Genomic DNA, 89,363 nt, shown 5'->3' on the forward strand with positions numbered 1-89,363 from the left:
TCGGCCCGCAGCCGCTCCTACCGTCGGCGAGACAACCCTCGATCGCGGTCAGTGCCGTCGTCCTCTCATCCGGGTAGCCGTCGGCGCGGGTGGGAACGGGGAGACCGGTCAGGGTGCGCAGGCCGTCGCGCACGGCGAGGGCACCGGCCGGTCCCCAGGGGTTGTCGATCCTGCTGTCCCTGTTCTCGATCAGGGTGCGCGCCAGGGCTTCGGCGTCGCGTTCCGGCTGTGGGGTGTCGTCGATGACGATGTAGTCGTCCTTCTCGGCGATCGTTCCGGTGCCGCCGGCGTGGCCGTGGTCGTACTGAGCCTGCTCGACGGCCGACCGGAACGCGGCCTGCACGTCCGTGCCTTCGGTGTAGGTGATGAAGATTTCCGCGCTCATGTGGGGTTCTCCTTGACTGCTGTGATCCAGCGGCAGTACCCGAAGCGCTTGATCGACAGATCCGCTTGGGTCGTGCGTGCCGCGTCTGCGGTTCGGCGGGATGCGCTCGCCCGGCGCCGATGACCGGAGAAGGGGCAAACCCGCAGGTGTCCTTCCAGTGGCTTTGCCGTTCGACCCGGTGGGGGGTGCAGCGTGCGCGGCGGCCCCGCCGAAGCGCCGGGCGTCGCGAGGCAAGGGGGGTGAAGATCCGCTGTGTCGTGCGCGGACTGCACGATCAGACGGTGATGCGGCAGTCGGCCGCGTGGCATCGGTCACGTGGGAACGATCAACGCCGCCTCGCAGGCCAAGGCGTCGGTGAGGCGGCGCAGCGTGTCGAAGCCGGGCTCGGAGTGGGTGCCGGTGCCCTTGTCGCCGTACAGCGAGGTGCTGTCGTGCCGGTGCGACGGGTCGTTGTCCACGACGTTCGACCACTCGCGGGAGGCGGTGAGCACCTGGCCACGGCGAAGGACTGCCGTTGGTGGCTGTTGCGCTCGATGCGGACCCGGAAGATGGTGTAGTCGCTGCGGCGGTAGAAGCGGACCAGGGTGTAGCGCATGCGCACCTGGTCGGTGCCTACGGTCTCCTGGAGCATGATGAGATTGGCAGGCGCGTTGAGCCACTCTCGAAGGACGGTCAGAGCCTCGAAGACGTGACCCGAACGGCTCTCCGGCTCCTGCTCCTGGTAGTCGGCCTGCTCGGCGGCCCAGTTGTAGTCGACGACGGCGGTAATGGATTCGATGATGTCGGGTGAGGCGATCCTGGCGGACTGTGTGGGCGACACGGATTTTCTCCGGGTGAGGTGGATACGGAATGCCCGGTTGACGCGATTCGATGGCTCATGGCCGCTGGTCCGGCGAGTCGGACGGTCGACCTTCCCGGATCATCCGATATTCACGTGATGTGGACAGACCGGTCGGTGAAGCCACCTTGTCGGTGGGGCGCACTCGCCAGGCGGTGCCGTCGGGCCGGTGGAGCAAGCCACATCTTTTCGTGGCTTGCTCCACCGGCCTGCGGTGCCGCAGAGTGTGCACGCCCCACCGACGAGGTTGTGAGCGGTCGAATTGATTCGACAGACCTACGCCCTCGCATCGCGGCATCCGGCGCTACTCGTGGTAGCCGGGATTCATGCCGGCGAGGTCATGTCCGGGTGGTGGAGTGCTCGCCACCGTGTTGCCAGGGCTGTTGCCGCCAGGACGCCGACGGCTCCGGCGGCGGCGGTAGTGAGATGCGGTGCCAGGACTTCGGTGGCCAAGCCGCCGGGGGCAACACCTGCGCCTTGGGTGGCCTGCATGGTGGTGATGGCGAAGCCGACGGTTTGGCCTCGGTGCGTGTCGGGTGCGCGCAGCATAAAGCTGGGGTTGGCCACGACGTGATAGCCGGAAGCAGCGCCAGAGAGGGCGAACAACGCCACGACCACCGGTAGTGGTGGGTCGGCCAGACAATCGGGGAGTGGCACGCCGGTGCCGCTGGCCAGCAGTGGCATGAGCCGGTGCTGAAGGGGGTCGGGCAGGGCGGCGACGGCGAGGGAGGCTGCTGCGGCGCCGATGGAGTAGGCGGCGAAGAGCATGCCGACCGCGACCGGCCCGCCGTTGAGGTGGGCCGCGTAGGGGGGCGGCGAGTGCTTCGCCGATGATGTAGGTGCACGACATGGCCGGTAGCCGACGAGGCACCGCTTGCCCGCAGCGTCGCCGACTCCGTGGCCGACCGGACGTGCGCGAATGCCGGGTAAGCCTTGATTTCCCCCGGCGGGATGCGCTACTCCAGTGCCGGGGATGGACAAGGATGGTGGCGGTGTCCCGGCTCGAATTCCGGTTCCTCGGCGACCTGGAGGTCCGGGTCAACGGCGAGCCGGTGGACCCGGGCCCTTCCCGGCAGCGCTGTGTCCTGGTGGCCCTGCTGGTCGACGCCGACCGGGTCGTGCCAGTCGACCGCCTGGTCGACCGGGTCTGGGGCGAGAACCCGCCGCTGCGCGCCCGTACCGTCTTGCATAGCTACCTGTCCCGGCTGCGCGGCGCTGGGACCTTCGCCCGGTTGACTGGTGCCTGAAAGCTCCTGCCGGCGAGAATGCGCGTAGTCGGTGCGTGATCGGACTACGACCGACGTAGTCCGCCCGACTCATTTTATGAGCAATGCTCGTTTAGTGTGCCTCTGTATCGGGATGTGTGCTTTCGGCATATGCAGTAACAATCCCGGTTGTCCCGGCCGATAGGTGATCAGGACGGCAACGGTGCGGAACGCGCGGCCGTCGATGCTGGCCGCCGGCTTGGCGGAACCAGGTCCAAGCCGTGGCCGGAGGTGCGTGGTGTCGGGTGTGGTTGCTGATCGCGCACGGGTCGGGGGCGCGTTCGAGCAGCCCACGTTGGCACTGCTGCACCGGACGCACGCGGCCACGGTGATCGCGGTGTTCCGGTCGGCGTTCTCGCGTGAGGCACCGGCGGTTCCCGCCGCGCGGCTGCACGACTTGGTCGACGCCTGCCTCGACGAGCTGCGGTTGGCCGGGCTGGCGGGCAAGGACGTCCCGGTCGGTTCCGGCCGTGACCTGTGCCGCAGGTGGGTCGCCGACCAGTGGCTGATCCGTTCGCTTGCCGAGGACGGCACGGAGCGGTACTCGCTGACCTCGCACGCGCAGGACGCGCTGCGCCTGGTCGAGCAGCTGACCAGGGAGCGCGCCACGCTGTCCGAGCACCGCATCGCCACCATCCTGGAGCAGGTCCGGCGCTTCAACCGGGTGGCCAACCCTGACCGCGCCGCCCGGGTGGGGATCCTGGACGCGGAGATCGCGCGCCTGACCGCTGAACGCGACCGGCTGCTGGCCGGTGGCGACATGCCTGAGGTCGGCGCCGACTACATGCTGCAGGGTTTCGCCGAGTTGACCGAACTGGTGGCCGGGCTGCCCTCGGACTTCGCCAGGGTGTCGGAGTCGTTCACCACGCTTCGGGACCACATCACCGTGGCGCTGCGGGCCGAGGAGCGACCGGCGGGGGAGATCGTGGACGAGTACCTGCGGCGCGCCGACACCCTGGAGGAAGCAACGCCGGAGGGTCGTGCGTTCAAGGGCGCGTTCGACCTGCTGCGCGACCAGGGGTTGGTCGAGCAGTTGAGGGAGGACATCGCCGACTTGCTGGCCCACCCGCTGGCGGGGGAGATCCTCACCGATGCGGATCGGGCCGGTCTGCGCGGCACGGTGTCGATGATCAGTCGCGGCATGAGCAGGGTGATCGTGGAGCGCGCACGGGCGACGTCGGCGTTGAAGGAGTTCATCACCACCTACGACCGGTCCCGTGATCGTGAAGTGAATGCGACGTTGCGGGCGCTGGAGACGGAGATCGACACCTGGATGCGGACTGCCGGTGCCAAGGCCAAGGTGCCCGTGCCGCTGTTGCCGTCGGAGATCGACGTGGTGTTGCTGCGCGAGCGGTTTCACGACACCGAGGTCACCGCGCCGCCGCCACCGCTGGCCGACGTGAGCGGGCATCGACCGGACACGGTGTCGATGCAGGAGTTGATGATGCAAGGGGGCCCGTCACTGGAGGCGTTGAAGTCGTGGCTGACGCATCTGGAGGTCCCCGGTGGTCCCGCGTCGGCGGGGGAGCTGTTCGGTGGTCTTCCCGACGCGCTGCGCCGGCCGGTGGAGATCTTTGGTGTGCTGCACCTGGCGACGAACACCGACAAGCTGGTCGTGACCGAAGACCACGAGCCGTACGTGACGGTGCGCCCCGACGGCACCCGCAGGGTGCTGGTCGCGCCGAGGGTCGTCCCGGTCGCCGGAACCGACGCGGTCGATATCCACGCCGCAGCTCCCCAAGTTTCCACAGCCGGAGGTGCCGCCCCGGACGGGAGTACCGGCGGGCTCGCCCATGACCACGACGAGGCCGGTGGACACCGATGACGATCGACGACGGCACGGATGACCCGACCGGCACGATGACCCGCTTCACATCGGACACACCGGTGCCACCCGACATGGGTGGGGACGACGCCGCCCGTGCGGAGGACGACGCGCGTCTGGGTGAGCAGTTTCCCGACCTGGAGGACGACGGGGAGGACCGGGAGCCCACCTCGACGTTGTCGCTGTTCGAAGGGGATGAGGGTGGGCTGCTGCTCGCACAGCGGCAAGTGCTGGTGCACCTGGTCAAGGAACCGTTCATCAGCGCTCAGACCCACCCGCGGGACTGGCGGATGCTCGTCGGCAACCCCAGGCCCATCCGGTCCCGGCTCAACGACATGTTCATGGTCCTGGAACTGGATCTCCAGCGCGAGGTGGCGTTCACCAGGCAGGCGAGCCCGGAGGGCGGTGGCCGCCGGTTCCCGACCCTGTTCCACGACCAGGCGTGGACGCGCGAGGAGACCATCGTGCTGGTGTGCCTGCGCCTGCGGTGCCACACCGAGCAGGCGGCGGGCAACGGACGCGTCTTCATCGACCGTGAGGACGTGCACGACTACGTCGCCCGGTTCCGTCCCCCGCACGCCACCGACGAGGCCGCCGACCGCGGCAGGGTGGAACGCGCGCTGGAGCGGATCTACCGGACCGGGCTGCTGATCGGTCGCAAGGCGGGGCAGCGGTTCGAGATCGCCAGGGCGGTCGAGGTCGTCATGCCGCTGGCGAGGCTGACGGAGCTGCTGGCCTGGTTGCGGCAGCAGAACGGCACCGGGCAACCCGTCCCCGACGCTTCCGGACAACCCGTCCATACCGCCGGGCAGGGCGACGACGGCACAGTAGTGGAAGGTCTGCGATGACCGACGACATGACCCTCGACCTCGGCGACTTGAAGACGTCCGTGCGCATGTCACTTCCCGCGGGCAGTCAGCCGGGTACCGGCGAGAGAGTGGTGCCCGTCGACACCGCGGCTACTACGGTGCAACATCGTCTGGAGACGATCCAGTTGGTCAACTGGGGCGGGTTCGAAGGCCGCCAGGCCATCGACCTTGACCGCGACTCGACTCTGATGTCGGGTGCGTCGGGGACCGGGAAGTCGACCATCCAGGACGCGTGGCTGGCGCTGTTGCAACCGTCGGACACACCGTTCAACGGCGCCTCCAACGACGCGGTGCGCGGCAGGGCCCGCTCGGCCGAGCAACGCAACGTCCTGTCCTACCTGCGCGGCCAGATCGACACGACCGAGGGCGACGACGGGCAGGATCGGGCCAAGGTGCTGCGCGGGGACGGCACCGACACCTGGGCGGCGGTCGGTGCCACCTTCGTCGACGACCACGGCAGGCGCTTCACCGCCTTCCGGCTCTACTACGCCGGAGCCAGGGTCACCCGCTCGCCGGATGTGCTGTGCCGGATGTTCACCTTCGACGGCGTGGTCAACCTCGCGGAGTTCGCGCCGTTGGCCGCCCTGCGGCCGCCGTTCCCCCCGGCCCAGGTCAAAGCGACAGTCCCGGGAACCCGCCACCACGAGAGCTACTCGTCGTTCTCCCAGACGTTGTTCACCCGCCTGGGCATCGGCGCCAACGGCGACGGCGGCAAGGCCCTGCGGCTGTTGGCGCGCGTGCAGGCAGGCCAGCAGATCCGGACCGTGGACGAGCTGTACAAGGAGATGGTGCTCGAACGACCCGGCACCTACGACGACGCCGACCGGGCGGTCGAACACTTCAACGCCCTGGAGGACGCCTACCTGACCATGCGCGTCGAGCAGCAGAAGGCGGAGTTGCTCGCGCCGATCAAGCAGTGGTGGGCGGACCTGGAGCGGGCCCGGACAGAGGTCGGGCTCATCGACACCCTGGGACTCGCCCTCGGACAGGATTCGCCCGTCGGGTTGTGGGCGCTGCGCACCGAGCGGGAACTGCTCGCCGAGGCCGTGCAGTCCAACACCGCACGCTGTGCCCAGGCCGGTAAGGCCCTGGCCGACGCCCGGCGGATCCGCTCCGAACAGGAGCGCGAGTTGACCGCGGCACAGGTCAGGCACGACGCGGCTGGGGGCGGCAGGCTGCGTCAGATCGGCCTGGACATCGAGGAGGAGACCGCTCGTCGCCGTGACCGCGACACCCGGCGGGCAACCCTCGCCGGTGCGATCTCCGCCCTGGACGCACACCTGGCCGGCGGCCTGGGCTCCCGGCAGGACTACGACACCCTGCACGAGGCGTCCACGGCGTTCCTGACCGCCGTGGACGCCACCGCCGCCGGGTTGCAGCAGCGCCGTGACCGGCTCAAGCAGGAGGAGCACGATCTGCTGCGGCACCGCACGCGGCTGCGCGAGGACCGCGCCTCCTATGCCGGACGAGCCGGGCGTGTCCCGCCGTGGCTCGACGCCCTGCGCCGCCAGGTCGCCGACGCGGCGGGCTTCGCCCACGGGGAACTGCCGTTCCTGGCCGAGCTCGTCGACGTCGTCGACGGGCAACAGCAGTGGCGCACCGCCATCGAGACCGTGCTCGGGTCCAGTGCGCGGTTGCTGCTGGTACCCGCCGATCGGCTGGAGAGGTTCTCCCGCGCCATCGACCCACTGCACCTGTCGGGACGCATCACCTTCCAAGGGGCGCCCGTGGGGCCGTGGGACCCCGCCCGGACAGCCTCGGTCGACCGCGACCGGGTGGCCGGGAAACTGCAGTTCAAGGACTCCCCGTTCACCTCGTGGGTGTTCGAGCACGTCACCGACGCCTCCCGCAACGCGCTGTGCGTGCCGACCGCCGCCGACCTGGCCGGCCACGGCTACCGGGTGACGCCGGCAGGGCAGACCCGACAGGGCTGGCGCGGCTCGCACGGGCGATCCGACCAGCACAACATCATCGGCTTCTCCAACGCCGACACCCTCACCGCCATCGACACCCAGCTCGGCGAGACCGACACGGCCCTGAAGTCGGTGACCACCCGCATCGGCGCGGTTGAAACCGAGCAGTCCACCCTGCGGGCACGCGCGAGCGCCTGCGAAGCGGTCACCCGGGTCCGCTGGGACGACATCGACGTGCCCGGATCCGACGAGCTCATCGCCCGGCTGCGGGCAGAACAGGACAGCATCCTCAACGGTGACGACCGCCTGCGCGCCTTGCAGGCACACATCGAGTCACTGACCACCCTGCGGGACAAGGCGCTGCGCGAGGAGATCACCCGCGAGACGCGGGAGGAGGAACTGGCCGAGCAGGGGCGGTCCCTGGCGGCCAGGCAAGAACAGGTGAACGGGGAACTGTTGCGGCTGCAGCGACAACAGCGGGTCGTGCTCACCGAGGAGCAGGCCGCCCACCTGGACCGCGAGTTCACCGCGACCACGGGGGAGCGGGTCGTCGACCTGGACCACTTCACGACCGGTCTCGCCGCGCTGCACAAACGGCTGGTGTCACGGCTGGACCACGCCAGGCAACAGGTCAACGCCCTGACCCGGCACATCGAGGACCGGTTCGAGCAGTACCAGCGGATCTGGGAAGATCCCAACCTCGGCAGGACGCTGGCCTCCTACGCAGACTACGAACGCGTCCACGACGGCATCCAGGCCACCGGCCTGCACGAACGCCGCAACGAGTGGCGCCGCCGGCTCACCGACTGGTCGGGCGAGGACCTGGTGCCCCTGGCCCACTCGATGGGGGACGCGATCGAGGAGATCGAACGGCGCCTGGAACCGATCAACACCATCCTGCGCAGTCTGCCGTTCGGCGCGAACGCCAACCGCCTGCGCATCAGGATGAGACGCCAGCGCTTCGAACACGTCACCGCGTTCCGCCGCGAACTGTCACGACTGTCCTCGACGGCGACCAAGCAGTTCAGCGACGAGGCACTGGAGAAGCGCTTCAAGGACCTGCAGGCGTTCATGCACCAGATCCGCACCAAGGACGACCCGCGCGGCCTGGCGACCGCCCGCGCCGCCACAGGCACCCAGGCCGTTGGCCGTGACCGCGACCAACTGCTCGACGTGCGCAAACACGTCACGATCACCGCCGAGTGCTACGAGACCGAGACCGAACGCCTGATCTCGAAGCACGCCTCGCTGGGCGGCAAGTCGGGAGGCGAGTCCCAGGAGCTGATCGCCTTCATCGTCGGCGCGGCCCTGCGATTCCGCCTCGGCGACGAACTGCGCGAACGCCCCCGCTTCGCCCCCGTCTTCCTCGACGAGGGCTTCATCAAGTCCGACGCCGAGTTCGCCGGCCGCGCGGTACGCGCATGGCAGGGCCTGGGGTTCCAACTGGTCATCAGCGCACCCCTGGATAAGGTCACCGGCCTGGAACCGCACATGAACGAACTGCTCGCCATCACCAAGAACACCCGCACGCACTACTCCTTCCTGCACCCGATCACCGACCGGCAGGCATTCCGCAACGCCGTGGCCGCCCTGGCACCCTCGGCGGACGAACGCACCGCCGGGCTGGCGGACCCGCCTGCCACCGCACGGGCGCATCGCGACCGCCCGGTCGGACAGGTCATCGACTGATGGCACGCCGAACCTCCACCTCGGTCCGCACCGGCACCGACGATGCGCTCGTCGCGGGGATCAAGACGCCCGAGCTCGTCCTGCAGGACGTGCGGCGCCGCCTGACCCGCACCTGGCCGGAGGTGGTGCTGGCCGAATGCGGCATCTCCCCAACTGGCACGGACGCCCCTCCCTCCCGGACCGGGGAGCGCGCGCAGGCCACGCAGGCGTGGCCGCACGCCTTCCCGCTGGGACAACCCTCCGCCGAACTGCTGGCCTCGACGTTCGGCCAGATCGTGTCCTTGGTGCGCGACTGGCGGGAATGGGCCGACCGACACGAGGTGACACTGCTGTGGCGTTCTCGCCGCGTGCACGGCACCGAACAGGAACTACCCACCCACCTGCACGTCGAGGACATCGACACTGCCACCCGCCTCACCGGCCGGCAGCACGTGCTGGAGTCGGCGCGGACCCGGGCCCGCGGCCTGATCGACCACTACCCGCGGCTGGTGTCACCGGCCGGTGCGCTGCGGCAGGTCCTCGATTACGAGCCCGTGGACTTCGACCTGCTGTGCCGCGCCGCGGACTGGTTCGCCGCCCGCGCCGAAACCGCCCGCGCCGAAACCGGCCGCGCCGAAACCGGCCGTCCGCAACCGCTGACCCCGCGGCAGGTGCCGATCGAAGGCCTGCACGCCAAATGGCTCGACACACGCCACGCATTGCTGCGCAACCTGACCGGACTCGACGACCTCGACCTGCTGCCGGCACATCCACCCCGCCTGCACTTCACCTACCTCGACCCCCACCACCTCGCCACCGGCGGCAGACGGCACGACTGCGCCACCGTGGGCGACCACCTGCCGCTGCCCTACACTCCGCGGCTGATCGTCATCAGCGAGAACAAGGACACCGCAGTCCACTTCCCGCCCGTGCCCTCCGGCGTCGCGGTCGAGGGCAGCGGCCGCGGCGGTGCCACCGCTGCCTCCTTCCCCTGGATCACCGAAGCCGAGGCGGTGTTCTACTGGGGAGACCTGGACCCCGACGGCTTCGAAATCCTCGACGGGTTCCGCGCCGCCGGCGTACCGGCCCGCTCACTGCTCATGGACCGCGTCTCCTACGACAGGTGGGAGCGGTACGGCACCCACGTCGACCGGCGCGGCACACCACTGCCACCTCGCGACCCACGCCCGACCCCACACCTGTCCGCGGCCGAACGAGCCCTCTACGAAGACCTGTGCTCGCCACAGTGGACACGACACCGACGCGTCGAACAGGAACGCATCCCGCTGCACATCGCACTCGAAACCGTGCGCGCGGTCGCGCACACGGACACAGACCAGTAGCAATCCGGTCAAACGGACCGACGGCCGAGGTGCGGGCGACCTCGCTGGAGGACGGCACACGCGCTGTGAGTACGTGCGACTTCGCCATAGCCCGTGCGGTGCATACCCGACGTTCGAACGACAGCGGCCGACGCGGATACCCGTCACCGGGGTTGAGGATGTGCGGGGGTGGGCGGATGACCATGGAAGCGCACTGGGTGCACGGTGGCCTTCCGGTTACCGGTGTCGTCATGTCTGCAGCAGCGTCGCCCTCGGGCGCCCAAAACCGGCCGGGCGTCGCGGCGGCGGAGCGCGATTCGTACTGGTCGAACCAGGCGATCGCCACGCCCTCGGCCTTGGCGCGTGCCTCGATCGCCGGGTAGTCCTCGTCCAGCCAGACGATCAACTCGACCATCGCCAGGCTGATCCACAGAGGGCCGCCGATCAGCAACTCCTCCAAGGTGTAGTCGGTCATCGCCGTGAACAGCATGCCCCGGTCTCGGAGCTGATCAGCTCGGCCGATCCCTGCCGTCGACCCGGTCATACCGCCAGGCCGTCGCAGCCTGCTGCCGGTAGGCGCGCCACCAGGTGCCCACCGACCGAACGGAGACCCCGAACACCTCCGCCGCCCGCCTGTAGCCCTCCACCTGCCTGGCCTCCAGCGCCGCGACCACCCGCAGGCGCAGCACCTCCTGCTCCGCAGGAGACAACCGGTACGCACTCTCAAGCTCGACCATGCACGTCAACCTGCAGGCAATCGCTTAGTGCCCGTTTCCGAGCTATTGGGGTTGGGTGAGTCGGCGGGTGGTGATGCGGATCATGGACCAGCGGACCATGGCCTCGTGGTGGTGGGGTAGTCGTTCGTAGTCGCGGACGCAGCGGCGATGTCCGGTGATCCAGGCCAGACTGCGTTCGACCACCCATCTTCTGGGCAGCACGGTGAAGTACGGCACCTGCGGACGTTGGACGATCTCCACCACCAGGCGAAGTGTCGTGCGAGCCCAGTCGATCAGGGGTCCGGTGTAGCCGCCGTCGGCCCACACCAGCGTGGCCCGTTTCCCGGCGGTGTCCCGCATCCGGCGCAGCAGGCTGCGCGCGGCGACCCGGTCCTGCGTCGAGGCCGGGGTGACCAACACGGCCACCAGCAGGCCCAGGGTGTCCACGACGATGTGGCGCTTGCGGCCGGCGACCTTCTTGCCGCCGTCCCAGCCGCGGGTGGCCCGGCCGACGGTCTCGGCGGCGCGCACCGACTGCGAGTCCATGACCGCCGCCGACGGCGCCGCCACCCGGCCCTCCACCAGACGGACGCGGTCACGCAACGCGTCGAGCAGCCGCTGTGAAGCACCGGCCTTCTCCCACAGTGCGAAGCGCTTGTAGACCGTGGGCCACGGCGGGAAGTCCGTCGGCAGAGCCCGCCACTTGATGCCGTTGTCGACCACGTAGAGGATCGCGTCCACGATCACCCGACGGCAGTGCTTCTCCCACCGCCCGCCGCGACCGGCCAGGCACGCCGGATCGGGCAGCAGCGGGTCGAGCTCGGCCCACTGGGCGTCGGTGACGTCGGTGGGGTACCGCCTTGTCCGTCGAGTGGGCTGGTGGGAGGCGGCCAGGCGACAGCATGGGGAACCCGCGGTGACACCGCCCGCGGGGATCGGGCACGATAACAACGGAACTCCTGGTGGAACGGCGCATAGACACCGTCCGATCTACCAGGAGTTCCCCTGTCTGCGCACCAAAGCCCCTCCGCGCGACCAAGCTCGGAAACGGGCACTTACTGTCAATTCGACAAATCACGCCACTTGCCCGCTACTTCCCGTGCCTCCGCAAGTGGGCAAGTCCGGAACGGTGCGTGTCGTCCGGTGACTGTCGGTGCCTTGTGCCACGCTCACGCCGCAGGGAAAGGGGCGGGCGTGGCGTTAACCAGGGACGTGGCCGTACAGGTCCGGGCCGCGTGCACAAAGGGCGGGCAGGCGCGGACCGCGCTCGAACAGGCGGAAGACCTGGCTCAGGAGGCACACGACATCCTGAGCCGCACGCTGGAGGGCGCGCGTCATCTCGGAGCGGACGGGGAACAGGTGCTGGCCGCGTTCACCCAGGTGGTGGACGCGTGCAAAGGCCACTACTGGCCGCTGCTCAACGAGGCCGTGAAAGCCGCCGAGAGCTACGCGGCCAGCCTAACGGCTGGAGGGGCACTCCCGACCCTGCGCTGGCCGCCCAGCGGCCCGCACGGCCCCCGGCGCAGCCACCCCCGGCGCCGTCGCCGCAACGACCCCCGGCCCGCCAGGTCGAACTCGACGACCCGCCCGTGATCCCACCTGAACGGATCGAGGCGCTACGGCGTGAACTGCCCCCGCCTGTGGAGCCCGGAACAGGACAGAGGACGCACGGCCGGTGGATCGGCCCGGACGGTCAGGTCCAGCAGATCATCAGCGGACGCGACGCCCGTTCCAAGCTCGTGAACGAACAGCTGACGGAAAAAGGATGGGCGGAGGGCACGGCCCGAGCTGGCGACGTTGAAATGAAGCTGGCCGCGCACATGACCGCAAACGGGATCAGACACGCCACGGTAGTGCTCAACCATGTGGTATGTAAGGAAAGCTGAACTGCGACACCCTAGTGCCGATCCTCCTTCCGGACGGGGCCACACTGACCGTGTACGGGATCAACACCAAAGGGATGCGCACCCGCACCCGCTATACAGGAGGAGCACAGCCGTGGTGGACCTAGAGGTCTGGTACGACGAGGAACAGGACGCCTCCGTGATCGTCCGCACTCCGGCCGAGCTGGACGCCGTGTTGGACATCGTGGCCGCGCGGGAAGGCCGCATCCTCGTGGACCTGTACGTGGTCGAAAACTCCGGCCGCGCGAACTTCAACGTCGGGCTCCACGGTCGGGCCGGACGGGGCGCGCTGTACTACTCCGGGGGCGGACAGAAGTGGTTCAGCTCGCAGGCCCCCGGCCCCGACTGGAGTGCGGACGAACCGATCCTGTACTACCTGATGAATTCGGATACCGAGTACCCGGCCGATTCCGAGATCCCGCTGGACGTGGTGCGCCGAGCCGCACACGAGTTCATGACCACCGGAGGTGAACGCCCCACTGTGTCCGACTGGCGGGCCGCCCCGGACTGGTGGTGACCCGGCAGGGCCGCCGGACGGTTGCCGAGCCCACCGGTACGTCAACCGCCCAGCGGCCGCGAAACGTGCGAATCGGGCCCCGGACATTCCCAGGGCACCGTGACGGTTTCGCGGTGTTCTCGGCGCCGTTCAGGCGGCTGCCGCGTCCGCCGACGCCACCGCGCGCACATGCCGCACTGTGGCCGAACCACTTGGAGTCAGTGCGGCCTGCCGGGTGGTCAGTGCCATCCGAATTGCGTCGTCGCCTTCGGAAAGGGTGTGGCCGTAGACGGGGACCATCCCCGCTCGCACGGGGAGCACCTGGCGCCACGTGGCGATCTGCGCCTGCGACAGGGACCACCCGCTCGCGCGGGGAAGACCTGCATGGCCCGTACTCGCACTCGTCCGGCGGCGGACCATCCCTGCTCGCGCGGGGAAGACTTGCCGGCGCGGCCGGCGGGACGGGACCGGACCATCCTCGCTCGCGCGGGGAGCACGACATCGTGGATGACGAGCGGCAGGTGTACCTGGACCATCTCCGCTCGCGCGGGGAGCATGGCTACGACGGTGTCGTAGTCCAGCTCCTCGTCGAACCACTCTCGCTTGCGCGGGGAGCGCAGGACCGGTCTCGGGCTCGCCATCGCGGCGGAGGGACCACTCCTGCTCGCGCGGTGGGCACGAACCGTGGTGCAACCACGGGCCGACGCGGGATGGGACCACCCCCCGCTCGCGCGGGGAGCACGCGGTGAACTTGTCGTAGCGCTCCCCCACGCCCGGACCACCCCCGCTCGCGCGGGGAGAACCTGACGCCCACCAGCGACGGCGCCCGCGCCCTCGGACCACCCCCGCTCGCGCGGGGAGAACAGGGTGGTGAGTCCGGGTGAGCTTCCTGACGCGGGACCACCCCCGCTCGCGCGGGGAGAACCCCGCCCCGCCGCACCCCGACGAACTCGCTGCGGGACCACCCCCGCTCGCGCGGGGAGAACCCGGATGGTCTCGGAGTGGTTGGCGGGCAACTGTCAACGACGCCGGAACATTGACCCCCGGTGGTCGGATGAAATCTGACCCCCTTGGGTGGTTGTCGGTCTAATCGTTGGTGTTGGCGGCCGGTGGGACCCGGCCGAGGTCGCGGTCCTTGAGTCGGTAGCTGTCTCCCTTCATGGAGATGTCACCTCAACTATCCGGGTTTTGTGATCGCCGCAAATATGCGGGTTTCCCGGTCTGAGGTTGGGTCGATGTTCGTCGGCTCGGCCGTGCGGATGATCCGTGACTATGCTTAACGGGTATGGACCGAAATGTCGATCCGATGCTCGACGCGTTCCTGTCCTACAGCCACGTCGATCACCGGGTGGCCTTGGCGCTGCGCGATGGTCTGCACAACCTCGCCCGTCCGTGGTATCGCCGTCGCGCGCTGTGGGTGTTCCGCGATGAGGAGAGCCTGCCCGCGGGGGCCAACCTGCCCGAGTTGATCGTGTCAGCCCTGCGGCGGTCGCGCTACTTCGTGCTCGTGGCGTCCCCGAACGCGGCCGGCTCGGAGTGGGTCGCCCGCGAGGTGCGCTACTGGCGTGAGCACCGAGAACCGGAGACCTTCCTGATCGTTCGGGCCGGTGGCGCGATCGCCTGGGGAGACGACGACTTCGACTGGGACGCAACCGACGCACTACCGCGCGACCTGGCGGGTTGGTTCCCCGCGGAACCGCTGTGGGCAGACCTGGCCTGGGCAGGGTCGGATGACGAGTTGTCGTTGCGCCACAGCCGGTTCCGTTCGGTCGTCACATCGGTCGCCGCTCCGCTGCACGGCCTTCCGAAGGACGAGTTGGACAGCGAGGACGTCCGCCGCCACCGCGCCACGACACGCGTGCGCAACACGGCCGTGTCCCTGCTCGCCGCTCTCATGAGCCTGGTGCTGGTCCTCGCCGGAGTGGCGCTGTGGCAACGCGGTGAGGTCGAGCAGCAGCGTGACCGGTCCTTGTCCCGCGAGCTGGCCGGACGTGCCGAACGCCTCGGTGACGCGGACCCCGCGCTGTCCAGGCTGCTCGCCTTGACCGCCTGGCGCGTGAGAGCGACTCCCGAGGCCAGGGCCGGCATGTACCAGGCCGCGGGACGTCCCGGGGTGTTCGTCCTCGACACCGGGGGCAACGCCGTGGCGTTCAGCCCGGACGGCGGACTCCTGGCGACCGCCGACGAGTCCGTTCGCCTGTGGGACGTGGCGACCCGTACCGAGAAGCGGCGGCTCGGGGAGGACGGCGAACCGGTCCGCTCGCTGTTGTTCAGCCCGGACGGCGGCATGCTGATCACCGCGGACGAGTCCGACTCGGTGACCTTCTGGGATATCGCAACGGGTAAGCGCAAGGGTGAGACGATCAATTGCGGCCAAGGCCCGAGGTCGATCCCCATCCCCTTCGCGCCTCCGATCGCGCTCAGCCCGGACGGCTCGATTCTCGCCACCGGCTGCGACTCCGGCACGATCCGGTTGTGGGATGTGGCGTCACGTCGGCCTCTCGGGCAACTGGCGGGGCACGAGCACCACCCGATCGCCATGCTCGGGCCGTCGGTCGCGTTCAGGCCGGACGGCCGGACCCTGATGAGCGCGTCCATCGACGGCACCGCCCGCTTCTGGGACGTCGCCGAGCAACGCCAACTCTCCGCCTTCTCGGCATTGCCCACGCAATCGGCGGCGTTCTTGTCGCCCTCGGCGACGGTCGCACCAGACGGCGAGATCGCCGCGACCGTGGCCTTGGACGGCTCGGTGACCGTATGGGACGCCGCGAACCCCGACCGGCACGGAACCCTCGTCGGTGGACGCAGTCAGCCCAACGACAGCATCAGCACCGTTGCCGCCGCGTTCGCCGCCGACAGCAGCCTGCTGGCCACCGGCGGCCACGACGGCACCATCCGCTTCTGGGACGTCGACGAACGCCGGCAACACGGGCCCGCGCTGGCCGGCCACTCACGGTCGGTGGTCTCGCTCGCCTTCAGCCCCGACCGGAGACTGATGGCCAGTGGCGGCGGCGACGGCACGGTCCGCCTGTGGGACGTCACCGCGCACGTCCGCTCCGCCGCACCGCGCACCGCGGACATCGGGCAGGTGGCATCGGTGGCCTTCACGCCGGACAGCCGTTCGCTGGTGGCGGCGAGCCTGGGGGAGTGGGGAGCCGACGACCCGAACGGGAACGCCCAGTGCCTGGGAATTTGCGAGGCCGGGAACGTCAGACGAATCAACGGAAAGCCCGTGGTCACGTGGTGGGACGTCGGAACGCGAGCCGTCGTGGACAGCGAGCAGCCACAGATCGTGGGCTATCCGCGTTCGGTCGTGGTCACCGCCGACGGCACGGCGCTGGTCCACGGCACGGACCACAAGGACGACCAGGACAAAGGCCACCTGCGGATCTGGACGCTCCGCGATCGCGACGTCACCGGGGATGCCACCATCGGTCCCGCCGCATCGGCGACCCTCGACCCGACCGGCACGACCTTGGCGGTGTTCGACGACGACGACCTGCGGCTGTGGGACGTTGCGCGACGTCAGCAGATTGCCTCGCTGGACGGGGCCAAGGCGCTGTCGGTCGTCTTCAGCCAGGACGGCAACCGGTTAGCCGCGCAGCGGGACGGGGGGAAGATCGAGGTGTGGGATGTCGGGACCCGGCGGCGTATCGGAGAGCTCGCCCTGCCGGATACCGGAGCCGTACCTCTGGCGTTCAGCCCGAACGGCCGCTTGGTGGCCACGACGGGCGGCGGAGGTGTGATCCGGCTGTCCGACGTGGACACGGGAGAGGTCGTCGGAGATCCGCTGTTGGGCCACACGGGTGCTGTCAGCGCGGTCGCGTTCAGCCTGGACAGCCGATTGCTGGTCAGTGGGAGCGCGGATGCGACCGTGCGCCTGTGGGACCTGGATTCGAGGCGTCAGGTCAGTCAACCACCGATGGGACACAGGCTTCCCGTCCGCACGGTCGCCTTCGCCCCTGACGGCCGCACCGTGGCCAGCGGCGGAGTCGACGGCGCGGTGCGCCTGTGGGACGTCGGATATACCACAGACGTCGAAGCGTCCCTGTGTGCCGCCGCCGGGCGGTCGATGACGGAAGAGGAATGGACTCGCTACGTTCCTGACCTGCCGTTCCGGCAGATCTGCTAGCGGAACTCGTTGCGGATCTCAGAGGCTCGCTGGCTCGCTCCGGAACCCATCCCCGCTCGCGTGGGGAAGACTCGACCACGTACTCTCCGGTCGACGGGTCGCGCGGACCCCCGCTCGCGCGGGGAGCACTACACCGAGACGACTGGCTTGCCGAGCAGGTGCGGACCACTCCCGCTCGCGTGGGGAGCACTCGTACGCCTCAGCCGGGTAGCAGAACCCCAGGGGACCACCCTCGCTCGCGCGGGGAAGACCGCCCGGCCCAGTCCATCGTCGACCGGGCCCGCGGATCACCCCTGCTCGCGCAGAAGATTGGTATGCCGGAATCGATTGGGCGGCGGCGTTTGGACCACCCCTTGCTCGCGCGGGTGGATGTGCCAGCTCATCCACGGATCACCCCGCTGCGTGGGGGAGACTCTCATGAGGAGCCATGGCGGCGTGGCCTTGTGGACTGTCCCATTTGTACGGATGCGACTGCGATTCAAGCCATGCTCCAGGTGGCCTGTTACGGCTCACCGAGGGGCGCACAGCGCAAGGGTGAGCAGACCGCACCCGTACGATCGCGCGCGTCCGATTCCGGTGGTCACGGCCCTCCGGATGGCGTCCGGGTCGTTGATGACCGCGATGCCGTCGAACTGGGAGGCACCGTGGTGCAGGCGTTGCCCTCCGGCGGACTTCGGTCGGGCTCCTGTCAGGAGGGTCTCCTGGGTCAGGCGGGTGTGTTGCACCGCCAGACCTGCTTGGTTAGCACGGCGCTGCCACCACTGGATCGCTTCCTCGTCGTGAAGCCAGAGGCGTCGCTTCTTGCCCGGTTCCGTGGTGTGTATTGCGGTGGCATTGGCCACGATCCGGTAGCGGACGCGGGTTCCGTGGTCGAGTCGGTCCAGCAGAGGGGTGAGGTCGATCGTGTCGGCAGCTGCGTAGCCGGTGGGTAGGAGGTCCGGAGTCGGGCGAGTCGTCGCCTGCACCAGCACGATGGTGTTGGTGGGCATCCGCACGATGCGGAAGAGGACGTTGTGTTCTGCCCGGGGGTGTGGAGTGGTGGCTTGGGGGAACATCCGCATCACTCGTTGGTGCATGACGTGGATGTCGGCGACATCGCTTGCGGTGGACAGGTGGTAGGGGCTCAGTCGGAGCCTGGTCAGGGTGGTGACGGTGGCAAGAGTCGTGGTCATGAGGCACCCTTCAAGGCGTGTTCGAGGGCCTGTAGGTACTCGGTGCCGTATCCGGCGCACAGTGTGGCGGGCATGTGACGTCGGTAGTGGTGGACGGTGCGTGTGCGGTAGGAGGGGTTGATCTCGTCGAAGGAGATCGGGACGTCGGGGATCTCCTCGGTCCGGGTCGGTGCTCCGGCCGGGGGGATGTCGGTGATGAAGTCGACGGCGACGTTGTCGGTGTTCCAGTGACGGCGACGCGCGAGGGGCAGCTTCGCGTGCAGCCACTCCTGCGGGTGGTCGATCCGCGCGAGGATCAGGGGACCGTCGGGTGGGCATGATCGACGTCCGAGGAACCCGGCCCAGTGGGGATGGCGCAGTCCGGATTCGGCCATGTCGAGCAGGTCGTCGTCGGCGGTGAGTGCGACGGTGAAGACCGCGTCTGTCAGGTAGTGGCGGTTGCTGACGATGGTGCCTTCGCCCTGGGGTCTGCGGCTTCCGTTCGATGTCGGGACGGTCTGCGCGGCGGAGCGTCCTCCTCCGACGGTGTGGAAATCGACCAAGCGGTGGCCGGGCCGATCGATCCGGACGCCGATGCGCAGTGTCCGGTAGTGGGACAGGTCGGTTCCCCGAGGCTCGCCGCGCGCGGCGGCGATCATCCCGATCAGCGCGGATCGGGTGGGGTAGGTGTTGGTATCGCGCTCGTTCCAGGTGGAGTGGGTGCCCCATGACTGCATCGGGCCACCGATGCGTAGTAGCAGTGCGCTCATGCGGCGTTACCGGTCCGGGTCATCGCGGTGGCGATCAGGTCGTGGAGGGTGTCGCTGCGCTCGCCCAGCGGGCTGTAGTCGTACTCGTCGATGCTGGCGTGGCCGTGCCAGACAAGTCCGTCGTGGCCGATGAAGCGGTGCAGCCGCGCGGCGTATTCGGCGAGCAGCCGTCGTGAAGGTTCGGCGTGTCCTCCGTCCACAGCGCTGCGGACGGGTTTCTCGAACGCACCGGCGAGCGACAACGGCTGGTGGCGTACGGCGATGTGGACCAGTTCGGGTACCGTTACCGCGGCGGTGGTCTTCTGCTTACCGCTGGGGATCGCGGAGCAGAACGCGCTGAGGTAGGCGCCGAGGGTGGTCAGTGCGTCGTCCATGGTGCCCACGTTCGTGGCCAGGTCGCTGATGTTGACGCTGCTGTAGCGGTAGAACACCCCCGAGGCGAACTCGGCGGTCGCCAGGTGTCCTGAGCCGGTGGAATCCTCGGCCGTAATGTCGTCCACTGCGGTGAAGAAGTCGAAGTCGACCGCTGTTTCGTGCGTGGTGAACGCGTGCGCGAACAGCGTGGCACCGTCCACTCCGTGTCCGGGCATCTCCGCCAGCATCCGGCCGAACAGGTTGATCGTGGGCGAGCGGCGGCGCAGGATCTGGTCGACCTCGGCGGGCGGCAGGATGATCTCGGCTTTGTTCCTGTCCGCCTTGGTGCGCTTGGCTTTACCGGCGCTGTTCTTGCCGGTGTCGGCACCGTTGCCGCTGTCTTCGCCGGTCGGGAGTGTGGTCGCTGCGATGACGCCGCGGTGCTCCTGGCACAGTCCGGCCAGCTCCGCGATGGCGGCCTTCGGAATCCAGAACAAGACCTTTGACAGGTCGGTGTGGTCGTCGGGTGTGACACCGCCGTCCTTGTCCTTGGACCGTTTGGCGATGGTGTCCGCGCTGAACATCACCGCGCGTCCTGCTTTACGTGCGGTGTCGTCGTCCCAGTCCTGTTCGACCAGGGCGTCTCGGACCGCTCCGGCGACCTGACGGGTGCGGATGGTCGGGTCGCCGAATTGCTGTTCCATCTTCAGGCGCACTGCGCGCTTCCAGGATTGACTGGATACCCTGGTGCGGGTCTTGCCTCCGTACACGGTCTCCTTGGGTGCCCCCTGGGCGTCGCGGTTGAGATTGCTGTAAGGGACTGTTTGCAGTGCGTGGATGTCCACGTGCATGGTGATGTCCTTCGGTGAGCGGGATTGGTGCTGCGTGGGAGGTCTTGGCCGATCAGTCCTGGTTGCTGTCGGGTGGAGAGGGCTCGTCCTCTTTGTCCAGGCCGATGTGGTAGCTCTGCAACCAGTTCTTGCGCACGCGGTGCTGGCTGTGCGGCCAGGCGAGAAGGTCCTCGAGCAGGACCGTGAAGTCGACCGGGATGCGGTTGCTGCGCAGTGGAACCACGATATGGACGAGGCTTCGGCAGACGGTCTCGGACGGCTGCTTGCCGAGCCGTTCGACCGAACGTGCTGTCGTGGCGGCGGCGAGGATCCCGCGGCGGGTGGCGACGGCGAGGGTCGCTCCGAGATTTCCCGGCCGCACGTCCGGGATGGCGCCTTCGGGGGTGTGGGCGATCAGGGAGGCGATGGTGTACAGGCAGCGCTGATCGTGATCGTCGATCCGGGTTCCCCCACGTTCGGCGTTCAGCCAGTGCGCGAGGTGACCGTGCATGTGGTCGCAGCGGTCGACCGGTTTGCCCAGCCCGGAGCGCAGCGCCGATCTGATCTCCGGGTTGGACGCGGAGTACATGGCCATGCGCGGTGTAAAATCGGCCAGTGTCGCTTTGGGGATCATGTAGGTGTCCTGTCTGTCCGGGGTTCCTTTTTCGCTGCGACACGACGCAGGAAGCGAGTCATGTCCGCCTGGGCGCGGGCGACTGCCGTGTGGTGGGCTTCGTGGTCCGTGGCGAAGCGCAGCGCGTCCACGGCGATTGCGGTGTACGCGCGGTGCGGCTCGGTGAAGTCCTCGTCGAGAAACCTGTCCCAGAACAGGTCTTGTGCGTGCGGCCAGTAGTGCGCCATGGCGGAGGTCACCCACGGCACGTCTTTCTTGTCCGGTCGAGAACCCGCTACCGCCAGGGACCGGTAGCCTTGCTTCAACGTGAACCGCAGCGAACCAGCCACCGTGTCGGCCGCGGTGCGCAGCAGTTCGGCACCTCGGAATTTCGTCGGGTCTTCCTCGAACAGCCAGCCGAACAACGTGGGCGTGGTGGCGGTGATCCACTGTTTGTCGGTGGCTTGTCGGTCTTGGTCGACCCCGTAGGCGCGGACCACGAGTTCATCGCGGATGTGCGCGGGGAGGGACCGCATCGTTCTGATGATCTCCGGTCGTAGGTGCCGATCGGAGTCGGCCAGCAGCGCGTCGAGATCGCGCCACAGGGCGCGTTCGGCGTTTGTTCGCCGCGGGTGCCACTCGCCCTCGCCGCTGTCGCGATCGACGATCACGTACGGGTCATGGCGCAGTACGGGGGGATGGGGTTCTTTGAAACCCCATGTGAGGCGTGCGTCGACGACGTTGTCACCGGTGACGTCGGGGTGCAGCAGCAGCGCGTGGCGGCTGCGTCCGATCAGCAGACCTGCGGGAGCGGTCATCTGAGGTGGCGGGGCCAGGGGGTCCGAAAGTTCCGTTCGTTCCCATGGAGCGGCGTCCTCGCCTGCCTCCGGTGGGCTGGTCGGGTCAGGCAGTCCGGCGATGAGCGACTCGAACAACGTGTGCCCGAGTGGGTAGAACGTCAGGATGGCGCGCAGAGGGCCGGAGGACATGTACTGGTCGGAGGCTCTGCGCACGGATCCGTCGACCGTTGTTGTCTCGACGGTGCGGGTGCCACCGCCGCCTCCGGCTCCGTACTGGTGGTGCATCAACAGCCACAGGATCGCCTGAGGGGTGGGTATGGGGGTGGCGCGGTCGTGATGGGTGTGCCGGAACCAGACCTGGGAGTTGTCGTTGGGGCGGGTGGGGTCGAATCGGTTGACGCCGATGGGTTTGGACTCATCGCGTAACCGCGGGTCCTGCATCCACGGAGCATGCCGTGAGAAGAGGTCCCATCGGCCGGCGTGGCGGTCGAAGTACTGCCGGACGGAGTCCGGGCGGAAGTGGCCGACGAGGGCCTCCTTTGCCCTTCTGGTAAGCCATTCCTCCGGCGCGTCGGGCTGGTTCGTGGTGGCTGGAGGGTCCAGTCTGTCGAGTCCGGTGACGCGTGCCGCGATCACGTACAGCAGCCGCATCAGCGCCGCGGCCGCGGGCGGTGCCGTGACGGCGATATCGCGCAACAGGTGCGCCTTCTCCATGAGGTCACGCAGGGACAGCATGTCGTGTTCGCCGTCGAGGTCGACCACGGGTATCCAGGGCCTGCTGTCGACGGGATAGGAGGGTCGTGGCATTGATGACCTTTCCGGCTGTGGGCGGGATCGGGTTGCGGACCACCGTCACGTCGTGGCGAGCGGGGTGGGGGATAGAGGGCTGGTCAGGTCGGCGAGGTCGTTCGCCTGGTGGGCGTAGCGGATTCCGGTGATCCCGGCACGGTGGACCTGCGCCCGGTCCGACGCGTGCTGCCTGCTCCACAGCTGCAGCAATTCACCGTCGAGTTGAGCGGGATCGGCGGCGTGTACGTGTCGCACCAGGCGATCGATGTCGGCGGGGAACGGCAGGCTCGGGTCCATGACGGTCAGGATGTGATGGGTCGCGGCGATTTCGTAGCGGGCGTGCGCAGTGCGCCATCGCGTCGGCTCGGGATCCTCGCGTGGAAGCTCGGCGGGGCTCAGGACGACCAGTCGCGGCTCGGTGGCCCATGTGGGGCGGTCAGGGGAGCCGTCGGGGTGCTTCCGGTCGCGCCTCCAGCACCTGCCCAGGCGTAACACCAGCGTCGCGATCGGCGCCAGGTCGCTGAGGACGAGGTCGAAGTCCAGATCCAGGCTGTCCAGCGACTGATCCGCCACCACGACCGACGGTGCTCGTTGACCGTGGTCGTGATCGAACGATGCGGTCAGGTCCGCGGTGATGCGGTGCCGCTGCTCGTCGGGAAGGTCGGAGTGCAGAAAGAGAAGATCGACATGGGGGAGTCGTGTCCGCTTCAGACCCTGGAAAGTGTCCTCGGCATCGGCGACGGTGTTGCACACGACGGCGATGGACCCGCCCGCCTGGGCGGCTTGGCGCGCGTATCGTTCGATCTCCGCCTCACGCTCCTGCGGGCCAGAGGACAGGCATAGTTGAAGCCTGGGAAGTGGCGAGCGTAGGGCCGTCATCGTGTGGCGTGCCTCGCTCGACGGTTGCAGGATCCGGCCGGAGCGGCCGATGAAGCTCCATCCGGGGCCGGGGATGTCGGGCGTGGCGGGTTCGCTGACGCCGGCACCTTCCCGGTACGCCGTGACGTACTGCTGCCGGAATGGGACGGGCAGGGTGGCCGACATCAGGACCACGCCCACGCCTATGCGACCGCACCACGACAGGAGCACGGACAGCAGTTCGCGCTGGTGCGTGGTGAGCGCGTGCACCTCGTCCAAGATGAGCGTCTTGTTGGCCAGGCCGTACATGCGCAGCATGTTGTGACGCGCTTTCACCGTGGCCAGCAACGCCTGGTCGACGCCACCGACGCACACGGGAGCCAACAGGGACGTGTCGACGTCATGCGACCGCTCCGCCTCGCCCGGTCGGCCACCGACCCCTGGAACGGTGGCCCCCGCGTAGATCAGCGGCACCGCAACGGATTCGGCTGTGATGGCGGAGGTGAAGGTTTGGAGCTGAGCCCGCGGTTCGTGCGCCGTCATCGTGGTCGCCGCTCCGTAGAACATCCCCGGACGGCCGGTGGCGATGCCGAGCGCGTGCCCGGCGAGCAACGAGGCTCTCGTCTTGCCGGTACCCGGGGGCGTGGTGATGAGCAACAGGCCCGCCTCGTCCATGACCGGGATCAATTCCTCGGCGATCGAGCGTTGCAACGGGGTTGGTTCGATGCCCCATACCTCGGTGCTGGAAGCCGCATCGGGGAACTGCGGAGCCCGCAGTCCGGCGGCGATCACCCGTGCGCGCATGACCGTCTGCGTGTACTCGAAGCGGTCCTCCAGGTCGTCGGGTGCGTCGGCCTGCTGAGCGGGGATGAACTCCGCCGTGTCGCAGGCCAGCCAGTCGGCGGTGGCGACCATTCCGGCGAGCACCGAGGCCGCGACCGCGGGGAGCCGTTCGGGCAGCGGCTGGTCGGCGACCAGGTTGGTGATCAACATGACGATGTCGGCCCGAGCCCGGTGCCAGGATTCGTCGCCCAAGCGTGGCTCCAGCTTGAGCGGGCGCTCGACTCTTCTCAGGTCGGTGGTGTGGAACACGCCGTGATGTCCGCCGATCAGTTGGCCGATCCGGTACGCCACCGATGCCTGGAACGGCTCGGTGGAGTCGGGAGAGGCCAGCAGGGTCGGCAGCGCCAAGTACCCGGCTTCGTCGTGGCCGATCCAGTCCGGCGAAGCGGGGGCCACATCGTCCTGATAGCACGGAGTGGCCGCGCCGATGTCGTGCAGACCCGCGAGCAGGGCGATGAACCTGCCTGCCTGGTCCTCGCTTGTGCGCAATTCCTCGGCGAGCCAGGAGCGCAAACCGGCCGATACGTGCACATCCCACAGCGCGACCATGGCTGCCGCGGTGTCGATCAAATGGTGGATCAGCAAATAGGGCGTGGTCAGTCCGCGTTTAATGCTCCACATCGTCCACATGGTCCGCATCGCTGGACAGCTCCTCAAACAGCCAAGCTTGGTCGTGCTCGAACGGTTCGATCGACTGGAAGATCCAGATGGTCGCGCAGGTGTCACCGCGGAGGGCAGGATGGTAGGTTGTGGCTGTTCGATGCACGGCATGGTCAACGCCGGTCGTGGATCCCCGTGCAGGCGGGGGTGTACCGCTTGGTTGTTTCGCGCGCAGGCGTGCGGCAGTTACTTCCCCGCCAATACGGGAGTGTGCATCACCGGTCGTGGCCGATACTGCGGCCGGTGTGTGGTCCTCTGGTGCGGGGGGCTATATCGAGACCATGCATGGTGTGTTCGGACCATTCGACGGTGGGCGTCGTGCTCCTGCGCTGCTTGCGATTGCCGACCATAGCGGATCGAAGGCAGACGTATTCCGTCTTATTGCGGATAGTTCACCTGTTCTCGTGAAAACATTTTTCACTGGTGGATTCGGTCGGATCACCCCTATCGTGAGACGGTCGTTCACTACAGGAGGAGCTGTCGGTGGACCTACGTGTCCTGGGGCCCGTCGAGATCCGTGACGGTGACGACCGGCCTGTCGCGCTACGTGCCCGGTTGGACCGGATGCTGCTGGCGGCCCTGCTGATAAAGCCAAACCAGTGGGTCTCGGTAAGGTCGTTGATCAGCAGGATGTGGGAGGTCGACGCCCCGCCGCAGGTCAAGATCGGCGACTACCGCCGGGATTTCGGCAAGTACCGTCGTAGCCTGCGCCGGGCGTTGGAGACCCACGGCGACGGCGCGGCCCGAATCGAGTCGACCGACGAGGCCGTCGTCCTCAAAGTCGATCCGGACCGGGTGGATCACGTGAGGTTTCAGCGGCACCTGGACATCGCTCGCCGTGAGGACTCGTCGCAACGCGTCGCGGACGCGGCACGTGCGGCACTCACCGAGTGGCGGGGGGTGGCGCTGCAGGGACTGGGGGACAACAGTTGGGTGAGCGCATCCCGCGAGGCACTGGAGCTACAGTGGAGCAACGCATGGCAGCTGCTGATCTCCGCCTACCTTGAGCAGGGACATCCACAGCGCGTGCTGGACGAGATCAGTGAGCCGCTGGCTCGCCGGCCCTTCGACAAGGCGCTGGTGGAGTTCCGGATGGAGGCTCTGCACCGGGTCGGACAACGTGGCGAGGCTGTGTCCGTCTACGACAAGTTCGAAGCCCTCCTGCGCGGGTCGGACCGCGGCGAGCCGGGTACCGAACTCCGGAACCTGCGCGACCGCATCAAAGCCGATGACCCTTCGCTGAACACTCCTGCCCCTCTCGACTCAAGGGGTGGGGTGGTGACACTGCCCGCTCGGCCGTTGCTGGTCGGACGTGAAGCGCAGGTCGAAGAGTTGGTGCTCCTACTGGAAGACAGTGATCCCGCACCTGCGCCGGTACTGACGGGCCTGCCCGGCGTGGGCAAGACCTCCCTGGCCATCCACGTCGCTCACGAGGCGCTCAAGCGGTCCAGGTTCACCGATGTGCTGTTCCTGGACCTCCAAGGCTATTCACCGTTCCCGATCCTCCCGGAGGACACGGTGCCCGCGCTCCTGCGGCAGATGAGTGTGTTGAGCGATCAACCAGCCGGGATGCGACACAACTACGTCGTGTTGTACCGAGAGACACTGAATCGTCATGCCCAAGCGGAGAGACGGATCCTGATCGTCGCCGACAACGCGGCCTACACCGAGCAAGTCGAGCTTCTACTGCCTGACTCACCGCCTCACAAACTGTTGGTCACATCTCGTAGCATACTGGGCAATTCGCGCGTCAACCTGCGACCGATTCCGGTCGATCTTCCATCGACGGAAATTGCAATAAAGCAACTGGACCAACACCTGCGCCGCGCCCGTCCAGGAGACGACCGGATCGCCAGATCCGCGCAGGACGCCGCGAAAGTCGTGACGCTGTGCGGGTTTCTCCCCCTGGCCCTTTACATCAGCGCCGCGAGACTGGTCGAGGCCCCTGCGCTGTCGGTAAAGCAGCTCGCCGAAGACCTCACCGATGCCGGACAGCGTCTCGGTACCCTCTCCCGCGACAGCACATCCTCGGTCGTGGTCGCCTTCACCCTGTCCTACGACAAACTGCAGCCCCGCACCGCCCGGATGTTCCGGCTGCTGGCGCTCAACCCCGGTGTGCAGACCGGCAGCAGCGCTGCCGCCGCCCTCAGCGGCCAACCGCTGGGAGAAACCCGTAACCTGCTGCACGAACTACGCCGCGCCCACCTTCTGGAGGACGGCATCGACTACGATTGGTGGCGCTTTCACGATCTGATCGCCCTCTACGCTCGACAGCTCGTCGAGTCCGATGATTCCGAGACCGAACGCGACGATGCCTTCGCCCGCCTCGTCAACGAGTACGCTGCGGCCACACGCGCCGCAAGTGATCGACTCGACGCGCACGGTGCTCCAGTAGCCGGACCGAACAGGTTCTCCAGTCGGCGTGAAGCGCTGGACTGGCTCGACATCCAGCACAGCACCCTGGCCGCGACGGTCGACCGTGCGACAGAGGTCCACGACGCGCTCGTCCTCGACATCGCCGCGCACCTCGCCGGGTACCACGAGCTCCGACGGTACTCGGAGGAATGGATCGCGCTGGGCACAACGGCCCTCCATGCGGCACAGCGCACCTCCGACCGACACGCGCAGCGCACAGCACACAGCAACCTGGGCCGTGCGCTGACGGATGCCCGACAGTTCGCGGACGCGGTCGGCCACTATCGGCAGGCCCAGCTGATCGCCCAGGAAATCGGAGACCGTCCCGGGGAAGCACGAGTCCTCACCGACCTCGGAGACGTCCATCGCAAGACACGTCGGTTCGATGACGCCATCGCTTGTTACCGTCGAGCTATGGCGATCCGACGCGGCGTCGGAGACCGCCGCGGCGAGGCCCTCCTGTGGCACGACCTCGGCACCACCTACGGGCAGATGCAGCGACCCGAGGAGTCCGTCTTCTGCTACCAACAAGCCATACGGGTGTTCCGCGGGATGGGTGATCGCCATGGCGAGGGGCGCGCCTCGCACCACCTCGGCGTCGCCCACGGCATCATGCGCCAGGCAGAAACCGCCGTTGGATGCCTTGAGAAGGCACTGCGGCTCTACCGCGATCTCGGAGACCGTCAGGGCGAAGGTCAGGGACTGTACGAACTCGGCGTGGTGCACGGGCAGCAGGGTCACTACATCGAGGCGATGAAGGCGTACGTGCAGGCAGTAGAGGTCCTCCACGAGGTGGGGGACCGCTATGGCGAGGCATTGGCGCTGCGTGCCCAAGGGGAGATCCACCACGCTCAACGCAGCCCGGTGCAGGCACGGCAGCGGTGGAACGAGGCGCTGGCGCTCTTGGTCGACTTCTCCGATCCGGAAGCACACGCCCGGACCGAGGAGGTGCGCCGATGGTTGAACGCGGTACAGCTCTGACACCGCGCCGCTGATCGTCCTGCGCAGGCGCGGGTCGGTGCTGCCGTGACTCGGGTGTTCGTCGGGCGAAACTGGAGTCATGAGCGACGCGACGAGCACACACAACGAGGTCGGTGATGTCGGCGGATCGGTGGTGCAGGCCGCCACGATCCACCAAGTGGTGTTGCCACAGCAACCGGCACGCCGCATCCCGCCCAGGGCCCGGCAGATACCTGCTGTCATCGGCGACTTCACCGGCCGCGTCGGCGAAATCGCCGAGCTGGACACCCTCCTGGACCACTTGGAGCACGAGCGCCCGGCACCGACGGCGGTGGTCACCGGCATGGCCGGTGTCGGCAAGACCACCTTGGCCGTGAGCTGGGCACATCGGGTCGAGCGCCACTTCCCCGATGGGATCCTGTTCGCCGACCTCAGCGGCCACGGTCCCGGTTCCCCGCTCGCCCCCGGTCGAGTGCTGGCCTCATTCCTGCAGGCCCTCGGCACCCCGGCGGACCAGATCCCGACGGACCCCGACAGCCAAGCCGCCCTGTACCGGTCCTCGGTGGCCGGTCGACGCGTGCTGGTCGTGCTCGACAACGCCGCCACCGCCGACCAAGTGCGCCCACTGCTGCCTGCCGCAGCAGGCTGCCTGGCCGTGGTGACCAGTCGATCAGCGCTCACCGGCCTGGCGATCACCGGTTCCACACACCGGGTGGCGCTGGGCCTGCTCACCTTCGCCGAGTCCACCGCCCTGATCCGGTCGATCATCGGCGCCACTCGCGCGGACGCCGAGACGGACGCGGTGAACACCCTGGTAGTCGTGTGCGCCCGATTACCGCTGGCGTTGCGGATCACCTCCACGCACATCGCGGTCCGCCCGCACAGCAGTGTCGCCGATACCATTGCCGACATCCGGGAGAACTCGGACCCGCTCGACGCCTTGAGCGCGCATGACGACGAACGCAGCGCCGTCCGTACCGTGTTCGACTGGTCCTACGCGCGCTTGTCGCCCGCTCACGCTCGCACCTTCCGCCGGCTCGGACTGCACCCCGGCGTCGAAGTCGGAGTCCACGTCGCGGCGGTACTCACCGACACGAACGTCGTCACCGCCTACCGGCACCTGGAAGCGCTGGCGGAGCGTCACCTGGTCGAGCCGGTCGGACGCAAGCGGTATCGAATGCACGACCTCCTGCACGCTTACGCCGCACACCGCGCGGCCCTCGACGAGACCGAACCCGAACGCGGCACCGTCGTCTCCGACGTACTCGCCTGGTACGCCCACACAGCGATCACGGCCGACAGAATGCTGTTCCCCGCCAACCCATCACTGGTAGTGGATCCGGGCGAGACGACGGCACCGCTGCCGCTGACCGATCGCGATCACGCCTTGACATGGTTGACCAGTGAACTGACGACGTTGCAGACGGCGCTGCGCCAGGCAGCGGAACGAAGGCTGCACCAGGCGACGATGGGCATAGCATCCTCGATGCGCTTCCTGTTCTTCCGCCCGCGCTCCTACTGGCCCACACGGGTCTGGGCCGAATCGCTGGCGGTCACCGCAGCGCACGCCTGCGGTGATCAGACCCTCGAAGCAGGGTTTCTGCTGCGTCGAGCCAACACCCGTCAGCAACTCGACCACTGGGAGAAATCCGACGTCGACCACTATCAGGCGATCGAACTCGCCCGATGGCTCGCCGACCACGGCCTGCTGGGCGACTCGCTGACCGGCCTCGGCCGCACCCGGGTACTCCAACAGCGCTTCGCCGATGCGGAAAGATACTTCCGTGAGGCTCTGCCGCTGGTGAAGGGGCGACGAAACGGCTATGTCGAAGCCGTCGTGCACTCCAACCTCAGCATCGTCCACGCACGATGGGGCCGCTTCGACGAGGCGTTGCAGCACGCCGAACTCGCACTGGAGTTCCGCCGCACAGCCGGTTCGCCAGCGGGAATCGCCTACGGCCTGCACCACCTCGCTGTAGCCCGGCAAGGCAGCGACGAACACGATATCGCTATCGAGCTGTGCCGGCGTGCTGTTGCCCTCCACCGCGCCGAGGCGGGGGAACAACAGCACCTGGCGAGCGTGCTCGAGACGATGTCGAGGTCGCTGGAGCACAAAGGTGACCTGGCCGGCGCCGAGAGCTGCCTGGCCGAAGCGATAGCGATCCTCACCGACCTCGACCAGCCACGCGCGCAGGACCTACGCAGGAGACTGCGGACCGTGAAGCCTCCCGCGTAGGTCCGCTCGTCACTGGACCGTCTTAGTGCAGCGGGCCACAGGCCCGACACCGAGGGCTGGGCTCAGCCACGCCGCGGGCGACGCATTCGTCCAACGTGACCAGGTTGAGCCCGTACTCGCGATTCGCCGGCAACGCCGGCACCCCGGTGATCAGGCTCATGACCGCGTGTGCTGCCAGGTGACCGGTGATCCCGGCCGTCACCGCGTTCACCGCGTGTTGCCTCGGCTGCCTCGTTACCGCCGGCCAGGGCGTGCGGACTGGCATCGGCGTTGGCCGTGTCTTCTGCTCGGCGTACAGGCACTCGTAACACGGTCCACTGCCCGGCCGGTACAGCCCCACGATGGCCTGTGGTCCGTGATAGCCCCCGTGCACCCAAGCCGTGCCGGTTTCCAGGTAGGCCCGATTGGCCCACCGTCGGATCACCGACGGTCTGTCCGCAGCCAACAGGACCACGTCGAATCCCTCGGCCAGAGCTTGAAGAGCCGCCAAGCTCCCGACGACGGCTCGCTCACCTGTGACCACGACGTCGGAGTTGTGGGCACGCAGCCTCTCGACCGCCACATCGACCTTGAACCTGCCGACGTCCGCGTCAGCGAACAAGACCTGCCTGTTGAGGTTCGACAGCTCCACCATGTCCGGCTCGACGCAATGCACACGCCCAACGCCCGACATCACCAGAGACAGCGCCGCGGTGCTTCCCACACCGCCGATACCGACGACCAGGACCGCCGCTCGCTTCAACAGCAGTTGCACGTCCCAACTCGTGCGCCGTGGTGTGCGGTCCATCCAGCGCCACAACCGTCGTCCTCGGTCGTATCGTTTCCATTCCGCTTCGGACAGCTCCCCAGGAGCCACCTCGGCGGCGTCCTCGACGTAGCCGGCGCGGATCAGGTCGCTGATCGCAGCCCGCACGTCGCGTTCGGACCTGTCCGGGAAGACCCGCCGCATGTCGTGAGCTACCTGATCTACCGTGCGCTCTCCGTCGAGCGCCGTGATCAGCGCGGACACCCAGCCATCCGGGTCCGCGATGGCGGAATTGATTCCTCGCACGGTACCGCCGATCCTGATACGACCGTCACCCAGCTGTACTGGATAATGCTCGGCCTTTACCCGAGGGTGCATTCTTCTCCTGTCTACGATTGGAGGTCGTCGCCGCTGAAGGTCATCGGCTGTTCGATTTCAAAAAACTCGATCACGAATTTCCCGACCTTCCCGCAGACATTCGACCTGTGGCCTGCAGGCAGTGACTCTCGCTTAGGTCGGGAGACATGTCGTCGCCGATCGGCGAGGAGTGGAAAGACGGCGTTCTCATGCAATCCCTCTCGTGCTCGTCAGTGAGAACACGAGCATCGCTGGCCGGTTGGGACACCAGCCGGGACAGATGCCGGGACGCGAAGCGGTTTAGAGCGGCCGAACGGGTGAAGTTAGCCGCAGAGGGCGCTCTGCGTCGGGATGCCCGAGGTGGAGGTGGTCGAAGGGGCTCGTGGAAGGCGGTGGAATGGCCGTCAAGCCGGCCGGTACCTCGTCCGGCGCGTGGCGGGAGCTCCGAGGGTGCGGTCTGTGCCGGAGCTGTGAGCCCACCTCTCGAATGGGTTGAAGCCACCATGCGGGACAACGAGCCGTTTCTGAGGGCCTACGGCGTCCGGAAACAGGAACGATGGAATGCGGGTTTTGGTCGGACCGGTACCGCGACGGCGGCACTTCACGGGGGGCGCTGCTGTTCTAGAGTTGGCGGCCGACAACGCCGGAGCGCCCCTGTTCACGCAGGGGGAACGAACACGCCGCCGACCCACCAGATTCACTGGCGGACCACCCACTCGCGCGGGGAGCACAAGTACGTGGCGCAGCTGCGCCTGGCCCTGGAGGGGCACTCGCGCTCGCGCGGGAAGAACACCTTTTGACCAGTGATTTCATAGGCTGAAGAGCGCGTTTTTATTCGATTCGTTCCAGTCTCGCATACTGATGGCCGTCGGCCCAGGGGGTCGTGTTCCCCGCTGGCGCGGGGAACATGACAGCCTCGAAGGGCGAATCGACCTGGAGGGCGGAACCCTCGCTCGTACGGTGGCACAGCTGGTAGGAGACCGGTTGACGTGGATTCGCCGACTACCCTCGCTCGAGCGGGAAAGACGCCACGCTGAGCAGCTGCACAGTCTGTGCGGGCGGGACCTATCCCCGCTCATACGGAGAAGACCTGGTCGCCCACCTCGACCTCGTCGAGCACGATGGACCATCCCCGCTCACGTGGGGAAGACCTGGGGATCATCTTCGGTGCAGTCGTAGCCCTGGGGCCACCCCTGCTCGCGCGGGGAAGACGCGCCGTCGACCTGCTCGGCTGGTTGCCGCGAGGACCACCCCGCTCATGCAGGGAAGACTTGATCTCGAATCGGGTCAGGCGCATCAGGCGCGGACCACCCCCGCTCGCGCGGGGAAGATAGCGTGCATGCCGTGGACAACGAGTACGACTACGGACCATCCCCGCTCACGCGGGGAAGACCACCTCTTGAGCTGCGACGTTACAGGTCGCTGCCTGTGTTTTCATTCGGTTCACTGCGGTCTCGAATCTTGACACAACGACCTTCCGCACGTCACATCCAGACCGTCTTGCGATCATCGTAAGCTTAGTGGTGCGCTGCCTGACGGGTTCGAGGCCGATAGAGCTGGCTGGCGAGGTGGCCGCCTATAGTCCGACGCCACTGCTCTGGTCGCGCATCGAACGCTCAGGCTCTAACGTGAACGCCATAGGCCTCGAGGGTCGGAAGAGTCCGCTCGTGTGGAGAACCCCCACCCGGCCTGGGCGGGATCGAGCCGCAGCGGGTCGCCTCAGGCCCGCCCAGGGGGTGCCGTCGGAGCGACGTCGGCCGCGCGTCATGTGGGTCCTGGAAGTGAGGCCGTGGTGTGTCGCCCGTTCGGAGGGTGGCCTCTGCTGCGCCGCATGGTGTAACTGTTGTGGTCCGCATGCCGTACTTCACGGTGGTAGGGAGTCTCGTCATGTGCCAGCCACACTCCGGACCGGCCGGGGCCGATGTCCGATGAGCCTGACTACGCGAGGGCTGTCGACAAGCTCAACGCGTCCAAGGCCGCGGTCGCCCAGGCCAAGTCCCTGTGGGACGACTACTTCATGCTGCTGTACTACAGCCTGACCGGGACCCTCCAGGGCGACGCTGAACAGCTTTCCGAACGGAACAAAGCAATTTGTGCGGGTTTCGACGATTTGACCGGCACGATCGACTCGAAGATCGGTTGGGTCCGGGCCAGGGCGCAGATCGCCGCGACGCTCAGGGCGTCGAGGACGAAGAAGGCGGCCATGTCGCGGTTGGCCCGCTCGTCGACCGGTTCCGCCGCGCCGGTCTCGACGACCACGTCTACATCCGGAACCGCGCCCATAGCCTCATCCGCGCCCACGACAGCGGGCATGCCCTTCTCTGCGGCGGAGCGACAGACCGGGCGTCCGGTCGCCGGGCAGTCGGCATCGACCGGCACGGGCACCTCGGCGTCGTCCCAGAGCGGGAATGCTCGCGTGCAGGGCCGGCGTGGGCAGGAGTTCGAGAACGTGCATGGCGACCGGTACCCAGCGGCCGCGGCCGGGTTGGCCGCCAGCCTTCCTCCGCGTGTCGTCCCGAACAGCGGGAAGCAGACGTACGGCGTGCTCGCGCTCGGAGGCGAAACGAGAGGACTCGTCTCGGGAGGCCCCAGTGACGACATCGCGGTGGCGGCGACCAAGGACATGCTGCTGTCGCAGGGGTACACCACCGCACAAGCCGACTACCTGAGGTTTCATGTCGAGGTCAAGGCCGCGGAGTTGCTGTCGCACATGCCCGAGGTCGACCATGCCACGATCGCGATCAACTACACCCCGTGCGGTGTCGAAATCAACGCCGACCGGCGCACCACGTGCGACAAGGTGTTGACGCCGATCCTCACCCGGCTCGGCAAGTCACTGACCGTCCACGGCACCATGCAGGACAACCAGCCGTTCACGAGGATCTACGGCGTCCGGAGAGAGCAGGCATGATGGGCAACGACACCCCCGATGTCGCCCTGGAAGAGGCCCGGTCGACCAACTGGACCGGCCTGGACGTCGTTCGTCGAGCACCGGACCTCGACGGGTTCCTCCGGGTGCGCGACGACGAAGGCCGACTCCGGCCTGTGGAGTGGGCGATCTTCGCGGGCGAGCACGACGACACCTATCCGACGATGGTGTTCGGGGTCGGCCCCGAGCGGGGTTTCCTGCGCTGGTACGGCGATCGTGACGACATGCAGGTGCCCGCCGGGACCGAATACCGCGATGGCGGCACATCGTACTGGCGAGGATGGCAGGAACAGGTCTGCAACCCGGGCGAGGAAATCCCGGTCGGGACGGTGCTGGAGGCGGCAGCGCAGTTCGTGGCGACCGGCATCCGACCGACATGCGTCGAGTGGATGCCCGAAGCCGAGGTGCCCGACCTGCGCACGCCGGGCGGCGCGCGACGGCGGCAGGACCGCGACCCCCAACTCCAGTCGTTCCTCGCCGGCGTGGAACTTCCCGCCGAGTTCGCCGAGGTCCGCGCCACGAGCGTCGTGGACATCGCCGGACGCGAGGCCCGCCGGACAGTCCGACTGCTGGTCGCGGCGAGCCACGGTGCCGACAAGGGCCGGGCCTGGCGGCTGGTCCATGGTGACGACCTGACCGCGCCCTACCTGGTGGTGGGACTGCGAGGGCAGCAGGCCGCGGTCGTGTGGGTGGAGCCGGGAGGCGGGAACTTCCTCCCGGCCGACGGAGTCGGGGACGAGCCGAAGCTGTTCGGAACACACGACAGCTACCGGGTGCTGCCCGCGGGTGCGGAGCTGCCGTGGGACACCGTGCTCGACATCGTCGAGGAATTCACCGCCACCGGTGACCGGCCTGCGTGCGTGGAGTGGAAGACCACGGACGAACCCGCCCCGCTCGTTCCGCGGTCGATCGGCACCACGGTGTTCCTCAGCTACGCCGGGCGCTACGACCACGCGGACCTGGTGAACCGGCTCTTCGACGTCACCGCATCCGGGAACGCCGGCCGGGTATGGTTCCTGCGCCACGGGGAGGATGACCCGAAGCAGCCCTACCTGGTGTTCGGAGTGGGGGACGGGGTGGGTGCGGTGGAGTGGGTCGAGCCGGACGGGCGGCGGCTGGTCCCACAAGACGGCACGAACGACACGCGAATGGTGTTCCACACCGCCGACGGCGGACGACACATCGTGCCGGAACTGGCCGTCAGGGACCTGGACGGGGCGCTGGCGGTAGCGGCGGAATACCTGCGCACTGGACAACGCCCGACCGGTGCGCGCTGGCGATCGGGGCAGGACATCGCACACGGCCCGGTGACAGGCCTGCCGCAGGAGTCGCTGGAGGCCATGGACGCCATGACCGGCATGCTCGCCGAACAGACCGAGATCGACGTGTCGGACCTCGGATCGCCCACCGAGCTGATGACCATGCTGATGGCGGCCAACATGCGGCTGGTCAACGACACTGGGCGTATCTGGTTCCTCAGCCACCGACGTGACTCGTCGCGCCTGGCCATCGGGCTGCGTGGCGAGTTCGGCGCCTTGGAGTGGACCAGGGCTGGCGAGTCCACGCCCAAGGTGCCAGCGGATGGCCTGAACACGAAGCCCGTGCGCTACTACACCGTTGTCCTGGCCCCCCACTGGCTGGCACCCGGCGCGGAGATTCCAGTGGACCGGGCAGTGGAGATCGCCGGCCGGTTCGTCGACAGCGGCGACCTGTCGACTGCGCAGCTGTGGACGTCCGTGCCGCAGCACGTCGGCAGCGGCGGGCCGCTCGGAGAATGAGGGAGTCGCCTGCCGCAGTGCGTGGTGCATGCCTCGATCGTGTCGGTCGACCCTGCGGGCTCGACGGCCACGATGCTGTCATGGACGACTCGGGGGCGCAGGTACCCGAGACAGTCGGAGCGGGCGGATCCAACTGGTCGTCGCAACGCCTCTGACGATGGGAGAGACAGACCGTCTGAATCGAGTACCACCTCGAAGAACGGGCCACTCTCGCGTGCGTAGAAACAGGAGACGCGTCGCAAGATTTCAAGGCGCTGTGGAACACCCCACCCGCGCGGGAAGACCCGGTCACCGCGGTAATGAGAGCCGGGTCAGTAGGACCACCTCTGCTCGCGTGGGGAGCGCATCAGTTGCGCGAGCGCCGCCGGGTGCCGCCTGACGGACCATCCCCGCTTGTGAGGGAAGACCGCCGCCTGGTCGATGGTGAAGGTGGGCTTCGACGAGTTCCGCGTGTTGCAGGCGGCGGTGGGCGAGGTCGAACGGCGGTGCGGCATCACATTCTCAGCTGTGTTGGCCGTCGCCGACACGGTCGTGGTGCCCGAGTCCTTCAACCGGCGGACGCCACCGGACGTGCTGGAGGACATCCGCTGGTGACCGGACCGTGGGCGCTTGGGGTGCGGGTTCTCAGCGGCCGGCGTGGGCCGCTTCCGGGACTGCGTCGAGGGCGTCGAGTTGTCGCTGTACGCGGTCGGCGTCGGTGTCGCGCCCCATCTGCCGGTACAGCCGCAGCGCCTCCTGCCACGCCGCGCGGGCCAGGTCGGTCCGGTCGAGGGCGGCGTGGGGGTGGCCGAGGCGGTCGAGGGTGCCGGCGGTCTCGTAGGTGTCGCCGAGGCCGCCGTAGAGGTCGAGGGCCTGCTCGTAGTGTTCGATCGCCTGCCGGTGGCGGCCGGTGTGGTGGTCGATCCAGCCCAGGCTGTCCAGGGTGGCCGCCTCGCCGTTGGGGTCGTGTTGGTCGCGGTGCAGGACCAGGGCGGCCCGACAGTGTTCGCGGGCGGTGTCGTGGTCGCCGCACCGGGCGGAGTACCACCCCACCGAGTTGAGCGCGATGGCTTCGCGCACCCGGTCGCCCAGGACGCGGTGCAGGTCCAGGGCGCGCCGGGCGTGTTCCAGCGCGCGGTGGTCGTCACCTCGCCGTTCCCAGACCAGGGCGAGGGTCTGGTGGATGAGGGCCTGCTCGGCGGGGTCGTCCGCGCGCTCGATCAGGGCGAGGGCCTGGCGCAGGTGCCCGGTGGCCGCCTCGTGGCGTCCCAGTCGGGAGTGGGCGCGGCCGAGGCGCCGGTGGGCGAGGGCGCGGGCGCCGAGGTCGGGCAGCCGCGTGGTGGCGTCCACCGCCGCCTGCCACGAGGCCAGGTCGTCGTGCAGGCGTCCGCGCCGGTCGGTGAACGTGCTGAGCACCCCGGCAAGCTGCCAGACCACCTCGTGGCGGTCCTGGTCGGCGGCGGTCCGCTGGGCGGCCAGGACGTGCGCGTGTTCGGTGTCCAGCCAGGTCATCGCTGCCGCTTCGTCGGTCGGCGCGAGGGGACGCGAGCCCGCCGCGGGCGGGGCGACCGGGACCGGGGTGCGGCGCGGGTCCAGGACGTGGGCGGCGGCGTGCGCGGTGTGCAGGTAGAAGTCGACCACCCGGCGCAGTGCCGCCCGCCGGACCGGCTCGGCCAGGTCGCGGGCCTCGGCGGTGGCGCAGGCGCGGACGAGGTCGTGCATCGCGTAGCGGCCTCGCGCATCGCGCTCGAGGAGCGAGGCGTCCCGCAACGCCCGCAGTACCCGGTCCGCCTCGGCGGGGGAGCGGTCGGTGAGACCGGCGACGGCCTCGGGACCGGTGTCGGGTCCCGGTGCGACGCCGAGCAGCGCGAAGACCTCCCGCTGTTCGGCGGTCAGGTGGGTCAGCGACCAGGACAGCACCGCGGGCAGGCTGGCGGACGGATCGTCGTCGGCGAGCGAGCCCAGGCCGGACTCGCGCAGCTCGGCGACGACCCGGTCCAGCGGCAGCCGGGGTTCGGCGCGGGCCCGGGCGGCGATGACCCCCAGCGCCAGCGGCAACCCGCCGCACATCCCGATCAGCTCGGTCACCGCCCGGTGCTGGTCCGCCACGCGCGCCGCGCCCAGCACGGAGACCAGGACGGCGTGCGCCTCGGCGTCGGTCAGCACGTCCAGGGACAGCGGCCGGGCGCCGTGCCGGGCGACCAGCCCGGGCAGCCGGTGGCGGCTGGTCACCACCACCGTGCAGTCCGCGCCGCCGGGCAGCAGCGGGACGACCTGGTCGCTGGTGGCGGCGTTGTCCAGCACGATCAGCATCCGCTTGCCCTTCACCAGGCCGCGGAACAGGGCGGCTTGGGCGTGCGGGTCGACCGGCAGGCGGTGCGGCTCGACGCCCAGCGCGTCGAGGAACCCGCGCACCGCCGTCGACGGCTCCATCGGCGCGCTGTCGGGGCTGAAGCCCCGCAGGTCGACGAACAGCTGCCCGTCGGGGAACCGCTCGGCGTGCCGGTGTGCCCAGTGCAGCGCGAGCCAGGTCTTGCCGATCCCGCCCGTGCCGGCGATGGCCGAGATCACCACTGTCGTGGTCCACGCCTGGTCGAGCAGGGCGGCGTCGAGCAGGTCCAGCTCCTCCCGCCGGCCGACGAACGACGCGGGCGCGTCGGGCAGCTGCCGGGGCGTCACCGCCGCCACCGCCCGATCTGCCGCCACCGCCCGATCTGCCGCCACCGCCCGATCTGCCGCCACCGCCCGATCTGCTGGCGCCGTCCGGTCTACCGGCGCAGCGGTGGAGTGTTCGCTGTCGGTGTCGTCGCGTTCGGGCCTGCCGGCCAGGGACGGGTCGTCGGCCAGGATCAGCCGGTGCAGCTCGCGCAGCGCGGCACCGGGGTCGATGCCCAGTTCCTTCACGAGGTGATCCCGTGTGCGCTGGTAGTGGGCCAGGGCGTCGGCGGTGCGCCCGGCTCGGTGCAGCGCCAGCAGGTACTGGCCCGCCGTCCGCTCGTCCAGGGGGTGCTCGACGGCGCGCGCCGCGAGTTCGGCCACCAGCCCCGCGCCCCCGCCGAGCGCGAGCCGCGCGTCGGTGAGGCCGCTCTCGGCCGCCAGGCGTTCCCGGTGCAGCCGATCCCGCTCGGCCGCCACCCAGTCACCGCTCAGACCGGCCAACGCCTCCCCGTGCCACAGCCCCAGCGCTTCCTCCAGCAGCGCCGCGGCCCGCCGGCCGTCCTCGGCGAGGGCACGCGAGCGCAGGTCGAGGAAGCGGTGCAGGTCGATCGCCGACGGCCGGACCGCCAGCGAGTAGCCGCCCGCGCGCCGCACGACGACCGCGCCGTCCGCGTCGAGCACCCGGCGCAGCCGGGACACGTAGTTCACCAGCGTCTGCCGCGCCCTCAGCGGCGAACGCTCCCCCCAGACCCGGTGGATCAACCGCTCCACCGAGACGACCTGCCCGGCGTCGACCGCCAACGCGGCCAGCACACACCGCTGCCGGGCCGGCCCCAGGTCCACGACCGCGTCGTCCACGAGCACGGACACCGCACCCAGAAGATGGAACTCCACCGACGCACCAACCCCGTGAAGCTGTGCCATGCGGACCACGAAACCCCGTTGACCTGCGCATTGTGCGAAGTCGCGACTAATTCATACGAACGGCCCCAGACGATGGTCCCGTTGCCGCCCGACCTGCGGGTGGCGCAGGACGACAGGAAGAGAGCCACGATGAGGAAGACGAACACCCTGGCCCGGACGCTGGCGCTGCTGTTCCTGCCGGTGCTCGCCGCGATCTCGCTGGTGACCCCCGCGGGCGCCACGTCGAGCACCCCGGCGCGCTGGCTGACGGTGGCGGCGGACGGCTCCATCTCGGCCGCGGACACCGGCTCCCCCGTCGCGCCGCTGGCGCTGCGGACCTACATCAGCAACGAGACCAACGTCAAGATCGGGGTGTCCCAGTACGACAACTCCCAGGACTACACCCACCTCCTGGCGGCCCACCGGCGCACGGACGACGCCCCCCTCAACTGGGAGCAGGCCGCATCCTTCTACGTCGGTGGCGGGTACTGCCTCGACGTCTGGATCTTCTGGAACGGTTCCTGGCAGTACGGGACCACGGTCAGAGGCTCCCGCGAGTACCTGATCGACCAGAGCGTCATGCGGTGGGCGGTCAAGAACCTCCGGAACTGCTGACGGCCCTGCCCGGCGACACGGGGTGGTCTTCACCGGTGATACCGGGGGAGACCACCCTCCCGTCATGCCCTTGACGAACGACATCCGTTTTGCTGACCCGGCCCGTCATCACCGAGGGACGCCGGATCTCGGTTCGAGGGCCTTGCGACGGAACTCGGATGCGTGCCGCCGGGGCATCATCGATGTCCTCCGGGCAGTTGAAACGAGTGATCACCCAGCAACTCGATTCCGAACGACCAGGGGAGGATCAGTGCGGACCACCCCCGCTCGCGCAGGGAGGACGTACGACATCGAGGTGCCGGGCGGATTCGGCGCGGGACCACCCCTGCTGGCGCAGGGAAGACAGGGTCGGCCGGTTGCTCGCTCATGATGCCGCCGGACCATCCCCGCTCGCGCGGGGAGCACGCGCTGATTCGGCGGAAGAAGTTCGCGCGTGCGGACCATCCCCGCTCGCGCGGGGAGCACACTTCTTGACCAGTGACTTTACAGATCGAGGAGTGCGTTTTCATTCGGTTCGTTCTAGTCTCGTATGTCGGTGAGTGTTGGCATACGCGGCCAGGGCCGACAACATCATGACCACGCCAACCGCCACCGCTTTTTGATCTCTGTATTGGCGTATCTCCAGCGTGACCACCCTGCGCAATTCCGCTGACCCGCCCGCCCGGCAACACCGGTCGACACCACCGAACGCGACCCAGCAGGTGCACGAGCTCGTCCCACAGCTCCGGGTGTACCTGCCGTGGCCGCGCGCGCCGATCGCCAACGCCACCCTGCCGACCCGTCTCCGCCGCCAGCAGGTGGACCCGTGATCTTCCGATTGGCCGCCGATGTGCGGCGCCGGCCGGGGTGGCCACGACTAGCGTTGATCATCTACGCGGAGAGGCGGCGACCATGACAGATCCCTACGGGAACAACGACGACGAGGACGAGGCGAGCAGCGCCAGTTTCGACCGATCCTCGTCCGAGGACGACAGCGTGCCGATCAGCTCTGATTCGGACGACGGGACCAACTCGGAGGAGGAGCCCCAGTTCCAGGAGGCGGCCAGGCGGATCAGGGCGCAGAAGCGGAAGAACTCCGACGACGACAGCGCCCGGCAAGTGAAGCGCGCCAAGAAGGCGGCAGAGGAACAGGAGGACGAGGCCGCCGCCAACACGGAGGCGCAGTCCACGCTGGCGGACACGCAGGGCCGCGGCCGGGTGGTCATCAAGCCCGCCGCGACCACCGTCATGACGCTCGTCCACCTCGTCCCGCCGGCGTACACACCCTTCGCCCTCACGCCGGCCAACCTGCACCCGGGCGGCCAGTCCGTCACCTGCACCCTGGGGCCGGCCGCGTGGCGGTCCACCAACAGCAACGCCCAGTCGACCACCTCGCTCCCCTGCCTCGTCCAGATCAAGGCGGCGCACCCGCTCCGGACCTTCTACGCCGGGCACCTGCTCAACGCCCAGTTCGGCGGGCCGAGCACCAGCACCAACATCACGGCCCTCACCAGCGGCGCGAACACGGCGCAAAAGGCCTTCGACAACCACATCGTCAACGCCCTCGGCCACCTGCAGGCGGTGTACACCGCACTCAACGACGTGGGTGTCGACGTCCTGCTCCTCGGCTACGGGATCCAACTCACCATCGTCATGAGCCCCGTCAAGTGGGCCGGCCTGTCGCCCAACGACTGCATCTCGACCGGGATGACCTGCACGGCGTTGGTCGTCAACCCGCCGAACGTCGACGCCCTCGTCGGCGCCGTTTACCCGACCGGTCAGGGACTGCCTGCCTACTGGAACATCACGAGGCAGGGCATCCTCGACGGCATCCAGGCGGTCCAGGACGAGGTGACCACGGCGAACCTGAACTCCAACATCAACAACACCTGATTTCGCCGTGATCCGGCAGGTCCGCAGCGAACACGACGCCGCGATCCGGCTGTGCGAGCAGGTCGTGGCCGTCTACGTCGAGCAGGATGGAGCCGAGGCCGACCGCGCCGATCCGCTGAATACCCTGGCCTGCTCGCTCGACGCCACCGGCCGGCGCGGCCTCGCCGACGTCTGCCGCGCTGCCGGCCTGTGCGTCAACCCCGGACCTGCCGCCCTGCTGATGGCCGCAGCAGGCTCACCGGGACTGTAAAATGAGTGGCTCCGGCGCACTTTCGGTGGTTACAGTGAGTAGCCAGTCGGTTCGTGATCCTGTGATGGATGCCGATTCCCTTGTGGGGAGGGCATTTCCGGACCATCGGTTCCGGTCGTTGAATGCGCGGCGGAGGCGGTGGCCGCAGTCCACATCCAGGTTGTGGCCGTGCCGTTCGGCACCCGCCGCTGCGATGGCAAAGGCTTCGACAGCACGAAGGCACCTTCCCCGTAAGGGGATCGATCCCCACCGTGAGGTCACGGCCGCGACCGGCTACTCACTGTCACCACTGAAAGTGCGCCAGAGCCACTCGTTTTACAGTCCCGAACGCGGCCGTCCAAGCGGTGGATCAGCTCCGGGTGGATGGAGCTGAGGGATTGCTACCGGGCGGTCTGGTCGTGTCCTTTGAGGTGGCAGCGTGGGCAGGGCACGAGGACCCCGGTTCCGTCGTCGACGTAGCGTTCCTGTGGCGCGGGTCCGTCGCAGTGTTCGCACCACTGCGGCCAGTCGACACGGTCGGGCTTGTGCTCCGTTCCGCGAGACCAGCTGCGTTGTGTGGAAGGAATTGATGTCCGGCGGTGGACCGGCGCGGCGGGCCGGTTGGATGGCGGTAACGTCGACGGGGTCGATGACGGCGTCATGAGGATGGCGTAGCGGTTGCGACGGCGCCCGCCGCCGACTTCGATCGCGATGCGCCCCTGGTCGTGCAGTCGTTTGAGGCGGCGCTGGACGGTGCGTTCGTCGAGTCGGGTTTTGCGGGACAAGTCGGAGATCGAGGGCCAGGCGTTGCGGCCCTGGTCGTCGGCCGAATCGGCGATCGCCAACATCAACAACAGGTCGGTGCCCGCGGCCTCGGCATGCTCCCACACCCAGGTCATCACACGGATGCTCATGTCGAGTCACCGGTGGTACGGGCCGTCGATGACATCACCACCGTTTCCGGGTGCCTTTTCCGCCGCCGGTCGGCCGCCTGTTCCCCGGCGCCTCGGCAGACTCCCGGCAGTGCCTGCGGCACACTGCTCTCGATTTATTGCCGCCATTCGGATCCGCGCCCCCCGGTTCATCTCGGACGGCATCATCACATCAACCGACGAGAATGTCAAAACTTTCAGCACGTGAAACTTTGGGGCGGGATCGGTGAAAGAATTGAAATTTCATAGAATGAAAGCCGTCGAGTCGGCGGGGTGAGCCCGCTGCGCGCCTTGTGCGGCGGATCGCCAAGTTGTCCACACCCCCGGCGGATTGCCACCCCCGGCAGATTGCCACCGGTGGCGCAGCCGTGCCGGGGCTGGGGCGGCAGAGCTGTGCCGGGGCTGGGGTGACACAGCTGTGCCACCCGTTACGTCCTATGACGTCCTATCCCTTGCGTGGCCGGGCCACGCCCTCATCGTCACGTGCGGCGTGGTCGGCGTCCACGAGGGACGCGCGGCGAGCGGTCACCAGCCTTTGAGGTGATAGTCGACCGGCCACTACGAGGGCGGGCCGGGCGGGAACCCGACTGCTTGCCGTGCGGCCTGATCATGCGCGCACGTCGGAAGATGCGGATGCGGCGGTCCGTGCACGACGTTTCGGGAGCCCCGTCCAACGATCCGAGGCGGCGTGGGCACGAATGCCCCGCGCCGATCGCCGGGTGGGACGCGGCCCTCGTGCTGTCGTGTGCCACAAGGGCAGCCTTCCTGTATCTCCGATACCGCAACATCGCCGGTGGTGACGTGAAGAGGAGCAGGCCGCCGGGCAGCTATTCCGGACCATCCGGCTCACGTCTCCGGCCGCAGTGGTGCCGCTCGGGTAGTGCGATGTCCAATTTGCTGACCCGGTCCAGACATGAGATCCGTCGACTGCTCTTACCGGCGCTGATGTCGGCCGCAAAGCAGTGCCAGACGGACGGCGAGGCCATGCTGCTTCACTTGAATGGCGTAGCGCTATGCTGTGGGTGGAACTTCCCGGCCGTGTGAGGTAAGCGCACGCGGGATGTCCATTGAACACATCGATTCGGATTGTGCGGCCCCCGTATTGGTGCCCGTTTTCGAGCTTGAGCGGGCGAAAGCCCATTGGTGCGCAGATGAGAGAACTTCTGATATATGGGATGTTGTCGAAGCGATGCCGGACACGGTGTCCTCGACGATCTTGCGGTAGCGTCCGCCGTCGTCATTGACACGGTCGTTGAGCAGGTCGTCGGGCCGCAGGTTCGCACGGTCGATCGCCGAGGTGGCCCCGACGTCCGCCTGAGCCGGTGTGGGCGCTACCAGCGTGGTCATGCGGTCGAAGGGCTTCGGCTCCGCTGGCAATTCACCTAACCTCGGTTGGGTGTGTAAATTTTTGTCGCAACGCTGGGGGGTGCGGCCGGCGGCGGACGGGTGACGTCGTGGACGTTGCGGCGGGCAGGTGCCCCGGTCGGGGGTACCCGCCCGCCGCTCGGATCAGCAGGTGACGAAGACGCGGTCCGCCCGGTCGTTCTCCCAGCCGGCCAGGTTCGTCTTCCCCCAGGGGCCGACCGAACCCGTGACCGCGCCGTTCTGGTCATCGTCAACGAGCGTGATGCCGTTGCCGTGCGTCCGCACCGACGTCACGAGGTTGCGCACACCACCGTGGTCCCACCACGGGATGTCGTTCCAGCCGCACCCCGGGACCTCCCAACGCCGGCCGGTGCCGTCCAGCCCTTCGTACAGGCACGCCTTGCCCCACGTGCAGGTCTCGTAGCCGGCGACGGAAACGTCACCGCTCGCCGAGAAGTCCCGCCCGTCGGTACCCGATCCGGTGGCCAAGGCCGGCCCGGTAGCCGAACCGATCGCCGCCACCGCGAACGTGGTGGTGGCGATCAACCGCTTGATCGACGTGGTCATTTTCGGAACCGTCCCCTTCGAAGAAGAATTCATGCGGCAGACGGTGCCGGTCCGTGCTGGGCGGGTCCTTGCACTCCTCTTGAACTGCCTGCCGGGGGGCACTAGACAGGAAGGGAGGGTGTGCGGGGCGGGGGACGCGATGGCGGTGCGGTTCCGGTTGTCGGGGGCGGTCGAGGCGGAGGTGGACGGTGTCGGGGTGGACATCGGTCCGGCTCGGCAGCGGTGCGTCCTGGCCGCGCTGGCGATCGACGCCGGCACGGTCGTGCCGGTGGAGCGGGTGGTCGACCGCGTCTGGGGGGATTTCCCCCCGTTACGGGTGCGCGCGTCGCTGCACAGCTACCTGACCCGGTTGCGGCGGGTGCTGGGCGAGGCCGCGCCGATCCGGTACCGGTCCGGCGGGTACGTGTTGGATGTCGATCCCGGGACCGTCGACCTGCACTCGTTTCGCGATCTGGTCACCCGTGCGGGCGAGGGGGTCGGTGACGTCGACGCGTTGTTCGCCCGGGCGTGGCGGTTGTGGCGTGGCGAGCCGTTGGCGGACCTGGACACGCCGTGGGTGCTCCAAGTCCGTGCGGACCTGGAGCGGGTGCGGGTTGCCGCCGAGCTGGACCACACCGAACACCAGTTGCGCCGAGGCCGGCACGCCGGGTTGGTGGCGGGGCTGCTCGGGCGGGTCGAGGAGCGGCCGTTCGACGAAAGGTTGGTGGGGCAGGCGGTGCTCGCGCTGTACCGGTCGGGTCGGCAGGCCGAGGCGCTGGACCAGTACCACCGGCTGCGCGCCCGGCTGGCAGATGGACTGGGCACCGACCCGGGCTTCGCACTCCGAGAGCTGTACCGACGTGTCCTCGCCGGGGAATCCCTGGCCCCGGAGGGGGCTCCTCCCGCGTCGCCCGCGCCTTGCAGGCTGCCGCCCGCGCCCGTGCCGTTCACCGGACGCACCCGTGAGCTGGACGAGTTGACCGCCGGACGGGGGACCGCGGAGGTCCGGGTCGTCATCGGCGTGGGCGGGGTGGGCAAGACGTGGCTCGTGCTCCACTGGGCCCACCGGCACGTCGAGGACTTCCCCGACGGGCTGCTGTTCGTGGACCTGCGCGGGTTCGGCCCCACCGGACGGGCGATGACGCCCGGGGCGGCAGCCCGGGTGCTGCTCGACGCGCTCGGAGCGGACACCGGCGAGCTGCCGGACGATCCCGACGCGCTGACCGCGCTGTACCGCGCCCGGATCTCCGACCGGCGGATGCTGGTCGTGCTGGACAACGCCGCCGACACCGACCAGGTCACCGCGCTGCTGCCCGACGCCGGCGCGTGCACCACGTTGATCACCAGCCGCAACCGGCTGCCCGGGCTCGTCACGCGCCGCGGTGCCCGCCCCGTGCTCCTGGACGTGCTCACCGACACCGAGTCGAGTGCAGTGCTCACGACCGCGCTGACCGCCGCACGCAGGCCCGCCGAGGAACCGGCCGTGGCCGACTTGGTGGAGCTGTGCGGCGGGTTCCCGCTCGCACTGGGCGTGATCGCCGCCCGCATCGCCACCGACCCGCGCCTGCCGCTGTCCGACATCGTCACCGAACTGCGGGAACTCGGCCTGCACGCGCTGGGCTCCGACGACCCGACCGCCGGCCTGCCCACGGTGCTGTCCTGGTCCCTGCACCGCCTCTCCGACCAGCAGGGCACCGTGTTCGCCCTGCTCGGCATCGCCCCCGGCCCCGACATCGACCTTCCCGCCGCCGCCAGCCTCAGCGCCCTGCCGGTGCGGGAGGCGCACGCCGTGCTGCGCGCCCTGGCCGACAGTTCGCTGCTCACCCGTGTTCCAGGCGGCCGCTACACCATGCACGATCTCGTCCGCGCCTACGCCGCCACCGTCGCCCACGACCTGCCCGAGCCGGTGCGCGGGACGGCCTTGTGGCGGGTCGTGGACTTCTACCGGCACACGGCGCACAACGCCGACCGCCTGCTGGACCCCCACCGTCCGCCGCCCCCGCTCGATCCTCCCGGCCCTGGCGCCCACCCGCACCCGCTGCTCGACCACTCGAGCGCACTGGCCTGGATGGACGCGCACCACCCTCACCTGCTGGCCGCTCAGCACACCGCCGTCGCCCAGCGCCATCACCACGCCGTGTGGCACCTGGCCTGGGCCCTGAGCACCTTCCACTGGCGGCGCGGGCACCGCCAGGAGCACTCGGCCGTGTGCCGGGCCGCCGTCGAAGCCTCCGGACACCTGCCCGACCCCGTCGTCCGCATCCTCGCCCACAGGCTCCTCGGCCGCGCCCACGCCGAGTCGGACCGGCACGAGCAGGCCGTCGACCACCTGCAACACGCTCTGGTCCTGGCCGAGCGCCACCACGAACCCGCCCAGCAGGCACACACCCACCACACCCTCGCGTGGGCGTGGCAACGAAGAGGGGACGACCAGCGTGCCCTCGAACACGCCCGCCGCGCCCTGGACCTGTCCCGCACCCTCGACAACCCGATCGGGGAGGCGAACGCGCTCAACGCGGTGGGGTGGTTCGCCGCCCGCCGCGGCGATCACGACACCGCCCGCGCCCACTGCCGCGCCGCCCTCGCCCTGCAACGCCGTCACCGCTACCCCGAAGGCGAAGCCGACACGCTGGACAGCCTCGGCTGGATCGAGCACGCAGGCGGCCGACACCACCAGGCCGTCCAGCACTACCGTCACGCGCTCGTCCTCTTCCGCGCCCTCGGCAACACCACCCGCAGTGCCGACACCCTCGACAGCCTCGCCCACGCCCATGTCGCCCTGGGGCAGCACGACCAAGCGCGCGCGACGTGGCAGGAAGCCCTGGAGCTGTACCGGGCACAGGGGCGCGACGAGGCCACCCGAGTGCAACAGCGCCTCAACGGAATCGGCACCCGCCACCAGCCGCCCCACGACACCGGCCCCACCGGCTGACCGACCAGGTCGAACACGTCGGCGTCGCGGCTCCGGGCCGTGTCGTGCCCGGTGCCCAGGGCCGCGACGCGCCGGTCGAAGTGCTGCTACGCGTCATTTCCCGGTACCGTCGCGGACCGGTTGTTCGTCTGGTGGATCTCGGGTCGCAACGCCGTCCGCTTGGGGACAGCCCGGCCTCGGCGCATTCGTTCCAGCACGTGGATCGCGCTCTCGGCGAGCCGGCGCGAGTCCTGGACCACGGTGGCGCGCAGCGGACCGGTGCCGCTGTCGATCAACGCGAGGACCTCGGGTGCCCCGTCCACGCCGATGACCACGGTGTCCGCGGTCGCGGGGGAGTGGATGCCGCGCAACGCGTCCACCGCGCCGAGCGCCATCTCGTCGTCGGTGCAGAACACGGCGTCGAGCCGGCCGCCCCGGGCATCGAGTTCGCGCACGTGGGCCTGCACGGTCTCCCGTGCCCGGGACCGCTGGAACGCGCAGCCGTCGTCCACCACGACGGAGACGCCGTCCACGCGGTCGCGCAGCACCTCCTCGCAGCACCGCTGCCGGTCCACCTGCTCCGGGCCCGCGACGATCAGGACGTGGGGGTGGCGGACGTCGTGCCGCGTGAGGTGGTTCGCGAGCCACTGACCGGCGAGCACGCCTATGTCGGTGGGGAGGTAGCCGACGAACGCCGTGTCGGGCGGGTAGTCGGTTTCGTCGTCGAACGGTTCGATGTCGACGAAGACGACCGGTGCCGCGAAGTCGGCGCAGAACTCGACGAGTTCCGGCCGCAGCCGGTGGACCTCGGTGGCGACCACGAGTCCCCCGAGGTACTCGCGCCGGGAGCGGGCCAGGTGCCGCAGGTGGTGTGCCTGCGCGGCGGCGTCGTAGTCGTGTTCGGGTGCTTTGAGCACCAGGTCGAGTCCGCCGCGGTTGAGCGTGCCGTGCACGTGCTGCATCAGCTCGACGATCCAGGGCTTCCGGCTGAACGCCGACGTCACCAGGAACACCCGCCGGCCGCGCCGGAGCGGCAGTGCGGTCACCGCGCCCGCCACGGCCGCCAGGAGCGTCACCCACAGGGGGACGGCGAGGGTCAGCAGCCCGTTGAGCAGCAGGACGAGCCCGCCGACGGCCACCGCGCCCGCGAGGAGGACCGCGCCCGCCGGGCGCGGCGACAGGTGCACGCCCCGCCGGTAGGTGATGCGGACGTCCCGCCCGGCCTGCACGACGGAGCTCCCGGAGGACGCTTTCGCCACCTGGTCGCCCGGCCGGTCCGCCGGCCTCTCCTCGCGCACGCCGCGATGGTCGCGCACCGCGCGCCGCGGTGATCGTCAATCCGGCGCGATTGCCCAACTTGGCGCAACGCGTCGGCGAGGGTGTTGACGAGCGGCGGTGGTGAGGCGATCGAGGTGCTCCGCCTCCGCAACGCCTACTCGCCCTCGCAGCACGCTCGGTCGAACCCGTGCGTCCGAAGATCGCGAGAGAAGTGTGTTCCGGGCGAGAGGAGGGCCATTGGCGCGGACCATCCCCGCTCGCGCGGGGAGCACGCGGGCGGCGCCGTGTTCACCAGCTCGGTGAGGACCATCCCCGCTCGCGCGGGGAGCACCGCATGGAGTTCAGTCCTCCGTGTCAGGGGCCGGGACCATCCACGCTCGCGCGGGGAGCACCAGTCCTGGGCGGTCTGGAGCAGGGCTTCGCCCGGACCATCCCCGCTCGCGGGTAGCACGTGGTGCAGCAGCCGCTCGGCGCTGACCGGGCGGGACCATCCCCGCTCGCGCGGGGAGCACTCCGGCTGGAGCCGCCGCGCTTCCGCGAGGTGGGGACCATCCCCGCTCGCGCGGGGAGCACCGGGACAGCGCGTCCCGTTCGGAGCGGAGCACGGGACCATCCCCGCTCGCGCGGGGAGCACCCGCGTGGCACGCGCTCGACGATCCGGTCGCGGGGACCATCCCCGCTCGCGCGGGGAGCACGCGCGCTCGTCGGCGCGCACGTGGACCGGGGTCGGACCATCCCCGCTCGCGCGGGGAGCACTGGGCCTCGCCCTCCGCCGCCTCGATGCGCACGGGACCATCCCCGCTCGCGCGGGGAGCACCCGAGTGATCGTGACCAGTAGGACCGCGTTTCGGGACCATCCCCGCTCGCGCGGGGAGCACAGCGAGATCCGCAAGACGTACGTGCGGTGGCGCGGACCATCCCCGCTCGCGCGGGGAGCACATGGAAGAGGACTCCCTCATCCCGTTCGTGCCGGGACCATCCCCGCTCGCGCGGGGAGCACCATGGTCTGCGCCTCGTTCGTCATGCCCGTTCCCGGACCATCCCCGCTCGCGCGGGGAGCACATGGGTGATCTTTCATGATCTTCCCGGAGGGGTGGACCATCCCCGCTCGCGCGGGGAGCACCTGGTCGCCGCCATCGGCATGTCCGACCAGGAGGGACCATCCCCGCTCGCGCGGGGAGCACAAGGTGCTGGTCAGGCCGGTTCGTCGGCGGGGACGGACCATCCCCGCTCGCGCGGGGAGCACCATGCTGCCCAACCTCCGCGCGATGAAGACCGCGGGACCATCCCCGCTCGCGCGGGGAGCACCAGCTGTTCGCCTTCGAGGACCTGGCGCAGCTCGGACCATCCCCGCTCGCGCGGGGAGCACATGCTGCGGCGCAGGGTGGACTGCAGCGGCGCCGGACCATCCCCGCTCGCGCGGGGAGCACTCCCTAAACGCTTCGATCAGACCGCCGCCATCCGGACCATCCCCGCTCGCGCGGGGAGCACGGGGGTGAGGACAAGGGCCACGGGTCAGTCCTCGGACCATCCCCGCTCGCGCGGGGAGCACGGGGCCGTCCCGCGCGCCCAGTACGCCCAGGAGGGACCATCCCCGCTCGCGCGGGGAGCACCCAGTCGGAGCCGTTCAGGCACTCGGGGTGGACCGGACCATCCCCGCTCGCGCGGGGAGCACACTTCTTGACCAGTGAACCTTTTTCATCCTGCGTTGGCCTCGTAGTTCTGTAGGACGTGGATGGCTTTGACCAGGCGGCCGGCGCGGTAGGGGCAGCTGCGTAGTTTGCGCAGGACGCGCCAGGTCTTGAGTTGCGCGTTGGCGCGTTCGCCCGGTCCGCGCAGGCGGGCGTGGGCGCGGTTGGCGTCCTTCTGCGAGTCGGGCTTGTTGCGGCCCTTGTACGGGGTGATCACATGGTGGCCGGTCTCGTCGTAGCCGTGGTAGCCCTTGTCGTCCAGGGCGATCAACCCTGCCTCGCGCAGCGCGGCGAGAATCTGCCAGATCCGGGCGGCGGCGGTGTCGTGCGTGCTGCCGGGCAGTTGGCCCGACACCCACAGGATCGTGCCGTCCGGCGAGGCGATCACCTGCAGGTTCACCCCGTGCATGCGGTGTTTGCCCGAGTAGAAGGGACGGTCGGCGGCGACCCGGTCGATCGGGATCAGCGTGCCGTCGACGATCACGTAGGCCAGGCCCCGACGCTTCGCCGTGCGCAGCGCCTCGCGCAGTTTCGGGGCCCGCGCCGCCAGGAGTTCGACGGTCTCGTTGACGTAGCGCCAGGCCGTCGCGGTGGAGACGCCGAACCCGGCGCCGATCTCGGCGAAGGTCTCGCCCTTGCGCAGGTATACCAGCACCAGCAGGGCCTGCTGCCCCGGATCGAGCCTGCGCCACACCGATCCGGACTGTCGGCGGTGGGCGCGGACCAGACCGGAGACGAAGGTCAGGGTCCGATGTGACAACGGCAGCGCGGCACGGTAGAACAGCATGTGAAGCCTTCGGTACAACAGGACTGATCTTGGTCGACAGTCCTCCTACCGAGGGCTTCATCCCGTTGCGGCACCGACACGCCGACGATCGCCGGTTTGTGGCCCACATCCCTTGCCTGCCAACGCATCCCTACCAGGATGAAAAACGTTCAGTGACTTTACAGCCCGAGGAGTGCGTTTTCATTCGGTTCGTTCTGGTCTCGTATACCCGTAGTCGCGCGATGTCATCGGCTAACGAGAAGCTGACTGTGTACGACGTATCCGCGGCCAGCTGATCGGTTGTCAGGACCCGAGCAAGATCGGGCATTGTCCCCACCTGATGCCCGGCTTGCCGTGAGGTGCCGGTGGTGCGGGGTAGTTCGATCCACCACAAGCCTATGCGCCGGTTATGCGATCAGGAGGAAACGGTCCCAGCCGGTGTTGCTGCGGGAATCCGTGACGGTGTGCAGGGCCAGCGCGAGGCCGGTGATGCCGTCGAGAAGTCCTGATGGGATGCCGGTTGTTCGGTCCTGGGGAGTTTGGCGTGCCAGGTAGGCGGCGAGTGCGTCGGCCAGGTGGTGGGTGGTGGCGTCGTCGGCTGCGCGTCGAAGGGTGTGGAGGAATCCGCCGAGGCCGTGGCACAGGCCGGGTCCGGTGATGCGGCTGGTCTGGGCGGAGTCGCGCAGGCAGTTGAGGAGTGCTGTTTCGGCGAAGTACCGGCGTGGGGTGTCGTGGGTGGCGATGGCGGCGAGTTGTTGGGCGCGGGCGATGCCGGGTGTGCCGTAGCACCAGGAGGGGCGGTGTGGACCCGGGTGGTGGAGACGGCCGGTGCGGTGTTCGGAGAGGGTGAGGATTTCGGGCCAGTAAGGGCCGGTGCCCCCGTCTTGGCGCCAGGTGTCGAACCAGGTGCAGATGCGGTGGATGGCGTCGAGGTGGCCGTCGACGAGGACGCCGCGGCGGGCGGCGAGGGCGAGTAGGGCCAGCGGGCCGGTGATGCCGTGGGCCATGCCGAGGTTGGCATGGCCGTCAGGGTGATGTTCGGGGTGTCGGCGGTCGGGGCCGTGGTGGGTCCACCAACCGGGCAGGTCGTCGTCGGGGGTGAGTGGGTAGGTCAGGCGGACGAGGTAGTTCAGGACGTCGGCGGTGACGGGGTGGTGGGGGTGGCGGCGTAGGTGGTGGGCGCCCAAGCCGGTGAGGCCGCGCAGCACGTCGTACTCGGCGAAGCCGGGGCGCTGTCGACTGTCGATGCGGTGGTGGGCGGCGTCGAGGCGTCGCCGGGTGAGGTCGAGTACGACGGTGTCGAGGCTGTCCAGGGCGCGTGCGTAGGCGCCGGGGGTGGTCAGGGCGGCGGTGTGCAGGGCGAAGGCGAGGGCGGGTGCGCCGTGGAACAGACTGCTCTGCTCATCAGCTGTGACCCCGCCGGCGGCGGCGTGGGCCAGCCAGGCGCGGGCAGTGGCAGGGTCGCCGTGGCCGCTGTGGGCGCGGGCGAGGTGCAGCAGGGCGATGCCCGCGGCGCCGTCGGCCAGCGACGAGGCGTCCGTCGAGTTAGTCGTGCCGGCGGCGGGCCGCCCGGTGGGATCGGTGAGCTGGTCGGCGACGTCGGCGGCCAGCGCCGCCAGCGGTTCGGGAACGACCAGGCGGTGCTCCTGGGGCGGCGCGTGCGGTGGCGGAGACGCGGTGGGTGCGGTGCTCACACGGTGTTCCCGGTGCGGATGTGGTGGCCCAGGGCGACGGCGCGGGCCAGGCGGTGGGCGAGGCGTTCGGCATCGCGATCCAGGCCGAGGCTGCGCACGCAGTGCAGGTGCAGCAGAGCGGGCAGGACGGCGTCGGGGTCGACGCCGGCGCTGCGACGCAGGGTGGCGTACGCGGTCAGGGCGTGTCGCCGGCGGTCGCCGACGAGGTCGTCGTCGTGGCGGGTTGGTGGGGTGGGTGTCGTCGTGGGGTGGCCGAGGCTGGAGCCGGCCAGTGCGCGTGCGCGTCCCAGGGTGGTGCGGGGCAGGGGCGGGGTGGTGGTGTGGTCGAGGTGGTCGATCAACCAGCGGGTGGCGGTCGTGGTGTCGCCGAGGAAGGTCACGGCCAGGTCGATCAGGGCGGCGGCGACGGCCGCGTCCCGTTCGACTCCGGTGGTGGTGTGGTGCAGGACGTAGGCGGAGTCGGCGACGAACACCGCTTCGGCGGCGGTCAGCAGCGCGCCGTCGCCGAACCGTCCGACCTCGGGCAGGTAGGTGTCGAGCTGCATCCGGCCGGTCAGACCGCGGTGGCGCAGGTCGGCGCTCCAGCGCCCTACCCGGATCAGCGCGTGTGCCTGCCAGTCCGTGTCGGGTGTGTCCGTGGTGGGTGAGGTGGCGGGGGCCAGGCGCAGCCGGAGGTGGTCGTCGGGATCGCGGTAGGGCAGGAACCACCAGTGCGGTGCAGTGGGCCAGGAGGCGAGTAGGTCGGGTAGGTGGTCGCGCAGGATGGTGTGGTGTCGGTCGGGGTGGGCGTAGAGCTTGAGGTAGAGCCACCGGCCGTGGCCGGGCAGGTGGGCGTGGTCGCGTCGGGTGACCGCCGTGCCGCGCAGCCGTGGCGCGGGCACGGGCACGGGCGGGGTGTCGCGGGCCAGGGGCACGACGATCTCGTGCATGCGGCCCTTGATCCAGGCCAGTTCCCTGGTGGAGGGCGCCTCGGTCAGGGTGAGGCTGTCGCGACGGCGCAGGTCGGCGCGCAGCAGCCGTAGATGGTGTTCGTCGGCCAGGGTCAGGCGCAGTTGTCGGTCGCCGGTGCCGACCAGGACCGTGTCGGGCACGTGGTTGCGGTCGCGCCAGGCGTCGACGGCGCCGGCCCACCGGGTGAACGGCTCCTCGGGGCAGGGGAGGTCTGTGGTGGTGAGCTTCCAGCGGGCCGGGGACAGGATGGTGCGGCCGTGGCGGACGCGGGGCAGGAACGGCAGGTGACGCGCCGCTCCCCACGCGAACGGGCCGGGCAGCGCGGTCTGTCCTGCTTCCAGGTCGCACAGCAGCCGCGCGAGCGGGTGGGCGCGGCGGGTGAGTTCGACCGCGCTGAGCAGGTGCGGATGCACGGCACGGCGCCGGGACAGCGAGATCAGGTGCAGGCGGCGGCTGTCGCCGTGCAGCGCGAGATCGGTCACGGGCACCTGGTACGGCTCGGAGTCGTCCGCGCCGGAAGGCGGGTGTTCGCCCAGGTGCAGGACGTGGGGCAGGACTGCGGGAGTGCGGGCGATGTCGTGGGTGCTCGCGTACAGCGGCGGGCAGGACAGCTGCACGGGCAGGGCGTCGGCGACCGTGGTCGGCAGGGCCCGGTAGGCGGCGGTCATGCGGTCGAGGTCGGCGGGGTCGAGCAGGTCCAGGAAGCGGCCGGTCATCGTGGCGGCGGCGCGCGAGGCGGTGAACACGACCAGCCGGAACTCACCTCGCGTCATGGTGTCGTGCTCGGTGGCGTGCACCCGGAATCCCAACTCCAGGTGCGCGGGCGGGGGTGCCGACGACCCGGTCGGTTCGCCTGCCAGGTGGGTGAGGGTGTCGGCGTCGAGGACGATCTCGGTGGCCTGGTCGCGGGCGGCGGTCCAGGCCAGGGCCAGCGACCGCGCTTCGCGGTCTCCCCGCGCCGGCGCGGTCGAGGCGTTGACGTGGGTGTCGCGGTAGCCGTTGGGCCACCCCAGGCCCGCCTCGGTGTCGATCACCTCGGTCAGCGGCACCACCGCGCCGGGGCCGTAGCGTTCGAGGAAGGCGTGGTGGTAGGCGCGCAGGTGCGATGAACCGGGTAACGCGAGGCGGGTGAGCGTAGTGGCTGCGGTCTCGGCTTCCCGTGCGACGATGTCGGGCAGGACCAGCGTGCCGTCGAACCGCAGGTCGATCCCGAGCGGCCGGGATACCGGGGTCAGGCGCCGCATCCGCTCGGCGATCACCACCGTGCCCTGGGGCCGGGGCCGGGGGCGGGTATCGGGGTGGTCGAGGTCGGCTCGGATGAGGCGGTGGACGGCGCGCAGCTCGTCGACCAGGCCGGTGATGGTGTCGACGGTGTGGGCGTCGTAGGCGGTCAGTCGGTCGAGGAGGTGGCCGAGCGGGTCGGTGACGGTCATCGGTGCGCGCAGGTCGGTGCGCAGGATGCCCGTGCCGACCAGGCTGGAGAGCAGAGCGGTGATCCGGGCCGGGTCGGTGCCGGGGAACTTCTCGCCTACTGCGGAGAACAACCGTTCGGCCCGGATGGGTGTCGCAGCGAGCCGGTGCACCAGGCGCACCGCGGCGGTGCGGCGGACGCTGACTTCGGCCGCGGGCTCGACCTCCTGGCCGTCCCGTTCCGGGGCTGCTCGCGTCGACGCATCGGATGCCGGTCGGCGGGTGCGGTGGCGCGCGTGCGGCAGGATCAGGCGGTCGTCGCGGATGAACACCGTGTTGTCGAGCACCACGCTGGTCCGTCGCACCAGCGCCGGCGTGTCCTCCAGTATCTGCAGGGCCGCGTCGAGCCACTCGGTGGCGATGCGGAGGGTGGGTCGTGCCGTGTCGAGGTCGGGTAGGCGGTGTTCGGGGCCGAAGCGCGCGGGGGCGATACCGGCGAACAGGCCGAGCGGGGTGGCACGGGTCATGCGGGAGCGGTAACGCAGCACGGCCTCGCCCAGCCGCCGGTAGCGGGCGGGGCGAAGCCGTGCCCCGGCGACGACTTTGGCGAGCTGGTCGGCCAGCGACGGGCTGACCAGCTCGACGGCGGCGACGAGGTCGACGTCGTCGGCGACGTGCCGCGCCCACCGTTGCCACACCGGCGGGTCGGCGTCGGGCGGCGGTGGGCCGGTGTCGAGGTGCCGGTCCGCGGCCCGGACGGCGACGCGCACCGTGGCGGCGTCGACGACCCGGAACCTCGGCTCCGGTGTGGTGGTGGGCGCGGGCACGGTCAGTCGCCGTCGGTGCAGCTGTTGGAACAGGCGCTTTCGCAGGTGTGCCCGCAGCCGTCGTCGCTGTGACAGTTGGTGCCGGAGTTCCACACCTGGCCGGGCTGTGCCGTGGTCCGGGCGGGCACGACCTCGATGTCGAGGTCGAACGGGTCGGCGACGTCGGTGGTGACCGACGGGGCGGACAGGGTCATCGTCATGGGCTTTCCCCTTTCGTTCAGCCGCGTGTGGCGGCGGCGTGGTCGGGTCCGGTGGGCCAGGTGACGACCACGCGGGTGTGGCGGCGGTTCATGACGAACCCGGTGGGCACTGCCTCATCCGAAGTCGCGGCGGGGAAGACGGTGATGCGGGCGCGGTAGCCGCTGCGCCGATGTTCCCGGTCCCAGGCGCGGATGTCGGCAACGAACTGGTCGGCCAACTCGTGGGCGTCGGGGCCGTGGGCGAATACACCGAACTCGGCGCGGTCGGTGTCGGGGACACGGCGGGCGAGCCGGTAGGCGAAGCTGGTGTCGTTGTAGCGCGTCGGCGCACCCCACAACGCCCACCTGCTCACCAGCTTGGCCTCGACCGCAGGCTTGAGCGCTTGGAGCATCCCGAAGTGACCGGGGCTGGTGGCCAGGAACAGGTCCAGGTCGTCGAAGGGCTCCGTACCGCTGACCTCCACACTCGACCACGCTTCGGTCCGGGGGCCGCGCAGCGCCTCGGCCAGCGACGCCGCATCGGTGTCGGCCGGGCCGTCGATACGCAGGCCGACCTCGTCGCCGTCGGCGAGGGACAGGAAGGTCTCCTCGTGCGCGCCCAGGCCCTGCATCGCCACGAACCCGGCCCGCTGGTGGCCGCGGTCGACCAGGCGGCCCCCGGTCTTCTCCAGCGCCACGGTGCGGGTGGTGCCGCGCATCAGCAGCGGCAGCACGATCCGGCCGCCCTCGACCAGCTGCTCCCACCAGGCGGGCGGCAGGTCCCAGGCGCCGACGGTGACGATGATGCGGTCGAAGGGCTCCTCGTCGGGGATGGGGTGTTCGGCGTCGCCGTGCACCACCCGCACCCGCGGGTAGTCGGCTTCGGCGAGCAGGCGCCGGGCGCGCTCGACAATGTCGGGGTCGATGTCGACCGACACCACGTGCCCGGTCGGGCCGACGAGGTGGGAGAGCAGGGCGGCGTTGTAGCCGCCGGACCCGATCTCCAGCACCCGCATGCCGGGGCGCAGCTCGGCCTGCTCTAGCATCGCCGCCTGGATCGAGGGCGCGGAGACGCTGCTCAGCGCCGTGCCGTCGGGGCCGCGTTTGGTCACCACGGCCTTGGTGGCCGCATACGCCTGCTCCGGCGTGGCTTCCGGGGCGAACAGGTGTCGTGGGACTGCGGCGAACGCCTCGGCCACCGCGCGGGTGCGCAACGCCTTGAGCGTCCACAGTTCGTCGAGCATCTCTCGGCGCAGGTCGTCCGGGCTTGCGGCGGTGTCGTCGGGCATGGTCATCGGCGTGCCGTCCGTGTGGGGCCGGTCCACGTCGCCATCGGTGCAGTGGTCTGCGGTGTCGTCGGGTGGTTGGTCGTGTGGGTCCTCACGGGGCGACACTCCTTGGGGCGTTGATGGTCAGGGTCGGGGGGCGCGTTGCAGGGGGACGGTCTTGCCGGTCAGGAGTCGAGGGGATGACTTCCCTGTCGGCGTTGCGCTTGACCGCAACCGAGTCGGCGGTGGCGTGGCCGGTGGCCGCGGGTGCGGATGCGGCTTTGGTCGTCACGGATGCCTTCTCTTGGGTGTGCGGCCTGGTCGGGTCTGCCGCGTCGCCACAGTTGACTGTGGGTGTCGAACCGTATCGCTGCGATCACTGTCCGCGATCAAGTGGTGGTGCTGTCCGTGGCTGTCTTACCGGGGTTCTCGCCGGTGCGACTTGCGTCTTTCGCAACCGGTTGGGCCGCGGTCCGGGAGGTGGGGGAACGCTGCGGAGCGTTCCGCCACCTCCCGGACCGCGGCCCGCCGACGATGTGTCCGCGGTGTGGTCGACGGGGGTCGGGCCGCGCTGGTCGAAGGTGTGCGGTCTCGACGGCGATCAGGTGCCGGTGGGCGGTGGCCCGGATCTGGCAGCCCGGGGTGCGACCGCGTCGCCACCGGGGACGGTAGGGGCCGTGGCCCTTCGGGTCGGATCAGTGCTGCTTGATCAAGTCGCGCACGGTCGTCACTGAATTCGGTGATCCGTCATGCGGACTGGCGGCCAGGATTTCATCCATTGGTGGCCCTCTGCATGTCCGGGGTCAGCTGGTCTGAGGCCGTTGCGGCGGGCGAGTGCGGATCCAGCGACATGAGATAGCCGACCGGGACCCGGAGGTCGATGAGGTCACGGGCCGCGGTGTCGAACGGGCGGCACGGCCACGGTGCATCTCGGCAGACCGCGTACCGTGCGTGCTCGCCGGGCGGTGGCAGGTGATCCAGGTCGGCCGGTCGCGGGCGCGGTGGGCTTGGCCGGGCAGGTCCGCGGCGGTCCGCCGGCCGGTGCCCGCGCGGCCGGTGGGGGTGTGGCCGAGCAGTAGATCGAGTGCTGGTCCGGAATGGTGGCGGCCGCGGCGTGCTCGCGTCGCGAAGTCGTCCTGTCCGCCGCCGACGCTGATGTCGGCCGGTGGCCGACGTGGCGGACCGGAGCCGCCTCGGCCGGTGTACCGGGTACTTCGTCGGCGCCATGGCGGCCTTCGCGGTCACGTCCCCCTTGGGCGAACCTCGTACAGCCGGTGAGCAGGACCAGCAGTCCCCAGGCGGCGGCCGCCATGCCTGCCGGGCGGAAGTCCGCGAGTGATCCGGACACCGCCGCGGCCAGCAGCAGCGCCGCCGACACCATGGCCGACCGGTGTCGTCCCGCCCGGACCGCCCGGGGCATCGGGCGTCGGTGCCGAGCTCCGGTCGCGCGGGAGGATGAGGGCCTCGCCGTGGAGACGGCGGTGACCACGGGCCGGTCGTGGGGTGTCGCAGCCCCTGCGGGGCGGTCTGGTTCCCGATTCGGACGTGGGGCGGGAGCCGGTGTCGTTGCGAGGACGCGGTGATCGCGTAGTCCCGGAAGGGCGTGAAGCCGCAGCACCCGCCGCTGTCCACGGCCCCGCACGCGTTCAATGCTCGTGATGTGCGCCATCCCGGTGTCCTTCCGCTTCGCTCGGCCCGACCACAGGGGTGACCGGTGGACTCGACGACGGCGGTGTTCGGAGGGGACGAGGGCCGTCGCGACGCACTCGGAACGCTAGGCTGGTGTATTAGTACACCTCAAGGGGCGACGTGTGATCTCACCCGATCGACCGAACACCGAGTTCGACACGGACACCGGGTGTGCTAGAACACCCGGTGAGTGGAGGAGGAGAAGTCAGCGTGTCGACGAACGAACGGCCCATGCCGCGCTACATGCAGGTTGTCGAGAAGTTCCGGGACCGCATCCTGGCCGGAGACCTGGCCGAGGGGGACACCATCCCGTCCGCCCGGGAGATCGCCCTGACGGAGAACGTCGCCCTCGCCACGGCGACCAGGGTTCACGCGACGCTGCGCGCCGAAGGACTCACCCAGGCCAGGCCCGGTGTGGGGACCGTGGTGCGTCGCATCCACCTCAGCGCCCGCGACCGGTCGCAGCTCGTGCTGACCAGCGGACGGATCTACCCCTCAGGCCACTACGCCCGGATCCTGTCCGCCGAACTGGTCCACGCGCCCGACCACGTCGTCGACGCGCTGCGGCTGGACCCCGGCGCGCAGGCCGTCCGCAGGCGCCGCACCACCTTCGACGCGAACGACCTGCCGCTGTCGACGTCGGTGTCGTGGTTCGACGGCGCCCTGGCCGAGTCCGCGCCCGCGTTGCTGTCGACCGAACGCATCCTGGAAGGCACCGCCCGCTACGTCGAGCAGCGCAGCGGCCGGACACGCTCCGACCGCGAACAGCTGTTCCTGTCGGCCGGTCACGCCACCGCCGAGGAGGCGCTGCAGCTCGACCTGCCGGAAGGCTCGGCGATCCTGCGAGGACGCAACCTCTACTTCGACACCGACGACGGTGTCATCGAGTACGGCGAGTCCGCCAGCCGTCCGGACCTGGAGACCAGGTTCGACTACTCCACGAGCACGGAGAACCGATGAGGCACCTGCACAGCGGCAAGGTCCGCGACCTGTACGAACTCGACGGTGGCGACCTGCTGCTGGTCGCCACCGACCGGGTATCGGTCTACGACGTGGCACTGCCCACCCCGGTGCCGGACAAGGGCGCGCTGCTGACCCAGCTGTCGCTGTGGTGGTTCGACCAGCTCGCCGACCTGGTGCCCAACCACGTCATCTCCGCCACCGACGTGCCGCTGGAGTTCGCCGGCCGCGCGATCCGCTGCACGCCGTTGAAGATGGTCACCGTGGAGTGCATCGCCCGCGGCTACCTCACCGGCCTGGGCCTGCGCGAGTACCGGCGCGACGGCACCGTCTCCGGCGTCGCCCTCCCGCCCGGCCTCGTTGACGGCAGCAAGCTCCCCGAGCCGATCTTCACGCCCACCACCAAGGGCGGCGACACCGGCCACGACGAGTTCATGACCTTCGCCGACGTCGTCGACCAGGTCGGCCAGGACCTCGCCGAACGCCTGCGCGAACTGACCCTGGCCATCTACACCACCGGCGCGGCCATCGCCGCCCAACGCGGCATCATCATCGCCGACACCAAGGTCGAGTTCGGCATCGCCGCCGACGGCACCCTCACCCTCGGCGACGAAGTCCTCACCTCCGACTCCTCGCGCTTCTGGCCCGCCGACCAGTGGCAGCCCGGCCGCGAGGGCGGGCAGCCCTCGTTCGACAAGCAGTTCGTCCGCGACTGGTCGTTGACCACCGGCTGGGACAAGACCCCGCCCGGACCGGACATGCCCGATGACATCGTCGACGCCACCCGCGCCCGCTACATCGAGGTCTACGAACGCATCACCGGCAACACCTGGGCCCGGGACCCTGAGTTCCGACGCGACCCGACCACCGACCCCGCCCTCGACGGTTACCGCAAGCTCGATCTCGACGGCCAGCTCGGCTACACCCGCCGCATCCACGGCGACTGACCGGACGCGGCGACGCCCTCGCACCCTCCGGCAGTGCGTTCGGGCGTCACCGGAACGCCACCGCCGGACGTGGAAGGGCGGTCCTCAACAAGGTCACTCCCAAGAGGACCGCCCTAGATCTTGGGCCGTTGGCGCATGGCGGGGACGAAAGCAGGGGATGGAACCTGGTCCGGGGCAGGACGACGATCGGGCGGTTGTTCCGGCGGGGCATGGCCCGACTCGTCGTCCACGGAGTCGACCACCTCCACGGCGTCCTCTGCCGTAACCACCTGCCACGGACGGCAGTCGACTCCCATCGAGCAGTGCCGGGTACCGGACAGGCAGGGACCTACAAGGGGCAGTGAGCTGGCCCGGGCTGCACCGAAGCGGACGGCATCGCCGCCCCGTGTCCAGCCGCCGGAACACAGAGGGTCGGCGATGTGATCCTCCCGGCCGTCTGCCGCGACGGTCTCACCGGCGCCGACGAACTCGCGACCATGTCCGACCGCTCGCTCTGGCACACCCGCGTCACCGGTGAACCTGAAGTCGAGATGACGTTGCCCCCACCTGCTCGGCAGCTACGCCCCGACCGGTGTCGTGTCGGCCGGCGACCACTGACCACCCGGACCCAACACCACCGTCGAACCGAGCCCGACCACGTCTCAGCCTCGGCCACCTCGGACGGGCGCACGGCCGGTCCTGCGGCGAAGTGCCCGAGTGCCGCTGTCGTTCAGCGCACGGATGATCTCCGGACGTTGGGCTGGAGTGGTCCCGCGCAACACGATCACGAGGCCGAGCACACGCCCGACTACAAGACAGAGAGTCACCAGAGCGCCCACTGTGCCCAGTGTTCCCAAGCTCGACCACATGGCCACCTCCCGCCATCAGTCAAGCACCGCAACGGCCGAAGATGCGTGACTTCTGTTAGTGGGAAGCGGAAATTTCGGCATGGCGCACCTGCAGTTCGTAAAATGACGCATATCGGCAGCCGCTAGAACACGATGACCGTGACTACGCAGGGTGGCCTCGTCGATGAGTGGAACGCCATGAGCAGGCCGGATTCCGGAGCCGTCCGCGTGCGGCGTCCTCGTGATGCGGTCTCCGTCGATTGCCCCGCCCCGAGCGGGGCCTGTTGAGCCGGCCGTTCTTCCAAGAGGGCCTCATCAACTGCTCCCGCCCCGCACGGTCTGCCGCGGATCGGTCGATGCGGCCGTGGCTGACCTCGAGCCGACCAGGATCCACCCGGCTTGCTCACTCTTCGTGTTCGATGAGCACGCAAAGCGAAGTGGGTAGTTTGCTACATGCGACTACATGTAGTTATCTGTTGACGATCTGGTGTTCGGAACGGTGTCGTCGCCGATTGAACGGCATGCCCATACCGGTTTCGTGTCCACCAACGGACGAGTGCGCCATAAGTCGGGTGCGACCACGTGACCTCAGTGGTCAAAGTTTGACTGGTCAATGTTTTGACCATACGGTCGCCGTGTGACAGCCGATCAGGCCACCCCGCAGGCCGTGCAGGACTTCATCAACGCCCGTGACGCACTCTTCCGCGCCATCGACTTCGACCATGCACGCGGTGTCGGTGCCAACGAGATCGCCCGCGCGGCCGCATCCGCGATCAGCAGGCCCACCGTGCTGTCCTACCTCGCCGCCACACGACTGCACACCGACGCGCGCGATGCCCTGCGCGCAGCCGGACTCGAAGGCCCCTTCGGTATCGAGATCACCGGCCGGTTCGGCCGTGAATCGCGCATCGTGCTGCTCGTCCTCGCCTGCGACCCCGACGAGATCGAGCAGGACCCGGACACGCTGGTCGCCCGGGCCGCCGACGCCCTGCGCGACGCGGGCATCGACATCGACCGTCCCGAGCAGCGGGGTTCGCTCAGGGACGCGCTGTGGGACGGCGAGGCCCTGCGGCTACGCCGATCGCGGCATCGGGCGCGGTAACCGGCGCTTCTGCTCCGGCGTTCGACGGACGACACCGTGGACACGGCCGCCGCGGCCGGGTGGGGACGGGGCAGTTCACTGCGGCAACTACGCCACCCGCAAGACACCCGAGATCAGGACCAGGCTCGTCAGCTATCCCCGGTTCCACCTGCACTTCACCCCGACCGGCGCCTTCTGGCTCAACCTGGTCGGGCGACGAGTTCGTCGCGGTACTCGCGCACCGCCTGGAGCTTCGGTTCGTCGCCGGCCGCCCGTGTCAACGCGCCTTCCAGGATCTTCACCCCCTGGTGTTCGTGTCACGGACGACTCCCTCCAGGCCCTGTCGGACCATGTCTGGAAAACCACCGGGCTACCGGGGGAGCTCACACCAAACATGATGAAAAGGGTTCACTGCTGGAAGACGTCCCGGGGCAGGACCTCGCAGCCCAGGGCTGCCGCCGCCTGGGCCACGACGGCGTGGACCCGTTTCACGTCGGCCGGTGGGTACGTGATCTCGAATCCCTGGGGGTCGTAGGTCACGCGCCAGTCGCCGGCGTCGACGACGTGCTGGTCGCCGACCGAACGGCGTACGGTCGTGTCGCCCAACGCGGCTCGCAGGATGTCCAGCGACTGCGTGTGCGGGGACAGCCGGACCGCCAGCAAGGACCGCCGCGGACCGACCGGGTCGAACCACTGGCTGTGCGCGCGGAACGCGTCCGGCAGCAGCTCGCTCTTCAGCCTGCCCGCGAGCCAGCCGGCCAGGAATGCCGCCGCCCCGACGGGATGCTCCTCGAACTCGGCGCTTCGCAGGCCCCACACCACGACCGGCCACGCGTCCGGCTCGCCTTCGGTGCGCCAGCACAGCAGGTCCCCGTTGCTGGTCGCGCCCCACGGCGGAAGGCCGCCCGGCTCCGGGTGGATGGGGTACGGGTAGTACTCGGGGTAGTCGGCCCTGGCCTCGCGCTCGTAGTCCAGGAGGTCGTCCGCGTCCGATTCGAGCCGGATCAGGTCGCAGAACTCGCCCAGCCCGTAGGTCTCGACCAGCGACCGGTAGTCCTCGGGGAGCGGGGGGTCCACCGGCGGGGCGGCAACGGGGACGGCCGGCGGCGGCGCGAGACGCCGGAGCTCCTCGATGGGGGTCACGGGCCGTGAACCTACTCTGTTCGCGTCGGACGCGGTGGCGGAAGGGCAATCGCACTCGGTCGGCCGCGCTGACGACTGGTTGTACGGGGCCATGATGTTGGTGACGGCGTCGTGGAGCCGGGTGGCCGGCGGCTATTCCGTTCCGTCACGAAATCGCCTGCAAGTAGGTGTTTCCGAGCTATCGGTGTTGGGTGAGTCGGCGGCCGGCGGGGTCGTTCGTAGTCGCGGACGCAGCGGCGGTGTCCTGCGCGCCCGGTCGAGCAGGGGGTCGGTGCAGGCGCCGTCGGCCCACACCAGCGCGATTCGTTCCCCGGCGGTGGCGCGCATCCGGCGCAGCAGGCTGCGGGCGGCGACCGGTCCTGCGTCGAGGCGGGCGTGACCAACACGGCCACCGGCAACCCCAGGGTGTCCACGACGATGTGCCGCTTGCGGCTTGACCTTCTTCCCGCCGTCCCAACCGCGGGTGGACCGGCTGACGGTCTCGGCGGCGCGCACGGACTGCGAGTCCATCACCGCCGCCGACGGAGCCGCCGTCCGCCCCTCCGTCAGGCGGAAGCGGCCGCGCAGTCTGCGCACCGACTGGCTTTCACCTGCGCAAGCCCGAAAACGGGCACTGATAAAGCCATGGTGCACCGATCGCAGGGCGCTGCCCGGCAGGTTCGGCATCCGGCCCGGCTGCTGCGGGTGCCGGGCCAACGCCATCGCCCGCCGTCTCGACGTCGCGGTGACGGCGGATGACGGGCGTGGTGACCGGGTAGCCCTTGGCAGCCGCGAGAGCATGGGGACGTGCAGCACAACGAGATCAGTGGCGGGCAGTTCTTCAACGCGGTCGTCCAGGGGCGGGACGTCGTCATCGAGTCCCCGCGGGAGATCACCCCGGCGCTGGGCGGGCTGCCCGACCGGTCGGTGGCCTTCGCGGGGCGGGACGACGTGCTGCGAGACGTGCTGGGCGCCTTGGACCCGGAGGCCGGGGGAGTGCTGGTGCAGGCCGTGTCCGGGCTGGCGGGCGTGGGCAAATCCGAACTGGTCAAGCAGGTGGCCCACGTGGCGCTCGGCAACCCGGGCTGGTTCCCGGGCGGGGTGCTGTTCGCGGACCTGTCCGGGCAGGACCCGACCCGCCGCCTGGAACCGGGGCAGGTGCTGGAGGGGTTCCTGCGCTCGCTGGCCGTACCTCCGGCGAACATCCCGCCGGACGTGCAGGACCGGATCCGGCTGTACACCTCGGTGCTGGCCGCGTACGCCGCGCAGGACAAGCGCCTGCTCGTCGTCCTGGACAACGCAGCGGACGCGGCGCACGTGCGACCACTGCTGCCCACGGACGGGTCCACCCGCGCACTGGTGACCTCCCGCCGTCGGATGGGCGGCTTGGCCGCGCGGCTGGTCGATCTCGACGTGCTGACCCCCGAGGCGTCCGTGGGCGTGCTGCGCGACGCCCTGCGCCTGGCGCGTGGGCGAGGCGACCGCCGGGTGGACGACCACTCCCGGGACGCCGCGACCGTGGCGCACCTGTGCGGCCACCTGCCCCTGGCGCTGCGGATCGCGGCCGCGCTGCTTGCCGACGACCCGGCCTGGTCGCTCGCCGAGATGGCCGTCGCGCTGGAGGACGAGCGCGCCCGGCTGGACGAGCTGAGCTACGAGGACCGCGCGGTGCGCGCCGCTTTCGACCTCTCCTACGACCGCCTCGACGCCCGGCACGCCCAGGTGTTCCGGTTGCTGGCGGTCAATCCCGGTCCGGAGGTCTCCACCCCTGCGGCCGCCCGGCTCTCCGACGTCGACGAGCGCACCGCCCGGCGGATCGCGACGGAGCTTGCCCGGGCCCACCTGATCGAGCACGGCACCGCCTCCGGTCGGTGGCGCATGCACGACCTGGTCCGCATCTACGCCGCGGAGCAGGGCGAACGCAACGCCGAGGCCGACGACCGCGGCGCGGCCCTGGACCGGCTGTTGGGCTACTACCTCACCACGACGCAGGCTGCCACTCGCGTGTCGTCCGGTGACGGCGAGGCCGGCCCGTTCGCGACCCGGGAGGACGCCATGTCGTGGCTGGAGGCCGAACGCCCCAACCTGACGGCCGCCGTCCACGCCGCCGGCCACCGTCCCGAGGCGGTGGTCGCCCTGGCCTTGGCGGTGGACGACTACCTGGGCCTGCGGCACCGGTACCCGGAGTGGATCGCCGTCGCCGACGCGGCGGTGACGGCCGCCCGGCGGTCCGGTGACCGACTCGGCGAAGGCCGGGCCTTGGACAGCCTGGCCACCGCGTTGTGCGAGATCAACGCGGTGGATGAGGCCATCGAGATCGCGCGGGAAGCAGTCGCGGTGCTGCGCGCGGCGAACTTTCAGGAGGAGGAGTCGCACGCGTGGTCGACCCTCTCGTTCGCCTTCGCCGCCGCCCGGCGTTTCGGCGAGGCGACGGACGCCATGCACCGGAGCGCCATGGTGTTCTTCGAGGACGCGGACAGCTCTGCGAAAGCGAGCCGGGTCAGCACCGACGAGGGGACGCTGCTGGACACGATGCGGAAGTTCGACACCGCGTTCAAGACCTACGCCGAGGCGATGGCCGCCGCCCGGGAGTCCACCGACCCGAAGGCCGCGCAGCGTGCGGGCGAGGAGCTGACCTTCGCCCTGACCGGCGAACGATCGCCCGACCGGGCGGACGAGGTGCTGGCCCGTCGGATGCTCGACGTGGAGGCCGTGAACTTCGACCCGGGGTTACGGGCCGCGGCCCTCCACTACCGGGCGCAGTCCCTGGCACGTCAGGGCCGACTGGCGGAGGCCGTCGGTGCCTTCGACGACGCCGTCTCGGCCATGCGGCACGCGGACGGCTTCGACGGGCTGGCCCTGGCGCTGACCGACCGCGCGTTCCTGATGCGGAGCGCGGGCCGGTCCGGCGAGGCCGTCGCCGACCTCGCTGAGGCGGCGGAGCTGTTCTACGACACCAGCGACCTGCTGCGATCGGGCCTGGCCCGTAACAGCCTCGGCACCGTGCTCACCGGCCTCGGTCGCCATGAGGAAGCGATCGAGGCGTTCCGCGCCGCGTTGGACGCCTTCGAGCAGTCGTCGCACCGCCTCGGCCGGACCAACCGACGCGCCACGCTGAACAACCTCGCCATCGCCCTGGACCGGGCGGGCAGGCCGGACGAGGCCACCGAGACCCGCCACCAGGCCGCGACCGGGACCTGAAGTCCGTGACGGGTGTGTCGAGCCTGTCGCGGTACTGCCTGTTCAGCGTTGCGGGGAAGGTCAGGTCGAGCCCCACCCCCTCGGGGTCGGATATGGCGGGGTGTTGTCACCGACGAGATCCGGGCGCACCCGGATCGGGGAGTACCTCTTGCCCGTTCATTTCCCAGGTGCGTTCGGGTCGAGGTCCCCGTGGAGGAGTGCGCGTTCGGTTTCCGGGGTGCCGATGGCGGTGAACAACGCCGCGGCGCAGTGCCACGCGGTTCCGGCGGCGTGGGGTTGACCGTCGGCCTGGAGGGCGTGGCCGAGCAGCAGGGCGGTGCTCGCTTCGCCGTGGCGGTGGCCGGTGGAGCGGTGCAGGGCGAGTGCGCGTCGGCCGCAGGTGAGGGCTCGGCCGAGGTCGCCGGTGTCAAGGTGGACTTTCAGGAGGACGGTGAGGGCGTGGGCCGCCACGACGCGGAAGCCGACGCGGTCGGCTTCGGCGTGGGCGTGCTCGGCCAGCGTGCGCGCGTGGGTGTGGTTGCCGAGGTGGTGGTGGCAGGAGGCCAGGCCGATGAGGGCCACGACCTCGGCGTAGCGGGTGTCCGCTTCCCTGGCGAGCCGCAGTGCGCGCTCGTGGTCGGCGAGGGCGGCCTCCGGGTGGCCCAGGCGCAGGTGCACGGCGCCGCGGGTGTTCAGGGCGTTGGCTTCGACCGGGCGGTGGCCGGTGTCGGCGGCCAGGGCGACGGCCTCGTCGGCACGGTCCAGCGCGTTGTCGTGCTCGCCCTGGTCCAGCCGGATGCCCGCGAGGACGCGGAGCGATTCGGCCTCGGCGCCGCGGTCGCCGACCTCGCGGTGCAGGGTCAGGGCCGCGGTGATGTGCTCGTGCGCGGTGTCCAGGTGGCCGAGCAGGTGGTGCGTCTCGCCGAGGTTGGCCAGGTTCACCGCCTCGTTGTGGCGTGAGCCCGCTGCGCGGTTCAGCTCCAGCGCGCGGGCGTGGTGCTCGGCGGCCCGCTGGAGTTCTCCTTGCAGCACGTAGACGAGACCGAGGTTGCCCAGCGTGTTCGCCTCGCCCGCCGGGCGGCCGGTGCGGATGGCGACGTCGAGGCCGGCCCGGTAGTGCCGCGCGGCCTCGGGCAGTTCGCCCAGCCAGAAGTGCGCGGTGCCCAGGTTGCTCAGCGCGGCGGTCGCCCCGTCGAGCCAGCCGCCGGACCGGGCGTGTTCGGCGGCCAGGGTGTACTGCCCGATCGCGACCCGGTAGCGGCCGTGCAGTCGGTGCAGGTCGGCGAGGCAGAGTTCCGCCGCGGCCCGGCCGACCGGATCGCCCGCCGACGTCGCCGCGGTGAGCGCGGTGGTCGCGATCGCCTGCCACTCGACCGTGCACATCCGCAGCCAGAAGTAGCCGCGCAGCGAGTCGGCCAGCAGCCAGGAGAACTCGCCGTGCGCGGCGGCGGCGAGGTTCGCGCGTTCGGCGTCGAGCCAGGCCAGCGCCTCCGTCCCGGTGGCGAAGGCCGGCGTGCCGACACGGCTCGCGGGCACGGCCAGTCGCAGTCGCGTCGGGTAGAGCTTGCGGGCGCCGGCGTCCACGCCGCCCAGGTACCAGTCGAGCAGTCGGCCGGTGGCCGCGGCCCGGTCGGCCTCCCGCGCGCCCAGCTCGGCGGCGTACAGCCGGAGCAGGTCGTGGAAGGCGTACCGGCCGGGAGCGGGGCGGACGAGCAGGTGCGCGTCGACCAGCAGTTCCAGCGCGGACGTCGTCGGTCCGGCGTCCGCGTCGGCCAGCGCCGCCGCCGCGCCGACGCCGAAGTCGGCTCCGGGCACGAGGCCGAGCAGCCGGAACAGCCGGGCCGGCTGCGCTGCCAGGGCCGCGCAGGAGTGGTCGAACGCGACCCGGACGGCCGTCTCGTCGTCCCCGACGACCGCGAGCCGGTCGAGCCGGTCGTCCGCGGCGAGTTCCGCGACGTGCGCGGCGACGGTCCGGTCCGGGTGCAGGGTCAGGTTGGCGGCGGCGATCCTCAGCGCCAACGGCAGGAACCCGCACAACCGCGCGAGCTCGCCCACCGCGCCGGTCTCGGCCGCGACCCGCGCCGGCCCCAATGTCCTGGTGAGCAGCGCGTGCGCCTCGTCGGGCGTGAGCACTCCGAGCGCCAGGTGCTCGGCGCCGTCGCGGGCGACTAGGCCGCCGAGGCCGTACCGGCTGGTCACGATCACCACCGAGCCGGGACCGCCCGGCAGCAGCGGACGGACCTGGTCGACGTCGCGGGCGTCGTCCAGCAGCACGAGCACCCGCCGGTCGGCCACCAGCGTGCGGTAGAGGGCGGCTGCCCGGTCCGGGTCCGGTGGCACCTGCCCGGCGGGCACGCCCAGCGCCGAGAGGAAACCCGACAGGGCCGCGATCGGCCGCACCGGCGGCGTGGGGGCGTGCCCGCGCAGGTCCACGTGCAACTGCCCGCCGTCGAACGACGTCCGGACCCGGTTCGCCCAGTGCACCGCGAGCGTGGTCTTGCCGACCCCGGCCGGCCCGGCGACCACCGCGACGGCCGTCGAGTCCGTCGCGCCGGCGAGGAGCGCGTCGAGCCGTTCCAGGTCGCGTGCTCGTCCCGTGAAGGCGGACGCCGAGATCGCCGCGGGCAGTTGCGCGGGCAGGGGAGTCGTCGGTGCGGGTGACGGCGGGGTGTCGTCGCCGAGGTGTTGCCGGTAGGCGGCGAGGGCGTCACCGCCGGCGAGCACGGCGTGCTCCACCTGCCTCGGCACCGCGCTGGGCTCTATCCCGAGCTGCTCGACGAGAGTGGCGCGCAGCCGCCGGAACGCGGCCAGCGCCTCGCCCTGCCTGCCCGCCCCGTACAGCGCGAGCATCAACTGCGCCCACAGCCGCTCCCGCAACGGGTGCTCCCGCACCAGCGCGGTCAGCTCGGCGACGAGCTCGGCGAACCGCCCGAGTCCCAGGTCCGCGTCGACCCGCCGTTCCAGCACGGCGAGCCGCCGTTCGTCCAGCCGGTCCGCAGCGGTCCGGCACGAGTCCAGCGGCACGTCGTGCAACGCGGGCCCCCGCCACAGCCCGAGCGCCGCACGCAGCCGGTCCGCGCCCGCCAACTCCTCGAACACGTCGGCGTCCAACTCGCCGGGGGCCACCCGCAGCAGGTAGCCGGGCGCCCGGGTGAGCAGCCGGCCTGCGGGCAGCACCCGCCGCAACCCCGACACGCACCCGTGCAGCAGCCGCCGTGCCGCCGACGGCGCGTCATCGCCCCACAGGTCGGTCACCAGCCGTTCCTGCGACACCGCCCGGTTCGCGTCGAGCAGCAGCAGGGCGAGCAACCCCCGCTGCTGCGGCCCGCCCAGCGCCACCGGCCGTTCGTCGGCCAGCACCTCCAGCGGACCGAGGATCCTGAACGAGAGGGGCACGGCGGACCTCCGCGGAAGGGGCGCACACCCCTGTGAAGAGCCGCCGTGCCCGCCGCGGATACCCCTTTCGGTCAGCTCACGACCGCGGACCGGACCTGGAACGACCAGTCCGCGGAGTCGGTGGGGTCGTTGTCGCCGTACCGGAGTCGGATCGAGCCGGCGTCGGCCACGACACCCAGGTCGCGGATGTGGTCGTCGCCGGCCGAACCGGTGCCCGTGTTGTCCATGACGAAGCCCTGGATCACCTTCGGCCCGGCGTTCGCGGGCAGCGTGGCGGTGCCGCTGTCACGCACCAGGCCCGTCGCCAGGGTGCTGCGGAGCCGACTGGTCGGCACCCACGCGTAGTCGACGTCGTAGGTGAAGGGGTCGTCCCCGTTCCGGTCCCGGAACGCCGTCACCAGGAAACCGCCGCTCTCGGTGATCCCGATCTTGTCCAGGTGGTGGTCGCCGTTGTCGAACGCGACGCGGAAGCCGGTGAGCACGAACAGGAAGCTCCCGCTCGGGCGGGTGAAGAGGGGCACCGAGCACTCGCCCCTGCAGTTGCCGTGGAACGAGTGCTGCGAGATCCCGGTCGGATCGACCCGCTCGTGGGCGAGGCGGTAGTCGAAGTTGTCGTCGCTGTTCGCGTCGGCGAACGAGACCTGCACCGCCAGCTGTTGCGGCAGCGGCATCGCCGCCACCTGCCGGATGTGGTGGTCGCCGCCCGTGAAGTGGTAGTCGAAGCGGGCGAGCAGCGGCGCGCCGACCGTGCTCGCGGCCCGGAACACCGTGCCCCGGCCGCTGCCGACCAGTTCGTCCAGTGCCTGGACGCCGATCGGCTGTGCGGCGGCGACGGCCGGCGAGGACAGGCCGCCGAGAACGGCGACGGCGGTCGTGGCCAACGCGATCGCCACAGTGCGCGTGGATGGGTTCATGCGGTGACCCTGCGCCCGGGTTGTGGGCGAATTGTGGGCATCCGGTGGGAGCCGGGCCGCGTCCGCGTCCCGCCGTCGTCAGTGGCCCCGGTCCGGGCGGCGTGGGGGGCGGTTGAGGCTGACGGTGGCCCAGAGGACGTGTCCGTCGGGCGTGTGGACGGTGCCGGAGGCCGTGCTCAGCCGGCGCGTCCTGGTCAGGTCGGGCGCGGTGGCGGGACGGGCGGCGCCGAAGTAGCGGACGGCGACGGCCAGGTGCTCGGGACGGCGTTCCAGCAGCAGGATCAGCACGGTGCCGGGAATCGCGGTCGATCGGGCCAACCCGGCCAGCTCACCGGCCAGCAGTGCCGTGCTTGGGGTGACCTCGTGCAGGCCCTCCCACGCGCGGCAGGTGCGTCGGGTGAAGTCGCGGGCCAGGTGGTCGGTGTCGGTGTCGAGGGGGAGCAGCGCCTGGTCCCGTTGCCGCGGCGGCGGGTCGCCGACGGCGTCCAGCGCCGCGGGCACCCCGTCGTGGCAGGGCAGGAACCGGGGGATGCCGTTGCGGGCGAGCATGCGGCGGTGGCCGGCGGTCGTGGCGGCGAGCAGCAGCGGGGTGCTCGACCAGCTCTGACAGCGCGTCCACACCGATACGAACACGCTGGTCATGGAACCGCTGCCGATCTCGAACCCGGGACCGAGGACGACGATCAGCGCCTGCGGCTGCTCGATCATGTGCTTGAGCAGACCGTCGCGCAACCGTGCGTAGGTCGACAGGTCCAACCGGCCGGCGGGGCACAGCAGCACCACGTCGTGGTGGGACCGGACCGGCAGGGACAGTTCCGAGCCGGGACCGCGCGGTCTGCTCTCGGACGAAGCGGACTGGTCCACCGTACCGTCACTACAGCGCCTGGCTGCCGCGCGCTCCGCGCATCAGCGGACGACGGCGAATGCCACCCGAACGCATGCCTCCGCAGGTGGGGCGGCGTTCGGCGGATGTGGTCGAAGCCGCCCGCCTCACCCTGAGGTGACCGACTGTCGCCCCAATGCCACGATCGGCCGGGTGCTCGTGTCGCGGTTGCCGAGGACGACCACCGTCCGACCGGTGTCCGGGAACACGTCCGGGGCCGCCCGGCCGGGGCCGCTGCCGGAGTCGACGAGAACGCGCCGTGGTGGGGCTGCCGGTGTAGGGCAGCCAGGGCGTGGTCGTGATGTCGACCCGCTCACCGGACGGCGGTGGCGCGGCGGCCCTGAACGGCGTCCGTGGTCGGCGGGACTGCCGGAAGCGTGCAAGGACGTCGCTGGTACGCGGTCGCGATGGCGGGTCGATCGGGCCGGCGGGCCCCGACCGCGGTGGAGGACCAGCGCGGTGGAGGACCGGTCAGCCGTTGCTGTCGTTACCGCCGTAGGAGCCATTGGTGACACCATCGGCGCCGCCGGCCCCGTGCGGGCCGAGTCGTGCCCGGGAAGTCGTGTCGGCGCCCGATCGCCCCCTGGTGTCGGCGGGCACGTCCAATCCTGCCCGTTGGGCGCGGGAACGCCGGTCGACCAGGTATCCCACGAGCAATACGACTGCGCAGAAGACGACTGCGTAGATCCAGGTCGGCATCGCTGTCCCTTCATGGTTCCAGGGATGATCGCTCGCGTGCGATCGGAATCGTCCGGAGCGCCGGTATGTGTGCTGGCACGCTTCCCGGTGGTGGACTTGGGCATTGCTTGACGTTGGGGTCGGTCCGCTACGCCGGTCCTCGGGCCGGAGCGTCACCGGGTGGGGTGAAGGCGAACGTGACACCGGTGAGCTTCTCGCTGTCGTCCCAGAGTCGCCGGGCCGCGGCGGTGTCCTTCGCGCGTGCGGAGATCCGGGCGCGGGCGGGAGGGCCTTTGAGCTCGAAGAAGCGGGTCGGGCCCCAGTAGCTGCCGCTTTCGGCGTCCGGGTCGGTGGCGGCGCGGAGCGTGGGCAGTGCGCCGTCGTGCGGCTTCATCCCGACCAGTGGGCTGACGAACCGGGCCAAGGCCCCCGCGGTGCGTCCGAGGTCGGTCGCGGTCCAGCCGGGGTGGGCGGCCGTCACCCGCGGGTGTCCGGCCCCGGTGCGGCGGTGCAGTTCGAGCGCGAACAGCATGTTCGCGAGCTTGCTCTGCCCGTAGGCCTTGCCGGCCTCGTACCGGCGGCGCTTCCAGTCGAGGTCGTCGAAGTCGATCAGCGCGGTGTTCTGCGTCATGCTGGAGACCACGACGACCCGCGATCCCGGTGTCCGTTCCAGGAGTGGGAACAACTGTGCGGTGAGGGCGAAGTGACCGAGGTGGTTGGTCCCGAACTGCAGCTCGAAGCCCTGTTTCGTGCGGGTGGGCGGCGGCACCATGACGCCCGCGTTGTCCACGAGGAGGTCGAGCCTGTCGTCGCCCGCCCGGAACGCGTCGGCGAACGCGGCAACGGAGTCGAGGTCGGCCAGGTCCAGCAGCGCGAACCTCACGGTTCCCGAAGGGGCGTCGGCGCGGATGGCCCGCACGGCCGCATGTCCTTTGTCCGGGTTGCGGCAGGCCAGCACCACGTCGGCGCCTTTGCGGGTGAGCATCCGCGCCGTCTCGAAGCCGATGCCGGTGTTGGCGCCGGTGACGACCGCCGTGCGGCCGGTCTGGTCGGGGATGTCGTCGAACGTCCACCCGCTCATGACCCGAAGTCCGCCCGGTCGCGATCGGGGAAGGTGAAGCCCTTGGTGAACAGCCAGATCGGGAGGATCAACTCGAACAGGCCGCCGGGGACCAACGCGATCATCCCGACGCCCGCGGTCACGTCGAGGACGCCGAACACGTCCAGCACGCACCCCGCCAGCAACGCCGGATAGCCGATGACGCCGAACAGCACGATCCACCGGGGGACCAGTCTCGACCGGTACAGCAGGGTGGTCATGCACATGCCGGCGGCGGTGGTGACGAGGTAGATCATCAGGATGGCCACGCCGTACTGCGCCCGCAGCAGCGCTTCGAGGCCCGTCGTGACGGACGTGTCGACCGTGCCGTCGCGCAGCCCGGCGCCGAGTTCGATCACCAGCAGCGGGATCGCCAGGTAGAACAGGCTCGCCGCGAGTTCGGCGACGCGGAAACCCACGTGCGCGAGGGCCAGGGACTCCCCGTGCCGCTTGAGCAGGGGGTACAGCAGGACGGCGATCCCCACGACCCCGAACTGGCCCGCCAGCAGGATCGCGCCGGTGGCCAGCGCGGTGGTCTGCGCGGACGCGCCGGCCAGGAAGTCGGGCCGGTCCAGGACACCGGAGTTGAGCGTGTCGGCGAAGATGAACGCGACGGTGGCGGTGAGGAAGAGCAGTCCGACGAGCGCGGCGGTCTTCCTGGTGGACGCCGTCGTCGGCCCGGCTCGCTGTGTCGTCGGGGCGGTGGTGGTGGGCGGGTGCGCTCTTTCCGGTGCTGACATCGGGGTGGCCTCATGTCCGGTCGTAGGGGTCGAAGCGGTCGTCACGTCGGGTCGCGGTCATCGCGCGGTGGTGACCGGGTCTTCGCGCCGCCGAAGTGCGCCCGCGGTGAGGCGGCGACCTCGGATCACCAGCCACAGCGCCAGCAGGAACTCGCCGACGAACGTGTAGGTGGCGATGTCGGGCCAGGGGTGTGGGGTGAGCATCACGCCGAAGCTGTCGACCAGGTAGCCGAGTCCCGCGATGACCACCAGCGCGCCGAGGACCTTCGGCATGAAGCCCGAGCGGTGCGCCAGGTAGCCGACCACGACCAGGTGCGCGCCGAACAGGACGAGTGCGACCGCCCAGAGGTCGTAGAACGCGTCGACCTCCAGCATCACCTGGGCGTTGCGCTGATCCACGCTCAACACCCCGAGGTGGTCGCCGTCGCCGAGCAGGCGCACCGCCCCCAGCAGCCGGGCGATCGCGACCATGAAGACACCCGCGTACACGAGCCTGAACGCCGCCGCGACCATCGAGGTGTTCCGGTCCACCGCGCTCAACACCCGGTACAGCCCCCAGGCCACGACCACGTCGAGCGCGACGACCAGGAACAGGCTCGTCACACCGAGCCGGAACAGGGTGCCGGACTCCGTGATGCCCGCCGCCGTCCGTCCCGCGTCCCCGCGCGTCAGCAGCCCGTCGAGGACGAACACCTTCGCGAAGCCGGCCAGAGCCGCCATCAGCAGCAGGCCTGTCCCCGCCGCGATCGCGGCGTTACGGATCGAGCGGGTCGCCGCCGTCACGGGCGCGGCGGCGATGGAGCCATCCCCGGTCTGCCGTGGTGCGGGCGGTGTCCGGGCACCGGGCGTCATCGGATCTCCTCACGGGAGAGTGTGCTGTCGCCCGACGAGGTCGTCGTGGCGGGAAGGACGTGCGGGCGCGACGTGGGCGCCGCCGGATATTCCCGGCGTCGTCGACTTCCCGAACGGGAGCGGTATTTTGTACGCTGTACAAATCCTGTTCCTGGTCCGGACCGAAGTCAAGGGAAGGGCACGCACGCTCATGGCCGTGTCAGTCAAGAGAGGCCGTCGCGGCCCCCGGCGGGCGCTCACCGAGGACGAGATCCTCGACGCCGCACTGGACCTGCTCGACGAGGGAGGACCCGCTGCGGCGTCCGTGCGGGGCATCGCCGCCAGGGTCGAGGTCGCCCCCAACGCGGTGTACACGTACTTCCCGGACAAGGCCGCCGTGGTCAAGGCGATCGTCGACCGCCTGCTCGGCGAGGTCGACCACGACGTGTTCGCCGACCGCTCCCAGCCGTGGCGGCTGCGGGTGGAGGCACTGGCACTGGAGCTCAGGCAGCGGATCTCGGCGCACCCGGGCGCCGTGCCCCTGCTGATCGGAGGGCCGTTGGACGGCCCCCATGCCCTGGCGTTGAACGAACGGCTCCTCGAAGTCCTCGCCGACGCCGGACTCGACCCCGCCGACGCCGCGCGTGCCTCCTACCTGGTCGTCGTCCACGTGCTCGGCTCGATCGCCCTGGAGATAGCCGACGTCGACGGCCACGGACCGCTGCCGCCGGAGGCGGATCGGATCACCCGCAGGCGGGGTGCCTTCTCCGCCATCCCCGCCGACCGCTACCCGCTGTCGGCCGCGGCGGCCACCACCATGGCCGACCACATCTCCACCGACCAGTACCTCTGGGGGCTGCACCGACTGCTCGACGGCATCACCGCCGCTGGCGCCCGACGGTGACCGAAGCGGGAGCCGGCGTACACCCGGAAGGAGTACGGAGGACGGCTGTTCATTGCATGGTGGTAGCGGCTGCTTTGTCTCCCGAACGGATTGATCGGGTACCCGGGGCTTCGGTGGTGGCACTTCGGTCCACGGGCCCCGGCTTCCGTCGGTGGCTCACCACCTCGATCACCACGTGACTAACGTGAACCGGCCACCCCGCAATCCTGCGTTGTGGTCGTCGCACACGTGCGGTCTTGTGAGGGCGCCAGGCCCGGACGACCTTCCGGCCGCTCCGACCGTCACGCTCGAGAGGCGCAACCGGGTGTCCGTCGCCAGGGCCTTCATCGCCACCGGACCACCCCGGTGGTGCTTCACCCTCGCCGTCGCGCTGTGGCTCGGCGGGTTCCTGTCCGTACCAGCGCCCCTGTTCGATGCTCACACCCGGCTTTCCGGAGCCGTCGCCGACTACCTCCGGGTGGACTCCTCGGCTCCGGCGCGGCTCGTGGTCCCGGAAAGCGGCGTCCGGCTTCTCTGGGTGGAACGCCGGATCGGCGCCGAGGCGTCGTACCTGGTCGACACCGCTCTGGAAGGGCTGCACGCGCTCAGGGACACCGGTGTGGTGGTGGCCATCGACCCGCCGGTCACCCTCAATCCCCACCCCGCCCGGCTGGAGCGGGCCTCCCGCACCTACCTGCGTTCCGACGAGCACGGCCGGTGGAGCGCCGCGACGATCCTGGCCGCGGAGATACCCGCGGGTGAGTACACCGTGTCGACACCGCTGGGCGGCGCCACCCGACTGGCCGTCGGTCCTGATGTCGAACCTGTCACCGCGGGCTGGGGGCGGCTTCTGTTGTCGCTCGCGGGTGCGGTGCTCTGGATCGTCACCTACCGGGGCCGTGAGCGGGCGCGCCGACGATTCGAGGAGCCGAGTCGATGGACGACGGGTTGACCGACGAACAGCGCGAACGACTCGCCCAGGCCACTTTCGAGGCAGGTCGCACACCTCCGAAGTACGACGACCTGGTGCTGCTGTTGCTCGTCTCCGTCCCGCTGGTGATTCTCTTCAACGTGCTGCTCACGCTGGTGCGCGGCGTCGGGTGGCTCGTCCACGACTCGTGGCTCGGGTTCCTCTTCCCGGTCGCGGGCGACAGCCCGACCCGGGTCCTGCTCTCGTCGATCACCCTGGCGCTGCTCGGACCGGGCTTGCTCGTCATGGTCGCCCGCGCGCTGCGCACGACCAGGTGGGCGGCGATCGGGACGCTCGTGCTGTCCCCGCTGGCCGTGCCGCTCGCGCCCACCCTGGGCATCCTTCTCTACCAGACCTGGGCCAGTTCCACGGTGGGTGCCTGGTGAGCCGACGGAAAAACGCGGTGGCCGCGCTGACCGTGTTCGGTGCGGTGCTGCTGATCATCGGTGCTGTGATCCCGTGGGCGGGCGGGCCGGGAGTGGACGACCCCACGGTCGGGTTCGGTCCGCGAACGGGCCGGAACCCGACCGTGGGCGACCGGTACCACCTGGCCGGCGGCGACGCGCTCACGGCGGCGGTCGCCGGTATCGCCGTCGCGGTGGTGGCGTTCGTGCTGATCCGGTACCGGGCACGGCCGGTGCACCGCAACGTGCTCATCGGAGCTGCGTTGTTCGCCGGCGCCTGGGCATTGCTCGACATCAACTCCATCGGCGCCGAACCCGGCATCGACGTCCACGTCACCGTCGGCCCGTTCATCGCGCTCGTCGGCGCGGGCAGCACCCTGGCAGCGGCTCTGCTCGTCGTACCCGACCACGCGCGTGACCTCGCGCTCCGCACCGACCGGGCGCTGCGCTTGTGGGCGAGGAGCCGGCAGTTCGAGTCGCTGGCACGGCAGCAGGAGAACGTCCGGCGGGCCGAGCGCGTGCTCGGCGATCACCCGACCACCGCATCGGCGATGCTCCTCCTCGCCGAAAGCTATCTCCTCGCCTCCCAGCCCGGGCGGGCCGCAGTGCTGATCGACGCTGCCGAGGCAGGGGCCGCCGCGTGGGCGGCGCGATACCCGACCGATCACATGACGCTCGTGGACTACGCGGGTCGGCTGCGGTCAGGCCGGTTCTGACGACGAGACCGTGTACTGCTGGGCCAGCGGGAGGTCGCCAACCCGGTCGGGGTTCGACCTGTACCCCGACATGGACCAGGTCGTGGCGGCCACGGTGCCCGAGTCGTCAATGATCGAGTCCGAGTCGCGGGACGTCCCGATGTGACGGCCTCGAGGATTCCGGGTCGACGCCGTTCGGAATTGCCGATCTCAGCAGCAGTGCTCGCCGCGCCAGGCCTGGCGTCCTTCCTTGACCGCGACGGCGGCGATGAGCAGGGCGACGATCGACTCGGCCCAGGACCAGCCGAACAGTGAGTTGATGAGCAGGCCGACGAGCAGTGCGCCGGAGAGGTAGGTGCACGGCATGGTCTGTTTGGAGTCGGCGACGGCGTTGGCCGAGCCCAGTTCGCGTCCGGTGCGGCGTTGTGCGGTCGACAGGAACGGTATGAGGTATGACCAGCAGTGACACCGCCGCGAGCACGATGCCCGCGGTGGAGTGTCCGGCTTCGGCCGTGCCGAGCAGGGAGTGCACGGATTCGACGGTGACGTAGGCGGCCAGGGCGAAGAACGACACGGCGATGACCTTCAACGCCGTCCGTTCGCGCTTGTCGGGGTCGGCGCCGGAGAACTGCCAGGCCACCGCGGTGGCCGAGGCGACCTCGATGACGGAGTCCAGGCCGAAGCCGGTCAGCGCGGTGACCGCCCAGCTGATGGATCGCCAGGTCCTGGCCGCCGCCGACACCGTCAGCCGGTGCATCGGGTTCCGGCCCGCCCTCGCGCACCTGGCGCCGCTGGGTCTGTGTGACCGGGAGGGGCACGTGTGCGGCGAGGCGCGTCTGCACCTGTTGGGCTATGGCAACTGGACAGGCCTCTCAAGAGGGTTGACGCCCGACACCTCGGCGACCGTTTGTGGCTGGCGCGGATCGTGCCGACTGTGAACGGTCGTGTGGTGGCGTGGGACACCCGGCACGGGGAGGTATCTTCGGGGGGTGTCCCGGGGGAGTCGTGTCCGCACCGCACCGTCCTGGCCACACCTCACCGAGGCGGGACGCGGCGTGCTGCTGGAGCTGCTCGTCCACGGCACCAGGTCGCGCAGCGAACTCGCCGACCGGCTGCGGCTGTCCCGGCCCACGCTGTCCCGCGTGACCAAGTCCCTGGTGACGCAAGGGCTGCTGGTGGAGGGGGCCACGGAGCTGCGCTCCACCACCGGCAGGCCCTCGGAGATGCTGCACGTGCACGGCGCGTCGCACCGGTTCCTCGGGGTCAAGCTCACCGCCGACCGGTTGTTCGCCGTGGTGACCGACCTGACCGCGACGGTGGTGGACGAGGTCGAGCAGCCGCTGCCCGGCCGCGACCCCGACGAGGTGGTCGACGCGATCACCGAGGTGGCGGCGCGGTTCCCCGGGCTGACCGGGCTGGGGGTGATCCTCGGCGGTGTCGTGCGGGCGGGCGTGGTCGCCCAGGCCGGTTTCCTGGACTGGACCGACGTGCCGCTGGGGCCGCGGCTGACCGAGGTGACGGGCGTGGTCACCGCCGTGGACAACGACGTGCAGGCGCTCACGGCGGCCGAGCACTGGTTCGGCGCCGGCGCCGGGACGACGTCCATGGTGGTCATCACCATCGGCGCGGGGGTCGGCACCGGCCTGGTCGTCGACGGCAAGCTGGTCGAGGGCGCGCACGGCCTGCCTCCCCGGTTCAGCCACATCCGCGTCGACCCCGACGGCCCGCACTGCGGCTACGGCCACCGGGGTTGCGCCTCCAGCTTCCTCATGACGCACGTGATCCTCCGGCAGCTCGACGGCTCCCCGACCTACGACGAGGCGGTCGAACGGGTCCGCGCCGGTGATGAGCGGGCCAGGGAGGTGTTCGAGCGCTCCGGTTACGCGCTCGGCGTGCTCATCGGCACCGCGGCCAACTTCCTGGACCCGCAGAAGATCCTGCTCACCGGTGAGGGGCTGCCGCTCTACGAGCTGACCGCGCCGGTGGTGCGCAAGGGCATCGAGGACACCTACGAGGACGACCTCGCGCTGATCGACCTCGACGTGCGGTCGTTCGACTTCGGCGAGTGGGCCCGCTCGGCAGCCGCCCTCGCCATCAGGAAGACGATCACCGGCGCGGTCTGAAGGGCGCCGGGCGACCGCCGCGCTGACGACCGCCGCGCTGACGACCGCCGCGCTGACGACCGCCGCGCTGACGACCGCCGCGCTGACGACCGCGAGAAGAACGGGAGCGGCGACCGTCCGCGAGGTTCGGCGATTCCCGCTGCCCTCAGCGCCGGACCCACCTCTGGCTGGTCTGCCCGTTGCAGTACCAGATCTGGACGGCCGTGTCCTGACCGGTGGCGTCGAGGCACTTGTCGCCGTAGACCGGCAGTTCACCGCTCGCCGTGGAAGTCCACTGCTGGTTGGCGACGCCGTTGCGGTCTCACAGATGCACCGCGGCGCCGTTGGCGCGGCTGGCCGACGCGACGTCGAGACATCGGCCGGACTGCGCGCCGACCAGTGAGGTGCCGCCGCCCGTCTGCTGGTCGAAGAAGCGGAGCACCTCGTCGGCGAGGATCCGGAGGTTGTGCGGCTGCCCCTGCTCCTTGATCGCCCCGACCCGGGAGCCGTAGCGGGTGCGGGTCCAGGTGCTGCGCTGGGTGTTGTACTCGGTGGAGGTCGGCGTCGTGCTCACGCCGTGGACGTTGGTCCACTGCTCGATCGCCTTGCCGAAGTTGGCGAAGCGCAGCACGTTGTCCTCGGTGCCGTGCCACAGCTGCACCCTCGGGCGCCGTCCGCTGTAGCCGGGGTAGGCGTCGCGCACCAGGTCGTCCCACTGCTGCGGGGTCCTGTTGACGCGGCCCTCGGCGCAGTCGGTGTGCCAGGGGTTCGACCCGGCGAAGCAGCCGAAGGGCACGCCCGCGAACGACGCGCCGGCCTGGAACACGTCCGGGTAGGAGCCGAGCAGGACGTTGGTCATCGTGCCGCCCGAGGAGTGGCCGGTGACGAACGTGCGGCCCGGGTCGCCGTTGTAGCGCTGCTGCACGTACTCGACCATCGAGACGATGCCCTGGGCGTCGCCGCGGCCGTTGTGCTTGATCACGGTGGGGGAGTGGACGTCCCAGCAGCTGTCGGAGCCGACGGCCGACGGGTGGACCACAATGAGTCCGTACCGGTCGGCCAGTGAGGCGTACTGCGTGCCGGCGTGGAAGTCCTGCGCGCTGCCGTGGCACGAGTGGACGCCGACCACCACGGCGAGTCTGGCCGCCACGTTGTCCGGCACGTACACGAACATCCTGATCCCGCTCGGGTTATCGCCGAAGTCCCCGACCTCATGCAATGACGCGGCGTGGGCCATGGGGGTGGCCATCGGCGCCACCAGGCAGGCGAGCAGGGCGACGAAGACCGCCGCCACCCTCGATGAGCTGCGGTGTGCCATCCGAACCGCCTTGTCTCGTCGATGAGCGCGGTCGACCTGGTCGAATCATTGTTAAGTTTCCGGTGAAACGAAGTCAAGGGTGGCGTCTCGGTGGGACTCGAAGGCTTGACTTTGTTTCGTCACGAACCTAACAATCTCTGGACTGCTCCTGCTCCGCCTCGTCCGCGATGATCAAAGGAGATCGGATGCGTACACCACCACGCCTGGGCAGAGCCCTGCTCACCCTGGCGCTGACCGCCCCGGCGCTGATGATGGCGACCACCCCCGCGCAGGCCGCTCCCGCTCCGCTGGTGGGCGTCGGGTCCGGCCGCTGCCTGGACGTCACGGGCAACTCCACCGCCAACGGCGCGCCGGTGCGGATCTGGGACTGCACCGGCGGCGCCAACCAGGGCTGGGAGTTCTCCTCCTCCGGCGAACTACGGGTCTTCAACGGCTCCAAGTGCCTGGACGTGCCCAACGGCAGCACCACCGCCGGCACCCGCCTGGCGACCTGGGACTGCAACGGCGGCGCGAACCAGAAGTTCCGGCTCAACCCGAACGGCAGCATCACCGCCACCCAGTCCGGCCTGTGCCTGGACGTCGACAACCAGGCCACCGCGAACGGGACCGCCGTGAACACCTGGAACTGCAACGGCCAAGCCAACCAGCAGTTCCGCGCCGGCACCGGTCCGGGCCCCGACCCGGCCTGCTCGGTCGACCCGGTGACGCCCAACCCCACGCCGCAGGCGCGCAAGCTGCTCTGCTACCTGTACTCGCAGTACGGCAACCACATCATCTCCGGCCAGCAGGAGTCGACCTGGATCGGCGGCCCGGACCACGAGATCAACCACATCCGCACCAACACGGGCAAGTACCCGGCGATCCGCGCGCTGGACTTCGGCGACTCCAAGGACCTCGCGCCGCGCGCCATCGCGTGGTGGCAGGCCGGCGGCATCCCGATGATCGGCTACCACATGGGCGCGCCGACCAAGCCCGACACCTACGAGGGCACGCAGATGCAGGTGTCGATCAACGCCGTGCTGACGCCGGGCACGGCCGAGCACCGCTCGTTCACCGACCGGCTCGACCAGTCGGCGGCCATGCTCCAGCAGCTGGAGGACGCGGGCGCGGCGGTGATCTGGCGGCCGTTCCACGAGGCCGGCGGCACGTGGTTCTGGTGGAGCAAGGAGGGCGGCGGCCAGTACAACCGGTTGTGGAACTTCACGTTCGACTACTTCACCCGCGTGAAGGGGCTGAACAACCTGGTGTGGCTGCACGGCTACAACGGCCAGCCGCAGGCGTCGTTCTACCCCGGGAAGCCCGTCGTGGACATCGGCGGCGCCGACACCTACGCCGGTGACGGCAACTACGACCCGCAGAACGCCATGTACAACGCCGTGCGCACCATCGTCGGAACGTCCGTGCCGATCGCGCTGCACGAGAACGGCCCCATCCCCGACCCCGACCGGCTCGTCTCCACCGGCACCCGCTGGGTGCTGTTCGGCACCTGGCACGGCAACCACCTCACCGTCAGCAACTCGATCAGCCACCTGCGGAAGGTCTACAACCACAGCTACGTCGTCACCCGCGACGAGCTGCCCAACCTGAGGTAACCGCCGCCCGGACGTCCCCGGACGACGAACAAGATCATCGCTTCGCTCGGAAGGTCTGCCATGAGAACACGCTCGTTGGTGAGCAGTGTGCTGGTCGCGGTGCTGGCCGCGTTGTCCCTGATGGTCCCGCAGGCGTCGACGGCCTCGCCGACGAGGATCATGGCCCTGGGTGACTCGATCACCGGGTCGCCGGGCTGTTGGCGCGCCCTGCTGTGGCAGCACCTGCGCAACACCGGCTACACCGACGTCGACTTCGTCGGCACGCTGCCCGCGCCGGGCTGCGGGTTCGCCTACGACGGGGAGAACGAGGGGCACGGAGGGTTCCTCGCCACCCGGATCGCGGACCAGAACCAGCTCCCGGGCTGGTTGTCGGCGACCCGACCCGACGTGGTGCTGATGCATCTGGGCACCAACGACGTATGGAGCAACATTCCCGCGAGCACCATCCTGGGCGCCTATACCAAGCTGCTCGGGCAGATGCGCGCGAGCAACCCGTCGATGAAGGTCCTCGTCGCGCAGATCCTGCCGATGACCCCGGCCAACTGCTCGGCCTGCTACCAGCGCGTGGTCGACCTCAACAACGCCATCCCCGGCTGGGCGAGGGCGAACACGACGTCCCAGTCGCCGATCACCGTGGTGGACCAGTGGAGCGGCTTCAACACCTCCACCGACACCGGCGACGGCGTGCACCCCAACGACTCGGGCATCCGCAAGATCGAGGCGCGCTGGTACCCGGTCCTGACCGCGGCACTCACCTCCGGCACCCCCACGACCGGCAACGCTTTCGTCGGGCAGCAGTCCGGCCGCTGCCTGGACGTCTCCGGCGCCAGCCAGACCAACGGGGCGCTGATCCGGCTGTGGGACTGCAACGGCGGCGCGAATCAGCGCTGGACCGCCACGAGCGCCTCGGAGCTGCGCGTCTACAACGGCAAGTGCCTCGACTTGGCGCCGAACTCCGCCGCAGGGACCCAGGCGCAGATCTGGGACTGCAACGGCGGCGCCAACCAGAAGTGGACGCCGGCCTCGGACGGCTCGATCCGCCACAACCAGACCGGCCTGTGCCTGGACGCGGACGGCCAAGGCACGACCAACGGGACTCGTGTCAACTCCTGGTACTGCAACGGGCAGGCCAACCAGAAGTGGACCCGCCGGTGAGGCGCCTCGTCGCCTTGGTCGTCGCCGTCACCGCCGCGCTGGCGGTGGCGGCGCCCACCACCGCCTCCGCGCACGGCGACCGGCCCGTCGACGTGCGGGTGGTCGACGAGAAGGCGACCCCGGAAACCCGCTCGCTGTTCGCCTACCTGCGCGCACAGCGCGGGCGGGGCGTGCTGTTCGGGCACCAGCAGACCACCGAGTTCGGCCTCACCTTCGCCACCGCAGACGGCGTCAACTCCGACGTGGAGGCCGGGGTCGGGGATCACCCGGCAGTGTTCGGCTGGGACATGAGCGACCAGGGCTACGGCTCCTCACCCGGCACACCGGAGGAGAAGTTCGCCAAGTACGTGCAGCTGGTCAAGGCCGCCCACCGCGTCGGCGGCATCAACACCATCAGCGCCCACATGAACAACTTCGTCACCGGCGGCAACTACGGCGACACCAGCGGCAACGTGGTCGCCCGCATCCTGCCCGGCGGCGATCACAACGCCCAGTTCCGCGCCTACCTCAACCGGGTGGCCCGCCTGGCGCACGCGATCACCGACGACCGCGGTCGCCCCATCCCGGTCATCTTCCGGCCGTTCCACGAGAACAGCGGCTCGTGGTTCTGGTGGGGCGCGGCGCACGCCTCGGCCTCGCAGTACGTCGAGCTGTGGCGCTACACCGTGGAGTACCTGCGCGACACCGAGGACGTCCACAACTTCCTCTACGCCTACTCGCCCGGCGGCTCCTACGGCGGCGTCAGCGACGTCTACATGCGCACCTACCCCGGTGACGACTACGTGGACGTGTTCGGCTACGACAACTACGACGGCAGCAACGGCTCGGAGCAGTGGCTGGACGGCCTGGTCGCCGACCTGGCCATGATCGCACGGATCGCGGACGGGAAGGGCAAGGTCTCCGCCGCCACCGAGTACGGCATCAGCGGAGCGCTCAAGCCCAACGGTCAGAACGGCAACCTGCACTGGTACACGCAGGTCCTCGACGCCATCAAGGCCGACCCGGACGCCCGCCGGACCGCCTACGCGATGACGTGGACCAACTTCGGCCCCGAGCAGTTCTTCGTGCCCCACCCGGCTGCCGGCGACCTGCCCGAGCACGAGCTGCTGCCGGACTTCCGCGCCTTCCACGCCGACTCGTACTCGGTGTTCGCCGCCGAACTCGACCGCGTCTTCGACCGCCGGACCAAGGCCGTCCGCCAGGCGCCGTCCGCGCACATCGTGTCCCCGACCGACCGCGAACGGGTGACCACGCCCACCACCACGGTCCGGGTCAAGGTCAACAACGCCAAGGCGCTGCTCGTCTACTACACGGTCGGCACGTCGAACAAGAAGCACCTGCTCACCTACGACCGCGCCACCGGCTACCACACCGGTACCTGGCGCATCGGCGAGGAGAACCTGACCAACACGGTGACCCGGTTGAACGTCCGAGCCTCGGTCGCCGGCCGCGCGCGGCCACTGGAGCTGACCAACACCGTCATCCTGGGTGCCAAGCCGCCGCTGCCACCGGGCGTGGTGGACGATTTCGAGGGTCACCCCGACGACACCGCGCTGCGCGCCGACTACAGCACCTACGGCGCCAACACCATTTCCCTGGCCGCCGACAACGGCGGAAAGGCGCTCGAACTGGACTACGACTTCACCTTCCAGACCTACACCGGCATCGGCAAGCGTCTGGAAGGCGACTGGTCGGCCTACAGCGGGCTGGCGCTGTGGTTGCGACCGGACGGCTCGAACCACAGGCTGGTGCTCCAGCTCAACGCGGGCGGCGTCGCCTACGAGGCGTACCCCTCGCTCGCCGGTACCGAGGCGGAAGTCGTGACCATCCCGTTCGCCGACTGGCGCCCCGCGCCGTGGGACACCGCCAACGCCCACCGCCGCATCACCGCCGACGACCTGCGCGGCCTGTCCCAGTTCAACGTCTTCGTCAACCAGGCCGACGGCGTGGCCACGACGAAGGGCTCCCTTGTCCTGGACGACATCCGCGCGGGGTGAAGTCCTCCCACCGCATACAGCAGGAGGTGAACCTGTGGCTCAAGACGCAGGCGCGTCCCGGGTGCTACCCGGGGGCGTCCCCCCGAGGCAGGTCTCGGGTCGGTTGTCGAGGTACGGCGTCGTCCTCGCCGTCGTCACGCTCTCGGTCGCGGCGCTGACGGTCGCGGGCGGGACGGGTCCGGCGTCGGGTGCGGATAACCCCTATCAGCGGGGACCGGACCCGACCTCGGCGAGCGTGTCGGCCAACCGCGGTACGTTCGCCACGGCCCAGGTCGGCGTGCCGGCCGGGAACGGCTTCGGCGGCGGGACCATCTACCACCCGACGGACACCGGCCAGGGCCGGTTCGGCGCGATCGCCGTCGTCCCCGGCTACACCGCCACGTGGGCGGCAGAGGGTGCGTGGATGGGCCACTGGCTGGCCTCGTTCGGGTTCGTCGTGATCGGCATCGACACCAACAACCGCGACGACTGGGACACCGCCCGGGGCACGCAGCTGCTGGCCGCGCTGGACTACCTGACCCAGCGCAGCTCCGTGCGCGACCGGGTCGACGCGACCCGCACCGCCGTGATGGGCCACTCCATGGGCGGCGGCGGGGCGATGTACGCGGCGCTCCAGCGCCCCTCGTTGAAGACCGCGGTCGGGCTCGCGCCGTTCAGCCCGTCGCAGAACCTGACGACCACGCGGGTCCCGACCATGCTCCTGGCCGGGCAGAACGACGGCACCACCACGCCCGCGAGCATCCAGAACCTCTACAACGGGATCCCCGGCGGCATCGAGAAGGCGTACCTGGAACTCGGCGGCGCCGGTCACGCCTTCCCCACCTCGGACAACCCCACGATGATGCGCAACGTCATCCCGTGGATCAAGGTGTTCGTCGACAGCGACACCCGCTACACCCAGTTCCTGTGCCCGCTGGCGAACTGGAGCGGGATCAGGACCTACCAGGGCACCTGCCCGCTGGTGCCCTCCACTCCGCCGACCACCACGACCACGACGACCACCCCCGGCGGGCCGGCCGGCAACGCCTACGTGGGGCAGCAGTCCGGCCGCTGCCTGGACGTGACCGGGCAGAGCCAGGCCAACGGCGCGAAGGTCCAGCTCTGGGACTGCAACGGCCAGGCCAACCAGGTGTGGACGGTGACGGCTGAGTCCGAACTGCGGGTCCACGACGGGAAGTGCCTCGATCTCGCGCCTGGCTCGGCCGCCGGAGCGCAGGCGCAGATCTGGGACTGCAATGGCGGCGCGAACCAGAAGTGGACCCACGGCACGGACGGCTCGATCCGGCACAACCAGACCGGCCTCTGCCTCGACGCCGACGGCCAGGGCACGGCCAATGGCACCCGGGTCAACGCCTGGAACTGCAACGGCCAGGGCAACCAGAAGTGGAGCCGCCGCTGACTGCGG

General features: G+C 69.9%; 65 protein-coding genes, 3 pseudogenes and 1 CRISPR repeat array. Of the genes and pseudogenes, 37 read left to right on the plus strand and 31 right to left on the minus strand.

Translation table 11 applies throughout. The features are described from left to right. On the minus strand, positions 1 to 385 hold a 385-nt coding region (locus ACR807_RS06590; RefSeq protein WP_438920312.1), incomplete at its 3' end, for a hypothetical protein. A gap of 311 nt (positions 386 to 696) precedes the next feature. Then, on the minus strand, positions 697 to 876 hold the full coding sequence (locus ACR807_RS06595; RefSeq protein WP_438920313.1) for a hypothetical protein: 180 nt from the start codon (positions 874 to 876) through the stop codon (positions 697 to 699). Between the two features lie 26 nt (positions 877 to 902). Between ACR807_RS06595 and ACR807_RS06600 the strand changes: the two genes are divergently transcribed. Next, complete coding sequence (locus ACR807_RS06600; protein WP_438920314.1) at positions 903 to 1,175, plus strand: hypothetical protein; 273 nt, start codon at positions 903 to 905, stop codon at positions 1,173 to 1,175. Between the two features lie 372 nt (positions 1,176 to 1,547). On the opposite strand, the gene ACR807_RS06605 is transcribed toward ACR807_RS06600, so the two are convergent. Beyond that, the gene (locus tag ACR807_RS06605) at positions 1,548 to 2,204 is read right to left on the minus strand and encodes an MFS transporter (protein WP_438920315.1); all 657 of its coding nucleotides are present in this window, start codon (positions 2,202 to 2,204) and stop codon (positions 1,548 to 1,550) included. A gap of 11 nt (positions 2,205 to 2,215) precedes the next feature. On the opposite strand from ACR807_RS06605, the gene ACR807_RS06610 reads away from it, so the two are divergent. The 6 genes from ACR807_RS06610 to ACR807_RS06635 all read left to right on the plus strand — a co-directional run bounded on the left by ACR807_RS06610 (position 2,216) and on the right by ACR807_RS06635 (position 10,468). Further along, positions 2,216 to 2,470, plus strand: a complete 255-nt coding sequence (locus tag ACR807_RS06610; protein ID WP_438920316.1) for an AfsR/SARP family transcriptional regulator — start codon at positions 2,216 to 2,218, stop codon at positions 2,468 to 2,470. A 265-nt stretch (positions 2,471 to 2,735) separates the two neighbouring features. Further along, positions 2,736 to 4,313: a DUF3375 domain-containing protein gene (locus ACR807_RS06615; RefSeq protein ID WP_438920317.1), complete on the plus strand. Its 1,578-nt coding sequence runs from the start codon at positions 2,736 to 2,738 to the stop codon at positions 4,311 to 4,313. Then, the gene (locus tag ACR807_RS06620; protein WP_438920318.1) at positions 4,310 to 5,161 is read left to right on the plus strand and encodes a DUF4194 domain-containing protein; all 852 of its coding nucleotides are present in this window, start codon (positions 4,310 to 4,312) and stop codon (positions 5,159 to 5,161) included. The genes ACR807_RS06615 and ACR807_RS06620 overlap by 4 nt, the downstream gene beginning before the upstream one ends. After that, positions 5,158 to 8,784, plus strand: coding sequence for an ATP-binding protein (locus tag ACR807_RS06625; protein ID WP_438920319.1), 3,627 nt, complete (start codon positions 5,158 to 5,160; stop codon positions 8,782 to 8,784). The genes ACR807_RS06620 and ACR807_RS06625 overlap by 4 nt, the downstream gene beginning before the upstream one ends. After that, positions 8,784 to 10,106 carry a Wadjet anti-phage system protein JetD domain-containing protein gene (locus ACR807_RS06630; protein WP_438920320.1) on the plus strand — a complete coding sequence of 441 codons (1,323 nt, stop codon included), beginning with the start codon at positions 8,784 to 8,786 and terminating at the stop codon, positions 10,104 to 10,106. Before ACR807_RS06625 ends, ACR807_RS06630 begins: the two co-directional genes overlap by 1 nt. 176 nt (positions 10,107 to 10,282) lie before the next feature. Beyond that, positions 10,283 to 10,468, plus strand: coding sequence for a hypothetical protein (locus ACR807_RS06635; protein ID WP_438920321.1), 186 nt, complete (start codon positions 10,283 to 10,285; stop codon positions 10,466 to 10,468). Positions 10,469 to 10,594: 126 nt separating this feature from the next. Here ACR807_RS06635 and ACR807_RS06640 read toward each other — a convergent pair whose 3' ends face one another. Continuing rightward, positions 10,595 to 10,822: a helix-turn-helix domain-containing protein gene (locus ACR807_RS06640; protein ID WP_438920322.1), complete on the minus strand. Its 228-nt coding sequence runs from the start codon at positions 10,820 to 10,822 to the stop codon at positions 10,595 to 10,597. 42 nt (positions 10,823 to 10,864) lie between these two features. Further along, positions 10,865 to 11,752 (minus strand): IS5 family transposase, encoded by an 888-nt coding sequence (locus tag ACR807_RS06645; protein WP_438920323.1) that lies wholly within the window; start codon positions 11,750 to 11,752, stop codon positions 10,865 to 10,867. 243 nt (positions 11,753 to 11,995) lie between these two features. On the opposite strand from ACR807_RS06645, the gene ACR807_RS06650 reads away from it, so the two are divergent. The 5 genes from ACR807_RS06650 (at position 11,996) to ACR807_RS06670 (ending at position 17,333) form a co-directional block, all read left to right on the plus strand. After that, the gene (locus ACR807_RS06650; RefSeq protein ID WP_438920324.1) at positions 11,996 to 12,394 is read left to right on the plus strand and encodes a hypothetical protein; all 399 of its coding nucleotides are present in this window, start codon (positions 11,996 to 11,998) and stop codon (positions 12,392 to 12,394) included. Then, on the plus strand, positions 12,391 to 12,687 hold the full coding sequence (locus ACR807_RS06655) for a DddA-like double-stranded DNA deaminase toxin (RefSeq protein WP_438920325.1): 297 nt from the start codon (positions 12,391 to 12,393) through the stop codon (positions 12,685 to 12,687). The genes ACR807_RS06650 and ACR807_RS06655 overlap by 4 nt, the downstream gene beginning before the upstream one ends. 14 nt (positions 12,688 to 12,701) lie before the next feature. Next, the gene (locus ACR807_RS06660) at positions 12,702 to 12,812 is read left to right on the plus strand and encodes a hypothetical protein (protein WP_438920326.1); all 111 of its coding nucleotides are present in this window, start codon (positions 12,702 to 12,704) and stop codon (positions 12,810 to 12,812) included. Next, complete coding sequence (locus ACR807_RS06665; protein ID WP_438920327.1) at positions 12,800 to 13,222, plus strand: Imm1 family immunity protein; 423 nt, start codon at positions 12,800 to 12,802, stop codon at positions 13,220 to 13,222. The genes ACR807_RS06660 and ACR807_RS06665 overlap by 13 nt, the downstream gene beginning before the upstream one ends. A 1,264-nt stretch (positions 13,223 to 14,486) precedes the next feature. Further along, a complete protein-coding gene (locus ACR807_RS06670) occupies positions 14,487 to 17,333 on the plus strand; it encodes a toll/interleukin-1 receptor domain-containing protein (protein WP_438920328.1) in 2,847 nt (948 codons plus the stop codon). A 509-nt stretch (positions 17,334 to 17,842) separates the two neighbouring features. Here the strand turns inward: ACR807_RS06670 and cas6e are convergent. The 6 genes and pseudogenes from cas6e to cas3 form a co-directional block, all read right to left on the minus strand. Next, the gene (gene cas6e, locus ACR807_RS06675) at positions 17,843 to 18,505 is read right to left on the minus strand and encodes a type I-E CRISPR-associated protein Cas6/Cse3/CasE (RefSeq protein WP_438920329.1); all 663 of its coding nucleotides are present in this window, start codon (positions 18,503 to 18,505) and stop codon (positions 17,843 to 17,845) included. Beyond that, entirely contained in the window at positions 18,502 to 19,254 is a 753-nt protein-coding gene (gene cas5e / locus ACR807_RS06680) for a type I-E CRISPR-associated protein Cas5/CasD (protein ID WP_438920330.1), read from the minus strand. Before cas5e ends, cas6e begins: the two co-directional genes overlap by 4 nt. 92 nt (positions 19,255 to 19,346) lie before the next feature. After that, positions 19,347 to 20,459, minus strand: a pseudogene (gene cas7e, locus ACR807_RS06685) (type I-E CRISPR-associated protein Cas7/Cse4/CasC); the annotation flags it as partial. A gap of 52 nt (positions 20,460 to 20,511) precedes the next feature. Continuing rightward, a complete protein-coding gene (gene casB / locus ACR807_RS06690; protein WP_438920331.1) occupies positions 20,512 to 21,072 on the minus strand; it encodes a type I-E CRISPR-associated protein Cse2/CasB in 561 nt (186 codons plus the stop codon). After that, a complete protein-coding gene (gene casA, locus ACR807_RS06695; protein WP_438920332.1) occupies positions 21,069 to 22,658 on the minus strand; it encodes a type I-E CRISPR-associated protein Cse1/CasA in 1,590 nt (529 codons plus the stop codon). Before casA ends, casB begins: the two co-directional genes overlap by 4 nt. Before the next feature lie 45 nt (positions 22,659 to 22,703). Next, positions 22,704 to 24,980 carry a CRISPR-associated helicase Cas3' gene (gene cas3, locus ACR807_RS06700; protein WP_438920333.1) on the minus strand — a complete coding sequence of 759 codons (2,277 nt, stop codon included), beginning with the start codon at positions 24,978 to 24,980 and terminating at the stop codon, positions 22,704 to 22,706. 504 nt (positions 24,981 to 25,484) lie between these two features. On the opposite strand from cas3, the gene ACR807_RS06705 reads away from it, so the two are divergent. Both ACR807_RS06705 and ACR807_RS06710 read left to right on the plus strand, forming a co-directional pair. Further along, positions 25,485 to 28,397: an AfsR/SARP family transcriptional regulator gene (locus ACR807_RS06705; RefSeq protein ID WP_438920334.1), complete on the plus strand. Its 2,913-nt coding sequence runs from the start codon at positions 25,485 to 25,487 to the stop codon at positions 28,395 to 28,397. A gap of 79 nt (positions 28,398 to 28,476) precedes the next feature. Further along, positions 28,477 to 30,612, plus strand: coding sequence for an ATP-binding protein (locus ACR807_RS06710; RefSeq protein WP_438920335.1), 2,136 nt, complete (start codon positions 28,477 to 28,479; stop codon positions 30,610 to 30,612). Positions 30,613 to 30,634: 22 nt separating this feature from the next. Here ACR807_RS06710 and ACR807_RS06715 read toward each other — a convergent pair whose 3' ends face one another. Further along, positions 30,635 to 31,621, minus strand: coding sequence for a HesA/MoeB/ThiF family protein (locus tag ACR807_RS06715; RefSeq protein WP_438920336.1), 987 nt, complete (start codon positions 31,619 to 31,621; stop codon positions 30,635 to 30,637). Between the two features lie 2,014 nt (positions 31,622 to 33,635). Between ACR807_RS06715 and ACR807_RS06720 the strand changes: the two genes are divergently transcribed. From ACR807_RS06720 to ACR807_RS06730, 3 genes are all read left to right on the plus strand, one after another. Then, positions 33,636 to 34,625: a DddA-like double-stranded DNA deaminase toxin gene (locus ACR807_RS06720; RefSeq protein WP_438920337.1), complete on the plus strand. Its 990-nt coding sequence runs from the start codon at positions 33,636 to 33,638 to the stop codon at positions 34,623 to 34,625. Beyond that, on the plus strand, positions 34,625 to 36,421 hold the full coding sequence (locus ACR807_RS06725; RefSeq protein ID WP_438920338.1) for an Imm1 family immunity protein: 1,797 nt from the start codon (positions 34,625 to 34,627) through the stop codon (positions 36,419 to 36,421). Before ACR807_RS06720 ends, ACR807_RS06725 begins: the two co-directional genes overlap by 1 nt. A 429-nt stretch (positions 36,422 to 36,850) precedes the next feature. Continuing rightward, positions 36,851 to 37,015, plus strand: a complete 165-nt coding sequence (locus ACR807_RS06730; RefSeq protein ID WP_438920339.1) for a hypothetical protein — start codon at positions 36,851 to 36,853, stop codon at positions 37,013 to 37,015. A 30-nt stretch (positions 37,016 to 37,045) separates the two neighbouring features. On the opposite strand, the gene ACR807_RS06735 is transcribed toward ACR807_RS06730, so the two are convergent. Then, entirely contained in the window at positions 37,046 to 39,952 is a 2,907-nt protein-coding gene (locus ACR807_RS06735) for an AfsR/SARP family transcriptional regulator (RefSeq protein ID WP_438920340.1), read from the minus strand. Between the two features lie 159 nt (positions 39,953 to 40,111). On the opposite strand from ACR807_RS06735, the gene ACR807_RS06740 reads away from it, so the two are divergent. The 4 genes from ACR807_RS06740 (at position 40,112) to ACR807_RS06755 (ending at position 42,698) form a co-directional block, all read left to right on the plus strand. Continuing rightward, a complete protein-coding gene (locus tag ACR807_RS06740) occupies positions 40,112 to 40,576 on the plus strand; it encodes a hypothetical protein (RefSeq protein ID WP_438920341.1) in 465 nt (154 codons plus the stop codon). Between the two features lie 626 nt (positions 40,577 to 41,202). Continuing rightward, positions 41,203 to 41,385, plus strand: a complete 183-nt coding sequence (locus ACR807_RS06745; RefSeq protein WP_438920342.1) for a hypothetical protein — start codon at positions 41,203 to 41,205, stop codon at positions 41,383 to 41,385. 82 nt (positions 41,386 to 41,467) lie between these two features. Beyond that, positions 41,468 to 42,448 carry a hypothetical protein gene (locus tag ACR807_RS06750; RefSeq protein WP_438920343.1) on the plus strand — a complete coding sequence of 327 codons (981 nt, stop codon included), beginning with the start codon at positions 41,468 to 41,470 and terminating at the stop codon, positions 42,446 to 42,448. Between the two features lie 7 nt (positions 42,449 to 42,455). Continuing rightward, on the plus strand, positions 42,456 to 42,698 hold the full coding sequence (locus ACR807_RS06755) for a hypothetical protein (RefSeq protein ID WP_438920344.1): 243 nt from the start codon (positions 42,456 to 42,458) through the stop codon (positions 42,696 to 42,698). 380 nt (positions 42,699 to 43,078) lie between these two features. Here the strand turns inward: ACR807_RS06755 and ACR807_RS06760 are convergent, their stop codons facing one another. The 3 genes from ACR807_RS06760 to ACR807_RS06770 all read right to left on the minus strand — a co-directional run bounded on the left by ACR807_RS06760 (position 43,079) and on the right by ACR807_RS06770 (position 45,541). Next, a complete protein-coding gene (locus ACR807_RS06760; protein ID WP_438920345.1) occupies positions 43,079 to 43,576 on the minus strand; it encodes a helix-turn-helix domain-containing protein in 498 nt (165 codons plus the stop codon). Positions 43,577 to 44,620: 1,044 nt separating this feature from the next. Beyond that, a complete protein-coding gene (locus tag ACR807_RS06765; protein WP_438920346.1) occupies positions 44,621 to 44,956 on the minus strand; it encodes a hypothetical protein in 336 nt (111 codons plus the stop codon). A 162-nt stretch (positions 44,957 to 45,118) separates the two neighbouring features. Then, a complete protein-coding gene (locus ACR807_RS06770) occupies positions 45,119 to 45,541 on the minus strand; it encodes a hypothetical protein (protein ID WP_438920347.1) in 423 nt (140 codons plus the stop codon). Between the two features lie 139 nt (positions 45,542 to 45,680). Between ACR807_RS06770 and ACR807_RS06775 the strand changes: the two genes are divergently transcribed. Then, positions 45,681 to 48,452, plus strand: coding sequence for an AfsR/SARP family transcriptional regulator (locus tag ACR807_RS06775; RefSeq protein ID WP_438920348.1), 2,772 nt, complete (start codon positions 45,681 to 45,683; stop codon positions 48,450 to 48,452). Between the two features lie 86 nt (positions 48,453 to 48,538). On the opposite strand, the gene ACR807_RS06780 is transcribed toward ACR807_RS06775, so the two are convergent. The 6 genes from ACR807_RS06780 to fxlM all read right to left on the minus strand — a co-directional run bounded on the left by ACR807_RS06780 (position 48,539) and on the right by fxlM (position 58,552). Continuing rightward, positions 48,539 to 49,729 (minus strand): sugar ABC transporter substrate-binding protein, encoded by a 1,191-nt coding sequence (locus ACR807_RS06780; protein ID WP_438920349.1) that lies wholly within the window; start codon positions 49,727 to 49,729, stop codon positions 48,539 to 48,541. 464 nt (positions 49,730 to 50,193) lie between these two features. Beyond that, positions 50,194 to 51,384: a CRISPR direct-repeat array (repeat unit 28 nt; unit sequence GGACCATCCCCGCTCGCGCGGGGAGCAC). Between the two features lie 23 nt (positions 51,385 to 51,407). Next, positions 51,408 to 52,187, minus strand: a complete 780-nt coding sequence (locus tag ACR807_RS06785) for a transposase family protein (protein ID WP_438920350.1) — start codon at positions 52,185 to 52,187, stop codon at positions 51,408 to 51,410. 386 nt (positions 52,188 to 52,573) lie between these two features. After that, entirely contained in the window at positions 52,574 to 53,860 is a 1,287-nt protein-coding gene (locus ACR807_RS06790; protein ID WP_438920351.1) for a lanthionine synthetase C family protein, read from the minus strand. Then, entirely contained in the window at positions 53,857 to 57,048 is a 3,192-nt protein-coding gene (locus tag ACR807_RS06795; protein WP_438920352.1) for a lantibiotic dehydratase, read from the minus strand. Before ACR807_RS06795 ends, ACR807_RS06790 begins: the two co-directional genes overlap by 4 nt. A gap of 2 nt (positions 57,049 to 57,050) precedes the next feature. Continuing rightward, positions 57,051 to 57,248: an FxLD family lanthipeptide gene (gene fxlA, locus ACR807_RS06800; RefSeq protein WP_438920353.1), complete on the minus strand. Its 198-nt coding sequence runs from the start codon at positions 57,246 to 57,248 to the stop codon at positions 57,051 to 57,053. A gap of 17 nt (positions 57,249 to 57,265) precedes the next feature. Further along, complete coding sequence (fxlM, locus tag ACR807_RS06805; protein WP_438920354.1) at positions 57,266 to 58,552, minus strand: methyltransferase, FxLD system; 1,287 nt, start codon at positions 58,550 to 58,552, stop codon at positions 57,266 to 57,268. Positions 58,553 to 60,394: 1,842 nt separating this feature from the next. Here fxlM and ACR807_RS06810 point away from each other — a divergent pair. The 4 genes and pseudogenes from ACR807_RS06810 to ACR807_RS06825 form a co-directional block, all read left to right on the plus strand. Then, entirely contained in the window at positions 60,395 to 61,144 is a 750-nt protein-coding gene (locus tag ACR807_RS06810) for a GntR family transcriptional regulator (RefSeq protein ID WP_438920355.1), read from the plus strand. Next, positions 61,141 to 62,091 carry a phosphoribosylaminoimidazolesuccinocarboxamide synthase gene (locus tag ACR807_RS06815; RefSeq protein ID WP_438920356.1) on the plus strand — a complete coding sequence of 317 codons (951 nt, stop codon included), beginning with the start codon at positions 61,141 to 61,143 and terminating at the stop codon, positions 62,089 to 62,091. The genes ACR807_RS06810 and ACR807_RS06815 overlap by 4 nt, the downstream gene beginning before the upstream one ends. 1,464 nt (positions 62,092 to 63,555) lie before the next feature. Then, positions 63,556 to 64,020, plus strand: a complete 465-nt coding sequence (locus tag ACR807_RS06820) for a hypothetical protein (protein WP_438920357.1) — start codon at positions 63,556 to 63,558, stop codon at positions 64,018 to 64,020. Between the two features lie 85 nt (positions 64,021 to 64,105). Beyond that, positions 64,106 to 64,225 (plus strand): annotated as a pseudogene (locus ACR807_RS06825) (IS630 family transposase); the annotation flags it as partial. 182 nt (positions 64,226 to 64,407) lie between these two features. Here the strand turns inward: ACR807_RS06825 and ACR807_RS06830 are convergent. Then, a complete protein-coding gene (locus ACR807_RS06830) occupies positions 64,408 to 65,142 on the minus strand; it encodes an SMI1/KNR4 family protein (RefSeq protein ID WP_438920358.1) in 735 nt (244 codons plus the stop codon). Between the two features lie 786 nt (positions 65,143 to 65,928). Here ACR807_RS06830 and ACR807_RS06835 point away from each other — a divergent pair. Beyond that, positions 65,929 to 68,322 (plus strand): tetratricopeptide repeat protein, encoded by a 2,394-nt coding sequence (locus ACR807_RS06835; RefSeq protein ID WP_438920359.1) that lies wholly within the window; start codon positions 65,929 to 65,931, stop codon positions 68,320 to 68,322. A gap of 156 nt (positions 68,323 to 68,478) precedes the next feature. Here the strand turns inward: ACR807_RS06835 and ACR807_RS06840 are convergent, their stop codons facing one another. The 6 genes from ACR807_RS06840 to ACR807_RS06865 form a co-directional block, all read right to left on the minus strand. Then, on the minus strand, positions 68,479 to 71,697 hold the full coding sequence (locus tag ACR807_RS06840; RefSeq protein ID WP_438920360.1) for an AfsR/SARP family transcriptional regulator: 3,219 nt from the start codon (positions 71,695 to 71,697) through the stop codon (positions 68,479 to 68,481). 71 nt (positions 71,698 to 71,768) lie between these two features. Beyond that, positions 71,769 to 72,611 carry a hypothetical protein gene (locus tag ACR807_RS06845; protein ID WP_438920361.1) on the minus strand — a complete coding sequence of 281 codons (843 nt, stop codon included), beginning with the start codon at positions 72,609 to 72,611 and terminating at the stop codon, positions 71,769 to 71,771. A gap of 78 nt (positions 72,612 to 72,689) precedes the next feature. Further along, positions 72,690 to 73,475 carry an STAS domain-containing protein gene (locus ACR807_RS06850; RefSeq protein WP_438920362.1) on the minus strand — a complete coding sequence of 262 codons (786 nt, stop codon included), beginning with the start codon at positions 73,473 to 73,475 and terminating at the stop codon, positions 72,690 to 72,692. 845 nt (positions 73,476 to 74,320) lie between these two features. After that, complete coding sequence (locus ACR807_RS06855; protein ID WP_438920363.1) at positions 74,321 to 75,253, minus strand: oxidoreductase; 933 nt, start codon at positions 75,251 to 75,253, stop codon at positions 74,321 to 74,323. Further along, positions 75,250 to 76,011 carry a DUF4386 domain-containing protein gene (locus ACR807_RS06860; RefSeq protein WP_438920364.1) on the minus strand — a complete coding sequence of 254 codons (762 nt, stop codon included), beginning with the start codon at positions 76,009 to 76,011 and terminating at the stop codon, positions 75,250 to 75,252. Before ACR807_RS06860 ends, ACR807_RS06855 begins: the two co-directional genes overlap by 4 nt. A gap of 57 nt (positions 76,012 to 76,068) precedes the next feature. Next, positions 76,069 to 76,863, minus strand: coding sequence for a DUF4386 domain-containing protein (locus ACR807_RS06865; protein ID WP_438920365.1), 795 nt, complete (start codon positions 76,861 to 76,863; stop codon positions 76,069 to 76,071). Positions 76,864 to 77,059: 196 nt separating this feature from the next. On the opposite strand from ACR807_RS06865, the gene ACR807_RS06870 reads away from it, so the two are divergent. The 4 genes from ACR807_RS06870 to ACR807_RS06885 all read left to right on the plus strand — a co-directional run bounded on the left by ACR807_RS06870 (position 77,060) and on the right by ACR807_RS06885 (position 79,815). Beyond that, positions 77,060 to 77,746 carry a TetR/AcrR family transcriptional regulator gene (locus ACR807_RS06870; RefSeq protein WP_438920366.1) on the plus strand — a complete coding sequence of 229 codons (687 nt, stop codon included), beginning with the start codon at positions 77,060 to 77,062 and terminating at the stop codon, positions 77,744 to 77,746. 151 nt (positions 77,747 to 77,897) lie between these two features. Next, on the plus strand, positions 77,898 to 78,677 hold the full coding sequence (locus tag ACR807_RS06875; protein ID WP_438920367.1) for a hypothetical protein: 780 nt from the start codon (positions 77,898 to 77,900) through the stop codon (positions 78,675 to 78,677). Continuing rightward, entirely contained in the window at positions 78,662 to 79,081 is a 420-nt protein-coding gene (locus ACR807_RS06880) for a hypothetical protein (RefSeq protein ID WP_438920368.1), read from the plus strand. Before ACR807_RS06875 ends, ACR807_RS06880 begins: the two co-directional genes overlap by 16 nt. Then, a complete protein-coding gene (locus ACR807_RS06885) occupies positions 79,078 to 79,815 on the plus strand; it encodes a hypothetical protein (RefSeq protein WP_438920369.1) in 738 nt (245 codons plus the stop codon). The genes ACR807_RS06880 and ACR807_RS06885 overlap by 4 nt, the downstream gene beginning before the upstream one ends. Positions 79,816 to 80,004: 189 nt before the next feature. Here the strand turns inward: ACR807_RS06885 and ACR807_RS06890 are convergent. Beyond that, a pseudogene (locus ACR807_RS06890) lies at positions 80,005 to 80,491 on the minus strand (cation efflux transmembrane domain-containing protein); the annotation flags it as partial. Here ACR807_RS06890 and ACR807_RS06895 point away from each other — a divergent pair. After that, positions 80,373 to 80,732 carry a hypothetical protein gene (locus tag ACR807_RS06895; protein ID WP_438920376.1) on the plus strand — a complete coding sequence of 120 codons (360 nt, stop codon included), beginning with the start codon at positions 80,373 to 80,375 and terminating at the stop codon, positions 80,730 to 80,732. The pseudogene ACR807_RS06890 and the gene ACR807_RS06895 overlap by 119 nt on opposite strands. Before the next feature lie 51 nt (positions 80,733 to 80,783). Next, a complete protein-coding gene (locus ACR807_RS06900; RefSeq protein ID WP_438920370.1) occupies positions 80,784 to 81,917 on the plus strand; it encodes an ROK family transcriptional regulator in 1,134 nt (377 codons plus the stop codon). A gap of 301 nt (positions 81,918 to 82,218) precedes the next feature. On the opposite strand, the gene ACR807_RS06905 is transcribed toward ACR807_RS06900, so the two are convergent. After that, positions 82,219 to 83,214, minus strand: coding sequence for an extracellular catalytic domain type 1 short-chain-length polyhydroxyalkanoate depolymerase (locus ACR807_RS06905; RefSeq protein WP_438920371.1), 996 nt, complete (start codon positions 83,212 to 83,214; stop codon positions 82,219 to 82,221). 185 nt (positions 83,215 to 83,399) lie between these two features. On the opposite strand from ACR807_RS06905, the gene ACR807_RS06910 reads away from it, so the two are divergent. The 4 genes from ACR807_RS06910 (at position 83,400) to ACR807_RS06925 (ending at position 89,357) form a co-directional block, all read left to right on the plus strand. Then, positions 83,400 to 84,806 carry a glycosyl hydrolase gene (locus ACR807_RS06910; RefSeq protein ID WP_438920372.1) on the plus strand — a complete coding sequence of 469 codons (1,407 nt, stop codon included), beginning with the start codon at positions 83,400 to 83,402 and terminating at the stop codon, positions 84,804 to 84,806. 78 nt (positions 84,807 to 84,884) lie between these two features. Then, positions 84,885 to 85,961 carry a ricin-type beta-trefoil lectin domain protein gene (locus ACR807_RS06915; RefSeq protein WP_438920373.1) on the plus strand — a complete coding sequence of 359 codons (1,077 nt, stop codon included), beginning with the start codon at positions 84,885 to 84,887 and terminating at the stop codon, positions 85,959 to 85,961. Beyond that, a complete protein-coding gene (locus ACR807_RS06920) occupies positions 85,958 to 87,958 on the plus strand; it encodes a glycosyl hydrolase (RefSeq protein ID WP_438920374.1) in 2,001 nt (666 codons plus the stop codon). Before ACR807_RS06915 ends, ACR807_RS06920 begins: the two co-directional genes overlap by 4 nt. Before the next feature lie 103 nt (positions 87,959 to 88,061). Next, positions 88,062 to 89,357: a poly(ethylene terephthalate) hydrolase family protein gene (locus tag ACR807_RS06925; RefSeq protein ID WP_438920375.1), complete on the plus strand. Its 1,296-nt coding sequence runs from the start codon at positions 88,062 to 88,064 to the stop codon at positions 89,355 to 89,357. Positions 89,358 to 89,363: the final 6 nt, after the last annotated feature.

Origin of the sequence: Saccharothrix sabaoui (assembly GCF_051756985.1) — a bacterium.
GTDB lineage: Bacteria > Actinomycetota > Actinomycetes > Mycobacteriales > Pseudonocardiaceae > Actinosynnema.

What these genes read in the sequence shown, in the direction of transcription:
- ACR807_RS06625 (WP_438920319.1), top strand. Translation starts at nt 5,158, where the DNA reads ATGACCGACGACATGACCCTCGACCTCGGCGACTTGAAGACGTCCGTG.
- ACR807_RS06620 (WP_438920318.1), top strand. Translation starts at nt 4,310, where the DNA reads ATGACGATCGACGACGGCACGGATGACCCGACCGGCACGATGACCCGC.
- ACR807_RS06765 (WP_438920346.1), bottom strand. Translation starts at nt 44,956, where the DNA reads ATGACCACGCTGGTAGCGCCCACACCGGCTCAGGCGGACGTCGGGGCC.
- ACR807_RS06760 (WP_438920345.1), bottom strand. Translation starts at nt 43,576, where the DNA reads ATGACCTGGGTGTGGGAGCATGCCGAGGCCGCGGGCACCGACCTGTTG.
- ACR807_RS06720 (WP_438920337.1), top strand. Translation starts at nt 33,636, where the DNA reads ATGTCCGATGAGCCTGACTACGCGAGGGCTGTCGACAAGCTCAACGCG.
- ACR807_RS06845 (WP_438920361.1), bottom strand. Translation starts at nt 72,611, where the DNA reads ATGAACCCATCCACGCGCACTGTGGCGATCGCGTTGGCCACGACCGCC.
- ACR807_RS06880 (WP_438920368.1), top strand. Translation starts at nt 78,662, where the DNA reads ATGGACGACGGGTTGACCGACGAACAGCGCGAACGACTCGCCCAGGCC.
- cas3 (WP_438920333.1), bottom strand. Translation starts at nt 24,980, where the DNA reads ATGCGGACCATGTGGACGATGTGGAGCATTAAACGCGGACTGACCACG.
- ACR807_RS06815 (WP_438920356.1), top strand. Translation starts at nt 61,141, where the DNA reads ATGAGGCACCTGCACAGCGGCAAGGTCCGCGACCTGTACGAACTCGAC.
- ACR807_RS06750 (WP_438920343.1), top strand. Translation starts at nt 41,468, where the DNA reads ATGACAGATCCCTACGGGAACAACGACGACGAGGACGAGGCGAGCAGC.
- ACR807_RS06710 (WP_438920335.1), top strand. Translation starts at nt 28,477, where the DNA reads ATGAGCGACGCGACGAGCACACACAACGAGGTCGGTGATGTCGGCGGA.
- ACR807_RS06630 (WP_438920320.1), top strand. Translation starts at nt 8,784, where the DNA reads ATGGCACGCCGAACCTCCACCTCGGTCCGCACCGGCACCGACGATGCG.
- ACR807_RS06670 (WP_438920328.1), top strand. Translation starts at nt 14,487, where the DNA reads ATGGACCGAAATGTCGATCCGATGCTCGACGCGTTCCTGTCCTACAGC.
- casA (WP_438920332.1), bottom strand. Translation starts at nt 22,658, where the DNA reads ATGCCACGACCCTCCTATCCCGTCGACAGCAGGCCCTGGATACCCGTG.
- fxlA (WP_438920353.1), bottom strand. Translation starts at nt 57,248, where the DNA reads ATGACGATGACCCTGTCCGCCCCGTCGGTCACCACCGACGTCGCCGAC.
- ACR807_RS06785 (WP_438920350.1), bottom strand. Translation starts at nt 52,187, where the DNA reads ATGCTGTTCTACCGTGCCGCGCTGCCGTTGTCACATCGGACCCTGACC.
- ACR807_RS06860 (WP_438920364.1), bottom strand. Translation starts at nt 76,011, where the DNA reads ATGTCAGCACCGGAAAGAGCGCACCCGCCCACCACCACCGCCCCGACG.
- ACR807_RS06865 (WP_438920365.1), bottom strand. Translation starts at nt 76,863, where the DNA reads ATGACGCCCGGTGCCCGGACACCGCCCGCACCACGGCAGACCGGGGAT.
- ACR807_RS06775 (WP_438920348.1), top strand. Translation starts at nt 45,681, where the DNA reads ATGGCGGTGCGGTTCCGGTTGTCGGGGGCGGTCGAGGCGGAGGTGGAC.
- casB (WP_438920331.1), bottom strand. Translation starts at nt 21,072, where the DNA reads ATGATCCCCAAAGCGACACTGGCCGATTTTACACCGCGCATGGCCATG.
- ACR807_RS06725 (WP_438920338.1), top strand. Translation starts at nt 34,625, where the DNA reads ATGGGCAACGACACCCCCGATGTCGCCCTGGAAGAGGCCCGGTCGACC.
- ACR807_RS06740 (WP_438920341.1), top strand. Translation starts at nt 40,112, where the DNA reads ATGAGGAAGACGAACACCCTGGCCCGGACGCTGGCGCTGCTGTTCCTG.
- ACR807_RS06635 (WP_438920321.1), top strand. Translation starts at nt 10,283, where the DNA reads ATGACCATGGAAGCGCACTGGGTGCACGGTGGCCTTCCGGTTACCGGT.
- ACR807_RS06855 (WP_438920363.1), bottom strand. Translation starts at nt 75,253, where the DNA reads ATGAGCGGGTGGACGTTCGACGACATCCCCGACCAGACCGGCCGCACG.
- ACR807_RS06905 (WP_438920371.1), bottom strand. Translation starts at nt 83,214, where the DNA reads ATGGCACACCGCAGCTCATCGAGGGTGGCGGCGGTCTTCGTCGCCCTG.
- cas6e (WP_438920329.1), bottom strand. Translation starts at nt 18,505, where the DNA reads ATGACCACGACTCTTGCCACCGTCACCACCCTGACCAGGCTCCGACTG.
- ACR807_RS06895 (WP_438920376.1), top strand. Translation starts at nt 80,373, where the DNA reads ATGACCTTCAACGCCGTCCGTTCGCGCTTGTCGGGGTCGGCGCCGGAG.
- ACR807_RS06640 (WP_438920322.1), bottom strand. Translation starts at nt 10,822, where the DNA reads ATGGTCGAGCTTGAGAGTGCGTACCGGTTGTCTCCTGCGGAGCAGGAG.
- ACR807_RS06770 (WP_438920347.1), bottom strand. Translation starts at nt 45,541, where the DNA reads ATGACCACGTCGATCAAGCGGTTGATCGCCACCACCACGTTCGCGGTG.
- ACR807_RS06910 (WP_438920372.1), top strand. Translation starts at nt 83,400, where the DNA reads ATGCGTACACCACCACGCCTGGGCAGAGCCCTGCTCACCCTGGCGCTG.
- cas5e (WP_438920330.1), bottom strand. Translation starts at nt 19,254, where the DNA reads ATGAGCGCACTGCTACTACGCATCGGTGGCCCGATGCAGTCATGGGGC.